The following is a 115,343-nucleotide window of genomic DNA, read 5'->3' as shown; positions in this document are numbered from 1 at the left end:
CATGACGGACCGTCACCACGAACGAGTCGCCGACGAACATCATCAGCTCGCCGGTCTCCACGGAGGAGGTCTCGTCGTAGTAGTGCAGGGTCTTGAGGACGAGAAAGATCGAGTCGTCGTAGGTCTCCAGCTTGGGTCGCTGATGCGCGTGCAGCGCGTCCTCGACGGCGAGCGGGTGCAGCCCGAACTCGCTGGTGACCAGATCGAACTCGCTCGGCGTCGGTTCGTGCAGCCCGATCCAGAGGAACGAGTCGCCGACCCGCCGGGCCTGGTCCAGCGCATCCGAGAAGTCGGCGGGGCCTTGGGTCCGGCGGCCGTTGGTGTAGATGGCGCAGTCGACGATCACCGGTCCATTTTGCCGGCCGGCCGCGAGGCCGGTGGCGAGCGGGGCGAGCGCGTCGTCGGCCCCGTCGGTGGCCGGGAGCCGGAGCAGGCCGCCCCCCTGTGCCCGAAGAACCGCGGCCGGCACGCCGCAGGCAACGGGTGGAGCCGGTGGGTGAACCGCCCGAGCCGCCCGCAGGCCCCGCATGCCCGAGGCCGGCCGCGATGGGGGGAGACATAGGGTTGGGTGTATGACGACGGTGCTCTTTGTTCGGCACGGGCGGACCACGGCCAACTCCACGGGGGTGCTCGCCGGTTGGACGCCGGGGGTGTTTTTGGACGAGCGGGGCGAGGAACAGGCCGCGGCGCTCGGCCGGCGGATCGCCGAGGTGCCGCTCGCGGCCGTGGTGACCAGTCCGCTGGAGCGGTGTCGGCAGACGTCGGAGGCGGTATTGGCGGCCCGGCGCGGAACCGAGTCGGCGCTGAATGCCGGCGCGCAGGTGGACGAGCGGGTCGGCGAGTGTCGGTACGGCGACTGGACCGGGCAGGAGCTGAAGAAGCTCGCCGAGGATCCGTTGTGGAAGACCGTGCAGATGCATCCGAGCGCGGTCACCTTCCCCGGCCCGGGCGGCGAGGCACTGCGTACCACCCAGGCGCGGGCCGTGGACGCGGTCCGGGAATGGAACGAGCGGATCGCCGCGGAGCACGGGCCGGACGCGATGTATCTGGTCTGCTCGCACGGCGACGTGATCAAGGCCCTGGTCGCGGACGCGCTCGGGATGCATCTGGACCTGTTCCAGCGCATCCAGGTCGACCCGTGTTCGCTCACGGTGATCTCGTACGGCACGCAGCGACCGAGTGTCGGCCGACTCAACGACACCGGTGGTTCGGTGGCCGGCCTGTTGCCGGCGCCCGACGGGCGGCACGCGTCCGGGTCCGGTGACGCGGTGGTGGGCGGCGGAGCCGGCGCGCCGTAGGGTGCCGGGGAGGGCGCACTCCCCCGCGCGCCCTCGCCGACTTTGGCCGGGCGGGAACACCCGGGCAAGATCGAACCCGGTGGGAACGGGCAGGATCGTCCGGGAGAACCGGGGAACCGGAGTACCGGGCATCCGGCAACTCGGGAAACCGGGAGTCCGGGAATAGCCCCCCGGGTGTGGCGGATATAACCGTGCGGAACCCCCAGTCGGGTTCCGGTGCGGTCCAGGTTCGCCGTACCGTCCGCCCGACCGCCCATCCGACCACCGACAGACCGCGACCACCCCCGTCCCGCTCTCGACAGAAACACGGAGCAGCTCGTGCCCCGCCAGGTCTTCCTGTACGACCCCCCGGAGCGGTTCGTCGCCGGCACCGTAGGTGAGCCCGGCCAGCGAACCTTCTTCCTCCAGGCTTCCGCCGCCGGCCGCGTGACCAGCGTCGCCCTGGAGAAGACGCAGGTGTCCGTCCTGGCCGAACGCGTCGACGAACTGCTCGACGAGTTGGTTCGTCGCACCGGCGGCGAGACCGCCGTGCCGGCCGTGACGCCGACCGAACTTGAGGACTCCGGGCCGCTGTTGCCGCCGATCCTGGAGGAATTCCGGGTCGGCACGATGGCCCTCGCGTGGGATGCCGACGACGAGCGGCTCGTGGTCGAGGCGCAGGCCCAGGTGCCCGACGACGACTCTCCCGAGGACACCCTGCTCGGCGATGACGACGACGAGGACGGCCCGCCGCTGCTCCGGGTCCGGCTCACCGGCGGTCAGGCCCGGGCGTTCGCCAAGCGCGCGCTGCTCGTGGTCGCGGCCGGCCGGCCCGCCTGCCCGTTCTGTGGGCTGCCGATGGACCCCGAGGGCCACATCTGCCCGCGCGCCAACGGATACCGGCGTTGACCGACACGGTTCTCGACGCCGCCGCCGTCCCGGAGCTCTTGCGCCGGGGCGAGTTGACGGTACAGGCGCGGCTGGAGGACGCCTCCAACGCGACGTTGTACTGCACCGCGACGTTGGAGGGCATATCGCTGCCGTGCGTGTGGAAGCCGGTCGCGGGCGAGCGACCGCTGTGGGACTTCCCGGACGGTACGCTGGCGGGCCGCGAGGTGGCCGCGTACGAGGTGTCCGAGGCGCTCGGCTGGAACATCGTGCCGACGACCGTGTTCCGCGAGGGGCCGTACGGCGCGGGCATGTGCCAGTTGTGGATCGACCACAAGCCGGCCGAGGACGAGCCGGAACCGGTGACGATCCTGCCCGCGGTGGACCCGGGCCCGGCCTGGAAGCCGATCGCGCACGTGGTCGTCCCGGACGAGCACGGCAAGGAGCAGCCCGCCCTGCTCGTGCACGCCGCCGCCGACGCGCTGCACCGGATCGCGGTGTTCGACGCGGTGATCAACAACGCCGACCGCAAGGGCGGCCACCTGCTGCCCGGTCCCGACGGCCACGTGTACGGGATCGACCACGGCGTCTGCTTCCACGTCGAGGACAAGCTGCGCACGTTGTTGTGGGGCTGGGCCGGCGAGCCGCTGCCGGGCCCCGCGCGGGCGGCGCTGAGCACGCTGGCGAGCGATCTGGCCGGGCCGCTGGGCGCGCGGCTGGGCGAGCTGATTACGCCGGACGAGGTGGCCGCGACCCGCGAACGGGTGAGAGTTCTGCTCGCCGAGGACCGGCTCCCGAAGCCGGACGGCCGCCGGCACGTGATCCCCTGGCCGCCGATCTGAGCACGGCGCTCGACGTCGACGCGGAGACCCGGCACGCGGTGCGGGTCGACCCCGGGCCGAGTCCCCGGGTGTGGCGGAACCGCGAGGTCGGGCGCGCCGTTCGGCAAAGACGCGGAAATTAGTCCGCCAACCCTGGAAGATCTTCCGCCCCTGCGGACGTTAGTCTCATACGTATGTATGCCTGGCCTGCACCCGAGCTCCCCGTTCTCCCTGGTCAGGGTGCGTCCCTGCGTGTGCACGACAGTTCCGTGCACGAGCTTGTGACGATCACCCCGGGACCGGTCGCGCGGCTGTATGTGTGCGGCATCACCCCGTACGACGCGACCCACATGGGGCATGCCGCCACCTATGTCGCGTTCGACCTGCTTCAGCGGGTCTGGCGGGATGCCGGCCACACCGTGGACTACGTACAAAACGTCACCGACGTCGACGACCCGCTCCTGGAGCGGGCCGAGCGGGACGGCGTGGACTGGGTCGAGCTGGCACAGCGCGAGACGGCGCTGTTCCGCGAGGACATGGCCTCGCTGCGGGTGCTGCCACCGGCCAACTACATCGGCGTGGTCGAGGCGATCCCGCTGATCGTGCCGCTGGTCGAGGACCTGCTCGCGAAGGACGCCGCCTACTCGGTGGACGGCGACATCTACTTCTCCATCGCATCGGACGAGAGCTTCGGCGGCGTGTCCGGCTACACCGCCGCCGAGATGCTGGAGATCTTCGGCGAGCGCGGCGGCGACCCGGAGCGGGCCGGCAAGAAGGACCCGCTCGACCCCCTGCTGTGGCGCGCGGCGCGGCCCGGCGAGCCGTCCTGGGACGCGTCCTTCGGCGCGGGGCGGCCCGGCTGGCACATCGAGTGTGTGGCGATCGCGCTCAAGTACCTGGGCATGGGCTTCGACGTCCAGGGCGGCGGCAGCGACCTGGTCTTCCCGCACCACGAGATGGGTGCCTCGCACGCGCACGTGGTCACCGGCGAGGTGCCGTATGCCAGGGCCTACGTGCACGCCGGCATGGTCGCGCTGGACGGCGAGAAGATGTCCAAGTCGCGGGGCAACCTGGTGTTCGTCTCCAAGCTGCGCCGCGAAGGCGTGGACCCGATGGCGATTCGCCTGGTGCTGCTGGCCCACCACTACCGCAGCGACTGGGAGTGGACCGACCGGGTATTGACCGACGCCCAGGCCCGGCTGGCGACTTGGCGCGCGGCGGTCGGTCGACCCGACGGGCCGGACACCACCGAACTGCTCGCCACGATCCGCGAACGCATGTGCGACGACCTGGACGCGCCCGGCGCGCTGGCCGCGATGGACGCCTGGGCGGCCCGGCAACTCGCCGACGGGGGCGACGACTTGTCCGCCCCGGGCGTGGCCTCACGCGCCCTGGACGCGATCCTCGGCGTGGCCCTCTGAGCCGAGCGACCCAGCCGCCCGCACCCGATGCGAAGGCCCCGACCGGGAGATCCCGGTCGGGGCCTTTCTCGCGGCGGACATCGAGGTACCGCTCCGTCCGGCCACACCCCCGCGACGGCCGACCGGAGCGACCCCTCGTCCACGACCCCAGCAGATCACGTGCGCCACTCCCGGCACTTCAGGGGAAGCCCTCATCTTCCGAGGGGAGTGCGAGGGAGTCCGGTGTCAACGTTTCTCGCGCACCTCGGTCGGGCGCGCCGGCGCCGGCGCTCACGCCTCCATCAGCAGGTATTGCCGCACGTCCAGATAGCCGGACCGGAAGCCCGCCTCGGACCAGGACAGGTACAGGTTCCACATCCGCCGGAACACGTGGTCGAAGCCCAACACCTCGACCTCGTCCGCGCGTCGGTTGAACCGCTCGCGCCACAACCGCAGCGTCTCGGCGTAGTGCAGGCCGTACGACCTGCTGTCCGCGACCCGCAGCCGGGTGGCCGCGGTCGCCTTGCGCACCGCGTCGTCGGAGGGGATCAGGCCGCCGGGGAAGATGTACTTGTGGATCCACGTGTACGTGGCCCGGCTGGCCACCATGCGGTCGTGCGGCATGGTGATGGACTGGAGCGCGACCCGTCCGCCCGGCGCGAGTCGCCGATCCAGCACTGCGAAGTAGATCGGCCAATACTCCTCCCCCACCGCCTCGATCATCTCCACGCTGACGATCGCGTCGTAACTGCCTTGCACCTGGCGGTAGTCGCACAGTTCGACCTCGACCCGGTCGGCGAGACCGGCCGCGGTGATCCGCTCGATCGCCAGGTCGCGCTGCTCGGCCGAGAGGGTGATGGTGTGCACGTGCGCTCCGCGTTCGGCCGCACGCAGGGCCAACTCGCCCCATCCGGTGCCGATTTCCAGCACGCGTTTGCCCGGACCGACATCGGCGAGATCGAGCAGGCGGTCGATCTTGCGGTGCTGGGCCTCGGTCAGCGCGTCCTCCCCGGCTCGGGGACCGCCGTCCGCGCCCTGCTCGAAGACCGCCGACGAATAGGCCATCGACTCGTCCAGGAAGGTCGCGAACAGTTCGTTCGACAGGTCGTAGTGCCGATGGATGTTGCGCTTGGCACCGGCCACGGTGTTGCGCTGCGAGCGCGGCATGCGGGGCACCACGACGGGGCGAAGTCGCTGTAGCGCGGGCGGGATCAGCGTGCTCACCCGGGACGCGAACACGGTCAACACCGCGGTCAGGTCGTCCGCTTCCCAGTCGCCCGCCTGATACGCCTCGCCGAAGCCGATCAGCCCGCCCGCGCCGACCCGGTTGAAGAACGCGTCCGGCCGGACGATCCGCATCCGGGGCGCCGACGCGTCGCCGCTTCCGAACACCGCGCCGTCGATCCACACGCGCAACGGCAGTCGTGCCACCGCCCGCTCGAACAGGAACCGAGCGGCCGCCGCACGCACCGGCCGCCTGGGCACCTCGGCCACGTCGGGCCAGCGCACCGGGTCGATCCGAGTCGGGGCAACCTCGATCACACTCAACGCAGACTCCCTCCAGTCCTGTACCGCTCCCCGGGTGCCGCGCAGCCACGACCCGATGCCACGCCGGCAGACTCGCTCCGCGCCTGGGAGCGGCGCCACCGGAAGGCGCGGGGTCGGGCAAGGCGGGGATCGCACCGTGTAATGGGCGCGGCTCCCCTCGCACCCGAGCCACAAACGGCCGCGCACCCGGATGGTGCAGCGTGACCGTCGGTGCCGCGTCCCCGTCCGACTCGGGCGGACTCGGTCGACGACCGCCCGATACAGGGAGGAACGGCGACAGGTAGAACTCTTTTTCGGTCGCGGCTCTTCCCCGATCACCGGTGCGTGGCACGGCGGTTGCCTGCCGGGACGGGAACGAATCGGGCGGAAGGGGCGGTCGGGGCACGGGAGGGAACGGAAGCGGAAACGACTCGGCCCGGTGGTCGGGGCGGCTGTTCGCCGTTCCCGATCCAGCCGGGCCGATCGTGTGTTTCGAGGCCGCGCGCCGCGCGGAGGGGTGTGGTTCGTGTGGTTCGGACGGGTCGTGTGGTTCAGCCGCCGCAGCCGCCGCCGCCGCAGCCGCCTCCGCCACCACAGCCGCTGCTCCCGCCGCAGCCGCTTCCGCCGTCCCCGCCGCCACCGCCGCCGCTGCCACCACTTCCGCCGTACGCCACCAAGGCGACCCTGGCCTCCGGGTCCGGGTGCGCGGCCATGCCCAGGCAGGCCACCGTGAACAGGCCGGCCAGTGCGCCGGCGCCGACCAGCGCGCCCGAGCGGCGGTCCGCCCTTACCTGTACGAGCAGTTCACGCAGAGCCCGGCGGCCCGCCCCGGTGGCCCGGAACGACACGGCGAACAGGGCCGCGAGGACGAAGGTGACGACCAGGAACGGGACCAGGAAGACGACCGGCCTGCCGTGCGCCAGGCCGTTGACGAAGCGGGCGATGCCGACCAGGGCGAGCACGAGCATCAGCCGCGACGGCAGCTTGACGATCCGCCGGGCCAACGGGGAGTGCACCAGGCCACGATCGACCAGGCTGCCCTCTATCTCGGCGAGCATGGTGCTGCGACTCCAGGCCCGCAGCAGCGCGAGCCGGGTGCCTCGGGTGGTGCGCACGCAGTCCATCACGGCCGCCGCGACCGGCTCGGTCGGCCGGGCGCCGGTGGCGGCGGTGACCTTGCCGGCACGTTGTACGTGCACGTATCCCTCGGTGATCAGCGACGCCATCGCGGTCTCGGCGACCCGGATGGGTCCGCCCGCGAGGTAGGCGGCGTCGTACGCGCCGAGCGGTGCCCGGTTCACCTGGCCCCGGACCGCCCAGGCCATCACGATCCGGAGCACGATCGCGAGGACGACCAGGCCGGCGAGGATGCCGCCGTAGAGCTTGAGGAATTCGGGACCGGTCAGGCCCCACGCGGTGCCGTTCATGTGACGTCCCTCCCGATGGTCCGACTCGCGGATTTCTGCGTCTTGTTCGACTTGTTCGGCTTGTTCGCTGTTCGGCTGTTCCGCCTGATCCGGAAGGTAGCAGCGGCCCGTTGCACCCGGTCAGAGGCATCTCCCTACGTTCGTGCCGGGGCCGTCGCCGGCCGCCCTCGTCCGGGTTCGCCGCCGCGCCGCTCAACCGACCGGTCGGCAAAAGGGCGCCCGGCCCATGCCGACCGCGCACGCGGGTGCAGGATGGTGGTACACCCGTACACACGTGCCGTCCCGCCTTTCCCGAGGAGCCCGTCATGACGGAGGCTGTCCGTCCCCAGCCCACCACCACCGCGGAGGACGAGGTCGTCGACCTGTGCCGCGACCTGATTCGGATCGACACGAGCAACTACGGTGACGGCTCGGGTCCGGGCGAACGCGCCGCCGCGGAGTACGTCGCCGAGAAGCTCGCGGAGGTCGGCCTCGAACCGAAGATCTACGAATCCGAACGCGGCCGGGCCAGCACCGTGGTCCGGATCGAGGGCACCGACCGGTCCCGGCCGGGGCTGTTGATCCACGGCCACCTGGACGTGGTGCCCGCCAACGCCGCGGACTGGACCTACGACCCGTTCGCGGGCGAGGTCGCGGACGACTGCGTGTGGGGTCGCGGCGCGGTCGACATGAAGGACATGGACGCGATGGTGCTCGCGGTGCTGCGCGACCGGGTGCGGACCGGCCGGCGGCCCTCGCGCGACATCGTGCTCGCGTTCGTGGCGGACGAGGAGGCCGGCGGCCTCTTCGGCGCGCGGCATCTGGTGAACAACCACGCCGACCTGTTCGAGGGGGTCACCGAGGGCATCGGCGAGGTCGGCGGGTTCTCCTTCACGGTCAACGACGACCTGCGGCTGTACCTGGTCGAGACCGCCCAGAAGGGCATGGACTGGATGCGGCTGATCGTGGACGGCACGGCCGGCCACGGGTCGATGATCGCCAAGGACAACGCGATCACCGAACTGGCCGAGGCGGTCGCCCGGGTGGGTCGGCACAAGTTCCCGATCCGGGTCACCAAGACCGTGCGGGCGTTCCTGGACGAGATCTCGGACGCACTGGGCATCGAACTCGACCCGGACGACATCGAGTCCACGATCGAGCGGCTCGGCCCGATCGCGAGCATCATCGGCGCGACCATCCGCAACACCGCGCAGCCGACCATGCTCAACGCCGGGTACAAGGTCAACGTGATCCCCGGGCAGGCCACCGCGCACCTGGACGGCCGGTTCCTGCCGGGCTTCGAGGAGGAGTTCCACGCCGAGTTGGACGCGGTGCTGGGCCCGCGGGTGCGGCGCGAGACGGTGCACACCGACCAGGCGTTGGAGACCGGCTTCGACGGTGCGCTGGTCGAGGCCATGTCGGCCGCGCTGCGTGCGCACGACCCGGCCGCGCGGGCGGTGCCGTACTGCCTGTCGGGGGGCACGGACGCGAAGTCCTTCGCCGATCTGGGCATTCGCTGCTTCGGCTTCGCGCCGCTGAAGCTGCCGGCCGACCTCGACTTCGCGGGCATGTTCCACGGCGTCGACGAGCGGGTCCCGGTGGACGGGCTCAAGTTCGGTGTGCGGGTGCTGGATCACTTTCTCGACAACGCGTGAGCGCGGTGCGCGGTCGGGGCCCGGGAAGCACTCCGGCGTCCCGACCGCGCGCCGACTCGGCCCCAACGTGTGCTCCCGGCCGGGGATTTCCCGGGGGCGGGCCCGATCGAGTGAATACCTCGGCCGACACGTAGCCTCCGTGCGATCCCGTCGTTTCCCCTTGTGCGGCGCGCAAGCGCGTCGTGGTGTCGACAAGGAGGACGAAAGAATCATGAAGAAGATGGGCAAGGTCGCGTTCATCGTCGCGGCCGGCAGTGGTGTTGTGCTCGCGGGTGCCGGCGGCGCCATGGCGAACTCCGATGCGCAGGGTGCGGCGGTCAACTCCCCCGGCGTGATCTCGGGCAACAACATCCAGGTTCCGATCCACATTCCGATCAACCTGTGCGGCAACAGCATCGACATCATCGGCGTGCTGAACCCCACGTTCGGCAACACCTGCATCAACGCCTGATCCAGGCCCACGCGTTCGTCGGCGTGAGGACGGCCCCGAGACCCGCACGGTCTCGGGGCCGTCCCGCTGTGCGGCGACCCGGGCTCGGAGCACGGCCGCAGCCGACTCGTCGGTACCCCGCCGGCACACCCGGGGGCGACGATCGCCATCGGTCAGCCAAGCGCTCGACTGGGATGAAAAGTGCTCGAAAACCGTCAAGACCCGGTTGCGAAGAATCCTGAAACTCAGCCGTACGAGCGAATCGTCCCCACGTCGGTGACCTCGGGTGTCGGCTCTCGTTGACGTCCGTGCGGGGTCATCGTCCCCCGCCCCTCGCGAGAGAGACACAGGGGTATCTACATGCACCAGTTCGCAAAGAAGGGGCTGTTGGTCGTCATCACCACCACGGGCGCACTCGCGTCCGCGGCGGTAGGCGTGGCCAACGCCGGCAGTGCGGCCGATGGCGCGGCCGTCGGGTCTCCCGGCGTGGCCTCGGGCAACAACATCCAGGTCCCGATCCACGTTCCGGTGAACGTGTGCGGGAACACGGTGAACGTGATCGGCGCCCTGAACCCGGCGTTCGGCAACCACTGCGTGAACGCGTCGAACCCCACGCGCCCTCCGCACACCGAGCCGCCGCACACCAAGCCGCCGACCACCAAGCCCCCCACCACGAAGCCGCCGACGACGAAGCCGCCGACGACCAAGCCGCCGACCACCAAGCCGCCGACCACGAAGCCGCCGACCACGGGTGGCACCACCAGCGGCACGACGGGCGGCACCACCGGTGGGACCACCGGCGGTAGCACCGGTGGGACGACCGGCGGCAGCACCGGTGGGTCCACGAGCCACGGCACGCTCGCCGAGACCGGTTCGAACGCACTCACCGTGGCCCCGATCGGCGCCGCGCTGCTGCTCGGCGGTTTCGTGTTGTACCGCCGTTCACGCCCCGCGCAGGACTGAGCACGGCCTGCACGGCGGATGAATCCGAGGACTGCTCGCCCCTGGGAGGACAGGGGCGGGCAGTCCTCGTGTGTGACGACCCATCGGTGACGACTCATCGGTGACGATCCGTTCGGTGACGATTCGTCACATGGTGCGCACCTGACGGATGATCCGCCGCCGCAGGACCACTCGTCGGCTGCCGTCGCCGCGCAGCAACAGCCGATCCAGTTCCCAGTAGCCGTACTCCGCTTGCTCGGTCAGGATGCGACACGCGTCGGTCCGGGAGGTACCGCGCGGGATGTCCAGTTGCCGAAACTCGTATTCCGCCATGTTTCCGTTCCCCGGCGGCCGCGCGAAGGCGCGGTGACCGGCCTTTTGGTAAGTCTCCGACTCCGCCATCAGTGAACCATTGTGCGCGCGCGGGGGTCTTGCGGATAACGTCACCCCATGACCGGTGTTGCGCAGCCCACGCCAGAGCAGGTCCGTGTCGCCGCGGACGTTCTCAAATCGGCGATCGACGACCATTTGGCCGCCGTCGAAGCCCGCCAAGGCGAGAGCGACCCGGCCGTGTTCGCCGCGTACGACGCGCTCGCGGCCGCCGCCGAGGCGTACGACGAGTTGTTGTACGACGCCTACGACGAGGTCACCCCGTTCGAGGTGCCCGGCAACAGCGAGGAAGCCGAGTACGAGGGTCCCACCAACCCGGAGGCGGTCACCGTGCTGATCCGCCGGGACTACGTGATCAAGGACCTGATCACCCTCGTCGACCACGCCCGCCGCGCCGACGCGGAGACCGGCGACGCGGAACCGCCGGCGTCCCCGCGCGACACCGGCACCGACAGCGCGTCGAGCGCGGTCGCGGTGCTCTTCGACGTCTACGAACCGGACGAAATCGCCCAGCGCGCCGAGGAACTCGGCCTGGAACCGGGCGATTCCACCCTGTGGGTGTCGGCGATCGAGCCGACCGAGCCGGGCGAGTGGCTGGACGCCCCGTTCGACGACGCGGATCCGCGCAGCATCATCTACCGGTTCGAGACCAGTACCGCGTACGAGGACGACCTGGAGGCGTTGGAGCGCGACCTGCTCTGACCGGCCGGGCCATCCGTCGAGCCGAGCACCGCTCGACCCGCTACGACCGAGTGCGGCGGCGCCCCCCGAGGGGTCGCCGCCGCACTCGTCGCGGTTCGGGCCTAGTAGCGCAGTGCCAGCGCGATGCCGCCGGCCTCCTTGAGCGTGTCGTCGGGTACGAAGACCACCTTGCCGTCGGCCTCCAGGGTCGCCTCGACCACGGTGTCCACGATGTCGTCCTCGGCTCGGCCGGCCAGTACCGCGTCCTCGGCGTGCGGCCCGGTGAGCACCTGGAGCGCGACCTCCCCGGTGCGGTCGACCGTCACCAGGCGACCGGTCACCCGCAGCCCCTCCTCGACCACCAGCAGCGCACCGCGCCCGGCCCGGGACGGCGCCCACACTTCCTGGATGCCGCCCGCGTACCGCTTGCCGCTGCGCGCGTCGTCCAGCGCCCGCAACGCCGCGGCGGTCGCCTCCGCGGCCAGCGCGGTCCGCGCCGGCGCGAGGATCTCGGCGAACTGGCCGGGGGTCGCCTCGCTCACGCCGCCGACCTCCAACTCGGTCTCGGCCAGGTGCGCGCCGTTGCGGCTGCTCTCCCGAAACGCCTTGACCTGCGGTCGCAGACCGACCAGGACGACCTTGTCCTCGCGTCCGAGCAGCGCCCGCGCCAGTTGTTCGTCGGCCTCGTTCAGCAACCGACGCAGGTCCTCGCTCACGCCCAGCCCGCCGCCCTCGCGGGTGGGCGGTCCGTCCCGTTCCGGACCGGCCGAGGTGATCGGGAAGCCGCCGTCGCGGACCTCGTGCACGCCGTCGCCGCGACCGTGCCACAGGTGCACCTCGTGCTCGCTGAGCACCAGTGCCCAATAGGGGGTGAGCCGTTCGGCCGCGGCCACCAGGTTGCGGGTGAGGTAGGTGGTCGCCAGCACCACGCGCTCACCGACCGGTGCCTGCACGGTGAACGCGTAGTGCTCGTCGGCCGACGCGTAGAGCACCAGGCCGTCCATGAAGTGTTCGGGATCCAGTTCGGCCGCCGCCGCCTTGAGCCGGTCGACGGTCTTGATCCGGGCCTCCCGACCCACCTCCGGATCGGCCGCGAGCCGCTTCTCCGCCTCGGCCAGCACGTTCCGCAGTCGGATCGGATCCTGCTGGTTCTCCGGGCGGTGCCGGTGCGTGGGCAGCGTCAGGGACACCGCGGGATACGCGCGCGGGCGGCGCAGCTCGGCGAGCAGTTCCGGCGACAGTGCGGCGGTCGTCATGCGGTCTCCTGGCGTGCGGTCCGGCCTCATGGGATCGACAAACACAGCGTCCTATGCCCGATTCGGCGCAAAAATCGCATGCGTCACCCGACCGGCTCGCAGTCGGCGGCGCGCCCCCGGGCACCCGCCCGCCCATCACTCTGCATGGAACGGTTGTTGACGGTGAGTCAGGAGGGACTTAGGTTGATCCCCGTTGATGCCCCGGACGCAACATCCATGGAGACCCAGGGTCTGCCCGACCCAGGTGGGCCCGTGCGAGGAGCGACCACCGTGCGATCCGTGCCCATCCGGCAGGCGGCCCTGTCCGCCGCGTTGACCGGACTGATCCTGACCACTGCCGCGTGCGGCTCCGACGACGGTGCCGGCGACTCGGCGCGCGGCTCGATGACCGTCCTGGTCACCCAGGAGGCGCGCAGCCTGGACCCGATCGTGGCGAGCCTGTCCCAGATCACCGGCGGCACCCAGGCCGCGGCCGTGTTCGACGTGTTGTTGTGGATCGACCCCAAGACCGGTCGGGCCCAACCCCAGCTCGCCGAGAGCGCGACCGCGGCGGAGGGCGGCCGGGTCTGGACGCTGCGGCTGCGGCCGGACCTGAAGTTCTCCGACGGCACCGCGCTGGACGCCGAGGCGGTCAAGTTCAACTGGGAGCGGCACGCGGATCCGGCGAACAAGTCGCTGCAGGCGCGCGTGGTCGCCGGGATCGGCATAGCCGCCACCGACAGCCGGACCGTCAAGGTCACGCTGCCGGCACCGAACGCCCACTTCGACAAGGTGATCGCGCACAACCTCGCGTTCGTCGGCTCGCCCGCAGCGATCAAGGCCGACCCTAAGGGCTTCGGCGCCAAGCCGGTGGGCGCCGGGCCGTATCGGCTCAAGAGCTGGGTGCGCGACCAGCAGATGGTGCTGGAGCGCAATCCCCGGTACTGGCAGGTGGGCGGTCGGCCGCCGCTGAAGCAGTTGACCCTCAAGCCGGTGGTCGACCAGTCACAGCGGCTGGCCATGCTGGGCGCCAACCAGGCCCAGGTGTTGACCACGGCGCAGGCCAAGCTGCTCGGCGACGCGCAGAAGGCCGGCCTGCCGGTGCTCACCGAGGGCAAGAGCGGCGGCTTCATGACGCTGTTCAACACCAGCCGGCCGCCGTTCGACGATCCGCGCGCGCGGCGCGCGTTCGCGTTGATCATGGACCCGGCGGCCCGTGCGAAGGTGGTCACCGACAACACCGGCAAGCCGCTGAGCACGTTCCTGCGCCCGGGTTCGGACTTCGCCTCGGCCGAGGCGCCGCTGCCGTCGAACAACCGGGTCGAGGCCCAGCAACTGCTGGACGCGCTCGCCGCCGAGGGCAAGCCGCTGTCCTTCACGTACAGCACCTACAACAGCCCGGGCTCGCATCTGACCGCCGAGTACTGGCTCGCGCAGGTGGCCACGATGAAGAACATCACCATGCGGACCGAGTTCCTGGAGGGCACCCAATACCTCCAGAAGGTGCAGATCCAGCGGCAGTTCGACGCGGGCGAGTTCGTGTTGTCCTTCGACGACCCGGAGCCGGTGTTGTACAACTTCCTGCACTCCAAGGGCCAGGACAACCACATGCAGTGGAAGAACCCGGCGGTGGACCAGGCGCTGGACGCGGCCCGGGCCACCACCGACGCCTCGGCCCGGCGCGCGGCCTACGTCGTGGTGCAGCGCGAACTGGCCAAGGACGTCCCGATGTTCGCCTACGAGCAGGCGTTCACCGCGGCGATCCGGGCGAAGGACGCGAAGGTGGGCGAGCTGACCGTGTTCGAGGACGGGCTGATCATGTTCGACCGGTTGGGTCCGGCGTAGCCGCGATGGACCGGGGCTCGACGGCCCGGGCGGGGCTCGCCGATTCGAGCGGGAGCGCCGCGGCCGTCGGGCCCGCGGGCTCGGGGATGCACAGGCAGGCCACGAGCGCGCAGCCGGCCACGATGCCGGCGATCACGAAGACGACCATGTAGGCGTGCAGGGTGGGCAGCACGTGGCCGCCGACGGACATCGTGTAGGACGTGAGCACCGCCGCCACCACCGCGCTGCACACGGCCTGGCCGATCGTGCGCATCAGCGCGTTGATGCCGTTGGCGGCGGCGGTCTGTGCGGCGGGGATGGCCCGGATGACCAGCATCGGCAGCGCCGAGTAGCACATCGCCGTGCCGGAGGCGACCACGGTGGCGCCCAGGACGATGGTCCACAACTCGTGGCTGGTGAAGATCCGCACCACGTAGCCCAGGCCGAGCAGGATCGCGCCGACGCCGAGGCAGAACCTGGGTCCTCGGGTGGCGGTCAGCCCGGTGGAGATCGGTGAGAGCACGACCATCATCACCCCGCCGGGCAGCAGGCACAGGCCGCCGATCGCGACCGAGACGCCCAGTCCGTAGCCGCTCTCCTTCGGCGTCTGCACCAGTTGGGCGGTGGAGAGGCTGTTCGCGTAGAACGAGAAGCCGATGAACAACGCGGCGATGTTGGGGAGCAGCACCGCCGGCCGCGCGGTCACCCGCAGGTCCACCAGCGGGGTGCTCACCCGCCACTGGTGCATCCCCCAGGCGAGCACGATCAGCACGGCGGCGGCCAGCAGGCCCAGCGTGCGGGTGCTCGTCCAGCCCCACGCGGTGCCCTTGGACACCGCGAGCAACAGGCAGACCAGGAACGCGGTCAGGCCGAGCGAGCCGACCACGTCGAACCGGCCGGGGCTGCGCACCGGCGATTCGCGCACGACCAGCACGACCAGGCCCAGCACCACCAGGGCGAGCACGGTGGCGCCCCAGAACATCGCGTGCCAGTCGGCGTGGTCCACGACCAGACCGGCCAGCGGCAGGCCGACGGCGGCGCCGATGCCCAGCGTCGAACTCATCATCGCGACGCCGCCGCCGACCTTGGCCGGCGGCAATTCGTCGCGCAGGATGCTGATCCCCAGCGGGACCACGGCGGTGGCCATGCCCTGGAGGGTGCGGCCGACGATCAGTACGCCGATGTCCGAGGTCAGCGCGCACATCACCGAGCCGACCGAGAGCACGCTCATCGCCACGACCAGCATGCGTTTCTTGCCGAACATGTCGCCCGCGCGGCCGAGCAGCGGCGTGCACACCGAGCCGCTGAGCAGCGTCGCGGTGACCGTCCAACTGACCGTCGAGGCCGAACTGCCGGTCAGCGCGGGCAGGTCCGGGAGCAGCGGTACCACCACGGTCTGCATGAGCGCGGCGACGATGCCGCACGAGCCGAGCACCGGCACCAGGAAACGTTGTCGCGGGTCCTGCGGGGTTGGGGCGGGGCCGGCCACGGAACGCGCTCCTGGGTGGGGAGGGGGATGGACGGCCCCACCCTAGAGATAGATGTAAAACACATCAATCGTTTGTGCGCACCTTTGTCCGCCGCTTTGCCGACCGTCCCGTGTCCGCCACTTTGCCGACCGTCCCGCCCGCCGGCGACGCGGTGGCTAGGCCGCGCGCCCGGTCCGCTCGGCGCGCAGCGAGGCGCCCACGTCGTGCATGTGGCCCAGTGCCTGCCGGTAGGACCGCACCAGGCTCGTCTCCAGATAGGGCACGCCGAGCCGGTCGCAGTGCGCGCGCACGATCGGCTGGGCCCGGCGCAGGTTCACCCGCGGCATGTTCGGCACCAGGTGGTGTTCGATCTGGTAATTCAGGCCACCGAGCATCCAGTCGGTGACCGGGCCGCCCCGGACGTTGCGCGAGGTCAGCACCTGACGCCGCAGGTGGTCCCACTTGACGCCCGGCTCGGGCATCGGCATGCCCTTGTGGTTGGGCGCGAACGCCATGCCCAGATGCAGGCCGAGCAGCGCGTGCGTGACCAGCACGAACACCAGCGCCTTGACCGGGGACATCGCGATCAGCAACACCGAGAGGTACACGGCGTAGTGCACGACCAGCACCGAGCCCTCCACCAGGCGCTCGCGCGGGGTCCGCTCCTTGAGCGCCATCAGGCCGTTGACCTTGAGGTTGAGCCCTTCGAGCAGCAGCAGCGGGAAGAACAACCGGGCCTGGTGCCGGGTCAGCCAACCCAGCACGCCGGTCCGCCCGCCGGTCTGGTCGGCGTCCCAGACCAGCACGCCGACCGCGACGTCCGGGTCCTTCTCCAGGTGGTTCGGGTTGGCGTGGTGCTTGTTGTGCTTCGCGTTCCACCACCCACAGCTCATCCCCATCAGCAGGTTGCCGTGCAGCAGCGCGAGTACCCGGTGGGTGCGGGCCGTGCGGGCGATCTGCTGATGGCCGGCGTCGTGGCCGACGAAGGAGGCGCGGGTGGTGAACAACGCGACCGGAACGGCCAGGGCGAGTTGCCACCACGAGTCGCCCACCCACACCACCGCGGCCCAGGAGCCGAGCAGGAGGAGCAGGTTCAGGCCGATCATCCGGGCGTACCAGGCGGTGCGCCGCTCCAGCAGTCCGGCCGCCTTGAGATCGGCGAGCAGCGGCGCGAAGTCGCTGCCCCGACGCGTGGGCGGGGATATCTCCGGATGGTCCAGGGTGGGTGCGGTCGAGGTCATGGGGCGTCCCGGTATCTGGGGGGAGGATGGTCGGCTGAGCGCGGTGGCTTGGCGCCGTCTCGACGCTATTGACCGCCCATCCGCGGGACGATCCGACAAGCCCCCCGATCCCGGGGGGAGGCTCTGCCCCCCGCACGGGGGGCGAGCGCCATGGACACACGCGGCGTGATCCGGTAGGGGCCGGCACGGGGTCCGGGCACGGTTGCCGCGTCCTGCGAACTGTCGCACCCCAACCGGGTCGCCGGCTACCCGTTCCGTCGGGGAATATCCCGGAATCGACCGATCCGTGCCGGCATGCGTACAGCCACGGCTCGGCCGCCCGGCGGCGCCGCTCCTGCTCGACCCGCCGTCGACCGGCCGACACCGCCTCCTCGTCGCCGATCCGGGCCCGCAGACCGCGCCGGTCGAGGTGCAGGGTCACGTGCCGGACGTCGAAGCCCCGCTCGGCCAGGAGATCCAGCGGTTCCGCGCACCGGCCCGCCGCACCGGCGTGCTCGGGCGCCGCCGCACCCTCGGCGCTCAGTCCACGTCGAGCGCCGCCTCCTCGCCGAGCGCGGCCCGCAGCGCCACCGCCTGATCGCCGATGCAGGCCAGGAACGCGCTCACCGCCGGCGTCGGGGGCCGGTCCGCCATCAGCGTGGTGCCCACCGTGCGGCGTACCGACTCCAGGGGCACCGGCAGCACCGCGAGCCGCTCGTCGCCGGTGACCACGAGCTCGGGCAACGCGGCGATCATGTCGGTGGCCAGCAGCAGCGCCCGCACGGTCAGGATCGAGGTGCACTCGACCCGGTCGGCCGGCAGCGGCAGCCCGCTGCGGGTGAACAACTGAGCCAACTCGCTGCGCAGCGCCGTCTGTTCGAGCGGCAGGATCCACGGGTGCGCGATCGTGTCGGCAAGCACGCGCGCACCGTCCAGGAGCGGGTGGCCGCGCCGCACCACCAGCCGGATCGGCTCGCGATACAACGCGGTCTGCCGAACCCGCCCGGCGTCCTCGGCCCGGCCGAGCCGGCCGACCACGACGTCGATCTCGCCGGCGAGCAGTTGCGGGTACAGCACGTCGTAGGTGGCCTCGCGGACGATCACGGTGATCCCGGGTCGGTCCCGCTTGAGCGCGGACACCGCGCGCGGCAGCAGCACGCTGGTGCCCGCGAGCAGCGTGCCGACGGTGACCGTACCGGTCTGGCCCTCGCGCAGGCTCGCGATGTGGTCGCCCGCCCGGCGCACCTCGGCCAGGATCACCCGGGCATGGGCGACCAGGGCGTCGCCGTAGAGCGTGGGCGTCATCCCGTGCGGGCCGCGCTCGAACAGCGGGACGCCGACCATGGTCTCCAGCTCGCGCAGGGTGCGGGTCGCGGCGGGCTGGGTCAGGTGCAGCGCCTCGGCCGCGCGGCTGACTCCCCCGTGTTCGGCGATCGCCGTGATCAGGGTCAGATGCCGGAACTTCAGGCGTCCGTCGAGCAGGTCCACGCAGGCTCCCGTACCGGTTCGGTGTTGCGTACCGGACGGGCACGCATACCTGTTTGGTGATGCAGTGGCGCCGGATCGGCATTGGATGGACATGCGCCGGCGCAGCCATCATGCACGTGGCGACAGCTTCTTGACGAGCCATCCGTCCGGTGCCGCAGGCACGGTGCCGGGTACGGGTGCCGGATCGAGTCCGCGCGCCGTCGTTGTTCGGTCCCGACGCCGATCCGTTCCGCGTGGCGGAGCGGGCCGGTCCGTCGACACCGCGGTCCTCGACCGACACCCGGGGACACCGGAGCATCCGGGGTCACCGGTCGGGTTTCTTCGCAGAAGGTCGGCTTCGCCTGCGAAGAGGTGACGAGGGCGGTTCGGCCGGCCATCACGGCGCGCTCCCCCCGCCGCACCGCCAGCGCACTTCCCCGTCATTGTCCCGTGTCGGAAGGTTCGTCAGATGCGCCGCACACCCACCCTCGGCAACAGAGCCGGCAGATCCGACGGCTCCCGCAGAGCCGACAGAGCCCGGAAATACGGCAGATCGGGTGCGATCGCGATGGCCGCCCTGGTGGCCGTCACCGGCAGCACCTACCTGGGCGACCCCGGCCGCACCGCCGCCGGCTCCACACCGCGCACCGCGACCGCCGCGGCTGCCGGACAGGACCCGAACATCCCGTTCGTCTGCCAGGAACGTCGACCGCAGCCGGCCGACCCGAACTCCTATGGCATGCAGCTCGACGGCTCGTTCCTGGCTCCCGCGTCCACCCCGCTCGACGAGGAGAACCCGCACCCCTTCCCGGGGCGCCGCGCCGACTACGACGGCCGGCAGTACGTGAAGAACATGAACGTCGAAGCCGCCTACGAGGGCTACGACTTCACGCCGGACTTCTTCCACACCTGGCAGAACATCGTCGACTTCGGCGGACGCCGGTACATGTTCCAGTACGACCGTTCCGAGGGCCGCGTCTACGACATCACCGACGTCAAGCACGTCACGGTGGTGGAGCGGATGTCCCGTGAGGACGTGGGCGGCGACGAGCTCAAGGCCAACGGCACCTGGGCGGCGGGCGATTACTGGGGTGCGTCCACGATCCAGTGGAACAAGCGGCTGAACGCCTACGTGATGGTGCAGTCCTTCGAGGACAAGCGGCAGATCGGCGAACTCACCGACGAGCCGGGCCACGACAAGTACGGCAACCCCGAGGGCGTGGCGAAGCTGCGCACCAAGCCCGGGCTCAAGGGCTTCAAGGTCTACCGCCTGGACGGCCCCCGGAAGGCCGATTGGCGGCTGATCTCGACCGTCAGCACCGACTCGACCCAGCCGAATCCGCTGAACAGCGACCCGACCAAGGCCCAGCAGGGCTCCGGTTCGCTGGACGTGCCGTACTGGGACGGCGGCAAGTACATGTTCATCGCCGTCGCGCCGAACGACACCTTCGCCAACACCGAGTACCCGACCAACCTGCACTCGGCCGGCTATCAGTCCTACGACATGTCCGACCCGGCCGCGCCCCGGCTCCTGGACACCTGGCATCTGCCCGGACAGGTCACCGGCGAGGACGACGCGTACGCGCGGAACCCGCGCTGTGGCAATCGCACGAGCTGGCTCGGTGCGCGCATGTCGCTGTTCGTGCCCAAGCCGGTCGAGCAGGGCGGTCGATACGGCTTCGCGGTGCAGGGCGGCCTGGGCATGACCGTTCTGGACATCTCGAACCCGGCGGACCTGCGTCAGGTGGGCCACGTGGACCTGCCGCCGTCGGTGGCGGGTACCGAGGGCGACAACATCGACGTGTCGCAGTACGAGAAGACCGGGATGATCTACCTCTCCGGATATCCGCTGACCGAGGACTGCTACGAGCCGTACAAGCCGATCTACCAGATCGACGCGCGGGACGTGGCCAACCCCCGAATCGTCGGGCAACTGCCCCGTCCCACGCCGCCCAGGTCGGCCGGGGTCACCGACTACTGCCAGCGGCGGGGCAGCTTCGGCCCCAAGCGCACCGGCTACTACACCAATCCGGGCCGCCACGACGACGGCACGCTGGTGTACGGCTTCTACAACGCGGGCGCCCAGGTCTTCGACGTCAAGAATCCGGCCCGGCCGGAGATCGAGGCGTACTTCGTGCCCAAGGCGTTCGGCACCAAGACCCGGGACTGGCCGACCGAGGACGGCACGTTCCCGGAGTGGGCGATGGGCAACCAGACGCACGGCGTCTACGTCGAGTGGGACCGCAACGTCGTGTGGGTGCTGACCAACCACGGCATCTACGCGCTGTCGGCCAAGGACGTGCTCGGCAAGCCGAACCTGGGCAGGCCGAAGGAGCCGTTCCGCAACAGCCAATTCTGATCGCGATCGCGGCACACGACCGTGGCTCGACGTCCCGCTGGGGGCGTCGAGCCTCGGCGCGCCGGGTCAGGCGACCGGCTCGTCCTCGTCGTCCTCGTCGCAGACCGTGTCGAAGAAGCGGTCCAAGTGCTCTTCCGTGCGTGCGCGGAACACGATCATCGCGCCGTCGTAGCGGGCCAGCAGGTCGGGGCCCGCGAACCAGCGCACCCGGTTCCCGGGCTCCTCGCACTCGGGATAGCCGGGGAACGGCAACTCGCGCGTCTCCGCCGGCAGTCGCTCGATCTCCTCGGGCGCGAACTCGATCGCCTCGACGAGTTCGTCGTCGAACAGCAGCACCTCGGACAGCACGATCTCCACCGCCGCGACCGACAAGCGCGGCAACCAGGCCGACCAGCGCTCGGCGGCCGGCTCGGCCTCGTCGTAGGCCGCCAGCACCGCGGGATCGTCCCCGCCCGGCCGCACCCCCCACCACGCGACGCCCTGGTTCTCCTCGCGAAAGACCAGCACGCCGTCCTCGACGTAGAGCTTGTCCGGCGGCAACAGCACGTCGTGGTTGCTCGTCAGGTCCACCCGCCGACCCAGGAGTTCGTACAGCTCCCGCAGCGCGCTCGGCAATTCCACGCCCAGGCGCGCGGCACTCGCGTCCAGCTCCGCCGGGTCGTACCCGTCGGCGGCCTCGATCGCCCCGCCCCGGTCGGCGGCGAACGCACGGATGAACGCCCAGGCCCCGGCCCGGTCCGCGAGCGCGGCGGGCAGTGCCGCGTGGATGTCGAAAGTCATGCCCGGACGCTACCGGGTGGCCCGGACGATTCCCGGTCCCTATCGGGGCAACGGGGCGCGGCCCTTGCGCAGGTCCAGGAAGGCGACCACGAACGCGGCGAGCACGAAGCCCACCGAGACCGTCAGCCCGTGCCGCAGCGGCTCGGCCCAGTCCCGGCCCCGCTCGTCGGCGAGCTGGGAGAAGAAGACCGCGCCGACCGCCGCGATGCCCGTCGCCGAGCCGATCCGCTGTCCGGTCTGCAGCACCCCGGCCGCCGCACCGCCCTGCACGGGTGGCACCTCGGCCAGGGTCAGCGTCTGGTTGGGCGAGATCACCAGACCGCTGCCCAGCCCCGCACACAGCAGGGGCGCCACCAGCATCCAACCGACGTGGTGCCCCGGCACCTCGTACACCGCCAGAATCGAGCCGAGCAGACCGACCACGACCATCAGCAACCCGCCGGTCACCAGCGCGTGACCGAACCGGTTCACCAGGCGCCCGCCGATCGACGCGCCCAGCGCCGAGCCGAGCGCGAACGGGGTGATCGCCAGGCCCGCCAGCAGCGCGCTGTAGCCCAGGCCGGACTGGAAGTAGAGGGTGAAGACGAAGAAGATCGAGGTGAATCCGGCGAAGTAGAAGAGCATCACCAACAGGCCGAGCGTGTACGAGCGGACCTTGAACAGCGCCAGGTCGACCACCGGTTGGCGACCGCGCCGGCCCTGGTGGATCTCCCACAGCACGAAGGCGCCGAAGAAGATCGCCGCGATCGGCACCAACAGCCACTTGGCGGAGCCCTGCCACTGGCGTTCCTCGACCAGCGGCAACAACAGCAGCACCACGCCGGAGCCGAGCAGGAGCACGCCGATCGGATCCAGATCGCGCAGGCACGCCCGGTTCGCGTGGTCGGGACCGGGCAACAACCGCCGGGCCAGCACGAAGGCGACGATGCCGATCGGGAGGTTGACGTAGAACACCCAGCGCCAGCCCTCGTCGGCACCGAACACCTTGATGATCAGGCCGCCGAGCAGCGGGCCGACGGCCGTGGAGATGCCGATCACCGTGCCGAACATGCCGAACGCACGGCCGCGTTCACGGCCGGAGAACATCTGCTGGATGAGCGCGGACACCTGCGGGGTGAGCAGGCCACCGGCGATGCCCTGGAGCAGGCGGGCCAGCACCAGCCACAGGGACGTCTGTGCCGCGCCGCACAGTGCGCTGGCCCCGGTGAACAGGGCCAGGCCGGTCATGAACATCATCCGGCGACCGCGCGCGTCGCCGATCCGGCCGGCCGGTACCAGGGCCAGCCCGAAGGTCAGCGCGTAGCCGGACAACACCCACTGGATGTCGCTGACGCTCGCGTCGAGGCCGGCGCGGATGGAGGGGAGCGCGACGTTGACGATCGACACGTCCAGCAGCGTGATGAACCCCGCGATCAGACAGACCGCGAGCGCCTGCCAGCGATGCGGATCGGGCTCCTCGCGCTCGGTCACCGGCCCACACCCCTCCTCCGGAGCCACCCCCGGCGGTGGCCATCCGAAGGACGGTGCCCACATTCGGTGCCGACAAGGCCGCCGCGCGGGTGACCCGGGCCGCTCACGCCCGCGCCGAGTGGGGGCTGGGGGCGGGTCAGTACAGCAGGGTCACCGCCACGGGCAGGTGGTCGGATGCCGTCGACGGCGGCGAGTCGACGGCCGCGACCCGCAACCGGGCGTCCACCAACACCTGGTCGATCTCCTTCTTCGGCTTGTCCGCCGGGTAGGTCCGGATCGGCCGGGCCCGGGCCAGCCCGTCCACGAGTCCCCGGCCGGTGAACGCCTTCAACTGCGGACTGTCGATCGTCGCGTTCATGTCCCCGAGTACCACCACCGGCGCCGAGGTGCCCAGGCGCACGGCGAACTCCGCGGCCCGCTCGGCCTGGGCCTGGGGCACCTTGTCGTCCACGTCCTGAAGGTGTGTGGACACCACCGCGACCGACCTGCCGGGCGCCGCCTCGATCACCACGCCGAGCGCCTGCGCACCGGTCGGCGCCCCGCCGGCCGGCAACTCGATCGACTCCAGGTGCCGGATCGGCTTGCGGGTGAGCACCGCGTCGCCCCACTGCGGATCGGCGGCCGGCGCGAACCGGTACGGCAGGTCCAGCCGGCGGGCGAGCAGCGTCAGCACGTCGTGGCCGCCGTTGAGGAACCAGGCCCGGTCCACCTCGTTGAGCACCAGCACGTCCGGCTTCAGCGCCCGGATCGTGTCCGCCGTGCGGTCCGGATCGAACCGACCGTCCACGCCGTACCCCATCCGGATGTTGTACGTGACCACCCGCAACGTCCCGGCCGCCGCGTCCGACACCGGGGCCGACCCGGCGGCCGGGCGCAGCCCGAACGCGGCGAGCGCGATCACCACCGGAAACACCGTCGCCAGGGCCAGTGGCGCGTGCAGCCGCTCGGCCAGGGACGGCGGCGGCGGGACGTCCCACGGCCGATCCGGCTTCCGGCCGCCGGCGGCACCGGGCGTGGGCGCGGCGGGAGCTCCCGGCCGATTGCCCGCGCGGCCGGGCGCGGGCTTGGCCCCGGGACGCGTGCCGGGCCGCCGGCCGGGCCGTTGCGCACCCTGACCGGCTCGGGCCCGGCCGCCCAGGGGCACATCGGAGCGGACTCCCCCGTGCCCGCCGCTGTGCGCGACCGTGCGGCCGCGGGCACGCGCGGGAGCGGGCGCGGGCGCGGCCTCGGGCTCGGCCGGGGCGGGCGCGCGCCGATCGCGCAGCGCCGCGAGGCCGGCCGGCACCGCGAGCGCGAACACGCCCAGGAGCAACACCCGGCCGCGAGCCAACACGTCGATCTCGATGTCGTAGCGGGCGTAGTGCAGGAAGGTCAGCACGAAGAAGCCGACCATGCTCCAGGCCGGCGCCCAACGCACGGCCGGTCGCACCCGCCCGGCGGCGTCGCCCAGGACCAGGCCCAGGCCGAGCACGCCGAGGGCCTGCCAAGCTGCCGCGCCGGCCGGTGCCAGGCCGACGATCCCCTCGTGCGCGCTCGTCTCCAGGTAGCCCGCGCCGACCACACCCGCCACCAGGAAGGCCAGGCCGAGCGGCCACACCCACCGGCCGCGCAGCCGGGACACCGGCACCGCGAGTGCCCAGGCGCCGACCAGCACCGGCACGCCCCAGCGCGGTTCGCCGGCCGCCGCGTGCGCGACACCGACATTGCCGAACAACACGCCGGTGAGGAACAACGCCGGTCCCAGCACGGCCCACAGGATCGGCTGCGCCACGGGCCGCGCCGGCGCCGGTATCCACACCTGCGCGGCCACGAACAACACGGCGAGCGTGCCCAGGACGGCCCAGCCGCGCCAGACCTCCAGCCACATCGGGTCCAGCGTGCCGAGCCCCGCGTGCAGCGCCACCGCCACCGCCAGGCCGGCCACGACCCCGACGCCCGCGTCCCAGCCGGTGTGCGCCACCGCGATCAGCCAACACAGTCCGGCGACCAGTGCCAGGCAGGCCAGGTAGAGCTGCGCGTCGCCGCCGTCGGTGAACTGGAGCCACAACCGCGACATCACCATCGCCACCCCGGCCAGGACCGCGACCGGCCGCCCACCGACCCGCCGACACAGCGGCACCACGGCGAACGCGACCGCGAACCAGGCGAGCGCGAACAGGCCCAGTTGTTCGGCGGGCGTGGCCCCGGCGTCCCCGTAGACGGTGATCAGCGAGGGCAACCACACCCGCAGGATGTCGACCAGAAAGACGATCCCCAGAGCGATCACGATCACAGGCACGCGCAACCCCCGTCTCGATGGCGGGGTCAGCATAGAGCGACGAAACGCCGTTGGGCAGACCACTTCTGACGATCGATCAGCCCGGCTGCGGGCGGGCGGCGGGGCGCCCGGGCGTCAGGTGCGCGCGGGGACCGCCCGCGCGAGGGTGGTCAACGCGGCGATGATGCCGTCGCGTACCCGCGGGTCGGCGATCAGGCCGTCCGGGCCCACCGCGTCGCGGGCCACGCCCACGCGCACGCAGGCCGCGTCCACGACGTCGGCTCCGGTGTAGCCGAGCACGATGCGCAGCGACTCGTGTGCCTTGGTCGCGCCGCCCGGGTTGGTGGAGGCGTTGATCCAGGCGACCGGCTTCTCGCTGGTCTCCACGCCGCCGACGGTCCAGTCGAGCAGGTTCTTGAACGACCCGGGCAGCGCGCCGGCGTATTCGGGCGTGGAGAACAACACCGCGTCGGCGGCCTCGATCGCGGCGCGCAACTCCACCACGGCCGGCGGCAGCGGCTCGCGGTCCGCGTCCGGATCGAAGTGCGGAAGGCGGGCGAGGCCGTCGAACACGACCGCGTGCACGCCGGCCGGCGCGACCTCCCGGGCGGTGCGCACCAGCGCGGAGTTGGTGGACTGCGCCCGAAGGGATCCACTGATCAAAAGCACCCGGCGAAGGACTGTCATGGCCGGTCAACGTAGCACTGCGGGCGTATTACCCTCGCCTCATGAACACGCCGGTCGAGAAGGTCGCCGAGGCGCTGCGCGCGCTCGATGCCACGGGAGAGATCCGGGAATTCGCCGAGACGGTGCCGACCGCGGCGGCCGCCGCCGAGGTGCTGGGCTGCAAGGTGGGCGCGATCGCCAACAGCCTGGTGTTCTCCGCCGACGGCCAACCGCTGCTGGTGATCACCAGCGGAGCGCACCGGGTCGACACCCGGGTGGTCTCCCGCCTCCTGGGCATCCGCAAGCTGCGCCGTGCCGACCCGGCCTTCGTGTTCTCCGCGACCGGCCAGGAGGTGGGCGGGGTGGCCCCGGTCGGCCATCCGCATCGCATCCGAACCCTGGTCGACACCTGGTTGGCCGAGCACGACGTGGTCTGGGCCGGCGCCGGCGACCACAACCACATGTACCCGACCACCTACGCGGAACTGTTGCGGATGACGGATGGCCGGGCCGCGGACGTGGAGGTGTAGCCGGTCAGCGGCCGGTCCATTCCGGCGCCCGCTTGGCCAGGAACGCGGCGACGCCCTCCTTCATGTCCTCGGACGCGACGATCGCGGCGAATCCCGTCTCGGTGCCGGCCCAGCCCGCCTCGTCGTCGGCGGCGACCACGTGTTCGACCGCCGCGAGGCTCGCGCGCACCGCGACGGGGCCGTTGGCACAGATGCGCTCGGCCAGTTCGACCGCGCCCGCCAGCGCCTGCCCCGGCTCGGTCAACCGATTGACCACGCCCACCTGATACAGCCGCTCGGCGGGCAGCGGATCGCCGACCAGCAACATTTCCCGGGCCAGGTTCAGCGGCAGGGCCCGCGGTGCCCGGAACGTCCCGCCGCAGATCGCCATCAGGCCCCGCTTGACCTCGGGCAGCCCGAAGCGCGCCGCCGCGGAGGCCACCACCAGGTCGCACGCGAGCACGATCTCGAAGCCGCCGCCCAGCGCGAAGCCTTCCACGGCGGCGATCAGCGGCTTGGTCCGCTGCCGCCGGATCACGCCGTACTCGCCGCCGCGCTCGCCCTTGGGGCTCAAGCCGGCCGCCAGGTCGGTACCCGCCGAGAACACCGTCGAGGTGCCGGTCAACACCCCGACCCACAACTCGGGATCGTCCTCCAGCAGGTCGAGGGCGGCCTCGATCCCGTCGGCGACCCGCTGATCGATGGCGTTGCGCTTGGCCTCGCGGTCGATCGCGACGACCAGCACCCGTCCGCGCCGCTCGGTGGTCACCGTCATGCCGGGCTCCTTCGTGGTCGATCCGGTTCGGCCGATCTCCGGCCCGCGGACGTTCCCCGACCCGCGGACGATCTTCGGCCTTCGGATGATCTCTAGCCCAGGTCGCTCACGCTCGCAAGGGTGATCACGTCGGCCTGCGGACGATGGTCTCCCAGTGCGCCCAGCGCCCCGGCGGCGGGTCGCGGCGCTCGGTGTGTTCCGCGCGCAGCGGCAGGACCGGCTCGAAGTCGGCCAGCAGCAACTCCAGTTCGAGTCGTCCGAAGTAGTGCACGGTGAGGCCGGCCTTGAAGCCGGCCAGGTAGCGGAAGGTGCGACCGCCGTCCTCGTCGGTGTCCAACGTCTCGTGCGCCTCGACCGCCTCGGTGTCGGCGGAGGCGGTGCGCAGCGCGAACAGGCCGCCGGGCGCGACCCGGGCGAGCGAACCGCGCAGCAGCGCCCGCGCGGCGGCCCGGGTGCCATGCTGGTGCACCTGGATGCCGATCACCAGGTCGTAGCGTCGACCGGCCGGCAAATCCTCCTGGGTGCCGTGGACGAGCGTCGACTCCGGTGCCCGCGCCGCGAGTTGGTCCAACGCGGTGCGGGAGGGGTCGACCCCGATCAGGTCGAGGCCGGCGCGGGTCAACGGAATCAGGTTGCGTCCGTTGCCGCAGCCGATCTCGACGCCGGAGGTGCCCGGCGAGGCGACCGCCAGGATGCGGTCCACGAACGGATCGGGCCCGATGTCCGCGTACATCCCGTCCGCGTAGGCGTTGTCCCAGTAGTCCACGGCGATGTGATGGGGGTCCATGCCGTCGAGCCTGACAGGTTCGGCCCGACCGTCGGCCGCTTCGGCCCGGCGAGTCGGCGGCGACAAACCGGCCACGTTCGCGACGATCGAGCGGTTGTGCAAACTCCGCGAAGGGTCGTTCGTCGAAACCGCTTTCGAACGCACCCGCCTCCGCGGACCCCTTCGCGCGCCCGACCATCGCAGCGTCGCCGAGGCCGCCGCACATGGTTCGGGATCAGGCCAGTTCGCCGATGAATCGGCCCAGTTGGGTCAGGTTGCGGCACTCGATCATGGAGATCCGCCGGCCGTACACACCGGCGATCGAGTCGCCGGTGTCCCAGTCCCGTTCCGGCTCGGGGTTGAGCCACCACGCGTGCCGGGCCGGCGTCACCATCGCCGCGAGCGCCGCCAGGGCCGGGTCCTGATAGTTGTTCCGCGCGTCGCCCAGGATCAGCAACGAGGACTTCGGGCCGATCACGTCGCCGTAGCGCTGCACGAAGACGTTGAACGCGTGTCCGTAGTCGCTGTGTCCGCTCAGCCGCACCAGATTCGCCTCGGCGGTCAATCGGCGCATCGCCTCGGTGACGTCGCCGCCCGGCTTCTCGAAGAACCGGGTCACCTCGTCCACCGTGTCGATGAACGCGAACGCCCTTACCCGGGCGAACTGTTCGCGCAGCGCATAGGCGAGCATCAGGGTGAAGTGGGCGAACGAGGAGACCGACTCGCTGGCATCACACAGGACCACCAGCTCGGGTTTGTGCGGCCGGCGCGGGCGGTGATGGGTGGTCAGGGGCACCCCGCCGGTGGACAACGACGCGCGCACCGTGCGGCGAAAGTCCAGCCGGCCGTGCCGGCCCGCGCGTTGCCGGATCGTCAGCCGGGTGGCCAGCCGCTGTGCGAGCGGTTGGATCTCCCGGCGCAGCGCGATCAGGTCGGTGCGGCTCGCGCGCAGGATGTCCAGGTTCTCCACGGCCGGCTTGACCGCGGTCTCGGCGACCCGCTCGACGCCGCGCTCCTCGGCGAGCCGGCGGCGTACGTCGGCCAGCACGTGCTCGTTCAGCCGGTCCACCCGGGCCTGGATCATCCGCCGCGCGTTGCGTTCGGCCACCCCGCCCGGGAGTTGCCCGCCCAGGACCGCGCGCAGCAGGCCGGCCATCAGCGTCCTGGGGTCGAGCGCCCGACCGACCAGGTGCGCGGACCACGAGGCGCCCGAGGGCCCGTCGAACGCGCCGAACCGCCCGACCGCCTCGCGGGCCAGTCGGCGCAGCGCGATGTCGTCCTCGCCGAGCAGGAGTTCGCGCAGCCGGTCGCGGAATTCCTCGGCGTCCGCGGTGGTCCCGCCTTCGGCCGCGCCGCCCGGCTGCTCGTCGGTCGGGTCCGCCGCATCGGCCTCGGTCTCGGCCGCCGGTCCCACCGGAAACCACAGCTCGAACAGCGTGTCGAAGACCGCCCGGTGGGTGTGCCGCTTGCACAGCGACGCCGCGTAGGCGGCCCGCAGCGTCTCCCGGTCCGCGAGGTCGAGCACGGTCAACGCGCGGGCGGCGTCGAGTCCTTCGGCGAGCGACACCGGCAACCCGCCGTGTCGCAGCGCCCGGACGAAGCCGGTGTGTCGATCCAGGAGGGACATCGGCGATCAGCCGCCGATGCCGGGCAGGCCGAGTTCCTTCACGGCCCGCGTGTGGTCGGAGGCGTGCTTGAGCACGACGCCGAGCGTGCTCGCTATGGTCTCCTCGTCCAACTCGTCGGCGGACAGCGCGATCAACGTCCGGGCCCAGTCCAGGGTCTCGGCGATCGAGGGCGCCTTCTTGAGCTCCAGGGCCCGCAACGACGCGACGGTGCGCACCACCTGCTCGGCGAGTTGCGCGCGGATCCCGGGCACCCGGGTGAGCACGATGTCCCGCTCGCGCTCGGGCGTCGGGTAGTCGATGTACAGGTAGAGGCACCGCCGCTTGAGCGCCTCGCTCAGCTCGCGGGTCGCGTTCGAGGTGAGCACCACGAACGGGCGCCGCGAGGCGGTGATCGTGCCCAACTCGGGGATGGTGACCTGGAAATCGGAGAGCACTTCGAGCAGCAGCCCCTCGACCTCGACGTCCGCCTTGTCCGTCTCGTCGATCAGCAGCACGGTCGGCTCGTCCCGGCGGATCGCGGTGAGCAGCGGCCGGGCCAGCAGGAACTCCTCGGCGAAGATCCCGGCCCGCGCCTCGTCCCACCCGTCCACACCCGCCTGGATCCGCAGCAGTTGCTTGCGGTAGTCCCACTCGTACAGCGCGCGCGACTCGTCCAGGCCCTCGTAGCACTGCAGGCGGATCAGTTCGGCGGACGCGGCCGAGGCGACCGCCTTGGCCAGCTCGGTCTTGCCGACCCCCGCCGGGCCCTCGATCAGCAGTGGTTTGCCCAGCGCGTCGGCCAGGAACACGGCCGTGGCGATGCCGGGGTCGGTCAGGTAGTCGACGGCGCCGAGTCGGGTACGGGCGTCCTCGGGCGAGGCGAACATCGTCATGGTGGTGCACTCCTCGCGGGGCGATCTGCGGCCGGCCGGTGCGCCGGGTCCACGCCGGCTGCCCCTCAAGCTAGCAAGCGGCCCGACGCCCGGGCGGGGCGGTGTGGCCGGGCCGGGGCAATCGCCGGCCCGCGTAACTGATTGACCGTCACATGACCGATTCTTGACGCCGATCGGCCGATGCGTAGGGAGATCCCCGCTCCCTTTCCGGCCCCGGGTTCCTAGCATCGAGACATGGATGTCGCGATGGGTTTGGTCATCGGGATCGTGGTCGCCGCGTTGATCGTCGTGGCCAAGGGCGCACGGGTGGTACAGCAGTACGAGCGTGGGGTGGTGTTCCGGCTCGGCCGGGTCCGGCCGAGGGTGCGTCAGCCCGGATTCCACGTGATCGTTCCGTTCTTCGACAGGATGCGGAAGGTCAACGTCCAGATCATCACCATGCCGATCCCGGCCCAGGAGGGCATCACCCGGGACAACGTGACGGTGCGGGTGGACGCGGTGGTCTACTTCCGCGTGCACGACCCCTCACGGGCCATCGTCGAGGTGCAGAACCACGTGTTCGCGATCGAGCAGGTGGCGCTGACCTCGCTGCGCTCGATCATCGGCAAGAGCGATCTGGACGACCTGCTGTCCAATCGGGAGGAACTGCACCGGGGCCTGGCCCTGATGATCGACAGCCCGGCGGTGGGCTGGGGTGTCGAGATCGACCGGGTCGAACTCAAGGACGTGCAACTGCCCGAGTCGATGAAGCGCTCGATGTCGCGTCAGGCGGAGGCGGAACGAGAGCGTCGGTCCCGGATCATCACCGCCGACGGTGAGTTCCAGGCGTCCAAGAAACTCGCCGCGGCGGCCGACGAGATGTCCAACTCGCCCGCCGCGCTGCAACTGCGTCTGCTCCAGACGGTGGTCGAGGTGGCGGCGGAGAAGAACTCGACGCTGGTGATGCCGTTCCCGGTCGAGATGTTGCGGTTCTTCGAGAACTTCCCGGCCGGCGCCGCCGGGAAGGCCGGCCCCACCGGGCAGGCACCGGCCGATCCCGGCGGCGTCGAGCCGCTCGGCTCCGGCGCCGACGCCCTCCCGCTGCCGCCGGTCGTCCCGGCCACACCGCCGCTTCCCCCCATGCCCGCGGTCCCGCCGGTGCCGACCGCGCCGCCGCTGGTAAAACCCCGGCAAGATGAGGGGCTTCCACCATCCGGCGACCGGTAGAGCGCTGCTAGCTTCCCGAACGTGGCGACCTTTGTGATGCATGGCACGCGAGTTCTCGCGGTGGGCATGAGCGGAGAGGCGGTCAAGGCCCGTAACGGGACGATGATCGCCTATGACGGACGCATGTCCTTCAAACGACTGTCCGGTGGGGGTGAGGGGCTGCGCGGCATGGTGACCCGCCGGCTCACCGGTGAGGGCATGACCCTCATGGAGGTGAGCGGTGAGGGGACCTGCTGGTTCGCCGATCGGGCCACCGAGATCAACCTCGTGCAATTGACCGGCGAGACCCTGCACGTCGAGTCGAGCAACCTGCTCGCCGTGGACCAGAGTCTGCGCACCGGCACCGAGTTCACCGGCCTGAGCGGCACGACCAGCGGCCAGGGCCTGTTCACCACGACCGTGTCCGGTCAGGGCACGGTCGCGGTCACCTCCGACGGGCCGGCCATCGTGCTGCGGGTGTCGCAGAGCGAACCGCTGTCGGTGGACCCGGGGGCGTATGTCGCGCACACCGGTCAACTCCGCAAGGAGTTCGTCAAGGACGTCAACTGGCGCACCTTCATCGGCGAAGGCTCCGGCGAGAGCGTGCAGTTGCGCTTCCAGGGCGACGGGCTGGTCTACGTACAGCCCACCGAGCGGCAGACCATCGGGGGCCAGACGTGACGTTCGACCAGGTCAACTCCAAGATGATCGAGGCCACCGTGCGCCCGGGGCAGACGTTGTACTGCCTGCGCGGCGCGATGCTGGCCTACCGGGGCGAGGTGTCCTTCACCCCGACCAGCACCGGCGCGCAGGGCGTCGGCGGGATGATCGGGCGGCGGCTCGCGGGCGAGTCGGTGCCGCTGATGAAGGCCGAGGGCGACGGCACGGTGATGTTCGGTCACGCCGGCCGACACGTGCACCTGATCCAGATCACCGGCGACACGCTGCACGTCGAGGCGGACCGGCTGCTCGTGTTCGAGGACTCCTTGCAGCAGGGCACCATGTTCATGGGCTCGCAGGGTGGCGTTCGCGGGATGATCCGCGGTCAGGTGACCGGCCAGGGGCTGTTCACCACGACGCTGACCGGTCACGGCTGGTGCGGGGTGCTCGCGCACGGCGGCGTGATCGAGCTGCCGGTCCAGCCGGGTCGCTCGATCCACGTCGACCCGCAGGCGTATGTGGCCCATCGGGGGCAGATCGAGAACCGAATCGGGGCCAACGTCGGTTGGCGCGACGTGATCGGGCGCGGTTCCGGCGAGGCGTTCCAGTTGGAACTGTCCGGTACCGGCACGGTCTACGTCCAGGCGAGCGAGGAGAAGTTGTGAGCGGTCTCGGTGCCGGCCCGGCCGTGTTCGACGCACGCACACTGCCACAGGACGACAACGTCAATCCGTACACCTTCTGTGTGGCCCTCGACGGCGAGTGGTTCGTGCAGAAGGGCAAGATGATCGCCTACTACGGGCGGATCAAGTTCGAGGCACTGGGCGTGGGCGCGCTCGACCGGCTGGTCACCGCGAACTTCAACTCCCCGCTGTACATCCAGGACTGGATCGTCGCGCAGGGCAAGGGGCAGTTGCTGCTCGCCGACCGCGGCTTCGACATCAATTCGTACGACCTGGAACTGGGCAACCTGACCATCCGGGCCGCCAACCTGCTCGCCTTCCAGCCCGGCCTGGATCTGAAGCAGTCGATCGTGCCCGGATTCGTCACGCTGATCGGCACCGGCAAGTTCGTCGCCGCCTCCAACGGCGCGGTGCACTTCGTCGAGCCGCCGATCCGGGTGGACCCCGAGGCGCTGCTCGGCTGGGCGGACTGCCCGACGCCGTGCCACCACTTCGACACCAAGTACATGCGTGGTGCGCTGGGCATGGCGCGTCGACTGACCGGGCTGGGCGGCGCGTCCGGCGAGGAGCACCAGTACGACTTCGTCGGGGCGGGCACCGTGCTGATGCAGTCCTCGGAAATCTCGATCGACCCGAACCTGATCCCGGCCCAGACCACGGCGGCCAACCCGCCGCCCCCCGGGCAGCAGGGCATCCCGGGTATTCCCGGGCTGCCGAACATCCCGGGGCGGTTGGGCCGACTCCTGCAATGAGATCGGCGCGGCGGGAACCGACACCGGGGCCGCGCCGTTGACCGGGAGAGGCCCTTCACTGGGGACGGTGGAGGGCCTCGCCAGTGCTTCGGGCGGGTGTGTGGGATCGGTTGGACGCGGCGGGCGGTGCGCTCAGAGTTGCTCGGCCAGGTCGCTGTCCGCCGTCACCTCGCGCAGGAGCTGGACCAGCACACCGACCCCCTCGTGCTCCTGGTCGGCCCGCCAGAACGCGGTCACCGCGACATCCGGCGCCCCGGTCAGCGGCACTTGGACGACGCCGCGGACCGGGCGCTGCCGGGCCCATCCGCGCGGCGACAGGCCCACCCCCTGGCGGTCCACCACGCGCGCGATCACATCGTCCACGCTGCCGTACGCCTCGACGATCTCGGTCGCGCCCGAGCGCCGCAGCGCTTCGGTGACGCGGGTGTACAGCCTGGGGTGCGGTTGGCGCGGCCACACCACGATCGGCTCGCCACAGCCGACCAGCTCGGTCAGGCTCACCGACAGCCGGCCGGCGAGCACGTGTTCCTGCGGGAGCAGCGCGACGAACGCGAAGGTGCCGACCCGGGCGGACTCGAAGCCCGGGCCCAGGTCCGGCAGCCAGCCCAGCCCCGCGTCCAGGACGCCCTCGCGCACATCGGCCACCTGGCGGGCCGTCGGCTCGCTGGTCCACTGCACGCGCAGCGCCGGGTGGCGGATGTGCAGCGCGGAGATGGCCGCCGACACGAGCGAGGGGCCCAGGCCCGAGGTATACCCCACGCGCACCTGACCGGCGTCCCAGGTGGCCCGCCGACGCACCTCGGCGCACGCGTCGTCGAGCACCCGCAGCGACTCGTCGAGCCGACTGCGGAACACCTCGCCGAGCGGCGTGAGCGCCACCGGCAGCGAGGATCGGTCCACCAGCCGGGCCCCGAGCTGCTGCTCCAGACGACGCACCGCCTTGCTGACCATCGGTTGGGACAGATACAGCCGAGCCGCGGCGCGGCCGAAGTGCCGTTCCTCGGCGACGGCCAGGAAACATCTCAGGTCACGCAGTTCCATGGAAACCCACCTATGCCGTGTCGGCATAACGTTAGCAACAACAGGGGCTTGGCTGACGACCCGTCAGCGGGTTTCCTGGGTAGCGCAGGGTCCACGCGTCGCAAGCGGGGCCACCGCCGCCACCGAGGCCCATCGCACGTGCTACAAGGAGCAGGCCATGACGCTTGAGATCCCGCGCATCATCTCCGTGGACGACCACGTGGTCGAGCCGCCGGACCTGTGGACCTCGCGACTGCCCGCCAAGTACAAGGACCGCGGCCCGCGCGTGGTGCGCGACAAGGCGAAGTTCAACTTCATCGGCGGCGTGTTCTCCTACGAGCGCGGCGTCGAGGACGGCGAGTGGTGCGACTGGTGGCTGTACGACGACCTGGTCTACCCGTTCCCCAAGCTCTCGGCCGCGGTCGGCTTCGACACGCTGGACGTGACGCCGGTCACCTTCGACGACATCCGGCCGGGCGCGTGGATCCAGTCCGAGCGGCTCAAGGACATGGACGCCAACCACGTCGACGCGTCGCTGTGCTTCCCGAACATCCTGCCGCGGTTCTGCGGCCAGGCGTTCTACGAGCGTGAGGACAAGGAACTCGCACTGCTGTGCGTGCGGGCCTACAACGACTGGATGATCGACGAGTGGTGCGCGGGCGACGGCAAGGGCCGCCTGCTGCCGATGACGATCATCCCGCTGTGGGACGCGCACCTGGCCGCCGCGGAGGTGCGTCGGTGCGCGGCGAAGGGGTCGTTCGCGGTCGCCTTCTCGGAGAACCCGGTCCCGCTGGGCCTGCCGTCGGTGCACTCCAAGGACCGCTTCTGGGACCCGTTCTTCCAGGCGTGCGAGGAGACGAACACCATCGTCTGCATGCACATCGGGTCGTCCTCGAAGATGCCGTCCACGTCGCCGGACGCGCCCTTCATCGTCTCCTCGGTGCTGACCTTCCAGAACGCCATGGGCTCGATGGTCGACTACATCTTCTCCGGCGTGTTCGACCGCTTCCCGAAGATGAAGATCGCCTACGCCGAGGGCCAGGTCGGCTGGATGCCGTACGTGATGGAGCGCGCGGACAAGCTGTGGGAGGAGCGCGACGACAACGCGTTCGGCTCGTCGCTGACCCAAAAGCCCAGTTCGTACATCCAGGACCGGATCTACGGCTGCATCTTCGACGACGAGATCGGGCTGCGCAACCGCGACGTGATCGGCATCGACCAGATCTGCTTCGAGGTCGACTACCCGCACGCGGACTCGACCTTCCCGAACACGCACAAGGTCGCCCTCGACATCGCCACGAAGGCGGGTCTGACCCAGGCCGAGTGCGACAAGCTGTTCCGCACGAACGCGATCAAGGCATTCGGACTGGAGCGGTTCGGGATCACCAAGTAACCGAGCATTTCCGGCAGTTCCGGCAGTCCCGGTGATGCCGGCGAACCCCCGCCGCCCCGCACCCCACTCCCCCGGGTGCGGGGCGGCGGTTCACGTTCGGCACGGGGCGGGTCGGACCCTCGGGTGGCCGGGCACGGGGTTGAGCACTCGACCCCGCAGCCCCCGGCATCGCGGGATACCCGGCCCCCGAGGAGCTCGACCGGTTGCTCGCACCGCACTTCGGCGATTCACCGGACGCCGCGGTGGTGGCCGCCCGGCTGCTTCCGACGTTCCGCGGCACCCTGGTCGAACTCCTCGCCACGGCAACGGCCGCCGCCTGAACCGGAGTCGGCGGCGGCCGGGGCCGAAAGCGGCGCGGCAGGGCTACTTGCGGGTGCCGCTCATGTCTGCGTTGCCGGCGGCCTTGTCGACCAAGTCAGGGATCACTGCCGCGAGTTCGTCGGGGGTCCAGCGAGATTCCTTGGTGACGGTGGGGCCGTTGGACCAGCCTTCGGCGACGCTGATCGAGGTTCCGGTGACCGAGAAGACGCGGCCGGTGACGGCGGCCGAGGCGGGGCTGCCGAGCCAGACCACGAGTGGGGAGATGTGCTCGGGGGCGAGTTGTTCGGCGATCTTCGCGGCGGCGGCCTCGTCGGCGAAGCCGGCCAGATCCTCGGTCAGCCGGGTCAGCGCGGTGGGGGCGATCGCGTTGACGGTGACGCCGTAGCGGCCGAGTTCCTGCGCCGCGATGATGGTGAAGCCCGCGATGCCGGCCTTGGCCGCGCCGTAGTTGGTCTGGCCGACGTTGCCGAAGATGCCGGACGGCGAGCTGGTGTTGATGATCCGGGCGTCGACCTGCTCGCCCGCCTTGGCCAGGCCGCGCCAGTAGGCCGCCGCGTGGTGCGCGGGGGCGAACGTGCCCTTGAGGTGGACCTTGATCACCGCGTCCCACTCGGCCTCGGACATGTTGGTCAACATCCGGTCGCGCAGGATGCCCGCGTTGTTGACCAGGACGTCGAGCCAGCCGAACGCCTCGATCGCCTGCCCGATCAGCGCCTCGGCGCCGGCGAAGTCGGAGATGTCGGAGGTGTTGGCCACCGCCTCGCCGCCCGCCGCGACGATCTCCGCCACCACGGCCTCGGCCGGACCCGCCGACGCGCCGGTGCCGTCCCGCGCGCCGCCGAGGTCGTTCACCACGACCTTGGCGCCCTCGGCCGCGAACGCCAGTGCGTGCGCCCGGCCGATGCCGTTGCCCGCACCCGTCACGATGACTACGCGTCCCTCGCAGATCCCGCTCATGTGGCCCCTCCGAATGCTGGTCGATCGTTTCCGACGTTCGCTACGGAGGTCACAGTATGTGGAGACGGTTGGCGCGTACATCCTTTGTGGGCGACGCCATCGGCTCGGCGCCGAACGTAGGAATGGCCCCCGTTCTCCTGGGAGATCGGGGGCCATTCGGGTCGGATGGGGACTAGGCGCGGTTACGACCCCGCGCGCGGTAGACGAACATCAGGATCACGCCGAGACCGATGGCGAGCGCACTGCCACCGAGCAACATCGCGGCGCTGCCCGTCATGCCGCTGTGGGCGAGCTGCGATCCGCCGGATCCGCCGATGCCACCACCGTGGCCACCACCGTTACCGCCGTGGCCGTGGCCGCCCGAGCCGCCGTGCGGCTTGTTGTGCGCACCGGAGGGCACTGCGGATTGGCTGGTGGAGGGCGAGGCCGAGGCCGAGGCCGAGCCGGACGGGGACGCCGAGGGCGATGCCGACGGCGAGGCCGACGGAGACGCGGACGGCGAAGCCGACGGGGACGCCGACGGGCTCGCGCTCGGACTGGCCGAAGGCGACGCCGACGGGGACGCCGACGGCGAAGCGGACGGAGACGCCGACGGGGACGCCGAGGGCGAGGCCGACGGAGACATCGACGGACTGGCCGAAGGCGACGCCGACGGGGACGCCGACGGGGACGCCGACGGCGAAGCGGACGGAGACGCCGAGGGCGAGGCCGACGGAGACATCGACGGACTGGCCGAAGGCGACGCCGACGAAGACGTGGACGGCGAAGCCGACGTCGACCCGCCGCAGTCCGGCAGGTCACCATCGAACGGGTACCGATGGAACTCGGACCCGGACGTCGACTGGTGCACCAGCGAACCGGCCGTGAAGAAGCGCCCGTTCATACCCGGCACCGAAACGGTCGTCGTGCTCGCCGCGTTGCCCACCAGCACACTGCCCTGGAACTGCGCACTGCCCTTGATGGTCACCGACGTGGCATCCGGGAAGTTCCACAGCAGGTGCTCGCGCAGCCCGGTGGGGATGTTCGCGTTGCCGATGAAGGTACTGATCACCCGGGTCGGCCCGGTCAGGTTGACCAGGACCGTGGCGCCCGCGGGGATCCCGACGAACGAGATGCCCTGGTCCCCGCCGCCGATCGGATTGGCGATGTCGAAGTCGACGTTGAACACCTGGAGCGGCGACGTACCGTCTCCGGTGAACAACGTCTCGAAGCCCACGTTCGTGGCGGTGCCGGTGGCCGCGCGCGGCCTGCCGTCCGGGAACGCGTAGCAGCTCGACGCGTCGGTCAACTGGGGACGCAGACCGGCATACGGAGCCGCCGCCGACCCGTCCTTGACCGCCGTCGGGGTCACGGTGCCGGTGAGGGTGCCCGCGTAGCGCACCACACCGCTGACGGTGCCCTCCTCGGCGACCACGCTCTGGCCGTTCGCGATCGTGAGGTTGCCGCCGACGGTGAGGAAGTCCGTACCGTTGTCCGGGGGCACGCGGGTGCCGACACCCACGATGCCCACGTTGTAGATGCTGGATCCCGAGGTCTTGTTCATGTCGAAATTGCCGAGGGCGACCAACTTGCCCTCGGCCTCTGCGGCGGATCCGCCGACGGACCAGTTGCCGCCGACGAACATGTTGATGCCGTTGTCGCGACCCGCGATCGGGCCGTTGTTGGGTTCGAGGTTCGTGGCCGGGCAGTCGCCGGGGATGCAGGGGCCGAGACCGCCGGGCAGCGGCTTGGCGAAGCCCATGACAGCGAACACGCAGACGAGGATGACACCGCCGAGGGTGACGACTCCGGACAGCGCGAGGCCCGTCGCGCGGATCCGGGCGTTCGGTTTCCTGTGCATTTCCGAAGAATCGGACATAAATCTACAAATTAGGACAAGGCGCGCGGAGGCTTCCCCCGAATGCCCCTGCCGACCCGGCGTGTCGTTCGTCGTCAGCCGAGATGCGTACGGGCCGAGTACGCCGCAGGTATGGGATGTGAGCGACCGGCCCGAATCGGAAACCGGGCGCGGAACACGATCGTTGGCGTGGCGAGACGTGGCGGGGAGGGCTCCGCGATCGGGCCCGAACCGGCCCGGCGCGGGCCGGCCGTCGCGAGGGGCGCGGGTCGCATCCTCGCGAGGCCGGCAGGGTGTCCGTAGCCGCCCTCGCGGCATATCCGAAATCTTGGTGAATGGGAGTCATCTGTGATCGTCGGTCTGGTCACCGCTGTCGCGGCCTCCGCGTGTTACGGCGTGGGGTCGGTGCTGCAAGCGGTCGGGTCGCGGCGATCCGCGCGCGAGGAGGAGGCCAAACGGGCCGAACGGGGCGGCGGCGGCACCGCCCAGGTGACCGGGTACGGCGGTCCGAGCCTGTCCTCCACCGCCAAGGCCGCGGTCACGTGGGAGTTCATCGTCGGGACCCTGCTCGACTTCGTCGGCTTCGCGCTCGGCGCGTTGGCGGCGCGGTTGTTGCCGCTGTTCCTGTCCCAGACCATCATCAGCGCGAACCTGGTGATCACCGCCGTGCTCGGGATCAAGCTGCTGGGGATCAAGCTGTACCGGGCCGACTGGACCTCGATCGGCGTGGTCTGCGGCGCACTCGTCCTGCTCGGCGTCGCGGCCGGTCCCGAGGGCGACGGGCACAGTCCGCGCGCCACGCACTGGTGGGTGCTGATCGTCACGTTCGTGGTGATCATCGGCGGCACCGTGCTGGTCCGCTTCCTGGGCGCCAACGGTGCGATCGTCGCGGGTCTGCTCTCCGGGCTCGGCTTCGGCGGGCTCGGCATCGGCGTGCGGATCCTGGACGGCGTCGACCCGTTCGACCTGGGCAAACTGGCCGCCGACCCGGCGCTGTACGCGGTGCTGATCGGTGGCATCGGCGGAATGTACCTGCACACCATCGCGTTGCAGATCGGTTCGGTGAACGGCGCGACCGCCGCACTCGTGGTCGGCGAGACGGTGGTGCCCGGCGCGGTCGGCGTGTTGTGGCTCGGCGACACCTCACGGGACGGGCTGGCCTGGATGGCCGTGCTGGGCTTCGTGCTCGCGGTATCCGGCGCGGTGGCCGTCGCGTACTTCGGCAAGCACGAACCGGAGGAGCCGCAAAAACCTTCCTCCGGCCCGGATCCGGATCCCGCCGAGGCCGCCGCCCGGAGCTGATCGGCCGGACGCCGCGCGAACGCCCGTCGGGCGCGCGGCGTCCGGTTCGTGACACCCCGAGTGGCAGCCCGGTCGACAGCCCGCGTGGCGCCCCGCGAGGCGCCCGATCCGCGGCCTCGCCGAAGTCAACGACAGGTGACGCGAACCTCGGACACACCGAGCAGCCCGGCCAGCCGCACCCGGGCCGTGCTCTGCCCCGGGTCGACCGCGAGCCCGTCGGCGCGCAGCAGATCCAGCAGCAGCCCGGCCATCGGCATCACCATGTGCCGCCCCCAGCACCGCTCCGAGACGTGCCCGAAGGGCAGGTATCCGGGCTGTTCGTCCGGGTCGAGCCGGGCCCAGCGCTCGGGGCGGAACTCGTCGGGGTCCGCCCAGATAGCCGGATCGCGGTGGGTGAGCAGCGGCAGTAGCAGGACGTCGTCGGTCGCGGTGATCCGCGGGTCCACCGCCGGGTACTCGGGCGAACTGCGGCGCAGAATGCTCCAGGACGGGGGCAGCAGGCGCATCGTCTCGTAGAGGATGTGCTCGTTCGGGGTGTCGTCGTCGAACGGCGATCCGAGCCACAGGGCACCGGCGACGAGCGTGGAGACGGTGAAACAGACCGGGGCCGCCGCACGCCGGTACAGGCCCATCGCGTGCCGCCGGTCCCGGTAGGTCCGCGCCTCGGCGGTCAGGCCCGCGATGGCGGACACCGGGGCCCCGGGGCGGCGCCGGCCGGGCAGCGCCGCGCCCGCCGCGATGACCGTCCAGGTGAGCAGCGGGGTCAACTCCAGGGCGCGGTCCATCAGCACGCGCAGCCGATACGGATCCGCACCGAGAATCAGATCGCGCAGATAGACGTGCCCGACGTGCGGCCAGTCACCGGTGAGGTCGGCCGTCGGCGTCGGTTTCGCCAACGCCGCCCGCACGTCGCGGCCGATGGCCCGCATGACGGTCGACGCCTCGGTACGCGGAATGCTTCTGCCCTGGAGCGGTTTGAAGGTCGGGCGCTCCACATCCGCGGCCGGCCGGGCGGCGAGAATCGCGTCGGTGCGTTCGGGCCCGGCGACCGCGACGGTATCGGCCTCCAGTCGAAACACGTCGTCGCCGCGATGGTCGTGCAAAAGGGCCTGCATCCGAGGCGCGAATACGGTGGTCCGGCTGCTCCGGCCGGTACCCGATACGTACATCCTGGTCTCCAAAAGCGGGCGGCCCGCGCCCGGCGTGCCGGTGAGGGCTACGCCGGACGCGGACCGATGAGGCGAATAACGTCCCTGTTCGGATTGTCGATTCGCCTCGGCTAGTACCAGATGTACCAGGTGTAGGACTTCAGGCTCTTCTCGGGCGTAAACTTTTCCTTGATCGAGAAAAGAAGCTTCACGACAGGCACCTCCCTTTTACCGTGGACGGTCCTTTCCAGGCAATTCAAGCCTCGAAAGGTATGACCTCGACAGCTCGGAGCGGTTATTCCGGCTCGCTCGGAAAATTCTTCCGCCGCTCGCCGTCGGGTCGAGTAGAGCCCACGCCGATTCATGCTGTCAATAAGTACGCGGGTTCGATGATCAGGTGTCGAATCCGCCCTTTACCCGGTTCTACGCCCGGAAAACACCTGGTGGTGTCGGTTCGGGGCGCCCAGCGCTCGTGATTACCGCAGGACTCACGCTTTTGGAAGCGTCGGATCAGGCCAATCGGGGGCCGGGCCGTCGATCCCGGTTTTGCGTGCGCTTTGAGAACAGACCCGACGGTCGCGTCGTGATACGCGTGGAGACGAGCCTTTGCCGATATTTCCTGCCCTTTGCCTCACCGGGCACCACCCGGCGGCATCGGCACGTGTTGGACCGCATTGATCCCGAATCAACCGACCGAATCAACCGACCGAATCGACCGTCGCACGGCCCGCGCCGATCTCTCGCCCGTCCCGGGCACGCAATTCCGCGCCGACCGCCCGCAACGCGCTCAACAAAGGCGACGGGCCGTAACCTCGGCGGACCGCCGCCATCAGATGCCGGCGCGGCGCGGGCGCGACGATCGGGCGCAGCACCACGCCGGGCGGCAGCGCCGGCTGGGCCAGCCGGGGAATGATCGTCACCCCCAGACCGGCCGCCACCAGGGCCAGTTGGGCGCCGAAGTCGGTCGAGGTGTGCACCAGGCGGGGCTGGAATCCGGCCTGATGACACGCGGTCAGGAGCAGGCCGTGGCAGGCCGTCCCGGGCGCGGTGATGATCCAGTCGGCATCGGCGAGGTCGGCCGCCAACGAGACCTCGGCCCGCTCGGCGAGCGGGTGGCCGACCGGCAACGCGATCTCGAACGGCTCGTCCAACAGCGGGTGCAACTCGATCCGCGGATGGTCGGGCGCGGGCAGGTCGGGGTGCGTCATCACGACCGCCACGTCCAACTCCCGGGCGGGCAACAGCGGGAGCGCCTGCTCGGTCTCGTACTGGACCACCTCGAACCGCCAGCCCGGATGGCTCACCTTGAGCCGGGCCAGCGCCGGCCCGACCAGGCCCGAGATACCGGACGGGAAGCCGGAGATCCGGGCCCGGCCGATCCGTCCGTCGCGCTGCGCGGCGAGGTCGGCGCGGGCCTGCTCCAGGCGGGTCGCGATCGCGTCGGCGTGGCCGAGCAACACATGGGCCGCGGCGGTCAGCCGGACCCCGCGGCCGTGCTTCTCCAGCAGCGCCGCGTCCGCCTCGCGGGCCAGCACGGCCAATTGTTGCGAGACGGCGGACGGGGTCAGGTGCAGCGACTGGGCCGCGGCGGCGACGGTGCCGTGTTGGTCGAGCGCGCGCAGGATGTTCAGTCGCTTGAGTTCCATGCAGGAAAACTACCGATTGAGGTATGGAAAATGTAGATGGACTCGATGGATGGCCAGGCCACACACTCTGCTCATGACCCGTACCGATTCACTGTCCGCCGCGCTCGTCAGCGTGATCTGGGGAGTGAACTTCGTCGCGATCGACGCGAGCCTCGACGACTTCCCGCCCCTGTTGTTGGCCGCGCTGCGCTTCGCCCTCGTGGCGTTTCCGGCGGTGCTGTTCGTCAAGCGCCCGCAGACGAGCCTGCGGCTGATCATCGGGGTCGGACTCACCGTCAACGTGGGCCAGTTCGCGTTCCTGTTCAGCGCGATGCACGCGGGGATGCCGGCCGGGTTGGCCTCGGTGGTGATCCAGTGCCAGGCGATGTTCACGGTCGTGTTCGCGATGCTGATGTTGCGCGAGGTCCCGGGCCGTACCCGGCTGATCTCGCTCGCGGTGGCCGCACTCGGGATGGGCGTGATCGCGTTCGGGCGGGGGCAGGGCGCGTCCCTGTGGCCGTTCGTGCTGATGATCGGCGCGGGTGCGTCGTGGGGCTTCGGCAACATGCTGACCCGGAAGGCGGGCATTCCGGGCGGCACCGGCCTGGTGGTGTGGTCCGCGCTGGTGGCACCGCTGCCGCTGCTGGCGCTCTCGCTCGCGGTCGAGGGCCCCGGGCAGGATCTGGACGCGCTCACCTCGGCCTCGTGGAGCGGCGTGGGCGGCCTGGCGTTCACCGTCGTGCTGTCCTCCTGGCTCGGCTACGGCCTGTGGTTCGCCCTGCTCGGTCGCCGCTCGGCCTCGGCCGTCGCCCCCTACGGCCTGCTCGTCCCGATCGTCGGCATCCTCGCCGCCTGGGCCGTCCTCGGCGAACGCCCGAGCTGGATCGAATCCCTCGGCGCCGCCATCGTCCTCACCGGCATAGCCCTGTCCGCGACCGCGGGAACAACCCCGCCCGCCCCTTCGACCGGCCCGACCCTCCCCGACTCGATCCAGCCGACCACGCCACGAACCCGAGCTTGACTTCGGAACATATTCCGAAGTATCTTCCGGGGTATGTCCACTCCGACCGTTTCGTTCTCTGATCTGTCGAAGAACTCCAAGCGGGTCGCCGATACCGTCGAACAGGTCCAGCGGGTCCACGTCACTCGCAGAGACGGCGAGGATCTCTACCTCACGACCGAGCGGCACGACCGTCGGCGCGAGGAGACCGCCGACGTCACGGCCCGGCTGTTCACCGCCCTGATCGGGAGCGACGAAGGCGCGCGGGCCATACTCCTGGCACTACCCGCGGTCTTTCCTTGGACACGGCACTTCTCGGCGGAGGAGGTGCGAGAGTTCGTCGTCGACCTGGTCGATGCCACTCGTGACGTCGTGGATCTCGACGTCCACACGAACCTGCACCGCGTCATCGTCGAATGGCGCGCCACCGCCAGAATCCTGGCCGACCCCGCCTTGGCCGCCGACCTCACCACGCCCCTGCCGGACGAGGACCACGGCGAGGTGCCCACCCCGTGAGCCCCAAGCGCGGCGACGACGTCTCCCCTCCGCCGATCGGCACCGAGTGGCGACTGCGCTTCGCCACCAATGATGCCGCCAAGGGGTGGGCCGACCTCTGTACGGAAGCGGCGGGAAACACCCGACGCTGTTTCGAGGCCCTGCGATCGGCGCCACAGTCCACCGCCGATCCGGACCGGCAGCATCGATTGCGGGGACGACTGGGTGTGCGCTCCCTCGGCGGCGAAGAGTATCCGCAATGGGAGTACGAGGTGACCGCCGGTGGGCGGGTCCGCTACCTCGTCGACGAGGCGGGACGGACCGTGCATCTCGTCCATGCGTCCACCCGCCACCCGAAGGACACCGACCGCTGAGGTCCCGGGGGCCCCTCCGGGTCGAGGCGCGAGGTGGGCATCGGCGCCGGCCGGCGCGCGTGCGCGACCCACTGCGGATGCCGGGTTCCTGGGCCGTATGCGTCGCGGGTGGGCGGTGGGGTCGGTAGCGTTGAGGCGTGGTTTCCGGTGGGGCGGGGCGGGGTGTCGTGGGGCTGGAGCGGGCCCTGCAGGGTGTGGTGGAGACCGGGCGCGGGGCGGCGGACGTCGTCGGGGTGGCGGCGACGCGGTTGTTGAAGGTGGTGCCGGCCGACATCTGGTGTGCGGTGCTGCTGGATCCGTCGACGCTGCTGGACACCGGGGGCGTGCACGAGTCGGGATTCCCGGAGCGGGTGATGCCGCGGTTGTTCGAGATCGAGCACGTGGAGCAGGACGGGGTCGACAACCTGCGGGCGTTGACCCGCCGTGCGGCGCCGGTGAGTTCGCTGAAGGCGTCCACCGGCGGCGCGATCGAGTCCAGCGCCTACTACCGGGACATCCTGCAACCCCTGGACATGGCCGACGAGTTGCGCATCCTGTTGCGCGAACGCGGGCGCACCTGGGGCCTGGTGGTGCTGTGCCGGTCCACCGACAGTGCCCCGTTCGGCAGCCGGGACCTGGCCGCCGCGCGGGCGTTCGCGGCGCCCACCACGCGGGCCGTGCGTCGGTCGCTCGTGGTCACCGGCACCGACGAGGGGTCCGCGCCGGACGGGCCCGGATTCGTCGTGCTGGACGCCGCCCAGCGGGTGGTCGAGTGCAGTCCCAGCGCCGAGCGCTTGTTGGCCCGGATCGAGTTGGGTGGCGCGGCCGGCCGGCCGAAGTCCTGCCCGTACGCGGTGCGCGCGGTGGCCGCGGCGGCCCGCGCGGGGCATCCGGGCACCACCGCCCGGTCCCAGGTCCGCACCCGCGACGGCCACTGGTTGGCGCTGCACGCCTGGCGGTTGTTCACCGCACCGGAGCCGGTGACCATGGTCGCGATCGGCTCGGCGGAGCCCGGCATGCTGATCGCGCTGGTGTTGGAGGCGTACGGACTCAGCGAACGGCAGCGGCGAATCGCCCAGCTCGTCCTGCACGGTTGGTCCAGCGAAGAGGTGCTCGCCGAGTTGCACATCACCCGGAACACGCTGAACGACCACCTGGAGAAGATCTTCGACAAGGTCGGCGTGCGCAGCCGCCGCGAACTGACCGCCGCGGTCTTCTCCCGCCACTACCTGCCCCGCCTGGGCCTGGGTCCACTCGCCCTGGACGGCCGACTCACCGCCCCGCCGCCCGCCGCCTGAACACCCCCACATCTGTGGGGTATTCGCGGCCGGCCACGCGGATTAACGTCCGAGTCACAGGGCGCGCCGACGGGGGATCAGGCGACCGGCGCGCACGGGGGAACACCGTCGAGGCTCGGGGGGGCGCCGACACGACGCGACGAGGGCGGCGATCGATGGCCGCAGCCGCACTCTCGGTCGGGTCGGTGCTCGGCGGTTGTTCATCGGGTTCGTCCGGGACGCCCGACGCGTCCCGGACGAACGCGGTCGGCACCTCGGGAGCCTGTCCGGTTCGGTGCGGATCACCGGCTACGGCGAAGCCACCTGCGGCCGGGTCTCGTACCGGGCGACGATCACCGGCGGCATCCGACAACGGCACGGCACGGCACGAACGCCGCGACCCCGCGACCGGTCCTGCCGGCGCGGGGTCGCGGCGAGCGACAAGCGATGAGCGACGCCACCCCGACAGGGCGGCGTCGACCCATCACCACCTACTTGCGCTTGTTGATCTCCGCCTCGAGCTGCGGCATCACCTTGAACAGGTCGCCGACCACGCCGTAGTCGACCAGGTCGAAGATCGGCGCGTCCTCGTCCTTGTTGATCGCGACGATGGTCTTCGAGGTCTGCATGCCCGCGCGGTGCTGGATCGCGCCGGAGATGCCCACCGCGACGTAGAGCTGCGGGGAGACCTGGGTGCCGGTCTGGCCGACCTGGTGGCTGTGCGGGTACCAGCCGGCGTCGACCGCCGCGCGGGAGGCGCCCACGGCCGCGCCGAGCGCGTCCGCGACCGACTCGATCACGTGGAAGTTCTCCGCGCCGTTGACGCCGCGGCCACCCGAGACGACGATGTCGGCCTCGGTCAGCTCGGGGCGGTCGGACTTCTCGCGCGGGGCGCGCGAGACGACCTTGGTGCCGGTGGCAAGGGCGGTGAAGTCGACCGTCACGGCCTCCACGGCGGGGGTGGCCGGGGCCTCCTCCGGGGTGGCGGCGTTGGGCTTGACCGTGATGATCGGGGTGCCCTTGGTGACGTGTGCCTTGACCTGGTAGGTCGCCGCGAACACCGACTGCTCGGTGACCGGGCCGTCGGCGCCGGCCTCGATGTCGACCGCGTCGGTGATCAGGCCCGACTCCAGGCGCACCGCGACGCGCGCCGCGATCTCGCGGCCCTCGGCGGAGGAGGCGACCAGGATCGCGCCCGGCTCGCCGCCCTCGGCGATCTGGGTCAGCGCGTCGACGGCCGGGGCAACGAGGTAGTCGGCGACCTCGGGGGCGTCCACGACGTAGACCTTCTGCGCGCCGTACCTGCCCAGCGTCTCGGTGGCACCCTCGGCGCCCTTGCCCAGGAAGACCGCGGCCGGCTCACCGAGGCGGCGGGCCAGGGTCAGCAGTTCCAGGGTCGGCTTGCGAACCGCGCCGTCGGCGTGGTCGACGAGAACGAGAATCTCGGCCATGTGGGGTTCTCTCCTTGTCCGGTCGGCCCGGATTTCTCCGGCCGGGTTGCGATGCTTGGTCGTCCCGAGGAGCGACCGACACAAACGTGTCGAAACAGTCCGGTGCTGCCGACCGACTCAGATGAATTTCTTGGCGGCGAGGAACGCGGCCAGCTGCACGCCGCCCTCGCCCTCGTCCTCGACGACCTCGCCCTTGGCACGCGGCGGGCGCTTGGTCGCGGTGTCCACGATCGACCAGGCCGCGGACAGGCCGACCTGGTCCGACTCGATGCCCAGGTCGTCCAGGTCCAGCGACTCCACGTTCTTCTTCTTGGCCGCCATGATGCCCTTGAAGGACGGGTAGCGGGCCTCGCCGGTGCGGTCGGTGACCGACACGACGGCGGGCAGCGCGGCCTCGATCAGCTCGGTGGCCACGTCGCCCTCGCGACGGCCCTTGACGGTGCCACCGCCCTTGACGGTGGCGCCTTCGACCGTGATCTCGTCCAGGTAGGTGACCTGCGGGACGCCCAGGCGCTCGGCCAGCATGGCCGGCACGACGCCCATCGAGGCGTCGGTGGAAGCCATGCCACAGACGACCAGGTCGAAGCCGGCGCGCTCGATGGCCTTGGCCAGGATCAGCGAGGTGCCCAGTGCGTCGGTGCCCGCGATGTCGTCGTCGTTGACGTGGATGGCGTTGTCGCCACCCATCGCCAGCGCCTTGCGCAGCGCGTCCTTGGCATCGTCCGGACCGACCGTCAGGAACGTGATCTCGGCCTCGACGCCGGACTCCACGATCTTGAGCGCCTGCTCGATCGCGTACTCGTCCAGCTCCGACAGCAGCGAGTCGACCGACTCACGATCGGTGGTGCCATCGTCGTTGAAGCCCCGGTCCCCGGTCGCGTCGGGTACGTACTTCACGCAGACAACGATTTTCACAACAGTTCTCCTGTGGTCGTCCGGTCACCCAGGTGCCGGTCCGAGGGTGTCATGCCCGTCGACGGGGGCGGCGACAGGCCCACGGTTCCGGCCCCAAGATCCATCAATCTCCGCGCCACGATGCCACGCTCGCGCGAAGGTGCACGCGTGACACAGGGCACATTCAGTTCTGACGGTCCGTCAACTTCTGCTCCGAGAGTACGCGGTCTCGGCAAAGCCGCTGACCACCGGCCCGGTCTCGATCTCCGGACAGCTATGTTACCGGAGAGTAATACGAGCCTAGTACCGGCTGCTCGCACTTGTCACCGGTGCGCGGACCGAACGAGAGCAAGGTCACCGGGGCACCCAGCTCGGCGGCGACGAATTCCGGCCACTGCTCGGGCGTCGGCGCCGGCCGCAACACCGGTCGCGCCGCGAACATCCGCCCGGTCAGTTGCTCGGCGTGCGCGAGGTCGGGCACCGGGCTCGCCGAGGGCTCCTCGCCGAGGTACGACCCGGCCACCAACTCGCCGGGGCGCCCGAGCACGTCCGCGTGGGTGAGCGCCAGCCCGTGCACTCCCCCGCACACCGCGACCGCGTATCGATGCGCCGGCACGTCGAAGTGCCCGACCCGGAAGGCGCCCTGCCAGCGCCCGGTCCCGTTGTGCGGGTCCGGCAGCGCGGCGGTCAGCGCCGCGTCCTCGGTGGGCAACGGCCCCGCGCCGTGCCGCGTCGTGTAGGTGCGCAGCACGCCGAGCCGATACAGCTCCTCGCCCGCCTCGGCGACCAGCGTCTCGGCGTTCGCGAAGGTCGTGGTCGACCAGGTGGTGTACGGATGGAACCCGTGCCACTCGTCCAACAGCACCCCCTGCGCACCCTCGAAGACCACCGGACCGGCGCGCATCAACTCGCGCGCGTACGCGCGATCCACCATCCGCACGGCCCTCCCGAAGCCCAGGAAGGCCGCCACGCAGGCCGACACGTCCGGACCCAGGGGTGTCCCGAATTCGGCGCTCAGCGCGTCCCGTACGGCCGTCAACCGCCGCCGCAACAACACCGGCGAGGCGCAGTCCCCCACCCGCGGCGCGTCCTGCGGGTGGGCCAGCGCGAAGGCCGCCGTCTCGCCCACCCCCATTCCGCACGACCCGTGCCGGTTCGCGCCGCGGGCCGACTCCCGGGCCCGGTTGGCCGCCGCGTGGTACGGCGTGGTCAACAACGCCTCCCGGTCCGCGGTGAGCAGCGCGAGCGGCTCGGGCACGCCGAGCGCGCGCAGGTGCTCGGCCTCGGCGGCCAGCGCGAGCGGGTCCACCAGCATGAACCGGGACAGGTGGGTGCGGGTGCCCGGGGTGAAGGTCCCCGCGCCGAACTGGGCGAAGGTGTGGTGCCGCCCGTCGTCGGTGACCACGTTGTGTGCGGCTTGCGCACCGCCGTTGAAGCGCACCACGGCGTGCACCGGCCGCCCCTCCTCGCGCGCTCGCGCGCACAGCCGGTCCACCGTGGCGCCCTTGCCCGCGTCGCCGAACCCCAGGTCGACGACCGCGATATGACGTGGTGTCACAGACGCGTGGTGCCCGCGTCGCCGACGCCGTCGAGGCCGGGCAGCGAGCCGGAGACGGCCACCGCGCCGCCGGTGCGGGCGTAGGAGGCCAGCGCCTTGGAGACGTTGGCGACCTGGGCGGTGGCGCCCACCTCGCGCAGGTGTTCCAGGCCCTCGTCCAGGTCGATCGCGTCCTCGGCCAGGCCGATGGTCAGCGCGATCGTCTCGCAGACGCCGTCCGGGTCGTCGAGTTCGATCACGTGCTGCCCCAGCAGGCCCTTCCACTCGCCGAGCACCTCGGCGTCGCCCACGTAGGACGAACCGGCCGGGAGGATGTAGTAGACCTCGTACATGCGCTGCAATTCGGCCAGGATGCGCTCGATCGGGATGTCCTCGGCGAGGTCGTCGCCGATGAACTCCTTCACCTCGGCGCGGCGCACCCGGCGGTAGGGCATCTCGTCGCCGATCACGAACAGGTAGCCGCGCTTGCCGCGCTTGTCGTGACAGTCGATCGAGGTGTGCCGGGCCATGAAGTACAGGGCCAACTCGTAGGATTCGCGCTTCTGGCCGCCGCCGCCACCCTCCAGCAGGATGTTGCCGAGCTGGTCGTCCATCCGGTTGTCCGACTCGAACTGGCCTATCTGCAAAGGCACTCGGTCACAGGTCGCGTCGCCGATCGCGCCGAACATGATCTGCGGATCCTGCACGTAGCCCTTGCGCAGCAGCAGGCCGAACAACTCGGGCAGCTTGGTCTGCAGCGTCTGCGGGACCCGCAACATCGAACCGGTCACGTCGAACAGCACCGAGATGGCCACCGAGGTGGGGTGCTCGTCGCTGTCCCGGCTCTCCCGCACGCTCGCCAGGCGCGGATCCAGGTCGTCGTGCGCCTTCCAGGCGCTGTGCGGCGTGCTTCGCTTGGTGACGTGGTCGTAGTGGAACGCGCTGCGTCCGGCGGCCGCGTTGTAGCTCTGCGCCGCGTCGTAAACGTTGGTGGACCAGTTGCCACTGCCCATGGTGCTCACTCCCCGATCGGATGCGTTGGGATCCGTGCGCGGGTCGGCCCGGCGGGCCGACCCGCGACTAGATGGAATCGACCGGCTCGTCGCCGGTGCGGGCGGTTTCGGCGGCCGGCGCCGGAACCTTGGTCTCGCGGCGCGTGGGCATCGCGAACGGCCGGAATCGGCGCGGTCCGTAGAGCTTGCCGAGCAGTTCGTCCAACTCGCCGAGCAGCTTCCACGCGTCGTGCGGACGGCGGGCGGGAGCGGGCAGCGAGCAGCCTCGGGCGAAGCGCAGCAGCGGCTTGGGCGCGTCCGGGGCGAGCAGGCCGGTGATGCACGCGGTGGCCATGTAGACGTCCGCGGCGGTCTCCGGCGGCTGCTTGCCGGGGATCTCCGGCGGATACAGGTCCGCGTGCCGGTCGATCATCGCCGGCACGTGCTCGACCGCCTTGGCCCGCAGGATCGCCTCCGGCCGGTCGGTGTCCGCCGGGGCGTCGAGCAACACCGAGTAGCACCAGTCGACCAGGACGAGTCCGTGCTCGCGCGGGTGGATGAGCACGTGGTCGGGGGTGATCGCACCGTGCACGACGCCGGCCCGGTGCGCGTATCCGATCGCGACGAGCAGGCGGCGCCACATCCACGCCACGTCGCGGGCGTCCAGGCCGTCCGGGTACGCCTCGCGCACCTCGGTCAACGAGCGGAAGCCGCGCACCCGTTCGAGGACGTTGGCGCGCCGCTCGATCCCGCTCTTGGCGTCCCGGTGCCGGAAGGTCTCGATCAGCCGGGGCACGTAGTTCGCGTACTGGGGATCGCCTTCGCGGGCGATCCGTTCCAGCGCGGTGGCCTCGCGCTCCATCAGGTCGTTGTCGCTCACCGAACGCGGCAGCTTGAGCAACGCCCGCGCCTCGCCGTCGTCCTCGGCCCGGTAGCCGACCTTGTACAGCGTGGCGATGTCGCCGCTCGCGCGCTCCTCGCCGACCGAGTAGACCCGGCGCTTGGTGGTGATCACCACCTGACGGCCGGTCACGCCGGTGATGTCCTGCTGATAGCGGTTCCACAATTCGCCCAACTCGGCGAAGGCGCGGGCGGCCTCGGTGCGCCGATCGGCGGGCGCGGTGTCCGGGTGGAGCAGCCGGGCGAGTTGGCGATACGTGCGGTTGCCGGCGCGCAGACACGCCTCCGGCGTGCCGTCGTAGGGCCCGAAGACGCCCTGTGGGTCCGGTGCGCGGCTCAGCAGGTCGAGCGCGGCCGGGTAGGTCGTGGGGGTGGTCGAGGTGGTGCCGGGCGTCCTTGTCATCGGGAGTCCTCCTCCGGGGACGGGCGCAGCAGCGCCGGGTGCAGCAGACGTGCGGGGCCCGCGCGGTACAGCCGGGCGCGGCGACCGCCGCGAGCCCCGCCGCGCGCGGTGGTGGCGCCGGTGTCCTCGACGAAGCCGGGCACGGACAGCACCTTGCGGTGGAAGTTGCCGGCGTGCATGGGTTGTCCCCACACCGCCTGGTAGACCTCGCGCAGTTCGGTGACGGTGAATTCCTCACCGGCGAACGCGGTGGCCAGTGGCGAGTATTCGAGTTTGGCACGGGCGCGCTCCAGGCCGTCGGCGAGGATGCGCGCGTGGTCGAAGGCCAGCGTGTCCGGATCGACCTCGGCCACCGGCACCCACAGTGCGTGGGCGGCGTCGCCGCCGGCGGTCGGGTCGGGCAGGTCCGGCGCGAAGGCCAGGTGCGCGACCGAGACGATCCGCATCCGCGGGTCGCGTCCGGGCGCACCGTAGGTGCCCAGTTGTTCGAGGTGCACCCGGTCGAGTCGAGCACCGGCGGCGAGCCCGGTCTCCTCGGCCAGTTCGCGCGCGGCGGCCTCGCCCAGGTCCTCCTCGTGCCGGGTGCCGTCCGGGTCGACCACGGGCCGCACGAAGCCGCCGGGCAGCGCGAGCCGGCCCGCGAAGGGCATCTCGCCGCGCCGCACGAGCAGCACGTGCAGTGCCTTGGGCGACTCCTCGCCGGTGCCCTCCGGCGCGGTGCCCGCCCGGTCGGCGCCGCCGAGTTGGCGAATCGTCAGCGCGACGATGTCGACGGTCACCGCGATCGGATCCCAGGCCCTGGGGTCGTAGGACGCGAGCCATTCGCGTTCGGTGATGGCAGTGTCGGCCATGTCGCACTTCCCTCCGATGTGCCCACTGCGATGCACGTCCGACGCAGTCCCGCCGGTTCACGTTCCCGACACCGACTCGACGGTTGTTCTCCGAATGAGATGTTCTTAGGTTGAGAACAACATACACGGCGACCCGGACACCGGCGAGGGGGTTATCCCTCGAAGAGTCGCCTCCCTCTGGTAGGCATGGGCGATCCATTCGCCGCCCGCGTGCGGACCACCGGCGGCGGCCCCGAACACCCGAGCAGATGCGGAGAAGGTGGCATGTCCGATATGACCGGTCCCGACATGAACGCCGTCGTGGGCGAGCAGGACCTACTGCTCGTCACGCTCGACGCGCTGCGGTACGACGTGGCCGTCGAGCTCGCCGCGGCCGGCAGGCTGCCCAACCTCTCCCGGGTCCTGCCCGAGGGCGGCTGGCAACGCCGTTACACCCCGGCCGCCCTCGCCTTCGCCGCGCACACCGCGTTCCTGGCGGGCTACCTGCCCACCCCGGCGGGCCCCGGCCCGCACCCGCGCCTGTTCGCCGCCCGACGCGGCGACACCGAGTCCACCGACGCGCACACGTGGTTGTTCGACACCCCGGACCTGCCCAGCGCGCTGACCAAGGCGGGCTACCACACCGCGTGCATCGGCGGCGTCGGCTGCTTCGACAAACAGGGCGCGCTCGACTCGGTGTTGCCGGGGATGTTCGCCGAGAGCCACTGGGACCCCGAACTCGGCGTCACCTCACCGATCTCGTTCGAGGCCCAGGTCGCCCGCGCCGAACTGGTGGTCGGCGGCCTCGACCCGGACCGCCGACTCTTCCTGCTCGTCGACGTCGCCGCCATCGCCCAGCCGAACTGGTTCCACACCCCGGGCGCCACCGCCGCCGACGGCGACAACCGCGACACGCACGCCGCCGCGCTGGAGTACGTGGACCGGCACCTGGGCCGGCTGTTTCGCGCGATGAGCTGCCGCAGGCCCTGCTTCGCGATCGTCACCGCCGACCACGGCACCGCCTACGACGAACGTGCGGAGGCGGCCCGCGAAGTGGTGTGGACCGTCCCGTATGCGCACTTCACGATGAGCCCCGGCGAGTGGTGAAACGCGCCCGACGAGGTCGATCCGGATCCGCTCGTGGATCAAGTTGGCGAACCGAACGCGGATCCGGTAAGTTTTCGCCGCGCAGGCCCCAATAGCTCAGTCGGTAGAGCGTCTCCATGGTAAGGAGAAGGTCTACGGTTCGATTCCGTATTGGGGCTCCAGGCAAACGAGAGGCCCCCCGGTCCGCCGGGGGGCCTCTCGCGTTTCGCCGATCCGTCCCTCGGGACGTCCCGGGCCGGATCTTTCGCCGGTCTTTCACCGACGCGCCGCGGCCGACCGGGCCCGCCCGGCGCGGCTCAGCCGAACCGGGCCGCCAACCGCGCGTCCAGGCCCGCGAGATGCTCTCGTCCGTAGGGGCCGTTCTCCAGGCCCGCCACCAGCGCGGGCGGCAGGTCCTGGGTGTACTCGGCCGAGCAACTCGCCGCCGCGAGCGCGATGGTGGCCACCGTGTCCACGTCGCCGGTGTACGCCACACACGCCTTCAACAACGCGGCCGTGCCGGTGTGCGCGGCCAGCGCGGTGATCGCCGCGCGGGTGCTGTCCATGCCCGGCGAGCCGACCTTGCCGCGCCACGGCTGCGCCCACACGGCCGGCCCGGTCGACGCGGGCAGCGTCGCCACCAGCCACGTCGGCAGTTCGGCGACCGGACCCAGGCCGTACCGGCAGTAGTGCACCGCCAGCGCCGCCGCGGTCGCCGAGGTCATCCCGCCGAGCGTGCGGTGGGTGATCCGGGCCTGCGTCGCCGCCATCCGGCGCACGTCGGCCGGGTCCGGCAAGAGGCCCAGCACGCCCGCGCGCATCGCCGCGCCACTCTTGTCGCTCTCCGGCCGCAATACCGCCAGCAACTCCGTGCCGTCGGCGACCTCCTCCAGTACGCCACGAAACCCCCGCGCGTAACCGGCGCGCGCGTCACGCTTGTACGCCCGCACGAACAGGTCCGCGAGCGCCGGTATCCCGTGATCGTCGCCGAGCAACCATTCGGCGACCGCGATACTCATCTGCGTGTCGTCGGTATATCGGCCGGGCAGCACGTCACGATGACGAGGATGCTGCACATAACCGGCGAGTGTGTTGCCTCGCACGACGAACGAACGATCGGCGTACTCGAATCCCGCCCCGTACGCATCCCCTACCGCGAGTTCCACCAACATCGGGACCACTTCCTCCACTCGGGTGGACCGCCGGGCAACCGCGGCGACGGCGCCCCACCTCGCCGACTCGTGGCGGTAGAGCGTACCGTTGCCCGGGGGCGGCAACCTGATGGTCCGTCAGTCGTCGCGTGGGGAGCCCTGCGTGCGCCGGAGTGCGAGGGCGTACGCCACAATTCGGTACGGACCCGCGCGCACCACATGTCCCTCTCCGGAGTGATGCTCCTCGCGCCGTGTCCAACTACAAGACGTTTCCGCGCCGCGGCGGATACCGTCAACGATGATCACGCGATCGTCGGGACACACCGGAGGTACCAACCGGCTCGTCCGAACGGGTGATAACGGGTGATGTGGCTCGTTCACACGGCCGCTGGGGATTGTGGCCGGCTCGTCCGAGCGGCGACCGCACCGACATTGCACGGTGACGGATCGCCCCCGAGGAGGAAAGGTGGGGCGGTGGATCGACCATCATGGGCGCCGGGCACAGCGTGGGTCCAGGCGTGCCGGGGGACCGGCATGTGCGCCCGGACCACCGTGGGGAGCGCAGGGTGAACGGCGGTACGGACGACGCGCGGGCCGACGGGGCCAGGCCGTCGCTGAGCCGATTCGCCCGCGACTGGGCCCGGGCCGTCGAAGGCACCAGCTTCGTCCCGTTGAGCGGTGCCGAGATCGAGCAATACCTGCGCGACCAGGCGCTGCGCCTGGCGCAGGCGCTGCGCACCGAGCCGTTCGACCCGGCCGCGGCGCGCGAGGTCGGCGCGTCCCTCGTCGGCGAACACTTCACCGGCAGCGGCACGCTGGAGCGCACCCTGGGCCTGGTCGGCCCGTGGTGGCCCATCCTGCGCCGCGAGGCGGTCTCCCGCGGTCGGGATCCCGACGCGTACCTGGAGCGCATCGCCGGGCTGATGGGGGCGCTCGCGGCGGGCTACGCGGAGGCGCTGCGCCGGCGGACCCTGGACGAGCAGGAGGCCATCCACGCCGCCGTCCTGGTCGCCCGGGACAGCGCGGAGCACGCACTGCACACGAGTGAAGCGCGCTTTCGGGCCGTTTTCGACCAGGCCGCGATCGGCATCGGGATCGGCGACGTCGACGGCAACGTGATCGACGTCAACCAGGCGATGACCACGATGTTCGCGGCCAGCGTCGAGGAGATGTGCAAGCGGCAGGTCCGCGACTTCATGCACGACGGCGACACCGACCACATGTGGAAGCTCTACGACGAGTTGATCAGCGGCGAACGCGACCACTTCGCCCTGGAGAAGCAGTTCGAGAAGGCCGACGGCGAGACGTTGTGGACGCACCTGTCGTTGTCCCTGGTCCGCGACTCCAAGGGCAGCCCCGAGTACCAGGTCTGCATGCTGGAGGACGTCACCGACCGGCACCGCCTGCACACCCGGCTGCGCCACCAGGCGATGCACGACCAGCTCACCGGGCTGCCCAACCGCGCGCTGTTCGTCGAACGACTGACCGCCGCGTTCGAACACCCGGGCCCCGGTGACCGGGTCGGCCTGTGCTACCTGGACCTGGACGGGTTCAAGGTGGTCAACGACAGCCTCGGGCACGACGTGGGCGACCAGTTGCTGGTCGCGGTCGCCCGGCGGCTGAGTCGGTACGCGGGCCAGGCCGGGCACCTGATGGCGCGGATGGGCGGCGACGAGTTCGTCATCCTGGTCGAGCACTCCACCGGCACCGGCCAGGTGGTGGCGCTGGCCGACGGCGTGTTCGCCGCGCTGCGCGAGCCGTTCCGCATCCGCGGCCACGACCTGACGGTCACCGCGAGCATCGGCATCGTGGAGCGGCCGGTGGCCGGCACCAGCCCGGCGGACACGCTGCGGGCGGCCGACATAACGCTCTACTGGGCCAAGTCCGACGGGCGCGGGCGCTGGACGGTGTTCGACACCGACCGCAACGACCGCGAGGTGGCGCGCTACACGCTGTCCGCGGAGATGCCCGCCGCGTTGCACCACGGCGAGTTCTACGTCGACTACCAGCCGCTCGTCTCGCTCGCCGACGGCGGTGTGCTCGGCGTCGAGGCGCTGGTGCGCTGGCGCCATCCGCGCAACGGCCTGGTCGGCCCGGACCGCTTCATCGGGCTGGCCGAGGAGACCGGGCTGATCGTGCCGCTGGGCATGCACGTGCTGGAGCAGGCGTGCCGCGAGGCACGCCGCTGGCAGGACCTGGAGCCGGACGGCGCCCCCTTCATCAGCGTCAACCTGGCCGAACGCCAGTGCCGCGAACCGGGCCTGGTACGCCAGGTGGAGCGGGTGCTGGCCGAGACGGGCCTGGATCCGGGCCGACTGCAATTCGAGCTGACCGAGAGTCAGATCATGTCCACCGACGGTGGTCCGCTGGAGCGACTGCGCGAACTGGCCGCGATGGGCATCCGGATCGCGATCGACGACTTCGGCACCGGCTACTCGAACCTGGCCTACCTGCGTCGACTGCCGGTCTGCGAGCTGAAGATCGCCGGCTCCTTCGTCGAGGGCCTGCGGCAACCCGGCGACTCCGATCCGGTGGACGGCCGGATCGTGGCCTCGCTGGTCGAACTGGCGCACGCGATCGGCCTGACGGTGACCGCGGAGGGCATCGAGACCGCGGTCCAGGCGGAGCGGCTGCGGGCGATCGGCTGTGACGCCGGGCAGGGTTGGTACTTCTCCCGGCCCGGGCCGCCGGACCGCATCGAGGGCATGTTGGCGGGGGTCAAGGAGCGCAGTTGAGGGTGGGGCCACGCCGGCTCGGTCCGGCGGCCCCGACGGCGGGTCGGTGCGGGTCGGTGCAATGCGCCGCACCGATACCCGTAGTACCCGAGAGCCACTCGACGGGTGAGCCCCCTGGCGGGATGTCCGCGGCCGGGGACCGCGCCTAGCGTCGGTGCCGAAGGCGCGCACGAGGCCCGCCCGGACGGCGGAGGTGCGGCGTGCCTAGAGTTGATCTTGTGCGAGGGGAGGGCGGGGGCCGGATCAGGACGGCGGTGGGCGCGCTCGTGCGCACCCTGCGCGCCGACCTGTGGACGGGCGCTCCCGACCCGCTGCCGCGCCGTTGGCGGGACTGGCAACCCGCGTCCGCGGTGTTGTTGGTGTTCCTGGCGATCCCGGCCGCGGTGGTCAACATCAACCAACTCGTCTGGCAGTACGGCCTGAGCCAGCCGGCCGGCATCCTGCTCGGCGGCGCCCCGTCGGTGGCGATCGTGGTCGCGATGTTCCGGCCGGTGCAGGCGTGGTGGGCGGTGACCGCGGCGATGGTCGTCGTCGCGCTGGCGGCGAACCCGGACACCCCGCAGCTGTACCCGTGGACCGGGACCGGGATCGCGCTGCACGCCGCCGCGGTGTTCATGGTCGCGCTGCGGGCCCGGCCGCGCGTCACGTTCGAGGTGCTGGCGATCAGCCTGCTGATCGGGACACTGCTGCACGTCACCTTCTTCGCCCCCATGCGCAGGTTCGACCTGGAATCGGCCGCGGTGACGCTGACCATCGCGGCGGTGGTCGGTGCCTCGCTGCGCGGCCGTCGGCAGGCCCGGACCGCGTTGGTGGTCCAGTCCGAACTCACCGCCGAGGAGCGGGCCCGGCGCACCCTTCTGGAGGAACGCACCCGGATCGCCCGCGAGTTGCACGACGTGGTCGCGCACCACATGTCGGTGATCTCGATCCAGGCCCAGGTCGCGCCGCATCTGGTGGACAATCCCTCCGAGGCGCTCAAGGAAAACCTGGTCGGCATCCGGGCGAACGCGGTCGACGCGCTCACCGAGCTGCGCCGGGTGCTGGGTGTGCTGCGCTCCGAGAACGACCTGTCCGAGGCCGTCCGGCACGCCCCACAGCCCACCCTGGATCGGCTGGACGAGCTGGTCGCCAACGTGCGCGGCGCCGGTCTGGAGGTGGACACCCGGATCACCGGCGAGCGGCGGGCACTGCCGCCCGGGGTCGAGCTGTCCGCGTTCCGGATCGTGCAGGAGGCGCTCAGCAACGTGTTGCGGCACGCGCCGGGAGCGGCGATTCGGGTGGAGCTGGGTTATCAGGCGACCGGCTTGGCGATCCGGGTCGCCAACACCGCGAGCGAGCCGCTCGATTCGTCCGCCCCGTCGACTCCGCCGGGCGGCGGGCACGGGATGCTCGGAATGCGCGAGCGGGTCGCCATGCTGGGGGGCGATTTCGCCGGCGGGCCGATCCCCGACGGCGGTTACGAGGTCGTGGCCAGACTGCCTTTGGGGGGCGATTCGTGAGCATCAAGGTGTTGATCGCCGACGACCAGATGATGGTCCGGCAGGGCTTCACCGTCCTGCTGAACGCGGAGCCCGACATCGAGGTGGTCGGGCAGGCCGTCGACGGCCTCGACGCGGTCGGGCAGGTGGCCGAACTCGCGCCCGACGTGGTGCTGATGGACATCCGGATGCCTCGGCTGGGCGGCATCGAGGCCACCGGGCGGATCACCGGATCCGCCGGCACGGCGACCAAGGTGCTCGTGCTGACCACGTTCGATCTGGACGAGTACGTGTACGAGGCGCTGCGCGCGGGCGCGTCCGGCTTCCTCCTCAAGGACGCCTCGGCCGAGGAACTCGCGCACGCGGTACGGGTGGTGGCCGCCGGGGACGCGCTGCTCGCGCCGAACCTGACCAAGCGCCTGATCGGCGAGTTCTCCCGTCTGGCCGGTGCGCCGCGGGTCCCGCTCAAGGACCGCGTCGGCGACCTCACCGAACGCGAGACCGAAGTGTTGTCGCTGATCGCCCAGGGCCTGTCCAACGCCGAGATCGCGGCCCGCCTGGTGGTGGCCGAGCAGACGGTGAAGACCCACGTCGGTCGCATCCTGGTCAAGCTGGGCCTGCGTGACCGGACCCAGGCCGCGGTGTACGCCTACGAGACCGGGCTGATCCGGCCGGCGGGCTACTGATCGGCGGCGCGGCCTGTCGGTCGGGGTGGTTAGCGTGTTCGGCGGTGGGGTTGAGCCACCGTCGATTCGACCATCCCGATGGAGGTTTGCCATGTTTCGCCAGGGCGACATCCTGCTGCAACCGATCAAGGCACAGACCGTGCCCACCGGCGTCGAGGCGCTGCCGACCAAACCCCGGGACGCCCGCGGCCGACTCGTGCTGGCGCTCGGCGAGGCCACCGGGCACGCCCACGCGGTGGTCGGCAGTGGCACGCTGTACCTGGCCCCGGAACCGATGCTGATCGGCCACCTGCACCTGGACGAGGCCACCCGCATCGTGCACGAGGAACACGCCACGATCGACCTGCCGAAGGGCTGGTACCGAGTGGTCCGCCAACGCGAGTACATCCCGGGCGCGGTCCGGATGGTGGCGGACTAGATCCGGTCCGGCACGTCCGCCGACGCGCCTTCGGGCCCGGGCTCTTTCCGGCTCGCCGGCTCGAACGCGGGCTCGGGATCGGGTCGGAGCCGACATCCACCGCAGCCGGGTCGGAGCCGGTGGAACCATGGTCTCCGCGCTCGACACACCCCGACGCGCCGAGCCGATCCGGTGGGCGAGGATCATCCGACGCGTCGAGCCGACCGGTCCGGCCCGAGCTTTCGCCGCCGACCGGGCGCAACCGCACACCACGGGAGACACGATGGCCACGCCGCCCCGCAAGCTGCCCGGGATCGCGCTGCCGCGCAAGGCCCTCGCCCCGCGCCCGCCAAACCCGCCCGCGCCGCCCGCCAATCCGGCGGCGGCGGCCTGGGCGGCGCTGCGGGCACGCGAGGAACGGGCCGCGCGCGAGGCCGAGTCCGCGGCGCGGGCCACTCCCCCGCTCGACGAGGCACCGCACGAGCCGCCACAGCCGAGCCCCCACCGGGCACGGCGCACCCCGCTGCACGCGCCGACCCGGGCCGCCGAGCCCGCGGGGGCGACCGGGCCGACCGCCCACGACGCCCGGGCCGCCGCCGACCGCGCCCGGCCGACCCCGCAACACGCGCCGGTCGTCGGCCGGCCGCGACCCGCCCCTCGGCCGGTGCTCGGCCTCGCGGATCGGCTCGCCCTGGCCGAGGCCACCACCGACTGGGCGCACGTCGCCGCCGCCACCGGTCCCGCCGATCGGCCCGCCGCCGAGGAGGCCATCCGGGCCGTGTATCGGGCCGCCGGGTTGTCCGAGCCGGAGCGGGTGGTCTGGTACGACTCGCCCCTCGCGGCGGCGGTGGCCGCGACCGTGGCGGCGGGCACGTGCAAGCCCGCCGACCTGGCCGCCACCCGGCTGTCGGTCAAGGTGCCCGGGCGGCCGGGCCGGCCTGTGCAGGAACGGCTCTGGAGCGGCCCCTGGACGGCCGCCAAGGCCCAGGCCACCGCGGTGCTGGGGGCGGGCGGCTGGGAGCTCGCCTGGGCCGAGGGCGCCGACCGGCTGTGGGAGCCCACCCGGCAGCTCACCGAGCGCATCCGCGAGGCGGTGCACTCCGGCGTCGGCGCGTGGGACCCCTCGGTGCGCACCCCCGCCTCGCGCGGCCGCTGGGACATCGCGGACAAGGTCCGCGCGACCACGCACAGCGCGCTGGGCGGCCAACACGACGCGGCCTGGCTCGCGGTCTTCGACGGACTCAAGGAGCGCTTCCCCGAGTTCGACTTCCCGGTCCTGGCCGAACTCGCCGAGGTGGCCCGGCACGTCGGCTGGTGGTGGCCGTACGAGCGGGTCGTGCTGGTCAGCGAACGGCCCACCACGATGCATCGCGACGACCAGTCGCGGCTGCACAACGGCGACGGCCCCGCGCTGACCTACGCCGACGGCTTCGCGCTGCACGCGTGGCGCGGCATGCCGGTGCCGGCCGATTTCGTCGGCGGTCTCGGCCCCGGCGGCAGCCGGCTGACCGTACGCGCGATCCACAACGAGGACAACGCCGAGCTGCGCCGGGTAATGCTGGAGATCTACGGCTACGACCGCTACCTGCGCGAGGTCGGTGCCCAGCCGTTGGATCGGGACGAGACCGGCGTGTTGTGGGAGATCGAACTCGACGACGACGAACCGATCATGATGGTCGAGGTGCTCAACTCCACGCCCGAACCGGACGGCAGCACCCGCACCTACTGGCTGCGCGTGCCGCCGGACACCGAGACCGCCCGCGAGGGTGTGGCCTGGACGTTCGGCCTGAGCCCGGAGGAATACCGCCCGTCGCACGAGACCTGACGCCCGGTCACCGATCCGGTCGGCGCCCCGCCGGGCCTCAGTGCGGGATCGCCTGCCTCGGCCGGGTGAACGCCAACTCGTCGCGAAACTCGTCGATGCGCCGCGCGACGTCCCAGATGCTCTCGGTGCCCTCCAGCCGCGACAGGTACAACGAGCGTTCGGCCAGGCCGACCAGGTCGACGGTGAAGTACACGCTCATCAGCGGATTGATGAACAGCTCGCTGTTTCCGGTGCGTTCGGTGAAGTGCGCGTCGCCGAACCGCCCGTGCAGGGCCGAGGCGACCGAGCCCTGCACGATGCTCGGCCGCTGCGGGGTGCGCCGGTTCGCATACGCCACCGCGTCCAGGTACAGCGCTCCCTCCCGCGATTCGCGCGGAATCGACAACGCGCCGAGGTAGTGCCCCTCCCGGGTAAGCGCCGCCAGGTTCTCCAACACCTGCGCGTGGCAGATGCCGTGGTAGGAGTCGATGCCGAAGCCGAGCGAGACGACCAGCCGGGTCGGCACCCGCACACCCGCCACCGCGGCGAGGCTGGTCATGTCCTCCTCCGGGGTGCCCAACGACGCCTCGTCGCCGCGCATCAGGATGTCGGTGCCGCCGTCCACGAGCACGATCGCGTCCACGTCCAGGTCCTTGACCAACCGCCGATACGCGGCCCGCAGCGGCTTGACCCCGGTCTTCCCGAACGCGTAGACGGTGTCGGCGAAACCGTTGCGCCCGAGCCAGCTCGCCAGCGTGCGCTCCGGGAAGTAGTCGTCGTTGCCCGATGTGTCCGGTCGCACCGCGGCGAGTCCGGGCAACAGCCGACTCGCCGACGGCAGCCGATCCACGGTCACGAACGACAGGTTCGCGTAGTGCACCCGCTTGCCCTGCTCGGCCAGCGCGAGCCCCAGCGGCAGTCCGGAGAACACGTCGAAACCACCCCCCGCCCCCGCGATCAACACGGAACGGGCGTCCCGCAGACGGGCGAAGACCGGAGGTTCGGCAAGGGTGAACACGCGCGGACGGTATCAAGGCACCCGGGCCGTACGCCAAGGCAATTGCCGATCCTCAGGTCGAACCCGACGCTGCCGCCCGGTACTCGTCGATCAGCAGCCGCTTATACAACTTCCCGGTCGGATGCCGAGGCAACTCGGCGCGGAAGTCCACCGATCGCGGGCACTTGTAGTGCGCGATCCGGGCCCGGCAGTAGGCGATCAGCTCGCGGGCCAACTCCGGCCCCGGCGTCGCGCCTTCGGCCGGTTGCACGACCGCCTTGACCTGTTCGCCCAGTTCCGCGTCCGGGACGCCGAACACCGCGACGTCGGCGATCGCGGGATGCAGCGCGAGCAGGTTCTCCACCTCCTGCGGATAGATGTTCACCCCACCGCTGATCACCATGTGCGATTGGCGATCCGTCAGATACAGATAGCCGTCCGCGTCCAGGTGCCCGATGTCGCCGAGGGTGGTCCAGCCCCGGCCCGCCGGATCACGGCCGGCCTCGGTCTTGTCCGGGTCGCCGTGGTACGAGAACTGCGGCCCGTCGGCGAAGTAGACCAGACCGTCCTCGCCCACCGGCAGTTCCCGCCCCGCACCGTCGCAGATGTGCGGCGTGCCCAGGATCGCCCGCCCGACCGTGCCCCGGTGCGCGAGCCACTCACGGGGCCCGCAGCCGACGTAGCCGTTGCCCTCGGTGCCGGCGTAGTACTCGTGCAACACCGGTCCCCACCAGTCCAGCATGCATTCCTTGACCTCGGGCGGACACGGCGCGGCGGCGTGCACCGCGTAGCGCAGCGAGGACAGGTCGTAGCGTTCGCGCGTGTCGGCCGGCAGCTTGAGCATCCGCACGAACATCGTCGGCACCCACTGGCTGTGCGTCACCCGATACCGCTCGATCGCGGCCAGCGCGGCCTCCGGGTCGAAACGCTCCAGGACCACCACGGTGTGCCCGGCGCGCAGGAACTGCATGCAGTAGCGCAGCGGCGCCGCGTGGTAGAGCGGCGCGGGACACAGGTAGACGTCGCCGCCCTCGCCCGAGGTGTCCATCCCGTACAGCGCGCCGATCAGGCGGAACAGGGTCAGCGCCGGCCCGGTGCCCAGCGGGTGCTCCTCGCGTTTGGGCAGTACCCCCTTGGGGCGACCGGTGGTGCCGGACGAGTAGAGCATGTCCGCGCCCTCGAACCGGCTCGCGAGCGGCGTGCTCGGGCAGGTGCGGACCGCGACCTCGTACGGTTCGAAGCCGGGCACCGCGCCGTCCAGCATCAGCCACCGCTCCACCCGGGGCGCCCGGTCGCGGATGGCGCCCGCGAGTTCGGCCTGCGCGGCCGAGGTGACGAACACCCGGGCCCCGCAGTTGTCCACGACATAGGCCAGTTCGTCCGGATGCAGTCGTACGCCCACCGGCGTGTAGATCAGCCCCGAGCACTGCGCGGCCCAGGTGAGCGCGAGGTAGAGCGGGTGGTTCTCCAGCGCGATCGCGACGTGGTCCCCCGGGCGCAGCCCGGCGTCGTACAGCAGGTGGGCGAAGCGGTTGCACTCCGCGTCCAGTTCGGCGTAGCCGACGACCCGGCCGGTGCCGGCCATGATCACGGCGGGGCGGTGCGGGTGCGCGGCGGCGGTGACACCGGGATGCATGGGCGATCCTCGTCTCGGTGCGACGGCGTCCCGCTCCCGAGCCGGGCGCGGGCCCTGGGCTTCCGTTCGGATGGCGCCGCAGAAGTCTCGCACCGTACCGGGCCGTATTGAAGGGATCGGCCGGGTCGCCCGCCCACCCGCCGCCGGGGTCTCAGTGCAGCGGTCGCCCGCCCGAGAAGGCCGGCCCGCGCACCTCGCCGCCCGGTCCGGTCGCCAGTTCGCGTCCCAGCCACTCGAACGCGCCCGGCAGGCCCCTGGCCCAGGTACCGAAGTTGTGGCCGCCGGACGACTCTATCTGCACCTTCACGCTGTCCGTCGGCCGCAGTTTGCGGGCGAACTCGCGGGCCTCGCGGACCGTCTTGCCCTCGCCCTTGGCCGCGAACAGGTACATCCGCACCGGCGGCCTGCGCACGTCGTCGACGGTGTGCAGCGGGCTGTTGGCCCGGCGCAGCGCGTCGTCGCCGCGGTACAGATCGCCGGTGGTCACGTCGGTGATCGCCTTGAAGTAGCCGGAGAGGCTGGCCGCGGCGGTGTAGCGGTCGGGGTGGCGCAGCGCCAGGTTGACCGAGCAGAAGCCGCCCGTGGAGTAGCCCAGCAGGCCCCATCCGGCCGGCGCGGGCGCGGTGCGGAAGTTGGCCGCTATGGCGTCCGGTACGTCCTGGCCGAGGTAGGTGTCGGCGCGGGCACCGCCGGGGGCGTCCACACACTCGCTGTCCCGGCCCGCGATCGGGTTCTGCGCCGCGATCACCACGATGGTCGGCGGCATCTTGCCCGTTTCCATCAGCCCGGCGAGCATCTGGTGCACCTTCATCCGGCGCAGCCAGGTGTCGGGGGTGCCGGGGAAGCCGGAGGTGAGCTGGATGACCGGGAAGCGGGCGCGAGCGTTCTCCGCGTTGAAGTAGGCGGCGGGCAGGTAGACGAAGGTGTCCAGCTTGTAGCCGGTGCGGGTGCCCTGGATGGAGGTGTTGACCAGCACGCCGTGTTTGGGGTCCGCGCCGGACCGTCGCGGCTTGGGGGTTCGGGGCTGGTCGGTCAGCGGGGGTTTGGTGACCATGAACGGCAGCCCCTTGCCGTGGTCGTCGGAGAACGGCACGGCCGGCCTTGGGTCGAGGTGCTTGACCTTGACGGTGGACACCGACACGTCCGGCACCGGCGGCCCGTCCGCGATGTGCATCAGGTCGGACAGGGTCGAGTAGAAGTACATCTGCGCGTTGACCGCGGCCAGGATGGTGAAGGTGACCATGAGCTGGGTGAACAGCAGCGTGCAGATCCGGCGGGTGCGCTGGAGCGTGGGGCGGTTCCAGAACCAGATGGTGGCGAAGGCGGTGCCTGCCGTGGCCAGCGCCATGCCTATGACGAACCACATGCTCGTGATGTCCACGTCCCAGAAGGGACGCCCCGCCAACATCTGATCCACGCTTCCACTGCCTTCTTCGCCGAGCCCGACCGATGACACCGGTCCCGGCCGACACCCGACACAGTCGCGCCGGGAGCGGAGCAGCCTGCCTCTCCATCTTCTGCCCGGCCGCGTGCTGCCGCGTCGATCCCGAGTCCCGAACCGGGTCATTCACAAGTCGCACGCAAGTACGCCGGGTCCTCCGCGGTCGTAGCGCGGACCGGTACACACGGGGGTGTCGATCAGTACGAGCGCGGCAGTCCGAGGGTGTGTTGCGCCACGTGATTGAGGATCATCTCCCGGCTGACCGGCGCGATCCGCAACGCGCGGGCCATGCCCCACAGGGGTACCAGGCCGTAGTCGCGGCTCATGCCGTTGCCGCCGTGGGTCTGGATGGCGGCGTCCACCGCGTGGATGGCCGCCTCGGCGGCGGCGTACTTGGCCATGTTGGCGGCCTCTCCGGCGGCCTTGACCATCGCTTCGCCCGCGTCGTGCAGCCAGGCGGCGCGGGCCGTCATCAGCGCGGCCGACTCGACCTCGACGGCGGCCTCGGCGAGCGGGTGGGCGATCGCCTGGTGGGTGCCGATCGGGCGGCCCCACACCTCGCGGGTACGGGCGTAGTCGGCGGCGCGGGCGAGCGCGTGGCGGGCGATGCCAACTCCCAGTGCCGCACCGGTCACCCGTTCCGGGTTCAGGCCGTGGAAGACCTGGCGCAGTCCGTCGCCCTCGGTGCCGATCAGTCGGTCGGGGGCGACCGGTACGTCGTCGAAGAAGAGGGTGAACTGCCGCTCGGGTGCGGAGCCCTCGATCGCCAGCGGGGTCGCGGTCAGGCGCGGGTGGGCGGCGTCGACCAGGAACAGCGAGAGCCGGGCGCGGCCGGATTCGGGGTCGGTGCCGGTCCGGGCGACCACCAGGATCGCGTCGGCCTCGTCGACTCCGGAGATGAACTGCTTGGTGCCGCGCACCGACCAGCCGTCGCCGACGCGGGTCGCGGTGGTGGCCAGGCGGTGGGTGTTGGAGCCGGCGTCCGGTTCGGTGATCGCGAACACGATCTTGCCGGTGCCCGCGGCCAGGCGGGGCAGCCAGGTGCGCTTTTGCCCGGCGGTGCCGAACCGGGTGAGCACCTCGCCGGCGATCGCACTGGAGACCAGGAGCAACAGCAGCGGGCAGCCGTGTGCGGCGACCTCCTCGCAGACGATCGCCAGTTCGACCAGGCCGCCGCCTCCGCCGCCGTACTCCTCGGGCAGATTGACGCCGATGTAGCCGTGTTTACCCAGGGCCTGCCACAGTTCGGTGGTGGGTCGGCGGTCGCGGCTGTGCTCGGCGAAGTAGCCGGGGCCGAATCCGTCGGTGATCGCGCCCACCGCGGCGCGCAGGGCCCGGTGTTCGTCGCTCTCTCGGAAGTCCATGGCTCACCCGTCCAACAGCGTCGTGGGGATGTCGGTGTGTCGGGACCGGATGTACTCGGCCAGGCCCTTCGCCTGGGGATCCGGGCGGGTGGTGGCGGCGACGCCCTCGCCGAGCAGGCCGACGATCACGAAGTTGATCGCGCGCAGGTTCGCCAGCACATACCGCTGGATGGGCAACTCGGCTGCTTCGGGCAGCAGTTCGCGTAGTCGATCGACCGTCAGATGCCCGCGCAGCCAGCGGAAGCCGGCATCGCTGCGGGCCCACAGACCCAGGTTGGCGTCGCCGCCCTTGTCGCCGGAGCGGGCGCCGCAGACCAGTCCGAGCGGCGCCCGGCGGGTCGGTCCCGGGTGGCGGACCGGTGGTTCGGCCGGCGGGGTGGCGGCGGGCAGCGGCGCGGTGTGTTCGGGCGGCGCGATCGCCCGCGAGGTGCCGTCGGGCAGCACCACGGTGTGCTCGACCTCGGCGACCGGGATCCACCCGGCCCGAAAGACGCCGTAGGCGGTCTCGGTGGTGGGCGGGGTGGTGGTGTGAAAGCCCGGGTAGCCGGCCAGCGCGAGTTCGACGACCGCGCCGGAGAAGGCGCGGCCGACCTTGGTCGGGTCGGGGTCCTTGACGGTGACCCGCAGGTGCGCGGTGGCCTGCTCGTTGGTCGGCGCGTCGGGTCGGTCGTAGCGCAGCAGCCGTACGTCGACCTCGGCGAACCGGTCCCGGCCGCCGAGCGTGTCGAAGAGCATGCGTTCGGCGTGCGCGGCCTTGGCCTCGATGTCCAGGCCGGTCAGCACCATGGTCATGGTGTTGCGGTAGCCGCCGAGTTCGTTGACGGCGACCTTGAGGGTGGGCGGCGGCGGCAGTCCGCGCACGCCGCGGATGCGCACCCGGTCCGGACCTGCCGGGCCGAGCGTGATGGTGTCCAAGCGGGCCACCGCGTCGGGGTTGGCGTAGGCGGGTCCGGCGATCTCGTACAGCAGTTGCGCGGTGACCGTGCCGATCGACACCAGGCCGCCGGTGCCCGGGTGTTTGGTGATCACCGAGGAACCGTCGGCGGCCAGCTCCGCGATCGGGAAGCCGGGGCGGCGGGTGTCCAGCGCGAAGTCGTGGCTGCGGCCCGGCCGGTGCAGGCGTGGGAGGTCGCCGAAGAACGGGTAGTTGCCGCCGGTGGCCTGCGGGCCGCATTCGATCACGTGGCCCGCGACGACGGCGCCGGCGAGCCGGTCGTGGTCCGTGCGCCGCCAGCCGTGCCACCAGGCGGCGGGGCCGACCACCAGGGAGGCGTCGGTCACCCGCGGGCAGACCACGATGTCGGCGCCCCGGGCGAGGGCTTCGGCGATGCCCCAGCCGCCGAGGTAGGCATTCGCGGTCACCGCGCGCGGTCCCGCGTCGATCCGGTCCAGTACGTCGTCGCCGCTCACGTAGGCGATCCGCGGGGCCAGGCCCAGGCGTTCCGCGCTCGCCCGCAGGCGTTCGGCCAGGCCCGCCGGGTTGAGCCCGCCGGCGTTGGAGACGATCCGGATGCCCCGGTCCAGGCAGGTGCCCATCACCTGTTCCATCTGGGTGACGAAGGTGCGCGCGTAGCCGGCGTCGGGGTCCTTGTTCCGGGCCTTCCACAGGATGGACATGGTCAGTTCGGCCAGGTAGTCGCCGGTGAGCACGTCGATCGGGCCGCCTTCGACCATCTCGCGTGCGGCGGCCGGTCGATCGCCGTAGAAACCGGAGCAGTTCGCGATCCGGACCGGGCGGCGGGCCGGCGTCCCGTCGGTCGAGGCGCTCATCGCGCGGCCTCCGCGTGAGTCTCGGCGTCGGCGTCGGCGTCGGGGGCCACGATCGCCAACACCGTGCCGGCGTCCACCGGTTCGCCCGGACGCACGGTCAGTCGACCGACAACGCCCGCGTGCGGTGCGAGCACCTCGTGTTCCATTTTCATCGCCTCGACGGCCAGGACGAGTTGTCCGGCCACGACGTGTTGGCCCTCTTCGACCGCGACCCGGACCACCGTGCCGGGCATCGCGGCCGACAGCGAACCGACGGGCTCCCGAACGGGTTCGGCCGGTTCCGGCAGTCGCGGCAGCTCGGTCAGCTCGCTCGCGCCCAGCGGGCTGTCCAGGTGGATCGTGTCGCCGACCCGGTGCACCGAGACGGTGCGCCGCACCCCGTCCGCGGTCAGGTCCACCCGATCCGCGTGTGCGGCGTGAACGACCAGACCGGGCAACGGCTTTCCGTCGATCGCGACCTGGTCGGGGAGACGATACGTGACCACCGTGCGGCCGTCGGTGTCGTGCGCGTAGGTCACCTGCTGGTCGGCGCTGCGGACGTTGCGCCAGCCGCTCGGAATGCCGCCCAACACGCGGGCCGCCGCCCGCCGTTCGGCCTGTCCGGCCAGGGCCGCGGCGGCGGCGTGGATCGCCGCCGCCGCCGGGTCGGGGGCGCACAGTTCGGCCGGCGGATGTCGATCCAGGAAGCCGGTGTCCGCGTCTCCGGCGGTGAACTCGGGCGAGCGCAGGATGCCCACGAGCAGGTCGCGGTTGGTGCGCACGCCGTGCAGTCGGGCCCGGGCGAGCGCGTGGGCGAGCTTGCGGCAGGCCTCGTCGCGGGTCGGCGCGTACGCGATCACCTTGGCCAGCAGCGCGTCGTAGTGCGGGCCGATCCGGCTCCCTTCGGCCACGCCGGCGTCCACCCGGATGCCGTCCCGCTCGGCCAGTTCGAAGCGGTGCAGCGTGCCGACGGAGGGGGCGTAGCCGCGGCCGGGGTCCTCCGCGTACAGCCGGGCCTCGATGGCGTGGCCGGCGGCGACCGGTTCGGCGGGCAGCGGGTGGCCCTGGGCGACCAGGAGTTGCAGCCGGACCAGGTCCAGGCCGGTGGTCAGTTCGGTGACCGGGTGCTCGACCTGGAGTCGGGTGTTGACCTCCAGGAGGTGGAACGCGCCGGCCCGGTCGAGCACGAACTCCACGGTGCCCGCGCCGACATAGCCGATCGCCCGACCGGCGGTCACCGCCGCCGCGCACAACCGGGCCCGCAGCGCCGGGTCGACGGCCGGGGAGGGGCTCTCCTCGATCAGCTTCTGATGCCGGCGCTGGATCGAGCAGTCCCGCTCGAAGAGCGCGAGCACCGTGCCGTGGGTGTCGCCGAAGATCTGCACCTCGACGTGTCGGGGGCGCTCCACCAGACGCTCCAGGAAGACGGTGTCGTCGCCGAACGCGGCGCCCGCCTCGCGCCGGGCGCCGGCCACCGCCTCGGCCAGCGCGGCCTGTTCGCGCACCACCCGCATGCCTCGGCCGCCGCCGCCGAAGGCGGCCTTGACCAGCAGCGGGAAGCCGATCCGGGCGGCGAGTTCGCGTGCGTCGCCGTCCTCGCGGACGATCCCGCCGGGCAACACCGGCACACCCGCCGCGCCGAGCAGTTCCTTCGCGGCGAGCTTGTCCCCCATCGCGGCGATGGTCCGCGCCGCGGGCCCCACGAAGACGAGCCCGGCGGCCTCGACCCGCCGGGCGAAGTCGGCATTCTCGGACAGGAATCCGTAGCCCGGGTGCACCGCGTCGGCGCCGGTGCTCCGGGCCGCCTCGATCAGCAGGTCGGCACGCAGGTAGGTGTCCGCGGCGGTTTCGCCGGGCAGCCGGACCGCCTGATCGGCCGCCGCGACATGGGGCGAGTCGGTGTCCGGATCGGCGTACACGGCCACCGTGTCGATGCCCATCGTGTGTGCGGTGCGGGCGATCCGGACCGCGATCTCGCCGCGGTTGGCGATCAACAGCCTGCGGATGAACGGCATACGATCCCCTCGGTGTGCGGTTTCCGGGCGGCGGGGCGGCTGGGGTGCCTCGGGTGTCCCGGCGCCGGGTGGGCGAGGCGGCCGGGGTGCCTGCGGTGTGCTGCCGCCTGGCGGGCGGGTCGGCTGGGGTGCCCTCGGCCGGCGTCACATGCGAAAGACCCCGTAGCCGGTGGTGCCCGCGACCGGTGCCGAGTGCGCCGCGGACAGCGCGATGCCGAGCACCGTGCGGGTGTCGCGCGGATCGATCACGCCGTCGTCGTAGAGCCGCGCGGTGACGAAGAACGCGTGCGACTCGCGCTCGATCTGCGCCTCGATCGCGCTCCGGCGCAACTCGTCCACCTCCTCGTCGAAGGCGATCCCGCGCGCCGCGGCGGCCTGCCGGCCGACGATGGACAACACGCCGGCCAGTTGCGCCGCACCCATCACGGCGAGCTTCGCGGTCGGCCAGGCGAACAACAGCCGGGGGTCGAAGGCGCGGCCCGACATGCCGTAGTTGCCGGCGCCGAAGGACGCGCCGATGTTCAGGGTCAGGTGCGGCACGGTCGAGTTGGTCACCGCGTTGATCATCTTGGCGCCGTCCTTGACGATGCCCCCCTGTTCGTACGCGGTGCCCACCATGTAGCCGGTGGTGTTCTGCAGGAACAGCAGCGGGGTGTACGAGCGGTTCGCCAACTGGATGAACTCGGCGGCCTTGCGCGACTCCTCGCCGAACAACACGCCGCGCGCGTTGGCCAACACCCCCACCGGGAAGCCGTGCACCGAGGCCCATCCGGTGACCAGGCTGGTCCCGTAGCCGGGCTTGTACTCGCCGAACCGCGAACCGTCCACCACCCGGGCCAGCACCTCGCGGGGATCGAACGGCACGCGCAGGTCGGCGGAGACCAGGCCGAGCACCTCGTCGATGTCGTACAGCGGCTCGTCCGCCGGGTGGGTCGGCCCGGGGCCGTGCTTGTGCCAGTTCAGCTCGGCCACGATCCGCCGACCGATCCGCAGGCAGTCGTATTCGTCCACGGCGTAGTGGTCGGCCAGCCCGGACACCCGGGCGTGCATCGCGGCGCCGCCCAGTTCCTCGTCGTCGGCCTCCTCGCCGGTGGCCATCCGCACCAGCGGTGGGCCGCCGAGGAACACCTTGGCCTGCCCCGCCACGAGCACCGAGTGGTCGCACAGGCCGGGGATGTAGGCGCCGCCCGCGGTCGAGTTGCCGAACACCAGCGCGATGGTGGGGATGCCCAGCGCGGACAGCTCGGTCAGGTCGTGGAAGACCCGACCGCCCGGCACGAACAGCTCGGCCTGGGTGGGCAGATCGGCACCGCCGGACTCGACCAGGCTGATCACCGGCAGGCGGTTGCGGCGGGCGATCTCCAGGGCGCGCAGGTTCTTGCGCAGTGCGTACGGGTTGAGCGAACCGCCGCGCACGGTCGGGTCGTTGGCGATCAGTACGCACTCGACGCCGGAGACCGGGCCGATGCCGGTGACCAGGCCCGCGCCGACGGTGAACTCGGTGCCCCACGCGGCGAGCGAGGACAGTTCGAGGAAGGGCGCGTCCCGGTCGAGCAGCAGCTCGATGCGCTGACGGGCGGTCAATCGGCCGCGCGCCAGGTGCCGTTCGACGTAGCGCTCGCCGCCGCCGGCGCGGGCCAGGTCGAGTTGTTCGTGCAGCGCCGCGAGCGCGGCGAGTTGCGCGGTGCGGTTGTCCCGGTAGATGTCCGACCGGGGATCGAGCCGGGAACGAAGAACGGGCACGAGCACGCCTCCTCACCTGTCGAACATGACGGGGCATGTCGACGGCAGCTTCCGGATGTTAACGGCCGGTAGCTTGGCTGCGGAAGGGGTGCGGGGCGCGGAAGGGGTGCGGGGCCGGGCGTTCGCCGGATGCTCGGGGGGTGCGGAGGGGCGTGGCGGGCGCGGGTGGGCCATTCGAGTGCTCCGGGCGGGGCGGGGCGGGCGGTGGGCATCGCTCCGGTACCCCTTTGGCCGGGAAAACACGACATCGACGCGGCCCGGGAGTGGCGGGGTCGCGTCGATGTGGGTGGGGTCGGGTCAGCCGTGGTGGCCGTGGTGGCTGTCGTGGTTCTGGTGGCCTTGGTGCCCCGCGTGGGCCGCGTGCGGGTCGGCCGGGGCGGCGGGCTTGCCGGCCTCGACGGTGAACTCGGCGGTTCGCACCACGCCCCCGTGCTTGAAGTCGAGGAAGAACCGGTAGGTGCCGACGCTGGGCAGCTCGGTGTGGAAGGCGATCTCCGGGCCGGCCGGGGTCACTCCGTCGCCGGGCGCGCCGCCGGGGTGCACGTGCAGGTAGGCCAGGTCGCCCTCGCGCAGCACCACGAGGTGGCCGAACGCGGCGAGGTAGGGCTCCAGGTCGGTGACGGGCCGACCGTCCCGGGCGACCGAGAGGGTGATGTGCGCGCCCTGCCCGGCGGCCGGCTCCCCCGCCAGGGTCACCGTGTAGCCGTCCACCTCCGCGGTCGGCGCCGGCGCGGGCAACGGCACCGGCCGGAAGTCGCCGGCGACCTGGACGTCGACGCCGAGGGTGAGCGGGGTGCCGGTCACGGCCGGGGCGAAGTCGGTGAAGACCCGATAGGTGCCGGCCCGGTCGAGGGTCAACTCCTGGGTCCACACGCCGTCCTCGCCGAGCACCGGGTGTACGTGGCGGAAGCCGCTCAGGTCGCGCCGCACCACGATCAGGTGCAGGTCCTTGTCGTGCTGCGGTAGGTATTCGCGCACCGGGGCTCCGTCGGGGCCGTCGATGCGGAACGCGAAGGTGCCGGCGGGCGCGGCGACCGGGACCAGCGTGTAGCCGTCGCGCGAGACCTGGAGTCCCTCGGGGGTGCCGGCGGCGGCGGTGTGGTGGGCGTGGACGGTCATGGCGATCTCCCGTGCGTCGTGCGATCCGGCCGAGCGGGCCCGGTCGGACCACTCGCGGTGGCCTTGGTGGCGGCCACAACCAAAAGTTATACCCCTGGGGGGTATCAGGCAAGTGCAAGTGCCGGGTGCGCCGGGTGGCGGGGGTCACTTGACGGCTAACGCCGTTAGCCGGATGATGGACACAGAGCAGCTAACAGCGTTAGCTCATCGAGTCTCGGGAGAACTGATGACCATCACCACCGCGCAGACGACGACCGCTTCGACCGGGCAGGTCGCGCCCGACGCACCGGGTACGCCGAGCAGGCGCTCGCTCGCCGCCGGGGTCGGCCACGCCGCCGTGTGGGTCGCCGGGCTCACCGTCGCGGCAGGGGCCACGCCGGAGCTTGGTGATTCGGCCGCCGAGGTCACCTCGGCCTATGCGGGCGACGCCGGCCGGGCCGTCGCCCAGTCCGTGCTGGTGCACGGGCTCGCGGCCGGCGCGTTGGCCGTCCTCGGTATCGCCTTGCTGCGTCGGGCCGGCGGGGATCGGGGAGCCCGCTTCGCCGGTTGGGCCGGGACGACCGCCGCCGGACTGGCCGTGCTCCAGCTCGTGCTCGAACTGGTCGCGATCGGCCGGGCGGACGCGGCCGATCCGGGCCTCGCCGGTGGGCTGTTCGACCTGATCCAACGCATCGACGGCGTCAAGATGTTCGCCCTCGCCGCGCTCGCGGTGGGAGCCGTGGCGGCCCGTCGGGTCGTACCGCTGCGCCGCTGGGAATCGTTCACCGGGTACGCGCTGGCCGCCGCGATCGTCGGCTCGGGCCTCGGTTACCTGCTCCTGAACACCGCGCTCGGCGGATTGGCCCTGCTCTCCCTGCCGCTGCTGCTGGTGTGGGTCCTCGCGCTGGGCCACGCGCTGAGCCGGCGACCCGGTCGACGCTGAAGGAAAAACCGGATTCGCATCGCACCCGCCGTATCGGATACTTCGGAATCGAACGGTGCCACGATCATCATCACGGGGAAGCGGGGATCGGCGGGATGCGTACGTTGCTGATGGGGGTGGTCGGCTCGACCGCCTACGGACTGGCCACGCCGGAGTCGGACGAGGACCTGCTCGGGGTGTACATCGCCGATTCGCGGGAGGTCCTGGGGTTGAACGGCGCCAACGCGACGAGCAGTTCCAAGGTGACCACCAAGCCCGATGTGACGATGCACGAACTGGGCAAGTACTGCGGCCTGGCGCTCAAGTGCAACCCGACGGTGACCGAGCTGCTCTGGCTCCCCGAGTACCGCGTCGAGACCGAGGCCGGCCGCCGACTCCGGGCCCTGCGCGGCGCGTTCCTGTCCACGGAGTACGTACGGTCGGCCTACGGCGGCTACGCCGTCCAGCAGGCCAAGCGGCTACAGGGCCGGCACGAGGCGGGCAAGGCCGGCTTCTCCGCCGACACGGCCAAGCGCACCGCCAAACACGGCCGGCACTGCCTGCGCCTGCTGCTTCAGGGCCAACAACTCCTACGCACCGGCGAGTTGCTTCTCGACGTGAGCGCCCACCGCGAAGACCTCTTCGCCGTCGGCCGACTGGCCGCCGAAAACCCCGAAGCCTTCGCCCAACGCTTCGAACGCGAAAAGGCCACCCTCGACGCCATCGACTCGGCCCTCCCCGACCACCCCGACCGCGAAGCCATCGACACCCTGGTCGTCGACCTCCGCCTGGCCGCCCTCACGGGCTGAACCCGACGGCGCCCCTTCCCCAAATCCCGGGAAGGCGCGACAATCCCACGCCCTGTCAGGCGCCGAGCGCGGCCGTCAAGGGCAAGCCACGACGTTGGATCACTCCGGAACCGATGATCCGGGGTGCGGGGTGGTTGGGTCGAAACCATGGGAAGGCGACGACGAGTTGTGGGCGGTCGACAGCGCCGCTCGGCATCCGGCAGAGTGGCCGTCCGTGACGAGCAGTGAACTGTGGACCCGTGCCACCGCCGACCGCTACGACGCCGAGGAGACCGAAGCGTCCTCGGCTGCTGTTCTCGGGCCGACTCTCGCCTTCCTCGCCGAGCTCGCCGGAGACGGCCGGGCACTGGAGTTCGCCATCGGAACCGGGCGAGTGGGAGTCCCGCTCCGGGAACGCGGCGTGCCGGTAGTGGGCATCGAACTGTCCGAGCACATGGCAGCGGTGCTACGACGCAAGATCGACGAGGACACACTCCCGGTAGTCATCGGGGACATGGCCACCACTGTCGTTCCCGGTGAGTTCACCCTGGTCTACCTCGTCTACAACACCATCACGAACCTGCTCACTCAGGACGAGCAGGTCGAGTGCTTCCGCAACGCCGCACGGCATCTGGAGCCCGGCGGCCGATTCGTCATCGAGTTGGGTGTGCCGCCGCTGCGGTTCCTGCCACCCGGCCAGGTCGCGGTGCCGTTCGATGTCTCCGAGCAGCATCTCGGCTTCGACACCTTCGACCTGGTCGAGCAGATTCTCGTCTCGCACCACTTCACCCGCGACGGCGACGACGGCTGCTACCGCCGCGACAACTCCCGGCACCGGTACGCCTGGCCGGCAGAGCTCGACCTGATGGCACGGATCGCCGGGCTCGAACTGGAACGTCGCGTCGCGGACTGGGACGAGGCTCCGTTCACCCAGGACTCCGCGAAGCACATCTCCGTGTGGCGCAAGCCGGCCTGAGGTCGGCCACCGGGCTGTCGGGGGTGACGTCGTTGCGGTAGCCGTCGACGGCTGCCCGGGAGAAGCCCAGGGCGTTCGCGCTGCGAAGCCTGGCCGGAAGGACCTCGTGCAGCCGGGACCGGACTCCAGCCTCGGTCGCCTCGGATATGTCAGCCCATCCTCGGCTCATGGTGGAGCCGCCGGGTCGCGGCCGGGAAGACCGACACGTCGGCCTGGCATGGCCAAGTGCTCGGACTCGGTCACGTGTCCCCTGACATGTAATCGAGCATTTCTGCCGACAATATCGGTGGGAGAGCCGACTCCTGCCGGCGCTCGTGGGCGGCCGGTATCGGGCACCTTCCGTGTACGCGGCATGAAGGGCAACACGTGGACCGAGATCTCGGGTAGATCCGTCATAGTCCGAAGATGACGGAGTCGGCGCACCATAACCTCGCCGCCCACCGGTCGCAGCAGCACGGACTTGTCGCGTCATTCGCAGGTGAAGACGCTCTTCGAGTGCTCGGGTCTCCACGCACGGAGAAGTGCCCTGGCATAGTCCTCCGTCTGAAGCAGCCCGGGCACAACGTGCGCCATGTACTGCCGGATTCGGGTTGTCTGCTCCGCAAGCTCCATGAGCCGCCTCACCCAGTCCGGAATGGACCCGCGGTTGCCGGGTGGCCGCGTACGAATGATCGATGCCACCCGGCATCCGGGCCAACCGGCCGGCGACGTGATCGCGCTCGACGATTTCGCGCCCGGCCGCGCGGTATCCGTCCAGCCGCCCGACGGCGGCCTGTTCCGGGCACGCCGGATTCACGAAGTCGAGCACGCACCACCACACCACTGGGCATTTTCGCTGCACCGCAAGGGAACTCCACACCCCACGCACCCATTTGCGTAGCCCCCCGACTACGGAAAGTGCCATCTCGCCATCCCGATCGGCGAAATGGGGTGTCTGGGGCGAACGCGCGCGACACAAAAGCGCAACGAGAAGTTTCCACTGGAAATCTCGGCTGCCCATGTCGTTGGAACACCGATAGGTTGTGCGCTTCCAAGGCTCCGCGTCTCCGGTTCTCCGGATCTCCGCGCCTTCAACGCTCCGCATACCCCTGGGGGATCCCGCACGCCATGACCATGCCGTTCCAGAACGAAACGCAGCTCATCATCCGTCAGAATTTCCGCCCGATCGTGAACCAGTACGTGGTCCACCTGGTCGGTCCGGACGGGAAGCACGGACCGGTGATCGCGTTCGCACAGCAAAAGCGCGGCAAGCTCAAGGAAGAGGTCATCCTCTACACGGATGACACCAAGACCACCGAACTCGCCCGCTTCAAGGCGCGCCAAATGCTCGACGTACGCGCCCAGCACGACGTGACCGGCGTCGAGGGCACCAACCTCGGCATGTTCTCGAAGGACTTCAAGAAGTCCCTCCTGCGTTCCACCTGGAACCTCGAACGCCCGGACGCCGCCAAGGCCGTCGGCCAGGAGCGCAGCCTCTTCGGCGCGATCCTGCGCCGCGTGTGGGGGTTCATACCCGTGGTCGGCGCCTGGCTGCCGGCCCCCACGTACCACTTCGACTTCGTCGACGAGAGCGGCAAGCCCGTCCTGACCGTCGAGCGCCAGATGAAGCTCCGCGACCAGTACCTGGTCAAGCTCCCCGACTCCACCATGGACCGCCGCCTCGCCATCAGCGTCGCAGTAGCCATGGACGCCATCCAGAACCGCTGACCAACCCCGGCGCACACCCGCCACCCCTCCCCCGCGCGCGCCGACCGCCCCCGAACCGGCCGGCGCGCGCGGGCGGGGACCGGCAAGTAGCCCCCTGCGGCGGCACCGGAAATGCACCCACGAGGATGTCGGCTTCAAGGCCCGCAGCCGGGTCGGGAAATGCCCTCGAAGTCCGGCCGGAGATTCCCAGCGAGCGGGAACCCGTGTGGCATTCGATGCCCGAAAGCGAGTGAGACTCGCCGGGATCGGTGCTGCGATGATCGCGGACGATGCCGGGTGTCCGGGCAGCTGAAGCCGAGCAGTCGATCGGCGGGGCCGGACCCGTCGTCCGCCGAGTAGACCGAGACGGAGACGACGTCAGCCCCACCGGCGAACCGAGCGGGGGGGTTGACGTCTCGGCCGTTCGGGCCAACGGAGCACTTGCCGCCGGCCGGACGGGACCATCACTCGAAGCGCCCGGAGGCGGTACGAAGCGGGCTTGCTCGATCCCCCCATGCCGCTCGCCGATGTAGACCTGCCGTTGGCGTAGCCGACCCGCGTCGTAGCTGTCGCCTCGAGTCCCCTTGACAAGGGGGGCCTGCAACTCGGCGATCAGGGTCAAGCAGATCGGCTTCTTCTTGATCAGTTCAAGTCCGCGCTCCGCCGCGCGGACGTAGTTGAGGATTTCTCGGGCCGTCGTCTCGGGCATCTCACTGATGATCCCGATGTGGTGGCCCACCGTCACCCGCCTCGCGGTGTTCAACATCGCCAACGCGGCCCCGCAGGTCGCGGCCCCGTTCGTGGCGTCCTGGATCGTGGACGCGGGCGGCTACGACCTGATGTTCCAGGTCGCGGCCGCGATCAGCATCGTCGGGGCCCTCCTGGTGGTCAAGGTCAAGCACGTGCGCTGAGCACCACGTGCGGCAGCCCGCGTCGGAGCGGGTGGGGCGCCCCGGTCGGCATGGCGCGGTGACTTGCCACCCGACCGGGCGCTTGCCCATCCGCACCGACCACCGACCCGGTGACGTCTTGTCGTCCGGAGCCGCCGCGCCCCTTCACCACGTACCCCGCCCCGACATCCGAAGGGCCGGACACGCGTACCTATTGGGTCGCGGCGCGGGCGGCGATCCTTCCGGCTTTGTCGGCATGGAAGAGGGCGTCGTTGTAGTGGCAGCCGGACGGCACCCACTCGAAGGTCTTCTCCTGGGAGAACTTGTAGTACAGCGCGCGGCGGCCGGCGCCCGGGCCGGTCGGCGGCGGGGTGCTGTGCATGATGTCGCCGAAGTGCAGGGTGAGGTCCCCGGGCTCGGTCTCGATCCTGACCACCGGCAGGTCGCCCTCCTCGCCCCACTTCAGCCAGTGGTTGGCGTGGCGGTGGGAGCCGGCCAGGACCATGAGTTGCCCGTTGGCGGGGTTGGCGTGGTCGAGTTGGATGCCGGCCTGGATCAACGGGCACAGCGCGGGGTGGCCGCCGATGCCGTCGTCGGTGTGCCAGCCCAGGTTGCCGTCGCCCTTGACCAGGTCGGAGGACTTGACGAACACCATCGGGCCGTCGAGGCGATCGTCACAGACGCGGAACCCGGGGTCGGCCAGGCGGGCGAGCTCGGTCATGCGGGGCTCGAAACACAGCTCCTGGAGTACCTCGGAGTGGCGACCGAGGTAGTTGATCCGGGTGACGACCTCTTCCCCGTCGCCGTTGAGCGACCACCACGAGAAGCGGTCGCCCGGGGTGGTTCGGGAGCGTACGTGCTCGACCTCCGCGGCGAACCGGGCCACCTCGGCCTCGGCATAGACGCCCTTGACGTGCAGGAAGCCCGTGGTGTCGAGGAAGTGCCGCATCTCCTCGCGGTTGCCGTCGGCGGGGAAGCTGCGACGCAGGTCCAGCGGTTTGCCGTCGCGGTCGACCAGGGTCTCCCGGACGGCGTTGGTGTAGATGGGCCGCCCGGTCAGCAGGGCCCGGGTGGCCGGCTCCCACCGTTTCCAGTCCCGGAGGGTGCCGCGCACGACCTCCGCGCGCTCGGTCCGCACACAGCCGGTGGCGGTCAGGAGCTCGTTGACGTACTCGGAGAAGGTGGGCTCGTCGAGTTCGATCACGGTGGCCGCGCCCGCGTCGCCCTCGACCGCCTCGACCCCCTTCGGCCCCGCGATCCACGTGTAGGCGCGACCGTCGGGGAGGCGGAACGCCAGTGGCGGCACGCCGTCGAGGTCGTCGACGAAGAGGTCGCGGTGTTCGGCACCGAGCGCGGGGAGGTGCACGGTGTGGAACCGGCCGAACGAGTGGCGGGGAAAGGAATCCGCGATCGCCTCGACCCAGGGAAGGCCGGTGCCGGTGGTGTCGGCGCCCATGGTGACGCTCCTCATCGTGTTACCATGTAACATGATTGTGTTTCCTGGTGAGGATAGGAGCGCCTAGTGTCCTCGGTCAAGGAAATCCGGTCGGTGCGGAACGCGTGCCGGCTTCTCGAAGAGGTGGCCCGGCAGCAGCCGACCGGGGTCAGCGATCTCGCGCGGATCACCGGGATCGACAAGAGTGCCGCTCATCGGCTCGCGGTGACCCTCAACGCCGCGGGGTGGCTGCAGCGCACCGCGGACGGTCGCTGGTACCTCGCCCCCAAGCTGCTCGCGGTGCTGCGCGAGTCCTCCTCGATGTCGCTCGCCGAGAGCGCCCGCCCGTTGCTGGAGGCCGCCCGGGACGCGACCGGGGAGACCGCGATGCTGGTGGTCCCGGAGGGCAATCGGCTCCTGATCGCCGATGTCGTCGAAAGCGGTCACACGCTGCGCGTCTCGGTCACCGTCGGCTCGGAGATGCCGGCGAGGTCGAGCTCGGCGTTGCGTGCGATCGCGGCCCGCCTGCCCGCGGAACAATTGCCGGCCTGGCGTCGCGTCGATCCCGAACTCACCGACCAGGCCCTTCGGGCCACCCGAGAGCGCGGGTGGGGCCTGAACGACAACGAGGTGTCCGACGGCACACGCGCCGTCGGTGCGGCGCTGTGCGGCGCCGACGGCCTGCCGATCGCCGCGCTCGTGGTGGTCGGCCCCTCGACCCGCTTCGACAGAGAACTGATGCCGCCCCATGGCGAGTTGGTGGCCCGCCTCGCCGGCGACTGGGACGGACGTTGACGGCCCCGGAAACCCGGTGCGGGTGTGCGTCGTTCGATCGGGCCGGGTTGCGCCCTGACGGGTGAGCTGCGGCCCTCGCTCGCTCCGCCGCGGTCGTTGTGGCGCGCCGGGCCGGCCGACCCCTGTCCGCATGCGACGAACAAGGGTTGAGCGGGAGTTCGGGCCCGGTGGGGTGTCGGCGGCTGCGGGAGTTGTACTCCTGGCGGGGTGTCAGTCTTCGTCCGGGACCAGGACCGGGGTGTCGCGTTTGAGGACTTCGCCGCGGAAGAAGGCCGGACTCTTGAGGCGTTGGAGTTCCATCAGGATCGCGCCGAGGACCAGCAAGCCGACGCCGATGATGAAGACGCTGCCGACGCCCGCCACCCGGTTGCCGTCGCCGTAGTTCGGGTCGGCCACGTCCACCAGCGTCTTGAGGAAGATCGCGCCCAGCATCAGGCCGCCGAGCGCGGGCAGTACGCCCTTGATCATCGTCTCGTGGAGGTTGCGGGAGAGGTCCTTGCGGAAGTACCACACGCAGGAGAACGCGGTCAGCGAGTAGTAGAAGCAGATCATCAGGCCCAGCGCGTAGATCGTGTCGGTGAGCACGTTCTCCGACAGGATCGTCATGATCGTGTAGAACGCACCGGTCGCGACGCCGGCCGAGATGGTGGCGAACCCCGGTGTCCTGAAGGTGGGATGCACGCGCGAGAACACCTTGGGCACCGCCTCGTACGCGCTCATCGACAACAGCGTGCGCGCGACCGGGATGAAGGTGGTCTGGAGGCTGGCGACCGAACTGGCCAGTACCGCGACGAACATCAGGATGCCCAGGCCCGAACCCATCACCGGGTCGGCCAGCTTGGCGAAGATGTTGTCGTCCTCGTCGTTGTTCAGGCCCAGTCCGGTGGTCCCGGTGCCCGCGTACATCAGCGTCGCGACACCGGTCATCAGGTAGGCGACCACGATGAACAACACCGAGATGATCGCGGCCCGGCCCGGCACCTTGGGGCCGCCGGCGGTCTCCTCGTTGATGCTCAGGGCGGTGTCCCAGCCCCAGTACATGAAGATCGACAAGGACAGACCCGCGGTCAGCGCGGTGAAGCCGCCGTCGATGGAGAACGGGTTGAACCAGTCCCAGGAGAACGGGATCGACGTGGGCACGTCGCCGGCCGTGGCCTTGGTGATCGCCATCACGACGAACAACGCGAGCACCGCGAGTTGCAGGGCCACGAGCACGTACTGGACCCGCTTGGTAACGGTCATCCCGCGATAGCTGATCGCGGTGGCGATCGCGATGAAGGCCAGGCACGTGGGCACGTGCACCAGCTTGTTGTCGTCCAGGTTCCGGACCCAGTCGCTGTCGAACGCCTCACCGAGCGCGAGGTAGAAGAACGACGTACCGATGCCGGCCAGGTTGGACAACACGATGACGGTCGCCATCACCAGACCCCAGCCGCACATCCAGCCCACGCGCGGGCCGAACGCCTTGACCGTCCAGGTGAACGAGGTACCGGCGTCCGGCACCGCCTTGCTCAGCTCGCGGTACGCGAACGCGACGAGCAACATCGGGACGAAGCCGACCAGGAAGATCGCCGGAGCCTGCGTGCCGACCTTGTTGACCGTGGGCCCGAGCGCGCCGGTGAGGGTGTACACGGGCGCCACCGTGGAGATGGCGACGACCACGCTCCCGAGCAGACCGATGGAATTTCGGCGCAGGCCCTTGTCCTTGAGATCCGACTCCGGGAGGTAGTGCGACTCCCCTACCCGGTGGTGCTTGTCGCCCCTCTGGCGCACGTGCTCGTTACTCACAAGTGAACAGACTAAGTCAGGATGAAACGACTTTTGACCAAGGAGGTCACGAACGATCCGGTGAGTCGCTCATGTCACTCGTTGGGGCTTTCCGGGCCGCGCCGAGCGTCACCGACTCCGAGCATCCCGGAGAGCAGTTCGACGACCCCGACCCGGATGTCGGCCCGCGACGGCGGCGTCGCCCAGCCCGCGCCGGCGATCGCGTCGAACATCACCCCCTCACACCACGCGACCACGAAGCGGCCGTGCCGCTCGGGCGTCGTCGAGCCGAGCGCGGCGAGCATGCCGACCGCCGCGCCCCGGAACGCGGTGCCCGCCTCGTCGTACATCGTGCGCAGCTCGGACCGGCGGGTCGCCTCCAGGGCCAGTTCGTAGCGGGCGATCTTCTGGTCCCGCCCGCTCCGGATCGCGGCGCTCACGATCGTCGCAACCAGGTCGGCGACGCCCGCCACGTCGCCCGGCAGCGCGAGGTGCACCTCGCCGTCGGCCAATATGGGCGCGAACTCGCCCGCTTCCAGCACGGTCATCCGCGCGAGCGCCACCTCCAGGAGCGCGGCGCGCGTGCGCGCGTAGTACGACGTCGATCCGGGCGGCAGCCCCGCGCTCTCGTCGACGGCGCGATGGGTCAGGCCGCGCATGCCGCGCTCGACGAGCAGGCGGATCGCGGTGTCGCCGATCAGGACGAGGCGGTCCGGACGGTCGGGGCTGGTGCGCTTCGCGGTGGTCACGCGGGCCAGCCTGCCATGCGTCCGCTACGGCTGTAGAGATTCACCCTCTACGGCCGTAGAGATACCTCCACTACAACCGTAGAGGAAATGGCCACTACGGATGTAGAGTCGGCATCACGGCCTCTACACCTGTAGTGGATGCGAAGGCGCGGACGTCGACACCGACATCCGCATCGACATCGGGGGAACCATGTCCGTCACCAAGCCCGAAGCGATCGTCGTCGGCGCCGGCCCCGGCGGACTCACCGCCGCGATCGCCCTGCACCGCCGGGGCTGGTCCGTGCTCGTCCTGGAACGCGCCGCCACCCTGGAGCCGATCGGCGCGGCCATCGCCGTCGCCCCCAACGGACTGCGCGCGCTGGACGCCGTCGACGCGGGCAGGCAACTTCGCGACTCGGCCGCGATCCGGGGCGCCGCGACGCTGCGTCGGCCGGACGGGCGGGTGCTCGCGCCCACCAGCGCCGAGGCGTTCGTCGAGCGCTTCGGCGAGCCGATGGTGGTGGCGCCGCGGGCCGAGCTGATGCGGGTGTTGCTCGCGGGCCTGCCGGCCGACGCGCTGCGCACCGGCACGACGGTGGCCGGCGTGCGACCGGGCGGCGCGGACCGGCGCGCGTCGGTGACCACCACGACCGGCGAGACCCTGACCGCCGACCTCGTGGTCGGCGCCGACGGGATCCGCTCGCCGATCCGCGGCGCGCTGTTCCCCGAGCACCCCGGTCCGCGCTACGCCGGATTCACCACCTGGCGTGCGATCGTGCCGCACGTCGAGGTCGTACCGGGCGAGACCTGGGGCCGCGGCCTGGTCTTCGGCTCGATGCCGCTGGCCGACGGCCGGGTGTACTGGTACGCGACCGCGAACCGCCCGGCCGGTGTCGTGCACGGCGACGAGCGCGCCGAACTGCTGCGCCTGTACCGCGACTTCCACGCGCCGACCCGGCAACTGATCGAGGCGGCGACGCCCGAGCAGATCCTGCACCTGGACGTGCACGAAATGGCCGAGCCGCTGCCCGCGCACCACCGGGGGCGGGTCGTGTTGATCGGCGACGCGGCGCACGCGATGACGCCCAACCTGGGTCAGGGCGGCAATCAGGCGTTGGAGGACGCCATCGAACTCGCCGACGTGCTCACCGGCGTGCCCGCCGGCAAGGTGGCCGACGCGCTGCCCGCGTACACCAAGCGACGGCTGGCACACACCTCGGAGGTGGTGCGCAAGTCGCGGCGGCTGGGGGCGATGGCACAGTGGGAGGGTCGGGGCGCCGTGGCGATCCGGGACGGACTCCTGCGGGTGGCCGGGCGCTTGGCGCCGGACGCGGCGTTGCGACCGTTGGACTCGATCCTGGGTCGGCGCTCGCCGGACGCTGCGGTCTGAGCCCCGGGAGGGCCGCCGTGTGGGTTCCGCCCACGAGGCATGCGTCGTACATTCCGTACCGGCCGGTATGTGGGTGACGGAGAGGGAACACCGTGTCGATCGATCCGCAGCTCGTGGAGTTGTTGAGTCTCATGCCGGAGGATCTGTTCGTGGGCGACGCGGCCGGCGCGCGGGCGACCATCGACGCCGGAATCGGGCTGCTGCCGGTGATGACCGAGCTGGCCCGGGTCGAGGATCGCACCATCGCGGGCGCCGAGGACGACCGGCCCGTGCGGGTGTACCGGCCCTCGGCGGAGCCCGATCTGCCGGTGACCGTGTTCTTCCACGGCGGCGGATTCGTGATCGGCGGCCTGGACAGCCACGACGCGCTGGCCCGGCGGATCGCCCGGCACGCCGAGTGTGTGGTGATCTCGGTGGACTATCGGCTCGCCCCGGAACACCCGTTCCCGGCCGCGATCGAGGACGCCCTCGCCGCCTACCGGTGGGTGCTCGACCACGCCGCCGAATGGGGCGTCGATCCGAGCCGGATCGCGCTGGCCGGGGACAGCGCGGGCGCCACCCTGTCCGCGACCACCTGCCTGCTGGCACGCGAACACGGCCTTCCCCAACCGGCGTTGCAGATGTTGTGGTATCCGGCAACGGGCGTCGAGGGCACCGCGTCACGGATCGAGAACGCGCACGCGCCGCTGCTCTCGGCCGCCTCGATCGCCTGGTTCATGGCGCACTATCTCGGCGGACGCGGACTCGACGAACTGGGCCCGTACGCCGCGATCGGCACCATCGAGGACCTGTCCGGCCTGGCCCCGGCGCACGTGGTCCTGGCCGGTCACGATCCGCTGCGCGACGAGGGCGCGGACTTCGCCGAGCGGCTGCGCGCGGCGGGCGGCACGGTGGAGTGCGAGCTGTTCGAGGACATGGTGCACGGCTTCATGAGCTTCGTGGACCTGGTCCCGCGCTGCGCGGAGTGCGCCTCGGGCTCCTTCGCGGCGCTGCACAAGGCACTGCACCCGTAGCGCTGTCGCGCCGGGCACCGCACCTGCGGCGGTGCCGATCAAGGCCCGGCGCCCGCCGCCCCCGGGCGCCGCCTCCCGGGGCGCCCCGCCGGCGGCGTCAGCGCGACGGCAGGATCAGCAGTTCGTCCGTGCCCGGTCGACGCAGCACGTCCACGGGATGGCCGTACAGCTCGGTCAACACCGGCGCGGTGCACACCTCTTCCGGCGGGCCGCACCCGACCAGGCGGCCCCGGGCGAGCAGGGCGATCCGGTCCGCGTAGGCGGCGGCCAGGTTGAGGTCGTGCAGCACGATCACCACCGCGTCGCCTCGACGGGCCCGGTCCCGGGCCAGCCGCAGCACGTCCTCGGTGTGCTTGAGGTCCAGGGCGGCGGTGGGCTCGTCGAGGAAGAGTACGGGCGCGCCCTGCGCGAGCACCCGGGCCAGCGAGACCCGGGCCCGCTCGCCGCCGGACAACGACGGGTAGACCCGGTCGGCCAGGTGCGCCACGTCCGTCTCGGCCAGGCACCGGGCCACGATCGTGTCCTCGGACTCGTCGCTCGGCAGCCCCGCGTGCGGCGCGCGGCCCATCCGGACCACCTCGTCCACGGTGAACGGGAAGGACAGCGTGACGCTCTGCGGCAACACCCCGCGACGCAGCGCCAGATCGCGCTGCGAGTAGTCGGCCAACGCCCGATCGGCGATCCGCACGGTGCCGTGATGCGGCGTCAGGTCGCCGGTGAGCAGGCCGAGCAGGGTGGACTTGCCCGCGCCGTTGGGACCGAGCACCGCGACGATCTCGCCGTGGCGCACGGTCAACGAGACGCCGTCGACCAGGTTGCGGCCGGCGATGCCATAGGTGACATCCTCCGCTTCGACGCCGATCCTGCCGATTTCGGGCGCGCTCGCAAGCGCCGCGGTCCGGTTCCGGGCGAGCAGCCTCATCAGGCCCAACCTCCTTGCCGGGAACGGGTCCTGCGCAGCAGCCACAGGAAGAACGGGGCGCCGATCAGCGCGGTGAGCACGCCGAGCGGAACCTCCTTGGGCATCGCGATGGTGCGCGCCGCGAGGTCCGCACCGACGGTGACCAGCGCGCCGAGCACGGCGCTCGCGGGCAGCAGCAGCCGGTGTCGCGGGCCGGCGATCAGCCGGATGATGTGCGGAACGACCAGGCCGACGAAGGTGATCACGCCGGCTGCGGCGACGGCCGCGCCGACCAGGGTGGCACTGAGCACGACCACCACGATGCGCACCCGTTCGGTGTCCACACCCAGGTGTCGGGCGCCGCGTTCGCCGAGCGCCATGATGTCGAGCGCGCGGGCGTACCGGGGCAGGATCAGCAGGCCGACGAGCGCGAACGGCGCGAGCGCGCCGATGATCTTCCAGCTCGCGCCGCCGACGCTGCCCAGGTTCCAGAAGGTGATGCTGCGCAGTTCGGCGTCGTCGGCGACGAAGGTGAACAGCCCGATCGCGGCGCCGGCCAGCGCGTTGATCGCGATGCCGGTCAGCACCAGGGTGACCACCTCGGTGCGGCCGTCCGCACGCGAGAGCAGATAGACGAACAGCGTGGTGAGCAGGCCCCCGGCGAAGGCGAACGCGGTCACCGTCCAGGAGCCGAACGTGGACACGCCCAGCACGATCGCGCCGACCGCGCCCAGGGCCGCGCCGGAGGACACGCCGATCACGCCGGGCTCGGCGAGCGGGTTGCCGAACACGCCCTGCATCGCGGCCCCGGCGCAGCCCAGGCACGCGCCGACCATGATGCCCAGCACGATGCGCGGGAAGCGGATGTTCCACAACACCGCCTCGTTGGCCTGTGAGACGTGGCCGACGTCCAGGCCCAGATGTCGCAGCGCCGAGGAGAGCACCTGGTCGGAGGGGATGTCGAAGGCCCCCATGCCGGCCGAGACGATGCTCGTGACCAGGAGCAGCAACAACAGGGTCGGCATCAGCCAACGGCCGTGCCGACGCGGCGCGGCGGTGACCGGGGTCGCCGCGGTCGTCGAGGCCGCGGGGGGAACCGGGGTGGTCGTTTTCGCGAGTTCGACCACCGGCGGCAGTGAGTGCGGTTCGTCCGCGGGTTCTTGACGCTCCGTCACCGTTGCCACGGTCTCCCCCGTCCCTTCCCGTTGTTCGTGCGCAAGCGCCGGGCGGGCCGGCACGGCCCGTCCGGCGCTTGCGGTCGGCGGGCCGCGGCCCGGCCGTCCCTAGCCATGCAGCAGATCGACGAGCTTGTTCAGCGCGACGCCCGCGGTCGGGCCACCGCCGCCCAGTTCGAGGTCGTCCATCGCGACGACCTTGCGGTTCTGGCCGGCGGGCGTCTGGGCGACACCGGGCAGCTTGAGCACGCCGTCGACGCCGCCGACCGACTCCAGGCCCTTCTGGAAGACCAGGATGACGTCGGGCTTGGCCGAGACCATCGCCTCGGGGGTCAGCGCGGCGGACATCTCGACGCCCAGCTCGGTGCCGGTGTCGATGCCGCCGGCCGCGGTGATCATGCTGTCCGGGCCCAGGCCCTTGCCGCCGATCTGGTACAGGTTGGCCTGCCCGCGGATGTAGAGGAACGCCACGCGCGGCTTGGTGGTGGCCTGCGCGCCCTTGGCCTTGGCCGTGGCGATCTCGCCGGCGGTCCGGTCGGCCAGCGTCTTGCCCTTGTCCGGCACGCCCAGCGCGGTGGCGATGGTGGTGATCCGGGTGATCGCGTCCTCGGGCTTGCTGCTGTCCGGGATCAGCACGATCGGTACGCCGGCCGCCTTGAGCTGGTCGATCGCGGTGCGCGGGCCGACCGAGGCGCTGCCGATGGCGACGGTGGGCCGCTGGGCGAGGATGCCCTCGGGGTTGAGGCCGCGCGAGTTGCCGAAGGTCGGCTTGCCCTTGCTCTCCGGCAGGACGGCGCCGGAGGTGTCCACGCCGACCACGTTCGGGGCCAGGCCCAGGGCGTACACGGTCTGCGCGATGTCGCCGCCGAGCGGCACGATCCGGCTCGCGTCCTTGACGGTGACCTTGCCCATCGTGGTGTCCACGGTGGCGGGCAGCACCGAACCGGCCGGGGCCTGGTCGGCCTTGCCGTCGGACTTCTTGTCGTCGTCGCCGCACGCCGTGGCGAACGCGGTGATGGCGAGGACGGCCGCGGCCACCTTCAAGCTTGTTCGACGCAGACGCATCCGGCGGCCTTTCGGGCTGTGGAGAGAGCGGAAGGCAGGCTTCCGTTATTAGGCAAGCCTTGCCTTGTCCTACTCCGCAACCTAGAGGTGAGGCTTGCCTAACTTCAAGCCCGGATCGGGTGGACAACGTCACATGTGGGGCGTGCTCGCCGGCTCACCGGACGAGCAGGCGCGACACCGACATCACCGGCGTCAGCGCTCGCGCCAGGCGCGGCTGTGCCGACGGATCTCGGCGGCGGAGAAGTTCTCGTGGTCCTCGCCCCACGCGGTGACCCCGTCGAAGGTCCACTCGGTGAGGCCGTTGACGGTGAACAGATTCGGGTTCAGGAAGAAGCCGAGCCGGTTGTGCATGCGCCCCTCGGCGTGCAGTTCGCGGCCGAGTTCGTCGACGCCGTCCAGGACGATCCGGGTCGCCCAGCCGGTGGCGTCGTCGCGTTCGACCACCTCGCGGCGCCCCTTGGCCAGCTTGGCCCAGGTGCCGTCGCGGAGCAGGTAGCCGTGGATGGACACGCAGCCCGAGCCGAAATCCAGGGTGATGCTGTGGAAGGCGTCCCGCGCGGAGGCGGTCGCGTAGCTGTAGCCGCCGCGCTTGGCGGGCGACTGCATCAGGCCCGGACCGAACTGCGAACGCGGCCCCCACGAACGGTCCCGGAAGCCGTACGAGTCGACCGCGATCTCCTCGCCGCGCAGCACCACCGTGCCGGTGTACCGCCCGGGCTGGTCCACGTGCTTGTCCCCGAGGTAGTGCGGCGGCAGCACCCCGGTGAAGGTCAGGTCGACGTGGATCTCGTCGCCGCCGTCCGGATCGTCGTAGCCGATCTCGTACACCGCCTGCGGCCGCACGCAGCGCACCCGGAACCCGTTCGGCATGCGCAGGTCGGTCAGGTCCTGGTCCGGGATCGGCAGGTGCCAGAAGTTCTTGGCGTAGACCGCCTCGTGCGGGTGTTGCCCACTGTCGTCCCAGAAGTACGCGCCACCCGCCGCGACCCCCTGGTTCGCCCGGAAGAACGGATAGAGCTGTCCGGACAGCCGCTTGTGCGGCACCGTGAAGGTGAACCAGGAGGTCTCCGACCAGTACGGGTCGTCGCTGGTCGGGGGGTGGAACCGGTCGTCGGGGTGGTGCTCGATGTGGTCCGCGGTGTGCTGCTCGGCCGGATCTGCGGCAGCCTGCTCGGCGTGCGGCTCGGCGTGCTCGGTGGTCATGGCCAACGGGTACTACGGGTGCTTGGCCGAGTCAATGATTATGGCCGTCGAACCCGGTCGGTGATCATCCCCGGAGGCCGACCTCCACCATGAGCGGGCCCTCCGCCGGCACCGGATCGATACGGGCGATGTGTCCGGCCGCGCGCAGGTCCGTCTCGATCAGGGCCACCCGGGCCAGGTCGGCCGGGTCGCCGGTGACCGTGAGCACCGCCACCTCGGCACGCATCGAGACCTGCGCGGCGGACTTGGCCTTGCGCACGCCGGCGATCAGTTCGGACGCGATGCCCGGCAACGCCCGGTCGGCCGCCGGTGGTTGCGGCGCGGGCCAACCCGCCCGATGCACCGAGCCGGGCTGCCACCACGACCACACCTCCTCGGTCGCGAACGGCAACACCGGCGCGAGCAGTCGCAGCAGTACGGACAGCGCACTCGCGAGTGTGGCCCGAGCCGACTCGGCACCCGCCGGCGAACCGGCCTCGCCGTACGCACGGGCCTTGACCAACTCGACGTAGTCGTCGCAGAAGTACCAGAAGAACCGCTCGGTGCGCGCCAACGCCCGGGCGTAGTCGTAGTCCTCGAACGCCTCGGTCGCCGCGCGGGCCACCTCCGCCAACTCGGCGAGCAGGGCCAGGTCGAGCGGTTCGCACACCGCCGCGGGGGCTTCGGTCGGGTCGGGTGCCCCGGCCGCGTCGGGCGCGTGGGCGGCATCGGGTGCCTGGGCCGCGCCGATCGAGAGCACGAACCGGCCGACGTTGAGCAGCTTGATCGCGAGCCGCCGGCCGACCTTCATCTGGCCGACGTCGAACGCGGTGTCCACCCCGGGCCGGCCGCTCGCCGCCCAGTAGCGCACCGCGTCCGAGCCGTGTTGCGCGAGCAGGTCGACCGGAGTGACCACGTTGCCCTTGGACTTGGACATCTTCTTGCGGTCCGGGTCCAGGATCCAACCGGAGATCGCCGCGTGTGCGAACGGCAGGCTGTGGTTCTCCGCATCCGCCCGCACCACGGCGGAGAACAACCAGGTACGGATGATCTCGTGCGCCTGTGGGCGCAGGTCCATCGGGAAGACCCGGGCGAACAGATCCTCGTCGCGCCCCCAACCGCCCGCGATCTGCGGCGTGAGCGAGGACGTCGCCCACGTGTCCATCACGTCCGCGTCGCCGACGAACCCGCCCGGCTCGCCCCGCTGTTCCGCCCGGTAGCCGGGCGGCACGTCGGTATACGGGTCGATCGGCAGATCCGCCTCGGCCGGCCGCAACGGCATGTCGTGGCGCGGTGATCCGGTCTCGTCCAACGGATACCACAGCGGCACCGGGACGCCGAAGAAGCGCTGCCGGCTGATCAGCCAGTCGCCGTTGAGGCCCTCGACCCAGGTGTCGTAGCGGACCTTCATGTGCGCGGGGTGCCAGGTCAACTCGGCGCCTCGGGCCAGCAGTCGGTCGCGCAGGTCCGCGTCGCGCCCGCCGTTGCGCAGGTACCACTGCCGGGTGGTGACGATTTCGAGCGGCTTGTCGCCCTTCTCGTAGAACTTGACCGCGTGCGTGATCGGTTTCGGTTCGCCGACCAGTTCGCCGCTCTCGCGCAACATCGCCACGATCCGCTCGCGCGCGGTGAACACGGTCGCGCCGGCCAGCCGGGCGTACGCGCGGACCGCCTCGGGGGTGTCGAGCCCGGCCGGTGGATCGCTCCGGAAGCGGCCGTCCCGACCGAGCACGGCCCGTGTGTTCAGACGTAGTTCACGCCACCAGGTGACATCGGTGGTATCGCCGAACGTGCACACCATGGCGATCCCGGAACCCTTCTCCGGGTCGGCCAGCGGATGCGCGTAGACCGGCACCGGCACCCGGAACAGGGGGGTGCGCACGCTGCTCCCGAACAGGTGGGCGTAGCGCGTGTCGTCGGGATGCGCGACCAGTGCGACGCACGCGGGCAACAACTCCGGCCGGGTGGTGGCGATTTCCAGCGCGTCGCCGGTCGGCCCGCGAAACACCAGTCGGTGGAAGGCACCGGGACGCTCCCGGTCCTCCAACTCGGCCTGGGCGACCGCGGTGCGGAAGGTGACGTCCCACAGCGTGGGCGCCTCGGCCGGATAAGCCTCGCCGCGCTCCAGGTTGCGCAGGAAGGCCCGCTGGGAGGCGGTGCGCGAAGCCGTGTCGATGGTCTGGTAGGTCATCGTCCAGTCGACGGACAAGCCGAGCAGCCGCCACAGTTCCTCGAACGCCTTCTCGTCCTCGTGGGTCAGTTGCTCGCAGAGTTCGATGAAGTTCCGGCGGGAAACGGGGATTTGCCGGCCGGCCGACTTCTTGTCCGGCTTGTCGTCCGACTTCCCGTCCGGCTGCTCGGGCGGCACGAAGTCGGCGTCGTAGGGCAGCGCGGGGTCGCAGCGCACGCCGAAGTGGTTCTGCACCCGGCGCTCGGTGGGCAGGCCGTTGTCGTCCCACCCCATCGGATAGAAGACCTCGCGTCCGCACATCCGCCGGTAGCGGGCGACGGCGTCGGTGTGGGTGTACGAGAACACGTGTCCCACGTGCAACGATCCGCTGACCGTGGGCGGCGGGGTGTCGATCGAGTAGATCTCCGCGCGGGTCCGGCTCCGGTCGAAGCGGTATACGCCCGTCTCTTCCCAGACGCGCGACCATTTCGCTTCCAGCCCGTCGAGCGTGGGCTTGTCGGGCATGCGGGGGGATCCGGAGGGGGCGACCATGCCCCCGGAGCGTACCGGGAGCCGGGGCTGGACTCGACCCGATTCCGGCGCGGCGCGGGCGTGGCGTGGCGGATCGCGGCGTCGGGGGTGCGGCGCGGTGGGTCGGCGGGCCGCCCTTCGGGGGGTGGGGCGGCCCGCCGGCCTCGGTCGGGGGTGGTCGGTCGGGGGTGGTCGGTCGGGTGGCGTCGGTCAGGGGTTGGTGCGCAGGGTGCCGACGAAGGTGGTCCAGGGGGTGTGGGCGAGGGTCAGCATGCCCACGGCCGGGTCCTTGCTGTCCCGGACGTCGACGGTGCCGTCCGGGTGCGGGCGAATCTCGGTGCAGTCCCCGTTCTGCATGCTGTAGGAGCTTTTGGCCCAACGGGGCGCGGTGTTCGCGGACATGGCGTTGTCGGACATGGCGTTCTTCCTACTCAGTCGGCGAGTCGCTCCGGTCGCGAGTGACTCGGTCTGCGAGGTGCTGGGCACTGGCCGCGATGAAGGCTTCGGACTCGACGGGGCTGAGGGCGATGCCCCGCAAGTCGGCGAAGACCTTGCCGTAGTGAGCGGTGTCCTGGGCTCTTTCCAGGTACGCGTGGCTGGTGATGTTCTCCAGCGAAACCACTTCCATCCCCGACGGGGGAGGGAATCCGTAGATCGAGAACGGCGTGGGGCCGCCCGGATAGGCGCCTGCCGAAAAGGGTAGTACTTGCACGGTCACGTTCGACAGTCGCGCAATTTCGATCAAGTGAACGAGTTGCTCGCGCAGAACCCGTCGTCCGCCCACTTCCTGGCGCAGCGCGGCCTCGCCGATCACCATCAGCACCTCCAGCGGCGCCGGTTCCTCGCGGGTGAGCACACGTTGTCGATCCAGCCGTACCCGGACCCGGGTGCGGCATTGTTCGTCGACCGGACCCACGGTGCCGCCGCGGATCACCGCCGTGGCGTACTCCTCGGTCTGGAACAGTCCGGGAATGATGCTCGGCTGGAACCCCAGGCAGGACGCCACCTCGGCCTCCAGGCCGATCAAGTCCAGGAAGTCCTGCGGCAGTCGATCGGCGAGGTCGCGCCACCAGCGTTGTCGACGACCCTCGCGGGCCAGCGCCAGCCAGCCCTCGCGCGCGGCCGAATCGCGTACCTCGTACAGGTCGAGCAGCGCCTTCAGATCGAGTGCGCGGATCCCGCTGCGGCCGGACTCGATCCGGCTGACCTTCGCGGGATGGCAGGAGAGGGCGTCGGCGGCGTCCTCGAGCAGTAGCGACCTGTCCTCGCGCAGGCGGCGCAGGTTGGCGCCCAGAACACGTCTGCGCACTGTGGGGTATTGCTCGGCGCCCATGGGTCCTCCCGATCCGGCAAGCCCGAACGAGGTCCGGAAACCAAGCTCGAACAACCTGAAGACCCCCGACACACGCAGATTTCCGAGGGGTCGTCCGTGTGCGCCGTCATGGTACTCATGTCCGACACGCTGCAAGTCGAGTGAGTTGTTTGACTTGCACTTATTGCGCTCACCGAGGACGCTACTTACAGCGACTCCTCGACCACTCGGCAGGGGATCCGCGAGTGACCGGTCGCGCCTTTTCCCGACCATTGGGAGGCGAGGGAACGTGCTGCAGGAGCAAGATGCCGGCGTGAACCAGGCAGGCATCGCGTGGATCAGCGCCGCCACCCGCGATCCGCGCGACACGCGGTACACCTGGCTGACCAACCCCGGCGCACGCCGCGCGGCGGACACCGGCCGGCTGTTCGACGCGGTCGTGATGCGGGCCCGACTGGGCGCCGTCGTACTGGATCTGCTCACCGCCGCGGCCGAGCCCACCGGCGCGGTGATCGCCGAGGAGCACGCGGGCAAGTGGGCCTACCTGGTCGGGCCCGGCAGCGCCGAGGTGTGGCTCGCTGCGGTCGGCCCGGCCGACGGCACGCGATACCACTACGTCGGCCACGGCGGCTGCCTCACCCTGCCCGGCCCGCGCCCCTACCCCGGCTCGTCGATGACCTGGATCGTCCCCCCGGGCCTGGGCACCAACCTGACCTGCGTCACCAGCCTGGCCGCCGTCTACCTGGCCGCCGAGGCCGCCGGACCCGACCCCCGCTCCAGACCCGGGCCCACCCCGTGACGCGCGACGCCGGTCACGGCTGGGATCGAGGGCGGACGAAGCGTCGATCGACGGTGGGCAGGGCGGTTCGCGGGCCGGCTGCGGCCAGGACGGTGTCCAGGCAACGGGTGGGGTCGGCGGCGTAGCTGTTGCTGAACCAGGCCATGTTGGCCTCGACCACGACCCAGTGCTCCTCGGCGGAATCGGCGGTACCGGCCAGGCCGACGTCAACGACCACCGCGCCGGGCAGGTCGGCGTCCGGGTGGGCGAGCAACTCGGCCGCGAAGGAGAGTAGTTCGCCGGACCGAGGATCCTCGGTGAGCGGCAGCGGGTCGAGTCGGCCGAAGGTCGCGTAGCGCGAACCGGTGTGCACGACGCCGTCCAGTACGAACAACCGGTACTCGACGACGAATGTCCGGATCTCGCTGAGAAGGACCGGCGTCCGACCGGGCACGGTCCGCGGCAGCCGGGTGCCGTCGGCGTACACGGCCGCCTCGAACGACTTGTCGCTCGGCGGCTTGACGAAGACCGGCGTTCGCAACCGGCGCGCCTCGTCCATGGTCGTCGCCGTGATCTCCCGCCGCGTCCAGCGCTCGGGCAGCGTGCTCAGCCAGTGGTCGGCCGGCTCCAGCAGGGCCACGTCCAGCGAATCGACCACCGTGTCGGCGAATCGGGGGCCGCCGTAGTAGGCCGCGGATCCGCGCAGGTCGGGACGCGGGCCGGTGAGCACCGCGACGGACATTCCGCGCGCGACGGCGGCCCGGGCCAACAGGTCGGCGGTCGGGGTGGTTTGGGCGGACAGGGCCAGGGTCTGGATCACGGTGGCACGTTAGGGCGTGTAGCCGAGCGGGGCGACCGGGTTTCGGATAGGAATTGGGCGAGGCTCGATCAGGGGGACGATGTGTGGGACGCGATCGTGGATGTGGCCAATGTGTGTCACTCCGAAGAGCTGTATCCGATCGGCGAGAAGGGGCCGTTTCTGGCCCGTCTGGACGCCGTCGTGGACGCTTGGCGGGCTCGGCACGGCGCCGACGTCCGGATCGAACTCGTCGCGGACAAGGCGTTGTTGCACGCGCTGGACGCGACCGATCGACGCGACCTGCGGCGGCGCGTGGCCGACGGCGAGGTGACCCTGCGCCCGGTCGCCGACACGCTCGTCCTCGAACGCGCCGAGGCCGACGGGCTGCACGTGCTCAGCGGCGACTTCTTCCTCGATTTCCGACGCCGGCATCCGTGGATCCCGGCACACCCGGAGCGGTTCCATCACTGGCACCAGGACGCCCGGGGAGTGCGGTTCGTGCTGCGCGGAATCGGGGCGGAACGGGAGCGGGGGCGGGGGGATTTCGAGGACGGGGCGGGCGCGGGGCATCGGGGCGGGGAGGCCACGGGGTTCCGGGGCCGAGAGGTCGCGGGTGGCGACGAGGTCACGGCCGGCGGGGAGTTCGCGGGGCTTCGGGACGAACACTTCGACCCTGGCGAACACCCGGGGATCGCGAACACCCGGTGGCGATGCGAGGAGCCGCTGTGTGTGTACGCGCGCATGTGGACGGGCCGGCTCCCGGTCTGGCCCCGCGTGGATGCCCGCGCGGGGGCGGTCTGCCCGGAGTGCGCGAGCCCGCTCCGAGCGCTGGGGCCCCGGCGGCCGACCCGGCAGGTCGAGCTGGCCGACCACGCCACCGGCGAGCCGATCGAGCGCCTCCCGCTGGAATTGGGCAGCAACCTCGTACTCGGCCGGGGCCGGATCGCGAACGGCTACGACCTGGGCAGCCGACAGGACCGCTTCGGCGAGGCGGTGCGGTATGTGAGCCGCCAACACGTGCTGTTGCGCTTCGCGGAGGGGCGGGCCGGCGAGCACGTGTTCGCCGTCGACCTGGGCTCCTCCAACGGCACGGAAATCGAGCGATGGAACGGCTCGACCCACGAACCCGGCCGCCCACTCGACGCGGACACGGAGGAACTCCTCGCCCCCCACGACCGACTCGTCCTGGGCGGCGGGGTACGCGTCGAGCTCCCACAACACCACCTCGACCCAACAAACGAACCACCGAGGTAAGGAAACCGAAGCAAGACCGACAAACGAAGCCACACAGTCCCCAAGCGCAACGACCCCGCGAGCGCGCCGCACCGCACCCACCCCGCGAGCGCAGCAAGCCGGCCGACCCACTTCGCAACCGCAACAAACCAGCCGACCCACCCCGCGAGCACAACGCAGCGACCCACCCACCCCGTCAGCGCAACGAACCCGGCCGGCCCACCCCGCGAGCTCAGCGCAGCAGACCGCACCCGGCCGGCCCCCGCCGTGGGCGCGGGGAGGCGTGGGGTGTTGGTGGGGGTTCGGGTTGGCGACAGTCGCGTTACAGGGGGGTTGGGGTGGGGGTGGACGGGGCGAGGCGGGCGGTAGCGTTCGCGGCGGGGGTCGGGGACGGAAGTCGGACGAGAGGGGTGGCGTGAGCAGCGTCGACACGGTGTCGTTGCAGGATCTGTGGGACCGGGTGATCGGGACCCAACCGGATCCGCCGAGTTGGCTCGCGCTCGTGACCGGGGCGGTCGCGGTCGTGGTGGTGTTGTATCGCCCGACCTGGCGGCCGTTGCGGTCGGTGGTGACGATCGCGCACGAGGGTGGTCACGCGATGGTCGCGCTGCTCAGCGGGCGTCGATTGTCCGGGATCCGGCTGCACTCGGATACCTCGGGCGTGACCGTGTCCGTGGGCAGGCCGCGCGGCCTGGGGATGGTGCTCACCGCGATGGCCGGCTACATCACGCCGTCCCTGTTGGGCGCGGGTGGCGCGGCGCTGCTCGCGGGGGCGCACATCACCATGGTGTTGTGGGTGGCGCTGGTGTTGCTCGCGCTGATGTTCATCGCGATACGCAACTGGTTCGGCGCCCTGGTGCTGCTGGTGACCGGCGGGGTGATCTTCGCGATCTCCTGGCTGGCCAGTGCGCGGATCCAGGCGGCGTTCGCCTACCTGTTGGTGTGGTTCCTGCTCGTGGCCGGGGTACGGCCGGTGCTCGAACTCCAGCAGATGCGCAGCCGCGGGCGGGCCCCCTGGTCGGACGCGGACCAGCTCGCCGACCTGACCCGGATCCCCGGGGCGGTGTGGGTCGGCTTCTTCGGGCTGGTCTCGGCCGCGGCCCTGGGCCTCGGCGCGGGCTCGCTGCTCACCTGACCGTCGGGACCGGTCCCCGATCCCCCGCCGGGTTCCACGAACCCGCCGGCGGATCGAACGCACGTCCCGGCCCGACGCAGGCCGGCTCCGCCTGGAGGCGGGGCCGGCCTGCGTCTGCTCAGAGTGCGTCGGGGAGCTTCGCGAGCACGCCGTCGTAGATCCGCTTGAGCCCGGCCGGCGCGAAGGTCTTCTCGAAGAAGCCCCCGATGCCGCCGGCCCCGTTCCACACCGTGACGATCTCGACCCGGCTGCCCGCGCCGTCCGCCGACACGGTCCAGGTGGTGACCATCGACGAGTTGGCGTCGGTCTCCACCAGCGTCAGGGCGGCCGGCTCGGTGACCGTCACCAGGCAGTCGCGCGAGCGCTTGCTCGTGGCCTGCAGGCGCCAGTGCGCCACCGTGCCGGCACCCTTGCCGCCCTCGCGCACGTCGTACTCCGAGAAGTGCTCGGTGAGCAGCTTGGGCCGCACGGCCGCGTAATCCGCGACGGCCGCGAAAACCGCCTCCGGTTCCGCCGCCACAGTCGTGTGTGCGGTTGCCCTGACCTGCGCCATGACCACTCCTTGCCCTCGATTGCTGTCGGCCGGGTCAAGCAAACCACTCCACCGCCCGGGCACCGAATCGTGCTCCGGTTACCCGCCGGTCGGCACGGGGTCTCAGGCGATCTCCACGCCGAACGAGCCGGCCAACCCGGCCAGGTCGAACTCGTAGCCCTGACCCTCCGTACGGAACTTCCACCCGACACCGTGGCGGTAGAACGTGCCGAGCAGCAACACCCGTTCGACCGTGGCGGCGTCGAGCACCGAGCGGCGGAACGAGGTGGCCTGGAACGGCGCCACGTCGATCTCGATCGGCCCGACCGCCGCGAACGTGCTCGTCCCGTCGACCGAAGCCGCGACCACGACGCGATGTACGTCACGTGGCAGCGCATCCAGTTCGAGGGTGACGGTCTGCTCGGCGGGGCCGGACGCGTCCAGTGCGACCACGTCCAGCGGGGCGACCGGCTGGTTCCAGAACACGAAATCGGAATCGCCGCGTACTCGTTCGTGCTCGTCCAGCAGGAACGCCACGATGTCGATGTCCTCGTCGGGGCGATCCCACGCCCACGAGGCGTTCAGGATCCACCGGCCGGGCCGGGCGTCGCCGGGCAGTTGCACCGCACCGCCGCGCGGAAGGTTGCTCGCGCTCGCACCGGGGCCGGAGGAGGCGGGGGCGGGGGTCGGCGCCTCGGTCGGTGCCGCCCGCCACTGGGCTTCGGTCAGGCAGACCGCGCCGAACGCCTGGGCCCGGGCGATCCGGGGATCGCTCGCCGCGCCGGGCAACACCAGCACGGTGTCCACGGTCGAGGTGAGGTTGATCCGGAGCCGGGCGCCCGATTCGCTCACGAGTTGGCGCACCCGGCCGCCCTCGGCGTGCTCGTCCCGGCCCTGGAGAACCAGGACCTGACGCACCGTCGGGCGGGTGGACGGCGGCGACGGAGTGTCGGCCACCCCCGAGACGGGTGCGGGTTCCGGCTCGGGTTCCGGCTCCGGGCGTGGGGCCGGGACTCGCACCGGGGCGGATCCGGCGATCGGGGTGCCCGGGTGCACCCGGGCCAACAGCCGCAGGTAGGTGGCCTCGTCGATCACCGGCGTGCCCAGGCGCGCGGCCGTACGGTTCTTGCCGCTGCCGCTGCCCGGGTCCTCGGTCACCAGGACGGAGGTCTTGCCGCTGACCGAAGTCGCCACGTACAGACCGGCCTCGGCCGCCTGTCGCTCCAACTGCTCGCGCGCATGGCCCGCGCCGCCGGTGAAGGCCACCCGCATGCCCTGGACCAGACCGACCGCGAGGTCGAGCCGGCCCGGATTCGTCCACGGGCAGGGCGCCTTCGGCCCGGCGGCCCGCTCCGGGATCCGCTTGCGCGCCGCCGCCCCGCGCCGCAGCCCGGAGCCGCTGTCGGGCACGGCCAACGGCAGCGGCAGGCCGGCCCCGGCCGCCTCGTGCAGGCCGTACCGGAAGATCTCACCGAGCACCCGCGCGTCGTCCACCGCGTCGTGCGCGCGCAGTTGGCGGACCCGGTAGTGCGCCGCGAGGGTGGCCAGCTTGTAGTCGCCGATCGGCAGTTCCAGATGTCGCGCCAGCGCCATCGTGCACAACCGTCGGCGCATCGGCCACGGCGTGTCCAGCCGGCGGTACTCCGAGGTCAACATCCCCCAGTCGAACGGCGCGTTGTGCGCGACCAGCACCCGCCCGTCCAGGTACTCGGCCAAGTCGTCCGCGATCCGGTCGAACGTGGGCGCGCCCGCGAGCCGTTCCGGGGTCAGTCCGTGGATGTGCACCGGCCCGGGATCCCGTTCCGGGTCCACCAGCGTCGACCACCGGTCGGTCACCGTACCGGCTCGATCGAGCAACTCCACGGCGACCGAGACGATGCGATCCGAACTACGGAGCCCGGTGGTCTCCACGTCCACCACCGCGTAGTCGCTCGGGTAGTCGGCGGGCCAGTGGGCAAGCGGTGTGACTGTCACCCAGGGACCGTACAACGCATCGCTCGAACGCGCTTGGTGAGCACCGGAATCGAGGGATCGTCCGGCCGGATCGCACATCCTGGCGTCGCGCCTCGCGGGCTGCGGGGCACGGGACGCGCAACACGGGTCGGGCGTCAGGTGTTCGGCTGGTACTTCTCCAGTTCCGGAATGACTTCCTTGCCCAGGATTTCGATCGTCCGCATGATGTCGCGGTGTTCCAAAAAGCCCCACTGGACGTAGCAGATCAGCTCGTCCACGCCCAGGTCGGCGTAACGCTTCATCTTGCGGATGCAGGTCTCCACGTCGCCGATCACGATCATGTCCGCCGCGTCGAAGGTCTCCACCGGCACGGTGCCTTCGAACATCGGCTTCAGGAGCGGGAAGGTCTTGTCCTGTTCGGCCGGGGAGAGGTGCGGCAGTTCCCATTCGAGGGTGAACATCGCCAGGTTCTTGTACCACCACGCGACCGAGTCCCAGACCCGCCGGTCGATCTGCTTGCGTCCGGTCGTGTGCACCAGGGTGTAGGCCGCGACCTTGTTCGTGGTCACCTCGGTCAGCGGCGTCGGGGTCTGTGCCGCCGCCCGGTAGGCGGCCACCTGGGCGGCCATCGTCTCCAGCGGCTGCATGATCGAGAAGGACAACATGCCCAACCCGTTGCGGCCGGCGATCTCCGCCGAGCCCTGTGACGTGGCGGCCATCCAGCACGGCGGGTGCGGGTCCTGGAACGGTTTGGGCGTGACCATCCGGCGCGGGAAGGAGAAGCGCTCCGACTCGTACTCGAAGTACTCCTCGCGCCACATGCCGGTGACGATCTCGATCGCCTCGCGCCAGTCGTCCCGCGAGCGGGCGATGTCCACGCCGAACGCGGTCTGCTCCATCGGGGTGGACCGACCGGTCCCCCACTCGACCCGGCCGCCGGACAGGATGTCCACGGTCGCGACCTTCTCCGCGATCCGCTGCGGCGGCGTGAACCCGAACGGGGTCAGCGTGACGCCGAAGCCCATCCGGATCCGCTCGGTGATGCCTGCCAGGTGACCGAGGAAGACCTCGGAGGCCGGCATGTGCGAGCGGCCCTCGCGGAAGTGGTGCTCCACCGCCCAGACGGTGTTGAAGCCCATCCGGTCGGCCAGCCGGATCTGCTCGACCGCCTCGCGATACGCACGCTGTTCCTCGCGCCGTTGGCCGTACGGGTGTTCACCGTGCCACGGGCGCGGCACGTCCACTTCGTAGAGCACGTCGAGCTTCATCGCGGACTCCATTTTCGATATATTGAAAAATGTTTTCGAATCCCGTATTTCGTGGTCCCGAGTGTGACCCGCCGAGGTACCGGCCACAAGGTGCCCGGGGGTCGGAGAGTCGCCGTCATGGTTCGTCCCGCCCTGGCCGCCGGTCGTGCGGTCGAGATTCTGAACTTCTTCGCCGCGCATCCGGGCGGCGCGTACACGCTGTCCGAGCTGCACGCCGCGCTCGGCATCAATCTCGCGTCCGCGTTGTCGGTGCTCCAGGCACTGGAGGACGCCGGATATCTGGTGCGGCATCCGCGCCGCAAGACCTACGAGTTGGGTCCGGCCCTGGTCGCGCTCGGGGACGCGGCGCTGCGCGGCAACCCGGCGGTGGACCTGGCTCGCGGCCAACTGCGGGAGATGGCGGACGAGTTCGACACCGAGGTGATCGCCAGCGTCGCGGTGGGCGACGAGATCGTCATCCTGGCCGTCGAGGGCCGGCCGCAACTGGCCTCCGCCGACGTGCGGGTGGGGCAGCGGTTGCGGATGGTGCCACCGCTGGGCCAGGTCTTCCACGCCTGGTCCACGCCGGCGGAGGTGGACGCGTGGCTGGACCGGCTGGACGAACGGGTGCGCGGTACGGCCCGGATCCACCTGCCGCCGACGCTGGCGGCGGTGCGCGAGCGCGGCTACTCGATCACCCTGGACAGTCCGACCCGGACCCGGATCGGCGACACGCTGGAGCGGATGGCCGAACACCCGTGCGAGGCGACGCTGTTGCGCGACCGGTTGGCCGAGTTGGCCGCCGCGCTCGGGGAGGAGGAGTACGAGCTGGTCGCGGTCGACCCGGACACCGTCTACGACATCTCGACCCTGGTCGCCCCGGTCTTCGACGCCGCCGGCCGGGTCGCGGTCGCGCTGACCGTGAACGGTCTCAAGGGGGTGACCGGTCGGCGGGTGACGGGCCACGGCGAGCGGTTGGGCGCGGTCGCCCGGCTGGTCACCCGACGGTCGGGCGGCCGGGCACCGGAGTAGGGCCGGGGGCGGGGCGGGAGCGGGGCGGGGACCGAGACAGGGTCCGGATGGGTGCCGCGAGGTGGGCGATGCCTGCCGCGGCTGCGCTGCTTGCGTGCGTGGTGTTTCGGATCGGTGCCGTGCGGGTGTGTTTCGGATCGGCGCTGCGCGGGTGTGTGTTTCGTGAGCGTGTCGGGGCGCTCACCGTGTGAGCACTCGCTCACCGTCGGGCAATCCGCGCGTAACACGGGGCCGGTTCCTTAACCCGCGCGTAACACCGAGGTATACGGCAGGAAACCCGGGCTGCCCACCCTGACCACAGTCCCCGACCCGATCAGGCCCATGAGGGAGCCGCATGACCGTCGCGACCGACGCCCCGAACGCCGGAGACACCGCGTGGTTGCTGGTGGCCACGGCGCTCGTGCTGCTGATGACCCCCGCCCTGGCGATCTTCTACGGCGGCATGGTCCGGGCCAAGAGTGTGCTCAACATGCTGATGATGAGCTTCGTGGCGATCGCGGTGGTGACCGTGGTCTGGATCGCCTTCGGCTACAGCCTGGCCTTCGGCGGCGATGTGGGCGGCGGGCTGCTCGGTGATCTCGGCGACGTGTTCATGGCCGGCACCAAGCCGACCGACCTGCACGGCACGGTGCCCGAGCTGCTGTTCATGGCGTTCCAGTTGACCTTCGCGATCCTGACCGTGGCGCTGATCTCCGGTGCGATCGCCGACCGCACCCGGTTCAAGGCGTGGGTGCTCTTCTGCGCGGTCTGGGTCATCTGCGTATACGTGCCGCTGGCGCACTGGGTGTGGGGGCCGAACGGCTGGATCGCGCACCGGCTCGGCGCACTCGACTTCGCGGGCGGCCTGGTGGTCGAGATCAACTGCGGCGCGGCGGGTATGGCGGTGGCCCTGGTACTCGGCCCGCGGATCGGCTTCAAGCGTGATCCGATGCGACCGCACAACCTGCCGCTCGTGGTGCTCGGGGCCGGATTGTTGTGGTTCGGCTGGTTCGGCTTCAACGGCGGCTCGGCGCTGGGCGCGAACGGCCTGGCCGCTCAGGCGCTGGTGAACACGCAGGCGGCCGGGTGCACCGCGCTGCTCGGCTGGCTGGCGGTGGAGAAGCGCCGGGACGGGCACGCCACCACGCTCGGGGCGGCCTCCGGCGCGGTCGCGGGCCTGGTCGCGATCACCCCCGCCTGTGGCGTGGTGGATCTGCCCGGCGCGATGGCGATCGGCCTGGTCGCGGGGGTGCTGTGCAGCTTCGCGGTGGGTTGGAAGCACCGCTTCGGCTACGACGACTCGCTCGACGTGGTCGGCGTGCACTACGTCGGCGGGGTGGTCGGTACGTTGCTGATCGGCCTGTTCGCCGCCGCCGACGTCACCGGCGGGCCGGCGGGCCTGCTGCACGGTGGCGGCCTCGCGCTGCTGGGCAAGCAGGTGGTGGCGATCGTGGTGGTGACCGCGTTCTCCTTCGGCGTCACGTACACGATCGCCAAGGTGATCGACCGCACCATCGGCTTCCGCGCCCACGCCGACCACGAGCAGGTCGGCCTGGACCTGGCCGTACACGCCGAAACGGCCTACGACCTCACCGCCTTCGCCGGCACCAAGCGCACCCCCACCCCCCGCCCCACCTCGAAGCCGGCAAACGACCTGGACCTGGGCTGACCTCGCCGGCCGGGGATCACGGGCCGGCGAATCGGGCGGGTCGGCCGAGGGCGGGTCGCCGGTTCAGCGGAGGGGTCGGCGGGTGAGGAGGGCCGCCGTGGCGAGGGTGGCCAGGGCGGCGGCGGTGGGCAGGGCTGCTCGGCGGGCGAGTTTTCGGGTGTTGTGGTGGTCGAAGATCGCGCCGCTGGACTGGAACGAGAAGGCGGACCAGACCGACTGGGCCGAGAACGCCGAGGCCACGCCCAGGTAGGAGCCGATCGAGGCGGCCGACAGGGTCGAACCGATCGACCCGGCGGACAGGGCGGAGCCGACCGAACCGATCGACAACACCGAGCCGACCGAGCCGATCGAGAGCACCGAACCCTCGGAGGCGATCGACAACACCGAGTTGTGCGAACGCCAGGACAGGATCGAACCGTGGGCGTCGACGCCGGACCGCTTCTTCGTCATCGGCCCAGTCTGCCCGACCGCCGCGCACCCGGACGAGTTCACATGCGATCGACCGCGACCACCCGCAGCACCGCGCGCCCGGTCTCGTCCGACTCGGTCAGGTCCACCTCGGCGGTGATCCCCCAGTCGTGGTCCTGCGCCGGGTCGTCGAAGACCTGACGGACCCGCCACGCCGAGTCCTCCTTGGTGATCTGCATGAGCTTGGGGCCGCGCGCGTCGGGACCGGTACCGATCGAGTCGTGCTCGTCCCAGTAGTCCTCCAACGCGTCCTGCCAGCGCTCCGCGTCCCAGTTGCCGTCGCCCTCCTGCTCGGACAATTCGCCGAGCTGGAAGTAGCGCCGCAGGGCCGCGAGTTCCACCCGGCGAAAGAGCGCGTTGCGGACCAGGACCCGAAACGCCCGCTCGTTCGCGGTGACCGGCGTGGTGCGGCCCTCGATGTCGTCGAGTTCCTCCTGGGTCGCATCCGGGTTGGCCAGCTTCTCCCACTCGTCGAGCAGGCTGGAGTCGACCTGTCGGACCAACTCGCCCAGCCACGCGATCAGATCGTGCAGGTCCTCGTTCTTCGCGTCGTCCGGCACGGTCTGGTTGAGCGCCTTGTAGGCGCTCGCCAGGTAGCGCAGCACGATGCCCTCGGTGCGCGCGAGTTCGTACCAGCCGACGTAGTCGCCGAAGGTCATCGCCCGCTCGTACATGTCCCGCACGATCGACTTGGGCGACAGCGGGTGGTCGCCGACCCACGGGTGGCTGCGCATGTAGATGGCGTAGGCGTGTTCGAGCAACTCTTCGAGCGGGCGCGGGTATTGGATGTCGGCGAGCCGCTCCATCCGCTCCTCGTACTCGATGCCGTCCGCCTTCATTTGGCCGACCGCCTCGCCCTTGGCCTTGTTGAGCTGCGCGGCGAGGATCTGGCGCGGGTCGTCGAGGGTGGCCTCGACCACCGAGAGCACGTCGAGCGCGTAGGTCGGCGCCTCCGGGTCGAGCAGGTCGAAGGCGGCCAGCGCGAACGTGGACAGCGGCTGGTTGAGCGCGAAGTCGGCCTGGAGGTCCACGGTGAGCCGAACGATCCGACCCTCCTCGTCCGGAGCGTCGAGCTTCTCCACCACGCCGCCGTCCAGCAGCGAACGATAGATCGCGATCGCCTGCCGGATGTGCCGCAACTGCTGGGCTCGCGGCTCGTCGTTGTCGACCAGCAGGTGCCGCATCGCCTCGAACGCGTTGCCGGGCCGGTTGATCACCGCGAGCAGCATCGCGTGGGTGACCCGGAAGCGCGACGCCAACGGCTCCGGCTCGGCCTCCTGAAGCCGGGTGTAGGTCTCGTCGTTCCAGCCCACGAAGCCCTCGGGGGCCTTCTTGCGGACCACCTTGCGGCGCTTCTTCGGGTCGTCCCCGGCCTTGGCCAGCGCCTTGATGTTCTCGATCTCGTACTCGGGAGCCTGCGCGACCACATTGCCCACCGTGTCGAAGCCGGCCCGCCCGGCCCGCCCGGCGATCTGGTGGAACTCGCGCGCCCGCAGCCGGCGCACCCGCTGGCCGTCGTACTTGGACAGCGCGGTGAACAGCACGGTACGGATCGGCACGTTGACCCCGACGCCGAGCGTGTCGGTACCGCAGATCACCTTGAGCAGACCGGCCTGGGCCAGCCGCTCGACCAGCCGGCGGTACTTGGGCAGCATGCCCGCGTGGTGCACGCCGATCCCGTGTCGCACCCAGCGCGAGAGCTGCCGGCCGAACTTGGTGGTGAACCGGAAACCGCCGATCACCGACGAGATCTGATCCTTCTCCGCCCGCGTGCACATGTTGATGCTCATCAGCGACTGGGCCCGCTCGACCGCCGACGCCTGGGTGAAGTGCACGATGTAGACGGGCGCCTCACGCGTGGTCAGCAGTTCCTCGATGGTCTCGTGCAGCGGGGTGACCCGGTAGGAGAAGTACAGCGGGACCGGGCGCGTGGCCGACTTGACGATCGCGGTGGTCCGGCCGGTGCGTCGCTTCAGGTCGCCCTGGAAGCGGTCCATGTCGCCGAGCGTGGCCGACATCAGCAGGAACTGCGCCCTGGGCAGCTCGATCAGCGGGATCTGCCAGGCCCAGCCCCGGTCCGGGTCGCCGTAGTAGTGGAACTCGTCCATCACCACGAAGCCGACATCCGCGTCCGCGCCGTCGCGCAGCGCGATGTTGGCCAGCACCTCGGCGGTACAGCAGATGATCGGCGCGGTCGCGTTGACCGAGGCGTCGCCGGTCATCATGCCGACGTTCTCGGTGCCGAACTGGGCGACGAGGTCGAAGAACTTCTCCGAGACCAGCGCCTTGATCGGCGCGGTGTAGAAGCTGCGCTCCTTGCGCGCCATCGCGGCGAAGTGCCCGCCGGCGGCGACCAGGCTCTTCCCCGAGCCGGTCGGCGTGTTGAGGATGACGTTGTTGCCCGAGACAAGCTCGATCAGCGCCTCTTCCTGCGCGGGATACAGGGTGAGGCCACGCTCCTCGGCGTACGACGCGAAGGCTTCGTACAGGGCGTCGGGGTCGGCCTCGGCGGGGAGCAGATCGATGAGAGTCACAGGCTCTATCCTGCCTGCTCGCGCGCCCGGGCCCGGACGCAACCCGGATACCGCCCACCCGCGCACGTCGCGCGCCCCGCCGGCGGAGCACTTCCGGTGACGCGTGTCACATCCGTAGAGTCGCCGTGATCATCTGCCGCCGGAAACAGGGGTGTGTGTGAGGCCGGTACGACAGATGGGCCGAGTGGGCCGAGTGGGCCTCGTGCTTCTCATGGGTCTGATGTCGACCGGCGCTCTCCTCGGTTGTACGGCGCCCACTTCGCCGCGCACGTTGACCGCGGTCGCGCCCGCGCACAACCCGGAGGCGGACCCCGACGGCATGAGCTGGACGGTCCGGCTGGGCGGCCGGATCCAGACGCAGCGCAACTACCGCCTGGTCGTCTCGACCGACCCCCGCGCGGTCGACGCGGTGACCGACGGTGGCGTGGACCCCGCCGTGTGGGACAGCGGCGTGGTCCAGTCCGCCGAGCACATCGGCGTGCGCCCCTTCGGCCTCCGCGTCGAGAGGGGCGAGACGTACTACTGGAGCGTGCGCGTCCAGGACCACGAGGGCCACGACTCGGGCTGGAGCGCCCGAGACCAGTGGACGGTCTTTCGGGCCTGAGGAATCGGGAGCGGCGCGATCGGGCCGGTCGGGCGTTCGAGGACGCCTCTACACAACGCGACGGCACCGCGGCCGGCAAGCCCGACCACACCGATCGGCCCGACCACACCGACTCGGCCCGCCCGGCGTTCGAGGACGACCGGGCCGACAGGCCCGGGCAAGCCCGAATCAGCCCGTCCGGCGTTTGCGGACGAGGCGGCCGCAGTCCCCACGGCCGCCGCCCGCGGGGCCTAGCAGACGATCTTGGCCGCCCGTAGTTCGGCCACCCGGTCCGTGTCGAGGCCCAGTTCGGCGAGGATCGCGTCCGTGTCGGCGCCGAGCGTGGGGGCCGGTGTGCCCAACCGCGCGGGTGTACCGCCGAACAGCGCCGGATGCCGGGGCTGCCGCAGCCGACCGGCGGTGGGGTGCACATCGTCCTCCAGCACGCCGACGGCGGCGATGTGCGGGTCGCCGGCGAGATCGGCGGGGCCCAGTACGACCCCGCACGGCACGTTCTGCGCCTCCAGGCGGGCGATGCCCTCGGCGACGGTGAGCTTGGTCGCGGCCTCGTGGCAGCGGGTCACCAACGCGTGGCCGACCTCGCGGTTGCGCCGGCGCTCGGCGATCGTGGCCACCCGGGGGTCGTCGTACCCGTCGACGCCGAACGCCCGACACATGCCGGCGAAGTCCGCGTCCGAGGTGGGCGTGGCGATGCCCCAGCCGTCCAGGAAGGCGTACGGGCGTACGTCCGCGACGAAGCTGCCGGGTTGGCTGCCGTCGCCGTCGCGCAGCACGTCGTTGCCGGCCGAGTCGACCCACATGAAGGAGATCACCGCGTCCAGCATGGACAGTTCCAGATGTTGGCCGCCGCGTCCGCGCTCGCGGGCGTACAGGGCCGCGGTGATCGCCTGCGCGGCGGTGAGCGCGGTGACCTTGTCGGCGAGGGCCTGGTTGGAGAACCTCGGGCGGTCGGTCTGCGGGTCCTTCTGGTTCTCGGCGATCCCGCCGTACGCCTGGATCACCGTGTCGTAGGCGCCTTTGCCGGCGTACGGCCCGTGCGCCCCGAAGCCGGAGATCGAGCAGTAGACGAGGTCGTCCCGCCGCACGTCGGGGTAGCCCAGGCCGAGCCGTTCGGCCACGCCGGGCCGCCAGTTCTGCACCACCACGTCGGCCCGCGCGATCAGTTCGCGCACCAGGTCGCGGCCCCGGTCGGTGCGCAGGTCCACCGCGACGCAGCGCTTGCCGCGGTTGCACATCTGGTAGAGCGCGCTGATGCCACCGGTCGCGGTGCCGATCCAGCGGGAGATGTCGCCGATCCCCGGGCGTTCGACCTTGATCACGTCGGCGCCCTGATCGGCGAGCAGGGTCACCGCGTACGGACCGGTCGCGGCCGTGGACAGGTCCACGACGCGCAGGCCGGCCAGGGGTCCGTCGATCGGAACACGTTCCATGGTGGCGCTCCCCCTCCGATGTCGCTCGCGCGACGTGATTCGACGGGACCCGGTGCCTCGGATACCCGGATGACGAAAACAGGTTCTCTGTCATAGGTCAAGGCTCTGGTCTGTTGGCTGGGTCCGGCGGAGAATCCGGCAGCGTCCCGGTGCTCGGGACGCCACACCGATCCACGGAGGATTCGTGACCAACCCGATCGGGCCGCTCACCGCGGCCGACGAAGGCTTTCACCACCAGGTCGCCGAGACGTTCGCGACCGTGGCCACTACCGACCCGTCGTGGACCGAGAAGGTCTGCGCGATGGCCACGGCCCGGGACGGCAGCCTGCAACTGGGCTTCGGGCTGGGCAAGTACACGAACCGCAACGTGATGGACGGCTATGCGGGCATCTCGCGCGGCGTCGAACAGCTCACGGTCCGCGCCTCGCGCCGGTTGTCGCCCGAACCGCACACCACGACGGTGGGACCGATCCGCTACGAGGTGATCGAGCCGCTCCGGGTGGTGCGCTTCGCCCTGGAGGCGAACGAAGCCCAGCCGATCGCCTTCGACTGGACCTTCGAGGCGGCCGTCCCGGCGGTCTGCGAGGACCGTACGCACAACCGGCGCGGCTACCGCACCACCGCCGACCTGGTGCGCTACCACCAGACCGGGGTGGCCTCGGGCTGGGTCGAAGTGGACGGCGAGCGCACCGAGATCACCCCCGACACGTGGGTGTCGACGCGCGACCACTCGTGGGGCACCCGCTACGACGTGGGGGCGCCGGCGGCCGACCTGGAGCCGGCCGGGATGCCCGCCTCGATGTCGTTCCGGATGATCTGGGCGCCCATCCTGATGGAGCGGGCGGACGGCAGCCGGTACGCGTTGTTCCTGCACTACCAGATCACCAATGGGCCCGGCTTCGCACAGAAGCGGGTGATGGGCGGGGTCGAGCACCCCGACGGCCGCGTGGAGGAATGGGCCGACCTGGTACCGGAGTTGAGCTACGACCCGGCCAACCGGCGGCTGCTCGGCGGGAAGTTGCACGCGACGATGGCGGACGGTTCGACCCGGCCGCTGGAGTTGGAGGTGGTCTCGGCGACCGGCTTCCACCTCGGCGCGGGCCTGTACTTCGGCCTGGACGGCCGACACCACGGCGAGTGGCGCGGCGACCTGCACGTGGAGGGCGAGCGGATCGCGGACTGCTCGACCCCCGAACAGGCCCGCCGGCTGCACCAGATCCGGGACACGGTGGTACGGGTGACCGACCCGGTCGGCGGCGGGGTCGGCTGGGGCAACTGCCAGCCGATCGTGACGGGCGCGGACCCGGGGTTGGGGCTCACGGCGGAGTCGTCGTTCATGTAGCGGAGTCGTGGTTCATGTAGCGGAGTTGGGTCGGGTGGCGGCGCGTTGCGTGATGGCGGGCGGATCGGTGGCGGGCTGCGCGGGGCCGTGTGCGGGACGGCTGTGCGCGGGACGGCCGTATGCGGGACGGCTGTGCACGAGCCGGCCGCGCGCGGGCTGTGCGGTTTCTTTCTCGGTCGGTATTCCGCTGAACACGCAGCGCGAGCCATACGATGCTGTCGACTTTGATCAGGGGAAGGGACGTCAGCCATGCGCAGGATCCTCATCGTCGGTGCCGGCCAATCGGGGCTCCAACTCGGCCTGGGGTTGCTGGCCCACGGCTACGACGTGACCGTGATGACCGAGCGGACTCCCGACGAGATCCGCGCCGGGCGAGTGACCTCGACGCAGATCATGATGCCGTCGACGATCGCGCTGGAGCAGCCGCACGGCCTGGACCTGTGGTCGGATCGCGTGCCGCCGATCGACCGGGCCGGGTTCACCATCCCCGGCCCGGACGGCACGCCGGTGGTGAACTGGCTGGGCGATCTGGGTGGCGCGCAGTCGGTCGACCAGCGGATGAAGATGCCCGCGTGGATGGACCTGTTCGTGGCCCGCGGCGGCAACCTGGTGGTGCACCCGGTCGCGGTCTCCGACATCGACTGGTACACCCGCAACTACGACCTGGTCGTGGTGGCCGCCGGCAAGGGCGAGCTGGTGTCGATGTTCGACCGCGATCACGAGAAGTCCGAATTCACCAAGCCCCAGCGGCAGTTGTCGGTGGCCTATTTCCACGGCGCGACGCCGCGCCCGGAGGTCGGGTACGCCGCGCTGCACGTCAACGCGATCCCCGGAATCGGCGAGATCATCATGTTCCCGGGCCTGACGCTGTCCGGCCCGTGCGACATCATCCTGCTGGAAGCCGTGCCGGGCGGCCCGCTGGACGTGTTCCGCAACGTACGCGACCCCGACACCCACTGGGCCGTGCTGCGGGACCTGGTCCGGCAGTTCGCGCCGTGGGACCACGACCGGATCAGCCGCGCCGAACTCACCGACCCGATGTGCGTGCTCAGCGGCGGCTTCGCCCCGATCGTGCGCAAGCCGATCGCCGAACTGCCGATGGGCGGTATCGCGTTGGGCATCGGCGACGTCCTGGTCACCAACGACCCGATCAGCGGACAGGGTTCCAACAACGCCGCACGAGCCGCCGACCTGTACCTGAACGAGATCGTCGCGCGCGGCGACCTCCCGTTCGACGCGGCCTGGATGCAGTCGGTCTTCGACGCGTTCTGGTCCCGCGCCCGACACGGCGTCAAGTTCTCCAGCTCGTTGCTCGGAGTCCCCCCGGAGCACGTCCAGATGCTGATGGGCGCGGGCAACACGTGCCCCGCCGTGTGCGACGCGGTGATGAGCGCTTTCGACAACCCGGTGGAGTTCGAGGAGTTCATGTACGACCCGGAGAAGACGATGGCGTTTTTGACGAAGGTGGGGGCGGTTTAGGGGGGTTGGGAGGTTGGGAGGTTGGGGGAGATTGGGGGGGTTGGGGGCGCCGAGATGGAAGTGGGGGCGCTTGGTCGGTTGGCGTCGGTCGCGGGGCGTAGGCGGAGGGCCCGGGTCGTGGGCGGGCCGAGGCGGGTCGTGGGCGGACGAAGTATGAGGGCGCGGGGCGTGAGCGCAGCGAGCACGTTCGGGGTGGAGCGTGGGTCGTGGGTGCGACGGGTGGGGTGGGGTGGGTCGCGGGTGTAGCGCGCGGGGCTGGGGGCTGCGGGCGGCAGGGCGACGAGCATGGCGGCCCGGGACGTGGGCGGAGCGAGCATGGCGGCCCGGGTCGTGAGCGGAACGGGCGGGACGGCCCGGATCGCGAGCGCAGCGAGCACGGCGACCCCGATCGCGAACCGAACCCCGGCGGGACCGCCCGGATCGCGAGCGCAGCGGGCACGGCGACCCCGATCGCGAACCGAACCGGCGGAACGACCCGGATCGCGAGCGCACCGGGCACGGCGACCCCGATCACGAACCGAACCGGCGGAACGACCCGGATCGCGAGCGCAGCGAGCACAGCGCCCCAGTCGCGCGGGACCGTCCGGGTCGCAAGCGCGAGCGAGCACTGCGGCCTCGGTCGTGAGCAGAACCGGCGGGATGGCCCGGGTAGCGAGCGCAACGGGACGGCGACCCCGATCGTGAGCGGAACGGGCGGGACGGCCCGAACCGGCGGGACCGCCCGGGTCGCGAGCGCAGCGAGCACGGCGGCCCGGGTCGTGAGCGGAACGGGCGGGACGACCCGGATCGCGAGCGCAGCGAGCACAGCGACCCCGATCGCGAACCGAACCGGCGGAACGACCCGGATCGCGAGCGCAGCGAGCACAGCGACCCCGATCGCGAACCGAACCGGCGGGACGACCCGGGTCACGAGCGCAGCGAGCACAGCGGCCCCGATCGCGAACCGAACCGGCGGGACGACCCGGGTCACGAGCGCAGCGAGCACAGCGGCCCCGATCGCGAACCGAACCGGCGGGACGACCCGGGTCACGAGCGCAGCGAGCACAGCGGCCCCGATCGCGAACCGAACCGGCGGGACGACCCGGATCGCGAGCGCAGCGAGCACGGCGGCCCGGGTCGTGAGCGGAACGGGTGGGACGGCCGGGGTCGCGAGCGCAGCGAGCGGGTGGGGGGCTTTCGGCGATGCAGCGCTGCTTCTATTGGGCGCCTTCGGCGCCGGCTCGCGAGGCACCACTTTTTTGTTCCGTCGCGGGCTCCTCCACAAAAAAGTGGCCCCTCGCTCGTGACTTCGTGT

100 protein-coding genes, 1 tRNA gene and 1 pseudogene (1 of these 102 running past the window's edge) are annotated in these 115,343 nt (G+C 71.1%); 47 read left to right on the top strand and 55 right to left on the bottom strand.

Annotation, left to right across the window (positions count from 1 at the left end):
* On the bottom strand, positions 1-346 hold the beginning of the coding sequence (gene corA, locus ABZ374_RS25620) for a magnesium/cobalt transporter CorA (RefSeq protein ID WP_360314892.1). Its footprint begins 629 nt before the window's first position; only the first 346 of its 975 coding nucleotides appear in the window; it begins with the start codon at positions 344-346; its stop codon lies off the left edge, out of view.
* 226 nt (positions 347-572) lie between these two features.
* Between corA and ABZ374_RS25615 the strand changes: the two genes are divergently transcribed.
* From ABZ374_RS25615 to mshC, 4 genes are all read left to right on the top strand, one after another.
* On the top strand, positions 573-1,298 hold the full coding sequence (locus ABZ374_RS25615) for a histidine phosphatase family protein (protein WP_360314890.1): 726 nt from the start codon (positions 573-575) through the stop codon (positions 1,296-1,298).
* A gap of 318 nt (positions 1,299-1,616) precedes the next feature.
* Complete coding sequence (locus tag ABZ374_RS25610) at positions 1,617-2,186, top strand: DUF3090 domain-containing protein (RefSeq protein WP_360314888.1); 570 nt, start codon at positions 1,617-1,619, stop codon at positions 2,184-2,186.
* Positions 2,156-3,007, top strand: coding sequence for an SCO1664 family protein (locus ABZ374_RS25605; protein ID WP_360314910.1), 852 nt, complete (start codon positions 2,156-2,158; stop codon positions 3,005-3,007). Before ABZ374_RS25610 ends, ABZ374_RS25605 begins: the two co-directional genes overlap by 31 nt.
* A gap of 173 nt (positions 3,008-3,180) precedes the next feature.
* Complete coding sequence (gene mshC / locus ABZ374_RS25600; protein WP_360314886.1) at positions 3,181-4,407, top strand: cysteine--1-D-myo-inosityl 2-amino-2-deoxy-alpha-D-glucopyranoside ligase; 1,227 nt, start codon at positions 3,181-3,183, stop codon at positions 4,405-4,407.
* A gap of 270 nt (positions 4,408-4,677) precedes the next feature.
* On the opposite strand, the gene ABZ374_RS25595 is transcribed toward mshC, so the two are convergent.
* A complete protein-coding gene (locus ABZ374_RS25595; RefSeq protein ID WP_360314884.1) occupies positions 4,678-5,934 on the bottom strand; it encodes a cyclopropane-fatty-acyl-phospholipid synthase family protein in 1,257 nt (418 codons plus the stop codon).
* Positions 5,935-6,464: 530 nt separating this feature from the next.
* Positions 6,465-7,340 carry a TIGR04222 domain-containing membrane protein gene (locus ABZ374_RS25590; RefSeq protein ID WP_360314882.1) on the bottom strand — a complete coding sequence of 292 codons (876 nt, stop codon included), beginning with the start codon at positions 7,338-7,340 and terminating at the stop codon, positions 6,465-6,467.
* 305 nt (positions 7,341-7,645) lie between these two features.
* Here ABZ374_RS25590 and ABZ374_RS25585 point away from each other — a divergent pair, with 305 nt between their 5' ends.
* From ABZ374_RS25585 to ABZ374_RS25575, 3 genes are all read left to right on the top strand, one after another.
* The gene (locus ABZ374_RS25585) at positions 7,646-8,974 is read left to right on the top strand and encodes a M20/M25/M40 family metallo-hydrolase (protein WP_360314880.1); all 1,329 of its coding nucleotides are present in this window, start codon (positions 7,646-7,648) and stop codon (positions 8,972-8,974) included.
* Between the two features lie 211 nt (positions 8,975-9,185).
* Positions 9,186-9,425 (top strand): chaplin, encoded by a 240-nt coding sequence (locus ABZ374_RS25580; protein WP_360314878.1) that lies wholly within the window; start codon positions 9,186-9,188, stop codon positions 9,423-9,425.
* Between the two features lie 339 nt (positions 9,426-9,764).
* Positions 9,765-10,367 (top strand): chaplin, encoded by a 603-nt coding sequence (locus tag ABZ374_RS25575; protein WP_360314876.1) that lies wholly within the window; start codon positions 9,765-9,767, stop codon positions 10,365-10,367.
* A 126-nt stretch (positions 10,368-10,493) separates the two neighbouring features.
* On the opposite strand, the gene ABZ374_RS25570 is transcribed toward ABZ374_RS25575, so the two are convergent.
* Positions 10,494-10,679: a DUF5703 family protein gene (locus ABZ374_RS25570; RefSeq protein ID WP_020551221.1), complete on the bottom strand. Its 186-nt coding sequence runs from the start codon at positions 10,677-10,679 to the stop codon at positions 10,494-10,496.
* A gap of 117 nt (positions 10,680-10,796) precedes the next feature.
* Here ABZ374_RS25570 and ABZ374_RS25565 point away from each other — a divergent pair, with 117 nt between their 5' ends.
* On the top strand, positions 10,797-11,438 hold the full coding sequence (locus tag ABZ374_RS25565; protein ID WP_360314874.1) for a hypothetical protein: 642 nt from the start codon (positions 10,797-10,799) through the stop codon (positions 11,436-11,438).
* Between the two features lie 101 nt (positions 11,439-11,539).
* Here the strand turns inward: ABZ374_RS25565 and ABZ374_RS25560 are convergent, their stop codons facing one another.
* Positions 11,540-12,673 carry a chemotaxis protein gene (locus tag ABZ374_RS25560; RefSeq protein WP_360314872.1) on the bottom strand — a complete coding sequence of 378 codons (1,134 nt, stop codon included), beginning with the start codon at positions 12,671-12,673 and terminating at the stop codon, positions 11,540-11,542.
* A 270-nt stretch (positions 12,674-12,943) separates the two neighbouring features.
* Between ABZ374_RS25560 and ABZ374_RS25555 the strand changes: the two genes are divergently transcribed.
* Positions 12,944-14,497 carry an ABC transporter substrate-binding protein gene (locus tag ABZ374_RS25555; RefSeq protein WP_360314870.1) on the top strand — a complete coding sequence of 518 codons (1,554 nt, stop codon included), beginning with the start codon at positions 12,944-12,946 and terminating at the stop codon, positions 14,495-14,497.
* On the opposite strand, the gene ABZ374_RS25550 is transcribed toward ABZ374_RS25555, so the two are convergent.
* Positions 14,469-15,965 (bottom strand): MFS transporter, encoded by a 1,497-nt coding sequence (locus ABZ374_RS25550; RefSeq protein WP_360314868.1) that lies wholly within the window; start codon positions 15,963-15,965, stop codon positions 14,469-14,471. The two genes, ABZ374_RS25555 and ABZ374_RS25550, sit on opposite strands and share 29 nt — an antisense overlap.
* A gap of 156 nt (positions 15,966-16,121) precedes the next feature.
* Positions 16,122-17,186: an acyl-CoA desaturase gene (locus ABZ374_RS25545; RefSeq protein ID WP_360314866.1), complete on the bottom strand. Its 1,065-nt coding sequence runs from the start codon at positions 17,184-17,186 to the stop codon at positions 16,122-16,124.
* 286 nt (positions 17,187-17,472) lie between these two features.
* Between ABZ374_RS25545 and ABZ374_RS25540 the strand changes: the two genes are divergently transcribed.
* Positions 17,473-17,763: a hypothetical protein gene (locus tag ABZ374_RS25540; RefSeq protein ID WP_360314864.1), complete on the top strand. Its 291-nt coding sequence runs from the start codon at positions 17,473-17,475 to the stop codon at positions 17,761-17,763.
* On the opposite strand, the gene ABZ374_RS25535 is transcribed toward ABZ374_RS25540, so the two are convergent.
* Complete coding sequence (locus ABZ374_RS25535) at positions 17,706-18,653, bottom strand: LysR substrate-binding domain-containing protein (RefSeq protein WP_360314862.1); 948 nt, start codon at positions 18,651-18,653, stop codon at positions 17,706-17,708. The genes ABZ374_RS25540 and ABZ374_RS25535 overlap by 58 nt on opposite strands.
* Before the next feature lie 547 nt (positions 18,654-19,200).
* Here ABZ374_RS25535 and ABZ374_RS25530 point away from each other — a divergent pair.
* A complete protein-coding gene (locus ABZ374_RS25530) occupies positions 19,201-20,991 on the top strand; it encodes a hypothetical protein (protein ID WP_360314860.1) in 1,791 nt (596 codons plus the stop codon).
* 66 nt (positions 20,992-21,057) lie between these two features.
* On the opposite strand, the gene ABZ374_RS25525 is transcribed toward ABZ374_RS25530, so the two are convergent.
* From ABZ374_RS25525 to ABZ374_RS25510, 4 genes are all read right to left on the bottom strand, one after another.
* The gene (locus tag ABZ374_RS25525; RefSeq protein ID WP_360314858.1) at positions 21,058-21,771 is read right to left on the bottom strand and encodes an SMI1/KNR4 family protein; all 714 of its coding nucleotides are present in this window, start codon (positions 21,769-21,771) and stop codon (positions 21,058-21,060) included.
* A gap of 39 nt (positions 21,772-21,810) precedes the next feature.
* On the bottom strand, positions 21,811-23,241 hold the full coding sequence (locus ABZ374_RS25520; protein ID WP_360314856.1) for an MFS transporter: 1,431 nt from the start codon (positions 23,239-23,241) through the stop codon (positions 21,811-21,813).
* Between the two features lie 136 nt (positions 23,242-23,377).
* Positions 23,378-25,519, bottom strand: a complete 2,142-nt coding sequence (locus ABZ374_RS25515; protein ID WP_360314854.1) for an endonuclease/exonuclease/phosphatase family protein — start codon at positions 25,517-25,519, stop codon at positions 23,378-23,380.
* Between the two features lie 114 nt (positions 25,520-25,633).
* On the bottom strand, positions 25,634-26,185 hold the full coding sequence (locus ABZ374_RS25510) for an NADPH-dependent FMN reductase (RefSeq protein ID WP_360314852.1): 552 nt from the start codon (positions 26,183-26,185) through the stop codon (positions 25,634-25,636).
* Between the two features lie 41 nt (positions 26,186-26,226).
* Between ABZ374_RS25510 and ABZ374_RS25505 the strand changes: the two genes are divergently transcribed.
* Complete coding sequence (locus ABZ374_RS25505) at positions 26,227-26,694, top strand: YbaK/EbsC family protein (RefSeq protein ID WP_360314850.1); 468 nt, start codon at positions 26,227-26,229, stop codon at positions 26,692-26,694.
* 4 nt (positions 26,695-26,698) lie between these two features.
* Here ABZ374_RS25505 and ABZ374_RS25500 read toward each other — a convergent pair whose 3' ends face one another.
* The 4 genes from ABZ374_RS25500 to ABZ374_RS25485 form a co-directional block, all read right to left on the bottom strand.
* The gene (locus tag ABZ374_RS25500; RefSeq protein ID WP_360314849.1) at positions 26,699-27,448 is read right to left on the bottom strand and encodes an enoyl-CoA hydratase-related protein; all 750 of its coding nucleotides are present in this window, start codon (positions 27,446-27,448) and stop codon (positions 26,699-26,701) included.
* Between the two features lie 124 nt (positions 27,449-27,572).
* Positions 27,573-28,235 (bottom strand): class I SAM-dependent methyltransferase, encoded by a 663-nt coding sequence (locus ABZ374_RS25495; RefSeq protein WP_360314847.1) that lies wholly within the window; start codon positions 28,233-28,235, stop codon positions 27,573-27,575.
* 214 nt (positions 28,236-28,449) lie between these two features.
* Positions 28,450-29,841: a VWA domain-containing protein gene (locus tag ABZ374_RS25490; RefSeq protein WP_360314845.1), complete on the bottom strand. Its 1,392-nt coding sequence runs from the start codon at positions 29,839-29,841 to the stop codon at positions 28,450-28,452.
* Between the two features lie 6 nt (positions 29,842-29,847).
* Entirely contained in the window at positions 29,848-30,714 is an 867-nt protein-coding gene (locus ABZ374_RS25485) for a MoxR family ATPase (protein WP_360314843.1), read from the bottom strand.
* A gap of 234 nt (positions 30,715-30,948) precedes the next feature.
* Here ABZ374_RS25485 and ABZ374_RS25480 point away from each other — a divergent pair, with 234 nt between their 5' ends.
* Genes ABZ374_RS25480 through ABZ374_RS25465 form a run of 4 tightly spaced genes read left to right on the top strand, consistent with a single transcriptional unit; the run spans position 30,949 to position 33,994 of the window.
* Positions 30,949-31,920: an SPFH domain-containing protein gene (locus ABZ374_RS25480; protein WP_360314841.1), complete on the top strand. Its 972-nt coding sequence runs from the start codon at positions 30,949-30,951 to the stop codon at positions 31,918-31,920.
* A 21-nt stretch (positions 31,921-31,941) separates the two neighbouring features.
* A complete protein-coding gene (locus ABZ374_RS25475; protein ID WP_360314839.1) occupies positions 31,942-32,580 on the top strand; it encodes an AIM24 family protein in 639 nt (212 codons plus the stop codon).
* A complete protein-coding gene (locus ABZ374_RS25470; protein WP_360314837.1) occupies positions 32,577-33,224 on the top strand; it encodes an AIM24 family protein in 648 nt (215 codons plus the stop codon). Before ABZ374_RS25475 ends, ABZ374_RS25470 begins: the two co-directional genes overlap by 4 nt.
* Positions 33,221-33,994 carry an AIM24 family protein gene (locus ABZ374_RS25465; RefSeq protein ID WP_360314835.1) on the top strand — a complete coding sequence of 258 codons (774 nt, stop codon included), beginning with the start codon at positions 33,221-33,223 and terminating at the stop codon, positions 33,992-33,994. Before ABZ374_RS25470 ends, ABZ374_RS25465 begins: the two co-directional genes overlap by 4 nt.
* A 132-nt stretch (positions 33,995-34,126) precedes the next feature.
* On the opposite strand, the gene ABZ374_RS25460 is transcribed toward ABZ374_RS25465, so the two are convergent.
* Entirely contained in the window at positions 34,127-35,035 is a 909-nt protein-coding gene (locus tag ABZ374_RS25460) for a LysR family transcriptional regulator (protein ID WP_360314833.1), read from the bottom strand.
* A 157-nt stretch (positions 35,036-35,192) separates the two neighbouring features.
* Here ABZ374_RS25460 and ABZ374_RS25455 point away from each other — a divergent pair, with 157 nt between their 5' ends.
* Positions 35,193-36,407 carry an amidohydrolase family protein gene (locus tag ABZ374_RS25455; protein ID WP_360314831.1) on the top strand — a complete coding sequence of 405 codons (1,215 nt, stop codon included), beginning with the start codon at positions 35,193-35,195 and terminating at the stop codon, positions 36,405-36,407.
* Positions 36,408-36,770: 363 nt separating this feature from the next.
* Here ABZ374_RS25455 and ABZ374_RS25450 read toward each other — a convergent pair whose 3' ends face one another.
* Both ABZ374_RS25450 and ABZ374_RS25445 read right to left on the bottom strand, forming a co-directional pair.
* On the bottom strand, positions 36,771-37,685 hold the full coding sequence (locus ABZ374_RS25450) for an SDR family oxidoreductase (RefSeq protein WP_360314829.1): 915 nt from the start codon (positions 37,683-37,685) through the stop codon (positions 36,771-36,773).
* 172 nt (positions 37,686-37,857) lie between these two features.
* Positions 37,858-39,840 (bottom strand): choice-of-anchor A family protein, encoded by a 1,983-nt coding sequence (locus ABZ374_RS25445; protein WP_360314827.1) that lies wholly within the window; start codon positions 39,838-39,840, stop codon positions 37,858-37,860.
* A gap of 30 nt (positions 39,841-39,870) precedes the next feature.
* On the opposite strand from ABZ374_RS25445, the gene ABZ374_RS25440 reads away from it, so the two are divergent.
* Positions 39,871-40,824: a hypothetical protein gene (locus ABZ374_RS25440; RefSeq protein WP_360314825.1), complete on the top strand. Its 954-nt coding sequence runs from the start codon at positions 39,871-39,873 to the stop codon at positions 40,822-40,824.
* A 125-nt stretch (positions 40,825-40,949) separates the two neighbouring features.
* Here ABZ374_RS25440 and ABZ374_RS25435 read toward each other — a convergent pair whose 3' ends face one another.
* From ABZ374_RS25435 to ABZ374_RS25425, 3 genes are all read right to left on the bottom strand, one after another.
* Positions 40,950-41,993 (bottom strand): cytochrome P450, encoded by a 1,044-nt coding sequence (locus ABZ374_RS25435; protein WP_360314823.1) that lies wholly within the window; start codon positions 41,991-41,993, stop codon positions 40,950-40,952.
* 110 nt (positions 41,994-42,103) lie between these two features.
* Positions 42,104-42,337, bottom strand: coding sequence for a tryptorubin family RiPP precursor (locus ABZ374_RS25430; RefSeq protein WP_360314821.1), 234 nt, complete (start codon positions 42,335-42,337; stop codon positions 42,104-42,106).
* A 333-nt stretch (positions 42,338-42,670) separates the two neighbouring features.
* Positions 42,671-43,618: a LysR family transcriptional regulator gene (locus ABZ374_RS25425; RefSeq protein ID WP_360314819.1), complete on the bottom strand. Its 948-nt coding sequence runs from the start codon at positions 43,616-43,618 to the stop codon at positions 42,671-42,673.
* Between the two features lie 73 nt (positions 43,619-43,691).
* Here ABZ374_RS25425 and ABZ374_RS25420 point away from each other — a divergent pair, with 73 nt between their 5' ends.
* The 5 genes from ABZ374_RS25420 to ABZ374_RS25400 all read left to right on the top strand — a co-directional run bounded on the left by ABZ374_RS25420 (position 43,692) and on the right by ABZ374_RS25400 (position 47,173).
* The gene (locus ABZ374_RS25420) at positions 43,692-44,618 is read left to right on the top strand and encodes an EamA family transporter (protein ID WP_360314817.1); all 927 of its coding nucleotides are present in this window, start codon (positions 43,692-43,694) and stop codon (positions 44,616-44,618) included.
* 33 nt (positions 44,619-44,651) lie between these two features.
* Positions 44,652-45,113, top strand: coding sequence for a prevent-host-death family protein (locus ABZ374_RS25415; protein WP_360314815.1), 462 nt, complete (start codon positions 44,652-44,654; stop codon positions 45,111-45,113).
* Complete coding sequence (locus ABZ374_RS25410; RefSeq protein ID WP_360314813.1) at positions 45,110-45,466, top strand: hypothetical protein; 357 nt, start codon at positions 45,110-45,112, stop codon at positions 45,464-45,466. The genes ABZ374_RS25415 and ABZ374_RS25410 overlap by 4 nt, the downstream gene beginning before the upstream one ends.
* Before the next feature lie 137 nt (positions 45,467-45,603).
* Positions 45,604-46,743: a helix-turn-helix transcriptional regulator gene (locus tag ABZ374_RS25405; RefSeq protein ID WP_360314811.1), complete on the top strand. Its 1,140-nt coding sequence runs from the start codon at positions 45,604-45,606 to the stop codon at positions 46,741-46,743.
* A gap of 196 nt (positions 46,744-46,939) precedes the next feature.
* The gene (locus tag ABZ374_RS25400) at positions 46,940-47,173 is read left to right on the top strand and encodes a hypothetical protein (protein WP_360314809.1); all 234 of its coding nucleotides are present in this window, start codon (positions 46,940-46,942) and stop codon (positions 47,171-47,173) included.
* Positions 47,174-47,213: 40 nt separating this feature from the next.
* Here ABZ374_RS25400 and ABZ374_RS25395 read toward each other — a convergent pair whose 3' ends face one another.
* The 6 genes from ABZ374_RS25395 to ABZ374_RS25370 all read right to left on the bottom strand — a co-directional run bounded on the left by ABZ374_RS25395 (position 47,214) and on the right by ABZ374_RS25370 (position 53,750).
* Positions 47,214-48,173 carry an electron transfer flavoprotein subunit alpha/FixB family protein gene (locus ABZ374_RS25395; RefSeq protein WP_360314807.1) on the bottom strand — a complete coding sequence of 320 codons (960 nt, stop codon included), beginning with the start codon at positions 48,171-48,173 and terminating at the stop codon, positions 47,214-47,216.
* Positions 48,174-48,290: 117 nt separating this feature from the next.
* Positions 48,291-49,088, bottom strand: a complete 798-nt coding sequence (locus tag ABZ374_RS25390; protein WP_360314805.1) for an electron transfer flavoprotein subunit beta/FixA family protein — start codon at positions 49,086-49,088, stop codon at positions 48,291-48,293.
* A gap of 253 nt (positions 49,089-49,341) precedes the next feature.
* Entirely contained in the window at positions 49,342-50,625 is a 1,284-nt protein-coding gene (locus tag ABZ374_RS25385) for an adenylosuccinate synthetase (RefSeq protein WP_360314803.1), read from the bottom strand.
* Entirely contained in the window at positions 50,622-51,617 is a 996-nt protein-coding gene (locus ABZ374_RS25380) for a hypothetical protein (RefSeq protein ID WP_360314908.1), read from the bottom strand. The genes ABZ374_RS25385 and ABZ374_RS25380 overlap by 4 nt, the downstream gene beginning before the upstream one ends.
* 67 nt (positions 51,618-51,684) lie before the next feature.
* Complete coding sequence (locus ABZ374_RS25375; RefSeq protein ID WP_360314801.1) at positions 51,685-52,899, bottom strand: lipopolysaccharide kinase InaA family protein; 1,215 nt, start codon at positions 52,897-52,899, stop codon at positions 51,685-51,687.
* A complete protein-coding gene (locus tag ABZ374_RS25370; protein ID WP_360314799.1) occupies positions 52,896-53,750 on the bottom strand; it encodes an NUDIX domain-containing protein in 855 nt (284 codons plus the stop codon). Before ABZ374_RS25370 ends, ABZ374_RS25375 begins: the two co-directional genes overlap by 4 nt.
* Before the next feature lie 288 nt (positions 53,751-54,038).
* Here ABZ374_RS25370 and ABZ374_RS25365 point away from each other — a divergent pair, with 288 nt between their 5' ends.
* The gene (locus ABZ374_RS25365; RefSeq protein ID WP_360314906.1) at positions 54,039-54,836 is read left to right on the top strand and encodes an STM4013/SEN3800 family hydrolase; all 798 of its coding nucleotides are present in this window, start codon (positions 54,039-54,041) and stop codon (positions 54,834-54,836) included.
* A gap of 85 nt (positions 54,837-54,921) precedes the next feature.
* Positions 54,922-54,997, top strand: a tRNA-Thr gene (locus ABZ374_RS25360).
* Positions 54,998-55,132: 135 nt separating this feature from the next.
* Here ABZ374_RS25360 and ABZ374_RS25355 read toward each other — a convergent pair.
* Complete coding sequence (locus ABZ374_RS25355; protein WP_360314797.1) at positions 55,133-55,987, bottom strand: ADP-ribosylglycohydrolase family protein; 855 nt, start codon at positions 55,985-55,987, stop codon at positions 55,133-55,135.
* Positions 55,988-56,532: 545 nt separating this feature from the next.
* On the opposite strand from ABZ374_RS25355, the gene ABZ374_RS25350 reads away from it, so the two are divergent.
* The 5 genes from ABZ374_RS25350 to ABZ374_RS25330 all read left to right on the top strand — a co-directional run bounded on the left by ABZ374_RS25350 (position 56,533) and on the right by ABZ374_RS25330 (position 63,087).
* Positions 56,533-58,701 (top strand): EAL domain-containing protein, encoded by a 2,169-nt coding sequence (locus ABZ374_RS25350; protein ID WP_360314795.1) that lies wholly within the window; start codon positions 56,533-56,535, stop codon positions 58,699-58,701.
* Positions 58,702-58,919: 218 nt separating this feature from the next.
* Entirely contained in the window at positions 58,920-60,200 is a 1,281-nt protein-coding gene (locus ABZ374_RS25345; RefSeq protein ID WP_360314793.1) for a sensor histidine kinase, read from the top strand.
* Positions 60,197-60,865: a response regulator transcription factor gene (locus ABZ374_RS25340; RefSeq protein WP_360314791.1), complete on the top strand. Its 669-nt coding sequence runs from the start codon at positions 60,197-60,199 to the stop codon at positions 60,863-60,865. The genes ABZ374_RS25345 and ABZ374_RS25340 overlap by 4 nt, the downstream gene beginning before the upstream one ends.
* A gap of 91 nt (positions 60,866-60,956) precedes the next feature.
* A complete protein-coding gene (locus ABZ374_RS25335; RefSeq protein WP_360314789.1) occupies positions 60,957-61,283 on the top strand; it encodes a hypothetical protein in 327 nt (108 codons plus the stop codon).
* Between the two features lie 262 nt (positions 61,284-61,545).
* Positions 61,546-63,087, top strand: coding sequence for a DUF6745 domain-containing protein (locus ABZ374_RS25330; RefSeq protein ID WP_360314787.1), 1,542 nt, complete (start codon positions 61,546-61,548; stop codon positions 63,085-63,087).
* 37 nt (positions 63,088-63,124) lie between these two features.
* Here ABZ374_RS25330 and ABZ374_RS25325 read toward each other — a convergent pair whose 3' ends face one another.
* From ABZ374_RS25325 to ABZ374_RS25290, 8 genes are all read right to left on the bottom strand, one after another.
* Complete coding sequence (locus tag ABZ374_RS25325; protein ID WP_360314785.1) at positions 63,125-64,084, bottom strand: DUF1152 domain-containing protein; 960 nt, start codon at positions 64,082-64,084, stop codon at positions 63,125-63,127.
* 52 nt (positions 64,085-64,136) lie between these two features.
* Positions 64,137-65,699: an AMP-binding protein gene (locus ABZ374_RS25320; RefSeq protein ID WP_360314783.1), complete on the bottom strand. Its 1,563-nt coding sequence runs from the start codon at positions 65,697-65,699 to the stop codon at positions 64,137-64,139.
* Between the two features lie 151 nt (positions 65,700-65,850).
* Positions 65,851-67,107 carry an alpha/beta hydrolase-fold protein gene (locus ABZ374_RS25315; protein ID WP_360314904.1) on the bottom strand — a complete coding sequence of 419 codons (1,257 nt, stop codon included), beginning with the start codon at positions 67,105-67,107 and terminating at the stop codon, positions 65,851-65,853.
* Positions 67,108-67,337: 230 nt separating this feature from the next.
* Entirely contained in the window at positions 67,338-68,504 is a 1,167-nt protein-coding gene (locus tag ABZ374_RS25310; protein ID WP_360314781.1) for an acyl-CoA dehydrogenase family protein, read from the bottom strand.
* A 3-nt stretch (positions 68,505-68,507) separates the two neighbouring features.
* A complete protein-coding gene (locus ABZ374_RS25305) occupies positions 68,508-70,274 on the bottom strand; it encodes an acyclic terpene utilization AtuA family protein (RefSeq protein ID WP_360314779.1) in 1,767 nt (588 codons plus the stop codon).
* Positions 70,271-72,268, bottom strand: a complete 1,998-nt coding sequence (locus ABZ374_RS25300; RefSeq protein WP_360314777.1) for a biotin carboxylase N-terminal domain-containing protein — start codon at positions 72,266-72,268, stop codon at positions 70,271-70,273. Before ABZ374_RS25300 ends, ABZ374_RS25305 begins: the two co-directional genes overlap by 4 nt.
* A gap of 144 nt (positions 72,269-72,412) precedes the next feature.
* A complete protein-coding gene (locus tag ABZ374_RS25295; RefSeq protein ID WP_360314775.1) occupies positions 72,413-74,011 on the bottom strand; it encodes a carboxyl transferase domain-containing protein in 1,599 nt (532 codons plus the stop codon).
* Positions 74,012-74,308: 297 nt separating this feature from the next.
* The gene (locus ABZ374_RS25290; protein WP_360314773.1) at positions 74,309-75,130 is read right to left on the bottom strand and encodes a hypothetical protein; all 822 of its coding nucleotides are present in this window, start codon (positions 75,128-75,130) and stop codon (positions 74,309-74,311) included.
* 226 nt (positions 75,131-75,356) lie between these two features.
* Between ABZ374_RS25290 and ABZ374_RS25285 the strand changes: the two genes are divergently transcribed.
* From ABZ374_RS25285 to ABZ374_RS25275, 3 genes are all read left to right on the top strand, one after another.
* Positions 75,357-76,052: a hypothetical protein gene (locus ABZ374_RS25285; RefSeq protein ID WP_360314771.1), complete on the top strand. Its 696-nt coding sequence runs from the start codon at positions 75,357-75,359 to the stop codon at positions 76,050-76,052.
* Positions 76,053-76,147: 95 nt separating this feature from the next.
* Positions 76,148-76,840, top strand: coding sequence for a nucleotidyltransferase domain-containing protein (locus tag ABZ374_RS25280; RefSeq protein WP_360314770.1), 693 nt, complete (start codon positions 76,148-76,150; stop codon positions 76,838-76,840).
* 214 nt (positions 76,841-77,054) lie between these two features.
* Positions 77,055-77,795, top strand: a complete 741-nt coding sequence (locus ABZ374_RS25275; protein ID WP_360314768.1) for a class I SAM-dependent methyltransferase — start codon at positions 77,055-77,057, stop codon at positions 77,793-77,795.
* A 165-nt stretch (positions 77,796-77,960) separates the two neighbouring features.
* Here ABZ374_RS25275 and ABZ374_RS25270 read toward each other — a convergent pair.
* Positions 77,961-78,407 (bottom strand): annotated as a pseudogene (locus ABZ374_RS25270) (Scr1 family TA system antitoxin-like transcriptional regulator).
* A 55-nt stretch (positions 78,408-78,462) separates the two neighbouring features.
* On the opposite strand from ABZ374_RS25270, the gene ABZ374_RS25265 reads away from it, so the two are divergent.
* From ABZ374_RS25265 to ABZ374_RS25255, 3 genes are all read left to right on the top strand, one after another.
* Positions 78,463-78,675, top strand: coding sequence for a hypothetical protein (locus ABZ374_RS25265; protein WP_360314766.1), 213 nt, complete (start codon positions 78,463-78,465; stop codon positions 78,673-78,675).
* A 227-nt stretch (positions 78,676-78,902) separates the two neighbouring features.
* Positions 78,903-79,502, top strand: coding sequence for a hypothetical protein (locus ABZ374_RS25260; RefSeq protein ID WP_360314764.1), 600 nt, complete (start codon positions 78,903-78,905; stop codon positions 79,500-79,502).
* 695 nt (positions 79,503-80,197) lie between these two features.
* The gene (locus ABZ374_RS25255; protein ID WP_360314762.1) at positions 80,198-80,392 is read left to right on the top strand and encodes a hypothetical protein; all 195 of its coding nucleotides are present in this window, start codon (positions 80,198-80,200) and stop codon (positions 80,390-80,392) included.
* 190 nt (positions 80,393-80,582) lie between these two features.
* Here the strand turns inward: ABZ374_RS25255 and ABZ374_RS25250 are convergent, their stop codons facing one another.
* Positions 80,583-81,842 carry a phytanoyl-CoA dioxygenase family protein gene (locus ABZ374_RS25250; RefSeq protein ID WP_360314760.1) on the bottom strand — a complete coding sequence of 420 codons (1,260 nt, stop codon included), beginning with the start codon at positions 81,840-81,842 and terminating at the stop codon, positions 80,583-80,585.
* A 51-nt stretch (positions 81,843-81,893) separates the two neighbouring features.
* Here ABZ374_RS25250 and ABZ374_RS25245 point away from each other — a divergent pair, with 51 nt between their 5' ends.
* The gene (locus ABZ374_RS25245) at positions 81,894-82,601 is read left to right on the top strand and encodes an IclR family transcriptional regulator (RefSeq protein ID WP_360314758.1); all 708 of its coding nucleotides are present in this window, start codon (positions 81,894-81,896) and stop codon (positions 82,599-82,601) included.
* 210 nt (positions 82,602-82,811) lie between these two features.
* Here the strand turns inward: ABZ374_RS25245 and ABZ374_RS25240 are convergent, their stop codons facing one another.
* Together ABZ374_RS25240 and ABZ374_RS25235 are read right to left on the bottom strand one after the other, a co-directional pair.
* Positions 82,812-84,374, bottom strand: coding sequence for an APC family permease (locus tag ABZ374_RS25240; RefSeq protein ID WP_360314902.1), 1,563 nt, complete (start codon positions 84,372-84,374; stop codon positions 82,812-82,814).
* An 89-nt stretch (positions 84,375-84,463) separates the two neighbouring features.
* Positions 84,464-85,117, bottom strand: coding sequence for a TetR/AcrR family transcriptional regulator (locus tag ABZ374_RS25235; protein ID WP_360314756.1), 654 nt, complete (start codon positions 85,115-85,117; stop codon positions 84,464-84,466).
* 190 nt (positions 85,118-85,307) lie between these two features.
* On the opposite strand from ABZ374_RS25235, the gene ABZ374_RS25230 reads away from it, so the two are divergent.
* A complete protein-coding gene (locus ABZ374_RS25230; protein ID WP_360314754.1) occupies positions 85,308-86,486 on the top strand; it encodes an FAD-dependent monooxygenase in 1,179 nt (392 codons plus the stop codon).
* 92 nt (positions 86,487-86,578) lie between these two features.
* On the top strand, positions 86,579-87,499 hold the full coding sequence (locus tag ABZ374_RS25225; RefSeq protein ID WP_360314752.1) for an alpha/beta hydrolase: 921 nt from the start codon (positions 86,579-86,581) through the stop codon (positions 87,497-87,499).
* A 97-nt stretch (positions 87,500-87,596) separates the two neighbouring features.
* On the opposite strand, the gene ABZ374_RS25220 is transcribed toward ABZ374_RS25225, so the two are convergent.
* The 7 genes from ABZ374_RS25220 to ABZ374_RS25190 form a co-directional block, all read right to left on the bottom strand.
* Positions 87,597-88,421 carry a heme ABC transporter ATP-binding protein gene (locus ABZ374_RS25220; protein ID WP_360314750.1) on the bottom strand — a complete coding sequence of 275 codons (825 nt, stop codon included), beginning with the start codon at positions 88,419-88,421 and terminating at the stop codon, positions 87,597-87,599.
* Positions 88,421-89,527 carry an iron ABC transporter permease gene (locus ABZ374_RS25215; protein ID WP_360314900.1) on the bottom strand — a complete coding sequence of 369 codons (1,107 nt, stop codon included), beginning with the start codon at positions 89,525-89,527 and terminating at the stop codon, positions 88,421-88,423. Before ABZ374_RS25215 ends, ABZ374_RS25220 begins: the two co-directional genes overlap by 1 nt.
* Before the next feature lie 156 nt (positions 89,528-89,683).
* Positions 89,684-90,613: an ABC transporter substrate-binding protein gene (locus ABZ374_RS25210; protein ID WP_360314748.1), complete on the bottom strand. Its 930-nt coding sequence runs from the start codon at positions 90,611-90,613 to the stop codon at positions 89,684-89,686.
* Positions 90,614-90,832: 219 nt separating this feature from the next.
* The gene (locus ABZ374_RS25205) at positions 90,833-91,843 is read right to left on the bottom strand and encodes a hypothetical protein (protein WP_360314746.1); all 1,011 of its coding nucleotides are present in this window, start codon (positions 91,841-91,843) and stop codon (positions 90,833-90,835) included.
* A gap of 64 nt (positions 91,844-91,907) precedes the next feature.
* Complete coding sequence (gene valS / locus ABZ374_RS25200; RefSeq protein WP_360314744.1) at positions 91,908-94,517, bottom strand: valine--tRNA ligase; 2,610 nt, start codon at positions 94,515-94,517, stop codon at positions 91,908-91,910.
* A gap of 216 nt (positions 94,518-94,733) precedes the next feature.
* On the bottom strand, positions 94,734-94,940 hold the full coding sequence (locus tag ABZ374_RS25195) for a DUF397 domain-containing protein (protein ID WP_360314742.1): 207 nt from the start codon (positions 94,938-94,940) through the stop codon (positions 94,734-94,736).
* 10 nt (positions 94,941-94,950) lie between these two features.
* On the bottom strand, positions 94,951-95,856 hold the full coding sequence (locus tag ABZ374_RS25190; protein WP_360314740.1) for a helix-turn-helix transcriptional regulator: 906 nt from the start codon (positions 95,854-95,856) through the stop codon (positions 94,951-94,953).
* A gap of 292 nt (positions 95,857-96,148) precedes the next feature.
* Here ABZ374_RS25190 and ABZ374_RS25185 point away from each other — a divergent pair, with 292 nt between their 5' ends.
* Complete coding sequence (locus ABZ374_RS25185; protein WP_360314738.1) at positions 96,149-96,634, top strand: hypothetical protein; 486 nt, start codon at positions 96,149-96,151, stop codon at positions 96,632-96,634.
* 13 nt (positions 96,635-96,647) lie between these two features.
* On the opposite strand, the gene ABZ374_RS25180 is transcribed toward ABZ374_RS25185, so the two are convergent.
* Positions 96,648-97,433, bottom strand: a complete 786-nt coding sequence (locus tag ABZ374_RS25180) for an ATP-grasp domain-containing protein (protein WP_360314736.1) — start codon at positions 97,431-97,433, stop codon at positions 96,648-96,650.
* A 96-nt stretch (positions 97,434-97,529) separates the two neighbouring features.
* On the opposite strand from ABZ374_RS25180, the gene ABZ374_RS25175 reads away from it, so the two are divergent.
* Positions 97,530-98,666, top strand: coding sequence for an FHA domain-containing protein (locus ABZ374_RS25175; protein WP_360314734.1), 1,137 nt, complete (start codon positions 97,530-97,532; stop codon positions 98,664-98,666).
* Positions 98,667-99,060: 394 nt separating this feature from the next.
* Positions 99,061-99,780 carry a M50 family metallopeptidase gene (locus ABZ374_RS25170; protein ID WP_360314732.1) on the top strand — a complete coding sequence of 240 codons (720 nt, stop codon included), beginning with the start codon at positions 99,061-99,063 and terminating at the stop codon, positions 99,778-99,780.
* Positions 99,781-99,898: 118 nt separating this feature from the next.
* On the opposite strand, the gene ABZ374_RS25165 is transcribed toward ABZ374_RS25170, so the two are convergent.
* The 3 genes from ABZ374_RS25165 to ABZ374_RS25155 all read right to left on the bottom strand — a co-directional run bounded on the left by ABZ374_RS25165 (position 99,899) and on the right by ABZ374_RS25155 (position 103,533).
* Positions 99,899-100,333: an SRPBCC family protein gene (locus ABZ374_RS25165; protein WP_360314730.1), complete on the bottom strand. Its 435-nt coding sequence runs from the start codon at positions 100,331-100,333 to the stop codon at positions 99,899-99,901.
* 102 nt (positions 100,334-100,435) lie between these two features.
* On the bottom strand, positions 100,436-102,286 hold the full coding sequence (locus ABZ374_RS25160; protein ID WP_360314728.1) for a TerD family protein: 1,851 nt from the start codon (positions 102,284-102,286) through the stop codon (positions 100,436-100,438).
* A gap of 134 nt (positions 102,287-102,420) precedes the next feature.
* Entirely contained in the window at positions 102,421-103,533 is a 1,113-nt protein-coding gene (locus ABZ374_RS25155) for an LLM class flavin-dependent oxidoreductase (RefSeq protein ID WP_360314726.1), read from the bottom strand.
* Positions 103,534-103,650: 117 nt separating this feature from the next.
* Between ABZ374_RS25155 and ABZ374_RS25150 the strand changes: the two genes are divergently transcribed.
* Both ABZ374_RS25150 and ABZ374_RS25145 read left to right on the top strand, forming a co-directional pair.
* On the top strand, positions 103,651-104,544 hold the full coding sequence (locus ABZ374_RS25150) for a helix-turn-helix domain-containing protein (RefSeq protein WP_360314724.1): 894 nt from the start codon (positions 103,651-103,653) through the stop codon (positions 104,542-104,544).
* A 334-nt stretch (positions 104,545-104,878) separates the two neighbouring features.
* On the top strand, positions 104,879-106,192 hold the full coding sequence (locus tag ABZ374_RS25145) for an ammonium transporter (RefSeq protein WP_360314722.1): 1,314 nt from the start codon (positions 104,879-104,881) through the stop codon (positions 106,190-106,192).
* A 63-nt stretch (positions 106,193-106,255) separates the two neighbouring features.
* Here ABZ374_RS25145 and ABZ374_RS25140 read toward each other — a convergent pair whose 3' ends face one another.
* Together ABZ374_RS25140 and ABZ374_RS25135 are read right to left on the bottom strand one after the other, a co-directional pair.
* Positions 106,256-106,642, bottom strand: coding sequence for a hypothetical protein (locus tag ABZ374_RS25140; protein WP_360314720.1), 387 nt, complete (start codon positions 106,640-106,642; stop codon positions 106,256-106,258).
* A 38-nt stretch (positions 106,643-106,680) separates the two neighbouring features.
* A complete protein-coding gene (locus ABZ374_RS25135) occupies positions 106,681-109,194 on the bottom strand; it encodes a DUF3516 domain-containing protein (protein WP_360314718.1) in 2,514 nt (837 codons plus the stop codon).
* Between the two features lie 220 nt (positions 109,195-109,414).
* On the opposite strand from ABZ374_RS25135, the gene ABZ374_RS25130 reads away from it, so the two are divergent.
* The gene (locus tag ABZ374_RS25130) at positions 109,415-109,798 is read left to right on the top strand and encodes a hypothetical protein (protein ID WP_360314716.1); all 384 of its coding nucleotides are present in this window, start codon (positions 109,415-109,417) and stop codon (positions 109,796-109,798) included.
* A gap of 230 nt (positions 109,799-110,028) precedes the next feature.
* On the opposite strand, the gene ABZ374_RS25125 is transcribed toward ABZ374_RS25130, so the two are convergent.
* Entirely contained in the window at positions 110,029-111,228 is a 1,200-nt protein-coding gene (locus ABZ374_RS25125; protein WP_360314714.1) for a CoA transferase, read from the bottom strand.
* A 184-nt stretch (positions 111,229-111,412) separates the two neighbouring features.
* On the opposite strand from ABZ374_RS25125, the gene ABZ374_RS25120 reads away from it, so the two are divergent.
* Positions 111,413-112,570 (top strand): hypothetical protein, encoded by a 1,158-nt coding sequence (locus tag ABZ374_RS25120; RefSeq protein WP_360314712.1) that lies wholly within the window; start codon positions 111,413-111,415, stop codon positions 112,568-112,570.
* Between the two features lie 249 nt (positions 112,571-112,819).
* Positions 112,820-114,049, top strand: coding sequence for a styrene monooxygenase/indole monooxygenase family protein (locus ABZ374_RS25115; RefSeq protein ID WP_360314710.1), 1,230 nt, complete (start codon positions 112,820-112,822; stop codon positions 114,047-114,049).
* Positions 114,050-115,343: the final 1,294 nt, after the last annotated feature.

The sequence above is a fragment of the Embleya sp. NPDC005971 genome (genome assembly GCF_040629175.1).
GTDB lineage: Bacteria > Actinomycetota > Actinomycetes > Streptomycetales > Streptomycetaceae > Embleya.
This window is presented reverse-complemented; position numbering and strand designations above follow the sequence as displayed.

Coding starts and splice junctions, on each gene's coding strand:
- ABZ374_RS25615 (WP_360314890.1), top strand. CDS start 573: ATGACGACGGTGCTCTTTGTTCGGCACGGGCGGACCACGGCCAACTCC.
- mshC (WP_360314886.1), top strand. CDS start 3,181: ATGTATGCCTGGCCTGCACCCGAGCTCCCCGTTCTCCCTGGTCAGGGT.
- ABZ374_RS25590 (WP_360314882.1), bottom strand. CDS start 7,340: ATGAACGGCACCGCGTGGGGCCTGACCGGTCCCGAATTCCTCAAGCTC.
- ABZ374_RS25585 (WP_360314880.1), top strand. CDS start 7,646: ATGACGGAGGCTGTCCGTCCCCAGCCCACCACCACCGCGGAGGACGAG.
- ABZ374_RS25580 (WP_360314878.1), top strand. CDS start 9,186: ATGAAGAAGATGGGCAAGGTCGCGTTCATCGTCGCGGCCGGCAGTGGT.
- ABZ374_RS25575 (WP_360314876.1), top strand. CDS start 9,765: ATGCACCAGTTCGCAAAGAAGGGGCTGTTGGTCGTCATCACCACCACG.
- ABZ374_RS25570 (WP_020551221.1), bottom strand. CDS start 10,679: ATGGCGGAATACGAGTTTCGGCAACTGGACATCCCGCGCGGTACCTCC.
- ABZ374_RS25565 (WP_360314874.1), top strand. CDS start 10,797: ATGACCGGTGTTGCGCAGCCCACGCCAGAGCAGGTCCGTGTCGCCGCG.
- ABZ374_RS25560 (WP_360314872.1), bottom strand. CDS start 12,673: ATGACGACCGCCGCACTGTCGCCGGAACTGCTCGCCGAGCTGCGCCGC.
- ABZ374_RS25545 (WP_360314866.1), bottom strand. CDS start 17,186: ATGACCTCGACCGCACCCACCCTGGACCATCCGGAGATATCCCCGCCC.
- ABZ374_RS25530 (WP_360314860.1), top strand. CDS start 19,201: ATGGCCGCCCTGGTGGCCGTCACCGGCAGCACCTACCTGGGCGACCCC.
- ABZ374_RS25525 (WP_360314858.1), bottom strand. CDS start 21,771: ATGACTTTCGACATCCACGCGGCACTGCCCGCCGCGCTCGCGGACCGG.
- ABZ374_RS25510 (WP_360314852.1), bottom strand. CDS start 26,185: ATGACAGTCCTTCGCCGGGTGCTTTTGATCAGTGGATCCCTTCGGGCG.
- ABZ374_RS25505 (WP_360314850.1), top strand. CDS start 26,227: ATGAACACGCCGGTCGAGAAGGTCGCCGAGGCGCTGCGCGCGCTCGAT.
- ABZ374_RS25500 (WP_360314849.1), bottom strand. CDS start 27,448: ATGACGGTGACCACCGAGCGGCGCGGACGGGTGCTGGTCGTCGCGATC.
- ABZ374_RS25495 (WP_360314847.1), bottom strand. CDS start 28,235: ATGGACCCCCATCACATCGCCGTGGACTACTGGGACAACGCCTACGCG.
- ABZ374_RS25490 (WP_360314845.1), bottom strand. CDS start 29,841: ATGTCCCTCCTGGATCGACACACCGGCTTCGTCCGGGCGCTGCGACAC.
- ABZ374_RS25485 (WP_360314843.1), bottom strand. CDS start 30,714: ATGACGATGTTCGCCTCGCCCGAGGACGCCCGTACCCGACTCGGCGCC.
- ABZ374_RS25480 (WP_360314841.1), top strand. CDS start 30,949: ATGGATGTCGCGATGGGTTTGGTCATCGGGATCGTGGTCGCCGCGTTG.
- ABZ374_RS25460 (WP_360314833.1), bottom strand. CDS start 35,035: ATGGAACTGCGTGACCTGAGATGTTTCCTGGCCGTCGCCGAGGAACGG.
- ABZ374_RS25455 (WP_360314831.1), top strand. CDS start 35,193: ATGACGCTTGAGATCCCGCGCATCATCTCCGTGGACGACCACGTGGTC.
- ABZ374_RS25450 (WP_360314829.1), bottom strand. CDS start 37,685: ATGAGCGGGATCTGCGAGGGACGCGTAGTCATCGTGACGGGTGCGGGC.
- ABZ374_RS25445 (WP_360314827.1), bottom strand. CDS start 39,840: ATGCCGCGAGGGCGGCTACGGACACCCTGCCGGCCTCGCGAGGATGCG.
- ABZ374_RS25435 (WP_360314823.1), bottom strand. CDS start 41,993: ATGTACGTATCGGGTACCGGCCGGAGCAGCCGGACCACCGTATTCGCG.
- ABZ374_RS25430 (WP_360314821.1), bottom strand. CDS start 42,337: ATGAATCGGCGTGGGCTCTACTCGACCCGACGGCGAGCGGCGGAAGAA.
- ABZ374_RS25425 (WP_360314819.1), bottom strand. CDS start 43,618: ATGGAACTCAAGCGACTGAACATCCTGCGCGCGCTCGACCAACACGGC.
- ABZ374_RS25420 (WP_360314817.1), top strand. CDS start 43,692: ATGACCCGTACCGATTCACTGTCCGCCGCGCTCGTCAGCGTGATCTGG.
- ABZ374_RS25415 (WP_360314815.1), top strand. CDS start 44,652: ATGTCCACTCCGACCGTTTCGTTCTCTGATCTGTCGAAGAACTCCAAG.
- ABZ374_RS25395 (WP_360314807.1), bottom strand. CDS start 48,173: ATGGCCGAGATTCTCGTTCTCGTCGACCACGCCGACGGCGCGGTTCGC.
- ABZ374_RS25380 (WP_360314908.1), bottom strand. CDS start 51,617: ATGGGCAGTGGCAACTGGTCCACCAACGTTTACGACGCGGCGCAGAGC.
- ABZ374_RS25375 (WP_360314801.1), bottom strand. CDS start 52,899: ATGACAAGGACGCCCGGCACCACCTCGACCACCCCCACGACCTACCCG.
- ABZ374_RS25370 (WP_360314799.1), bottom strand. CDS start 53,750: ATGGCCGACACTGCCATCACCGAACGCGAATGGCTCGCGTCCTACGAC.
- ABZ374_RS25365 (WP_360314906.1), top strand. CDS start 54,039: ATGAACGCCGTCGTGGGCGAGCAGGACCTACTGCTCGTCACGCTCGAC.
- ABZ374_RS25355 (WP_360314797.1), bottom strand. CDS start 55,987: ATGTTGGTGGAACTCGCGGTAGGGGATGCGTACGGGGCGGGATTCGAG.
- ABZ374_RS25335 (WP_360314789.1), top strand. CDS start 60,957: ATGTTTCGCCAGGGCGACATCCTGCTGCAACCGATCAAGGCACAGACC.
- ABZ374_RS25330 (WP_360314787.1), top strand. CDS start 61,546: ATGGCCACGCCGCCCCGCAAGCTGCCCGGGATCGCGCTGCCGCGCAAG.
- ABZ374_RS25320 (WP_360314783.1), bottom strand. CDS start 65,699: ATGCATCCCGGTGTCACCGCCGCCGCGCACCCGCACCGCCCCGCCGTG.
- ABZ374_RS25315 (WP_360314904.1), bottom strand. CDS start 67,107: ATGTTGGCGGGGCGTCCCTTCTGGGACGTGGACATCACGAGCATGTGG.
- ABZ374_RS25310 (WP_360314781.1), bottom strand. CDS start 68,504: ATGGACTTCCGAGAGAGCGACGAACACCGGGCCCTGCGCGCCGCGGTG.
- ABZ374_RS25305 (WP_360314779.1), bottom strand. CDS start 70,274: ATGAGCGCCTCGACCGACGGGACGCCGGCCCGCCGCCCGGTCCGGATC.
- ABZ374_RS25300 (WP_360314777.1), bottom strand. CDS start 72,268: ATGCCGTTCATCCGCAGGCTGTTGATCGCCAACCGCGGCGAGATCGCG.
- ABZ374_RS25290 (WP_360314773.1), bottom strand. CDS start 75,130: ATGACCGTCCACGCCCACCACACCGCCGCCGCCGGCACCCCCGAGGGA.
- ABZ374_RS25285 (WP_360314771.1), top strand. CDS start 75,357: ATGACCATCACCACCGCGCAGACGACGACCGCTTCGACCGGGCAGGTC.
- ABZ374_RS25280 (WP_360314770.1), top strand. CDS start 76,148: ATGCGTACGTTGCTGATGGGGGTGGTCGGCTCGACCGCCTACGGACTG.
- ABZ374_RS25265 (WP_360314766.1), top strand. CDS start 78,463: ATGATCGATGCCACCCGGCATCCGGGCCAACCGGCCGGCGACGTGATC.
- ABZ374_RS25260 (WP_360314764.1), top strand. CDS start 78,903: ATGACCATGCCGTTCCAGAACGAAACGCAGCTCATCATCCGTCAGAAT.
- ABZ374_RS25255 (WP_360314762.1), top strand. CDS start 80,198: ATGATCCCGATGTGGTGGCCCACCGTCACCCGCCTCGCGGTGTTCAAC.
- ABZ374_RS25250 (WP_360314760.1), bottom strand. CDS start 81,842: ATGAGGAGCGTCACCATGGGCGCCGACACCACCGGCACCGGCCTTCCC.
- ABZ374_RS25230 (WP_360314754.1), top strand. CDS start 85,308: ATGTCCGTCACCAAGCCCGAAGCGATCGTCGTCGGCGCCGGCCCCGGC.
- ABZ374_RS25220 (WP_360314750.1), bottom strand. CDS start 88,421: ATGAGGCTGCTCGCCCGGAACCGGACCGCGGCGCTTGCGAGCGCGCCC.
- ABZ374_RS25205 (WP_360314746.1), bottom strand. CDS start 91,843: ATGACCACCGAGCACGCCGAGCCGCACGCCGAGCAGGCTGCCGCAGAT.
- valS (WP_360314744.1), bottom strand. CDS start 94,517: ATGCCCGACAAGCCCACGCTCGACGGGCTGGAAGCGAAATGGTCGCGC.
- ABZ374_RS25195 (WP_360314742.1), bottom strand. CDS start 94,940: ATGTCCGACAACGCCATGTCCGCGAACACCGCGCCCCGTTGGGCCAAA.
- ABZ374_RS25190 (WP_360314740.1), bottom strand. CDS start 95,856: ATGGGCGCCGAGCAATACCCCACAGTGCGCAGACGTGTTCTGGGCGCC.
- ABZ374_RS25165 (WP_360314730.1), bottom strand. CDS start 100,333: ATGGCGCAGGTCAGGGCAACCGCACACACGACTGTGGCGGCGGAACCG.
- ABZ374_RS25155 (WP_360314726.1), bottom strand. CDS start 103,533: ATGAAGCTCGACGTGCTCTACGAAGTGGACGTGCCGCGCCCGTGGCAC.
- ABZ374_RS25150 (WP_360314724.1), top strand. CDS start 103,651: ATGGTTCGTCCCGCCCTGGCCGCCGGTCGTGCGGTCGAGATTCTGAAC.
- ABZ374_RS25145 (WP_360314722.1), top strand. CDS start 104,879: ATGACCGTCGCGACCGACGCCCCGAACGCCGGAGACACCGCGTGGTTG.
- ABZ374_RS25140 (WP_360314720.1), bottom strand. CDS start 106,642: ATGACGAAGAAGCGGTCCGGCGTCGACGCCCACGGTTCGATCCTGTCC.
- ABZ374_RS25130 (WP_360314716.1), top strand. CDS start 109,415: ATGTCGACCGGCGCTCTCCTCGGTTGTACGGCGCCCACTTCGCCGCGC.
- ABZ374_RS25125 (WP_360314714.1), bottom strand. CDS start 111,228: ATGGAACGTGTTCCGATCGACGGACCCCTGGCCGGCCTGCGCGTCGTG.
- ABZ374_RS25115 (WP_360314710.1), top strand. CDS start 112,820: ATGCGCAGGATCCTCATCGTCGGTGCCGGCCAATCGGGGCTCCAACTC.